This is a genomic window from Methylobacterium pseudosasicola, from assembly GCF_900114535.1.
In the GTDB taxonomy this organism is placed as follows: Bacteria; Pseudomonadota; Alphaproteobacteria; order Rhizobiales; family Beijerinckiaceae; genus Methylobacterium; species Methylobacterium pseudosasicola.
On sequence record NZ_FOTK01000016.1, the window covers coordinates 1 to 114,198 of the forward strand.

The 114,198-nt window shown below is 69.3% G+C and carries 103 protein-coding genes; 52 read left to right on the forward strand and 51 right to left on the reverse strand.

Translation table 11 applies throughout. From position 1 onward, the window contains the following. On the forward strand, nt 1-348 hold a 348-nt coding region (locus BM228_RS16215; protein ID WP_139234101.1), incomplete at its 5' end, for a transposase. Nucleotides 349-977: 629 nt separating this feature from the next. Here the strand turns inward: BM228_RS16215 and BM228_RS16220 are convergent. Together BM228_RS16220 and BM228_RS16225 are read right to left on the reverse strand one after the other, a co-directional pair. Continuing rightward, the gene (locus BM228_RS16220) at nt 978-1,793 is read right to left on the reverse strand and encodes a metallophosphoesterase family protein (RefSeq protein WP_092042298.1); all 816 of its coding nucleotides are present in this window, start codon (nt 1,791-1,793) and stop codon (nt 978-980) included. Next, a complete protein-coding gene (locus tag BM228_RS16225) occupies nt 1,790-2,692 on the reverse strand; it encodes a diacylglycerol/lipid kinase family protein (RefSeq protein WP_092042300.1) in 903 nt (300 codons plus the stop codon). The genes BM228_RS16220 and BM228_RS16225 overlap by 4 nt, the downstream gene beginning before the upstream one ends. Before the next feature lie 178 nt (nt 2,693-2,870). Here BM228_RS16225 and pyrH point away from each other — a divergent pair, with 178 nt between their 5' ends. The 4 genes from pyrH (at nt 2,871) to dxr (ending at nt 6,336) form a co-directional block, all read left to right on the forward strand. Further along, nucleotides 2,871-3,593, forward strand: coding sequence for a UMP kinase (pyrH, locus tag BM228_RS16230; RefSeq protein ID WP_092042463.1), 723 nt, complete (start codon nt 2,871-2,873; stop codon nt 3,591-3,593). A 104-nt stretch (nt 3,594-3,697) separates the two neighbouring features. Then, complete coding sequence (gene frr, locus BM228_RS16235) at nt 3,698-4,261, forward strand: ribosome recycling factor (protein WP_092042302.1); 564 nt, start codon at nt 3,698-3,700, stop codon at nt 4,259-4,261. A 19-nt stretch (nt 4,262-4,280) separates the two neighbouring features. Continuing rightward, the gene (locus BM228_RS16240; protein ID WP_092042303.1) at nt 4,281-5,138 is read left to right on the forward strand and encodes a phosphatidate cytidylyltransferase; all 858 of its coding nucleotides are present in this window, start codon (nt 4,281-4,283) and stop codon (nt 5,136-5,138) included. 19 nt (nt 5,139-5,157) lie between these two features. Beyond that, nucleotides 5,158-6,336, forward strand: coding sequence for a 1-deoxy-D-xylulose-5-phosphate reductoisomerase (gene dxr / locus BM228_RS16245; protein ID WP_092042305.1), 1,179 nt, complete (start codon nt 5,158-5,160; stop codon nt 6,334-6,336). Nucleotides 6,337-6,349: 13 nt separating this feature from the next. Here the strand turns inward: dxr and BM228_RS16250 are convergent, their stop codons facing one another. Beyond that, nucleotides 6,350-6,988: a TetR/AcrR family transcriptional regulator gene (locus tag BM228_RS16250; protein ID WP_092042306.1), complete on the reverse strand. Its 639-nt coding sequence runs from the start codon at nt 6,986-6,988 to the stop codon at nt 6,350-6,352. 139 nt (nt 6,989-7,127) lie between these two features. On the opposite strand from BM228_RS16250, the gene BM228_RS16255 reads away from it, so the two are divergent. The 9 genes from BM228_RS16255 (at nt 7,128) to lpxB (ending at nt 18,900) form a co-directional block, all read left to right on the forward strand. After that, nucleotides 7,128-8,372: an HlyD family secretion protein gene (locus tag BM228_RS16255; protein ID WP_092042308.1), complete on the forward strand. Its 1,245-nt coding sequence runs from the start codon at nt 7,128-7,130 to the stop codon at nt 8,370-8,372. A 59-nt stretch (nt 8,373-8,431) separates the two neighbouring features. Continuing rightward, nucleotides 8,432-9,961 (forward strand): DHA2 family efflux MFS transporter permease subunit, encoded by a 1,530-nt coding sequence (locus BM228_RS16260; RefSeq protein WP_425284953.1) that lies wholly within the window; start codon nt 8,432-8,434, stop codon nt 9,959-9,961. 200 nt (nt 9,962-10,161) lie between these two features. Beyond that, nucleotides 10,162-11,316, forward strand: coding sequence for a M50 family metallopeptidase (locus BM228_RS16265; protein WP_092042311.1), 1,155 nt, complete (start codon nt 10,162-10,164; stop codon nt 11,314-11,316). Nucleotides 11,317-11,734: 418 nt separating this feature from the next. Continuing rightward, complete coding sequence (gene bamA, locus BM228_RS16270) at nt 11,735-14,305, forward strand: outer membrane protein assembly factor BamA (RefSeq protein WP_092042313.1); 2,571 nt, start codon at nt 11,735-11,737, stop codon at nt 14,303-14,305. Nucleotides 14,306-14,355: 50 nt separating this feature from the next. Then, complete coding sequence (gene lpxD / locus BM228_RS16275; RefSeq protein ID WP_092042314.1) at nt 14,356-15,426, forward strand: UDP-3-O-(3-hydroxymyristoyl)glucosamine N-acyltransferase; 1,071 nt, start codon at nt 14,356-14,358, stop codon at nt 15,424-15,426. A gap of 121 nt (nt 15,427-15,547) precedes the next feature. Next, nucleotides 15,548-16,024 (forward strand): 3-hydroxyacyl-ACP dehydratase FabZ, encoded by a 477-nt coding sequence (gene fabZ, locus BM228_RS16280; protein ID WP_092042315.1) that lies wholly within the window; start codon nt 15,548-15,550, stop codon nt 16,022-16,024. Next, nucleotides 16,021-16,839 carry an acyl-ACP--UDP-N-acetylglucosamine O-acyltransferase gene (gene lpxA, locus BM228_RS16285; RefSeq protein WP_092042316.1) on the forward strand — a complete coding sequence of 273 codons (819 nt, stop codon included), beginning with the start codon at nt 16,021-16,023 and terminating at the stop codon, nt 16,837-16,839. Before fabZ ends, lpxA begins: the two co-directional genes overlap by 4 nt. Before the next feature lie 10 nt (nt 16,840-16,849). Next, complete coding sequence (locus BM228_RS16290) at nt 16,850-17,713, forward strand: LpxI family protein (RefSeq protein WP_092042318.1); 864 nt, start codon at nt 16,850-16,852, stop codon at nt 17,711-17,713. An 11-nt stretch (nt 17,714-17,724) separates the two neighbouring features. Next, nucleotides 17,725-18,900, forward strand: a complete 1,176-nt coding sequence (gene lpxB, locus BM228_RS16295) for a lipid-A-disaccharide synthase (protein WP_092042465.1) — start codon at nt 17,725-17,727, stop codon at nt 18,898-18,900. 187 nt (nt 18,901-19,087) lie between these two features. Here lpxB and BM228_RS16300 read toward each other — a convergent pair whose 3' ends face one another. Both BM228_RS16300 and BM228_RS16305 read right to left on the reverse strand, forming a co-directional pair. Then, a complete protein-coding gene (locus BM228_RS16300; protein ID WP_092042319.1) occupies nt 19,088-19,744 on the reverse strand; it encodes a peptidase inhibitor family I36 protein in 657 nt (218 codons plus the stop codon). A gap of 98 nt (nt 19,745-19,842) precedes the next feature. Beyond that, entirely contained in the window at nt 19,843-20,475 is a 633-nt protein-coding gene (locus BM228_RS16305) for a 2OG-Fe(II) oxygenase (RefSeq protein WP_092042321.1), read from the reverse strand. A gap of 306 nt (nt 20,476-20,781) precedes the next feature. On the opposite strand from BM228_RS16305, the gene BM228_RS16310 reads away from it, so the two are divergent. From BM228_RS16310 to BM228_RS16320, 3 genes are all read left to right on the forward strand, one after another. Beyond that, a complete protein-coding gene (locus BM228_RS16310) occupies nt 20,782-21,102 on the forward strand; it encodes a hypothetical protein (RefSeq protein WP_092042322.1) in 321 nt (106 codons plus the stop codon). A 152-nt stretch (nt 21,103-21,254) separates the two neighbouring features. Continuing rightward, nucleotides 21,255-23,366 carry an ABC transporter ATP-binding protein/permease gene (locus BM228_RS16315; RefSeq protein ID WP_092042324.1) on the forward strand — a complete coding sequence of 704 codons (2,112 nt, stop codon included), beginning with the start codon at nt 21,255-21,257 and terminating at the stop codon, nt 23,364-23,366. Between the two features lie 118 nt (nt 23,367-23,484). Further along, nucleotides 23,485-23,781 carry a hypothetical protein gene (locus BM228_RS16320; protein WP_092042325.1) on the forward strand — a complete coding sequence of 99 codons (297 nt, stop codon included), beginning with the start codon at nt 23,485-23,487 and terminating at the stop codon, nt 23,779-23,781. 79 nt (nt 23,782-23,860) lie between these two features. Here BM228_RS16320 and eda read toward each other — a convergent pair whose 3' ends face one another. The 3 genes from eda to BM228_RS16340 form a co-directional block, all read right to left on the reverse strand. Further along, entirely contained in the window at nt 23,861-24,490 is a 630-nt protein-coding gene (gene eda, locus BM228_RS16325) for a bifunctional 4-hydroxy-2-oxoglutarate aldolase/2-dehydro-3-deoxy-phosphogluconate aldolase (RefSeq protein WP_208612047.1), read from the reverse strand. Nucleotides 24,491-24,513: 23 nt separating this feature from the next. Next, nucleotides 24,514-26,340: a phosphogluconate dehydratase gene (gene edd / locus BM228_RS16330; RefSeq protein ID WP_092042327.1), complete on the reverse strand. Its 1,827-nt coding sequence runs from the start codon at nt 26,338-26,340 to the stop codon at nt 24,514-24,516. A 486-nt stretch (nt 26,341-26,826) separates the two neighbouring features. Continuing rightward, nucleotides 26,827-27,948: an asparaginase gene (locus tag BM228_RS16340; RefSeq protein ID WP_092042328.1), complete on the reverse strand. Its 1,122-nt coding sequence runs from the start codon at nt 27,946-27,948 to the stop codon at nt 26,827-26,829. Between the two features lie 168 nt (nt 27,949-28,116). On the opposite strand from BM228_RS16340, the gene BM228_RS16345 reads away from it, so the two are divergent. After that, on the forward strand, nt 28,117-28,335 hold the full coding sequence (locus BM228_RS16345; RefSeq protein ID WP_092042330.1) for a hypothetical protein: 219 nt from the start codon (nt 28,117-28,119) through the stop codon (nt 28,333-28,335). Nucleotides 28,336-28,486: 151 nt separating this feature from the next. Here the strand turns inward: BM228_RS16345 and BM228_RS16350 are convergent, their stop codons facing one another. From BM228_RS16350 to BM228_RS16380, 7 genes are all read right to left on the reverse strand, one after another. Then, nucleotides 28,487-29,506, reverse strand: coding sequence for an acyltransferase family protein (locus tag BM228_RS16350; RefSeq protein WP_092042331.1), 1,020 nt, complete (start codon nt 29,504-29,506; stop codon nt 28,487-28,489). 172 nt (nt 29,507-29,678) lie between these two features. Continuing rightward, the gene (locus tag BM228_RS16355) at nt 29,679-30,617 is read right to left on the reverse strand and encodes a DMT family transporter (protein WP_092042333.1); all 939 of its coding nucleotides are present in this window, start codon (nt 30,615-30,617) and stop codon (nt 29,679-29,681) included. Nucleotides 30,618-30,689: 72 nt separating this feature from the next. Continuing rightward, nucleotides 30,690-31,958 (reverse strand): arsenic transporter, encoded by a 1,269-nt coding sequence (locus BM228_RS16360; RefSeq protein WP_092042335.1) that lies wholly within the window; start codon nt 31,956-31,958, stop codon nt 30,690-30,692. A 34-nt stretch (nt 31,959-31,992) separates the two neighbouring features. Then, the gene (locus BM228_RS16365) at nt 31,993-33,294 is read right to left on the reverse strand and encodes a metallophosphoesterase family protein (protein WP_092042337.1); all 1,302 of its coding nucleotides are present in this window, start codon (nt 33,292-33,294) and stop codon (nt 31,993-31,995) included. 21 nt (nt 33,295-33,315) lie between these two features. Next, on the reverse strand, nt 33,316-34,644 hold the full coding sequence (locus BM228_RS16370) for an MFS transporter (RefSeq protein WP_092042339.1): 1,329 nt from the start codon (nt 34,642-34,644) through the stop codon (nt 33,316-33,318). Between the two features lie 145 nt (nt 34,645-34,789). Continuing rightward, nucleotides 34,790-36,196 carry a sigma-54-dependent transcriptional regulator gene (locus BM228_RS16375; RefSeq protein WP_092042341.1) on the reverse strand — a complete coding sequence of 469 codons (1,407 nt, stop codon included), beginning with the start codon at nt 36,194-36,196 and terminating at the stop codon, nt 34,790-34,792. Further along, nucleotides 36,181-37,644, reverse strand: coding sequence for a sensor histidine kinase (locus BM228_RS16380; protein WP_092042343.1), 1,464 nt, complete (start codon nt 37,642-37,644; stop codon nt 36,181-36,183). Before BM228_RS16380 ends, BM228_RS16375 begins: the two co-directional genes overlap by 16 nt. Nucleotides 37,645-37,819: 175 nt before the next feature. On the opposite strand from BM228_RS16380, the gene BM228_RS16385 reads away from it, so the two are divergent. Beyond that, nucleotides 37,820-38,164: an Hpt domain-containing protein gene (locus tag BM228_RS16385; RefSeq protein WP_092042345.1), complete on the forward strand. Its 345-nt coding sequence runs from the start codon at nt 37,820-37,822 to the stop codon at nt 38,162-38,164. A gap of 4 nt (nt 38,165-38,168) precedes the next feature. Here the strand turns inward: BM228_RS16385 and BM228_RS16390 are convergent, their stop codons facing one another. The 5 genes from BM228_RS16390 to BM228_RS16410 all read right to left on the reverse strand — a co-directional run bounded on the left by BM228_RS16390 (nt 38,169) and on the right by BM228_RS16410 (nt 44,678). Then, nucleotides 38,169-39,416, reverse strand: a complete 1,248-nt coding sequence (locus tag BM228_RS16390) for a sensor histidine kinase (RefSeq protein WP_092042347.1) — start codon at nt 39,414-39,416, stop codon at nt 38,169-38,171. Between the two features lie 256 nt (nt 39,417-39,672). Beyond that, nucleotides 39,673-41,304, reverse strand: coding sequence for an ABC1 kinase family protein (locus BM228_RS16395; RefSeq protein WP_092042349.1), 1,632 nt, complete (start codon nt 41,302-41,304; stop codon nt 39,673-39,675). Nucleotides 41,305-41,721: 417 nt separating this feature from the next. Continuing rightward, on the reverse strand, nt 41,722-42,456 hold the full coding sequence (locus BM228_RS16400; RefSeq protein ID WP_244537167.1) for a molybdate ABC transporter substrate-binding protein: 735 nt from the start codon (nt 42,454-42,456) through the stop codon (nt 41,722-41,724). Next, nucleotides 42,453-43,292: an NAD-dependent epimerase/dehydratase family protein gene (locus tag BM228_RS16405; protein WP_092042353.1), complete on the reverse strand. Its 840-nt coding sequence runs from the start codon at nt 43,290-43,292 to the stop codon at nt 42,453-42,455. Before BM228_RS16405 ends, BM228_RS16400 begins: the two co-directional genes overlap by 4 nt. A 78-nt stretch (nt 43,293-43,370) precedes the next feature. Next, nucleotides 43,371-44,678 (reverse strand): alpha-hydroxy acid oxidase, encoded by a 1,308-nt coding sequence (locus BM228_RS16410; protein WP_092042354.1) that lies wholly within the window; start codon nt 44,676-44,678, stop codon nt 43,371-43,373. Nucleotides 44,679-44,810: 132 nt separating this feature from the next. On the opposite strand from BM228_RS16410, the gene BM228_RS16415 reads away from it, so the two are divergent. Together BM228_RS16415 and BM228_RS16420 are read left to right on the forward strand one after the other, a co-directional pair. Then, a complete protein-coding gene (locus BM228_RS16415) occupies nt 44,811-45,482 on the forward strand; it encodes an aspartate/glutamate racemase family protein (RefSeq protein ID WP_092042356.1) in 672 nt (223 codons plus the stop codon). 3 nt (nt 45,483-45,485) lie between these two features. Then, a complete protein-coding gene (locus BM228_RS16420; RefSeq protein WP_092042358.1) occupies nt 45,486-46,283 on the forward strand; it encodes a hydroxypyruvate isomerase family protein in 798 nt (265 codons plus the stop codon). A 15-nt stretch (nt 46,284-46,298) separates the two neighbouring features. On the opposite strand, the gene BM228_RS16425 is transcribed toward BM228_RS16420, so the two are convergent. The 3 genes from BM228_RS16425 to BM228_RS16435 all read right to left on the reverse strand — a co-directional run bounded on the left by BM228_RS16425 (nt 46,299) and on the right by BM228_RS16435 (nt 50,945). Then, nucleotides 46,299-48,410 (reverse strand): TonB-dependent siderophore receptor, encoded by a 2,112-nt coding sequence (locus BM228_RS16425; RefSeq protein WP_425284949.1) that lies wholly within the window; start codon nt 48,408-48,410, stop codon nt 46,299-46,301. Nucleotides 48,411-48,696: 286 nt separating this feature from the next. Continuing rightward, a complete protein-coding gene (locus tag BM228_RS16430; protein ID WP_092042360.1) occupies nt 48,697-49,734 on the reverse strand; it encodes a hydroxyacid dehydrogenase in 1,038 nt (345 codons plus the stop codon). A 5-nt stretch (nt 49,735-49,739) separates the two neighbouring features. After that, on the reverse strand, nt 49,740-50,945 hold the full coding sequence (locus tag BM228_RS16435; RefSeq protein WP_092042361.1) for an amino acid aminotransferase: 1,206 nt from the start codon (nt 50,943-50,945) through the stop codon (nt 49,740-49,742). Between the two features lie 219 nt (nt 50,946-51,164). Between BM228_RS16435 and BM228_RS16440 the strand changes: the two genes are divergently transcribed. From BM228_RS16440 to BM228_RS16450, 3 genes are all read left to right on the forward strand, one after another. Further along, the gene (locus tag BM228_RS16440) at nt 51,165-52,304 is read left to right on the forward strand and encodes a branched-chain amino acid ABC transporter substrate-binding protein (protein WP_092042363.1); all 1,140 of its coding nucleotides are present in this window, start codon (nt 51,165-51,167) and stop codon (nt 52,302-52,304) included. Nucleotides 52,305-52,516: 212 nt separating this feature from the next. After that, nucleotides 52,517-52,792 carry a translation initiation factor IF-1 gene (infA, locus tag BM228_RS16445; protein WP_007561169.1) on the forward strand — a complete coding sequence of 92 codons (276 nt, stop codon included), beginning with the start codon at nt 52,517-52,519 and terminating at the stop codon, nt 52,790-52,792. Then, entirely contained in the window at nt 52,789-53,757 is a 969-nt protein-coding gene (locus BM228_RS16450) for a DMT family transporter (protein WP_092042365.1), read from the forward strand. Before infA ends, BM228_RS16450 begins: the two co-directional genes overlap by 4 nt. On the opposite strand, the gene BM228_RS16455 is transcribed toward BM228_RS16450, so the two are convergent. Next, nucleotides 53,727-54,029, reverse strand: a complete 303-nt coding sequence (locus BM228_RS16455; protein ID WP_092042366.1) for a hypothetical protein — start codon at nt 54,027-54,029, stop codon at nt 53,727-53,729. The genes BM228_RS16450 and BM228_RS16455 overlap by 31 nt on opposite strands. Nucleotides 54,030-54,180: 151 nt before the next feature. Between BM228_RS16455 and BM228_RS16460 the strand changes: the two genes are divergently transcribed. Together BM228_RS16460 and BM228_RS16465 are read left to right on the forward strand one after the other, a co-directional pair. Continuing rightward, nucleotides 54,181-54,786, forward strand: a complete 606-nt coding sequence (locus BM228_RS16460) for a sulfite oxidase-like oxidoreductase (RefSeq protein ID WP_092042368.1) — start codon at nt 54,181-54,183, stop codon at nt 54,784-54,786. Continuing rightward, nucleotides 54,761-55,498 carry an FAD-binding oxidoreductase gene (locus BM228_RS16465; protein WP_425284950.1) on the forward strand — a complete coding sequence of 246 codons (738 nt, stop codon included), beginning with the start codon at nt 54,761-54,763 and terminating at the stop codon, nt 55,496-55,498. The genes BM228_RS16460 and BM228_RS16465 overlap by 26 nt, the downstream gene beginning before the upstream one ends. On the opposite strand, the gene BM228_RS16470 is transcribed toward BM228_RS16465, so the two are convergent. After that, nucleotides 55,499-56,590, reverse strand: a complete 1,092-nt coding sequence (locus BM228_RS16470) for a calcium:cation antiporter (protein ID WP_092042471.1) — start codon at nt 56,588-56,590, stop codon at nt 55,499-55,501. A gap of 297 nt (nt 56,591-56,887) precedes the next feature. Here BM228_RS16470 and BM228_RS16475 point away from each other — a divergent pair, with 297 nt between their 5' ends. Continuing rightward, nucleotides 56,888-58,660 carry a DEAD/DEAH box helicase gene (locus BM228_RS16475; RefSeq protein ID WP_092042370.1) on the forward strand — a complete coding sequence of 591 codons (1,773 nt, stop codon included), beginning with the start codon at nt 56,888-56,890 and terminating at the stop codon, nt 58,658-58,660. A gap of 49 nt (nt 58,661-58,709) precedes the next feature. Here BM228_RS16475 and BM228_RS16480 read toward each other — a convergent pair whose 3' ends face one another. After that, the gene (locus BM228_RS16480; RefSeq protein WP_092042371.1) at nt 58,710-59,585 is read right to left on the reverse strand and encodes a hypothetical protein; all 876 of its coding nucleotides are present in this window, start codon (nt 59,583-59,585) and stop codon (nt 58,710-58,712) included. 260 nt (nt 59,586-59,845) lie between these two features. Here BM228_RS16480 and BM228_RS16485 point away from each other — a divergent pair, with 260 nt between their 5' ends. The 7 genes from BM228_RS16485 to BM228_RS16515 all read left to right on the forward strand — a co-directional run bounded on the left by BM228_RS16485 (nt 59,846) and on the right by BM228_RS16515 (nt 65,197). Continuing rightward, the gene (locus tag BM228_RS16485; RefSeq protein ID WP_092042373.1) at nt 59,846-61,321 is read left to right on the forward strand and encodes an ATP-binding protein; all 1,476 of its coding nucleotides are present in this window, start codon (nt 59,846-59,848) and stop codon (nt 61,319-61,321) included. Continuing rightward, a complete protein-coding gene (locus BM228_RS16490) occupies nt 61,318-61,992 on the forward strand; it encodes a response regulator (protein WP_092042374.1) in 675 nt (224 codons plus the stop codon). Before BM228_RS16485 ends, BM228_RS16490 begins: the two co-directional genes overlap by 4 nt. Before the next feature lie 27 nt (nt 61,993-62,019). Beyond that, nucleotides 62,020-62,706 (forward strand): thiaminase II, encoded by a 687-nt coding sequence (gene tenA, locus BM228_RS16495; protein WP_092042376.1) that lies wholly within the window; start codon nt 62,020-62,022, stop codon nt 62,704-62,706. A gap of 16 nt (nt 62,707-62,722) precedes the next feature. Continuing rightward, the gene (locus BM228_RS16500; RefSeq protein WP_208612048.1) at nt 62,723-63,505 is read left to right on the forward strand and encodes a DJ-1/PfpI family protein; all 783 of its coding nucleotides are present in this window, start codon (nt 62,723-62,725) and stop codon (nt 63,503-63,505) included. 98 nt (nt 63,506-63,603) lie between these two features. Next, complete coding sequence (locus tag BM228_RS16505; RefSeq protein WP_092042377.1) at nt 63,604-64,065, forward strand: tellurite resistance TerB family protein; 462 nt, start codon at nt 63,604-63,606, stop codon at nt 64,063-64,065. 10 nt (nt 64,066-64,075) lie between these two features. After that, the gene (locus BM228_RS16510; RefSeq protein WP_092042379.1) at nt 64,076-64,477 is read left to right on the forward strand and encodes a CidA/LrgA family protein; all 402 of its coding nucleotides are present in this window, start codon (nt 64,076-64,078) and stop codon (nt 64,475-64,477) included. 3 nt (nt 64,478-64,480) lie between these two features. Beyond that, nucleotides 64,481-65,197, forward strand: coding sequence for an LrgB family protein (locus tag BM228_RS16515; RefSeq protein WP_092042380.1), 717 nt, complete (start codon nt 64,481-64,483; stop codon nt 65,195-65,197). A gap of 2,203 nt (nt 65,198-67,400) precedes the next feature. Here the strand turns inward: BM228_RS16515 and BM228_RS36220 are convergent. Next, nucleotides 67,401-67,622, reverse strand: a complete 222-nt coding sequence (locus tag BM228_RS36220; RefSeq protein WP_483128460.1) for an FAD-dependent oxidoreductase — start codon at nt 67,620-67,622, stop codon at nt 67,401-67,403. Between the two features lie 303 nt (nt 67,623-67,925). Between BM228_RS36220 and BM228_RS16525 the strand changes: the two genes are divergently transcribed. Then, on the forward strand, nt 67,926-68,333 hold the full coding sequence (locus BM228_RS16525; RefSeq protein WP_092042382.1) for a Ros/MucR family transcriptional regulator: 408 nt from the start codon (nt 67,926-67,928) through the stop codon (nt 68,331-68,333). 40 nt (nt 68,334-68,373) lie between these two features. Here the strand turns inward: BM228_RS16525 and BM228_RS16530 are convergent, their stop codons facing one another. The 3 genes from BM228_RS16530 to BM228_RS16545 form a co-directional block, all read right to left on the reverse strand. Beyond that, the gene (locus BM228_RS16530) at nt 68,374-71,025 is read right to left on the reverse strand and encodes an MGH1-like glycoside hydrolase domain-containing protein (RefSeq protein ID WP_092042384.1); all 2,652 of its coding nucleotides are present in this window, start codon (nt 71,023-71,025) and stop codon (nt 68,374-68,376) included. 561 nt (nt 71,026-71,586) lie between these two features. Next, nucleotides 71,587-72,252, reverse strand: coding sequence for an HAD family hydrolase (locus tag BM228_RS16540; protein WP_092042387.1), 666 nt, complete (start codon nt 72,250-72,252; stop codon nt 71,587-71,589). An 83-nt stretch (nt 72,253-72,335) separates the two neighbouring features. Further along, nucleotides 72,336-72,572: a hypothetical protein gene (locus BM228_RS16545; RefSeq protein ID WP_007561210.1), complete on the reverse strand. Its 237-nt coding sequence runs from the start codon at nt 72,570-72,572 to the stop codon at nt 72,336-72,338. A 189-nt stretch (nt 72,573-72,761) separates the two neighbouring features. On the opposite strand from BM228_RS16545, the gene trpA reads away from it, so the two are divergent. The 5 genes from trpA (at nt 72,762) to BM228_RS16570 (ending at nt 79,409) form a co-directional block, all read left to right on the forward strand. After that, entirely contained in the window at nt 72,762-73,601 is an 840-nt protein-coding gene (gene trpA / locus BM228_RS16550; RefSeq protein ID WP_092042388.1) for a tryptophan synthase subunit alpha, read from the forward strand. Between the two features lie 82 nt (nt 73,602-73,683). Further along, nucleotides 73,684-74,580, forward strand: coding sequence for an acetyl-CoA carboxylase, carboxyltransferase subunit beta (accD, locus tag BM228_RS16555; protein WP_092042390.1), 897 nt, complete (start codon nt 73,684-73,686; stop codon nt 74,578-74,580). A 9-nt stretch (nt 74,581-74,589) separates the two neighbouring features. After that, nucleotides 74,590-75,915, forward strand: a complete 1,326-nt coding sequence (locus BM228_RS16560; protein WP_092042391.1) for a bifunctional folylpolyglutamate synthase/dihydrofolate synthase — start codon at nt 74,590-74,592, stop codon at nt 75,913-75,915. Nucleotides 75,916-76,122: 207 nt separating this feature from the next. Next, the gene (locus tag BM228_RS16565) at nt 76,123-77,022 is read left to right on the forward strand and encodes an outer membrane protein (protein ID WP_092042393.1); all 900 of its coding nucleotides are present in this window, start codon (nt 76,123-76,125) and stop codon (nt 77,020-77,022) included. Nucleotides 77,023-77,366: 344 nt separating this feature from the next. Continuing rightward, on the forward strand, nt 77,367-79,409 hold the full coding sequence (locus tag BM228_RS16570; protein WP_092042395.1) for a methyl-accepting chemotaxis protein: 2,043 nt from the start codon (nt 77,367-77,369) through the stop codon (nt 79,407-79,409). A gap of 524 nt (nt 79,410-79,933) precedes the next feature. Here the strand turns inward: BM228_RS16570 and trxA are convergent. Both trxA and addA read right to left on the reverse strand, forming a co-directional pair. Continuing rightward, nucleotides 79,934-80,257, reverse strand: a complete 324-nt coding sequence (gene trxA / locus BM228_RS16580; protein WP_092042398.1) for a thioredoxin — start codon at nt 80,255-80,257, stop codon at nt 79,934-79,936. Between the two features lie 356 nt (nt 80,258-80,613). After that, a complete protein-coding gene (addA, locus tag BM228_RS16585) occupies nt 80,614-84,099 on the reverse strand; it encodes a double-strand break repair helicase AddA (RefSeq protein WP_092042399.1) in 3,486 nt (1,161 codons plus the stop codon). Nucleotides 84,100-84,210: 111 nt separating this feature from the next. Between addA and minC (BM228_RS16590) the strand changes: the two genes are divergently transcribed. The 6 genes from minC (BM228_RS16590) (at nt 84,211) to minE (ending at nt 88,139) form a co-directional block, all read left to right on the forward strand. Further along, nucleotides 84,211-84,966, forward strand: a complete 756-nt coding sequence (minC, locus tag BM228_RS16590) for a septum site-determining protein MinC (RefSeq protein WP_092042401.1) — start codon at nt 84,211-84,213, stop codon at nt 84,964-84,966. 122 nt (nt 84,967-85,088) lie between these two features. Then, nucleotides 85,089-85,367 carry a CopG family ribbon-helix-helix protein gene (locus BM228_RS16595; RefSeq protein ID WP_092042474.1) on the forward strand — a complete coding sequence of 93 codons (279 nt, stop codon included), beginning with the start codon at nt 85,089-85,091 and terminating at the stop codon, nt 85,365-85,367. A 47-nt stretch (nt 85,368-85,414) separates the two neighbouring features. Next, entirely contained in the window at nt 85,415-85,648 is a 234-nt protein-coding gene (locus tag BM228_RS16600; protein ID WP_425284954.1) for a type II toxin-antitoxin system RelE/ParE family toxin, read from the forward strand. A 583-nt stretch (nt 85,649-86,231) separates the two neighbouring features. Beyond that, nucleotides 86,232-86,960 (forward strand): septum site-determining protein MinC, encoded by a 729-nt coding sequence (gene minC / locus BM228_RS16605; RefSeq protein ID WP_092042404.1) that lies wholly within the window; start codon nt 86,232-86,234, stop codon nt 86,958-86,960. A gap of 28 nt (nt 86,961-86,988) precedes the next feature. Continuing rightward, nucleotides 86,989-87,804 (forward strand): septum site-determining protein MinD, encoded by an 816-nt coding sequence (minD, locus tag BM228_RS16610; RefSeq protein ID WP_092042405.1) that lies wholly within the window; start codon nt 86,989-86,991, stop codon nt 87,802-87,804. Beyond that, the gene (gene minE / locus BM228_RS16615) at nt 87,801-88,139 is read left to right on the forward strand and encodes a cell division topological specificity factor MinE (protein ID WP_092042407.1); all 339 of its coding nucleotides are present in this window, start codon (nt 87,801-87,803) and stop codon (nt 88,137-88,139) included. Before minD ends, minE begins: the two co-directional genes overlap by 4 nt. A 126-nt stretch (nt 88,140-88,265) precedes the next feature. On the opposite strand, the gene BM228_RS16620 is transcribed toward minE, so the two are convergent. From BM228_RS16620 to BM228_RS16630, 3 genes are all read right to left on the reverse strand, one after another. Then, nucleotides 88,266-89,702, reverse strand: coding sequence for a cytochrome P450 (locus BM228_RS16620; RefSeq protein WP_208612049.1), 1,437 nt, complete (start codon nt 89,700-89,702; stop codon nt 88,266-88,268). An 85-nt stretch (nt 89,703-89,787) separates the two neighbouring features. Continuing rightward, on the reverse strand, nt 89,788-92,436 hold the full coding sequence (locus BM228_RS16625; RefSeq protein ID WP_092042408.1) for an ABC transporter ATP-binding protein/permease: 2,649 nt from the start codon (nt 92,434-92,436) through the stop codon (nt 89,788-89,790). Between the two features lie 283 nt (nt 92,437-92,719). Continuing rightward, entirely contained in the window at nt 92,720-93,421 is a 702-nt protein-coding gene (locus BM228_RS16630; protein ID WP_425284952.1) for an SDR family oxidoreductase, read from the reverse strand. 371 nt (nt 93,422-93,792) lie between these two features. Between BM228_RS16630 and typA the strand changes: the two genes are divergently transcribed. Both typA and BM228_RS16640 read left to right on the forward strand, forming a co-directional pair. Further along, nucleotides 93,793-95,619, forward strand: a complete 1,827-nt coding sequence (gene typA, locus BM228_RS16635) for a translational GTPase TypA (RefSeq protein WP_058192610.1) — start codon at nt 93,793-93,795, stop codon at nt 95,617-95,619. A 145-nt stretch (nt 95,620-95,764) separates the two neighbouring features. Beyond that, on the forward strand, nt 95,765-95,989 hold the full coding sequence (locus tag BM228_RS16640; RefSeq protein ID WP_092042411.1) for an RAG2 PHD domain containing protein: 225 nt from the start codon (nt 95,765-95,767) through the stop codon (nt 95,987-95,989). A gap of 62 nt (nt 95,990-96,051) precedes the next feature. On the opposite strand, the gene BM228_RS34700 is transcribed toward BM228_RS16640, so the two are convergent. From BM228_RS34700 to cysK, 5 genes are all read right to left on the reverse strand, one after another. Next, nucleotides 96,052-96,204 carry a hypothetical protein gene (locus BM228_RS34700; protein ID WP_167367748.1) on the reverse strand — a complete coding sequence of 51 codons (153 nt, stop codon included), beginning with the start codon at nt 96,202-96,204 and terminating at the stop codon, nt 96,052-96,054. After that, the gene (locus BM228_RS16645) at nt 96,201-96,515 is read right to left on the reverse strand and encodes a hypothetical protein (protein ID WP_092042413.1); all 315 of its coding nucleotides are present in this window, start codon (nt 96,513-96,515) and stop codon (nt 96,201-96,203) included. Before BM228_RS16645 ends, BM228_RS34700 begins: the two co-directional genes overlap by 4 nt. Further along, the gene (locus tag BM228_RS16650; protein WP_092042414.1) at nt 96,515-96,853 is read right to left on the reverse strand and encodes a hypothetical protein; all 339 of its coding nucleotides are present in this window, start codon (nt 96,851-96,853) and stop codon (nt 96,515-96,517) included. The genes BM228_RS16645 and BM228_RS16650 overlap by 1 nt, the downstream gene beginning before the upstream one ends. A 106-nt stretch (nt 96,854-96,959) precedes the next feature. After that, nucleotides 96,960-97,457 carry a hypothetical protein gene (locus tag BM228_RS16655; RefSeq protein ID WP_092042416.1) on the reverse strand — a complete coding sequence of 166 codons (498 nt, stop codon included), beginning with the start codon at nt 97,455-97,457 and terminating at the stop codon, nt 96,960-96,962. Nucleotides 97,458-97,842: 385 nt separating this feature from the next. Continuing rightward, complete coding sequence (gene cysK, locus BM228_RS16660) at nt 97,843-98,817, reverse strand: cysteine synthase A (RefSeq protein ID WP_092042417.1); 975 nt, start codon at nt 98,815-98,817, stop codon at nt 97,843-97,845. Nucleotides 98,818-99,098: 281 nt separating this feature from the next. Between cysK and BM228_RS16665 the strand changes: the two genes are divergently transcribed. Next, the gene (locus BM228_RS16665) at nt 99,099-100,061 is read left to right on the forward strand and encodes a TAXI family TRAP transporter solute-binding subunit (RefSeq protein ID WP_092042419.1); all 963 of its coding nucleotides are present in this window, start codon (nt 99,099-99,101) and stop codon (nt 100,059-100,061) included. Between the two features lie 10 nt (nt 100,062-100,071). Here the strand turns inward: BM228_RS16665 and BM228_RS16670 are convergent, their stop codons facing one another. After that, entirely contained in the window at nt 100,072-100,602 is a 531-nt protein-coding gene (locus BM228_RS16670; RefSeq protein WP_092042420.1) for a GcrA family cell cycle regulator, read from the reverse strand. Between the two features lie 430 nt (nt 100,603-101,032). On the opposite strand from BM228_RS16670, the gene BM228_RS16675 reads away from it, so the two are divergent. Next, nucleotides 101,033-102,220: a patatin-like phospholipase family protein gene (locus tag BM228_RS16675; RefSeq protein WP_092042422.1), complete on the forward strand. Its 1,188-nt coding sequence runs from the start codon at nt 101,033-101,035 to the stop codon at nt 102,218-102,220. A gap of 54 nt (nt 102,221-102,274) precedes the next feature. Here the strand turns inward: BM228_RS16675 and BM228_RS16680 are convergent, their stop codons facing one another. From BM228_RS16680 to BM228_RS16690, 3 genes are all read right to left on the reverse strand, one after another. Next, a complete protein-coding gene (locus tag BM228_RS16680) occupies nt 102,275-102,403 on the reverse strand; it encodes a TFIIS helical bundle-like domain containing protein (protein ID WP_092042423.1) in 129 nt (42 codons plus the stop codon). Between the two features lie 84 nt (nt 102,404-102,487). After that, the gene (gene pyk / locus BM228_RS16685; protein WP_092042425.1) at nt 102,488-103,900 is read right to left on the reverse strand and encodes a pyruvate kinase; all 1,413 of its coding nucleotides are present in this window, start codon (nt 103,898-103,900) and stop codon (nt 102,488-102,490) included. A 139-nt stretch (nt 103,901-104,039) separates the two neighbouring features. Next, nucleotides 104,040-104,537, reverse strand: a complete 498-nt coding sequence (locus BM228_RS16690; protein ID WP_092042477.1) for an SRPBCC family protein — start codon at nt 104,535-104,537, stop codon at nt 104,040-104,042. A 274-nt stretch (nt 104,538-104,811) separates the two neighbouring features. On the opposite strand from BM228_RS16690, the gene BM228_RS16695 reads away from it, so the two are divergent. Then, complete coding sequence (locus tag BM228_RS16695) at nt 104,812-106,110, forward strand: lytic murein transglycosylase (RefSeq protein ID WP_092042427.1); 1,299 nt, start codon at nt 104,812-104,814, stop codon at nt 106,108-106,110. On the opposite strand, the gene BM228_RS16700 is transcribed toward BM228_RS16695, so the two are convergent. From BM228_RS16700 to BM228_RS16725, 6 genes are all read right to left on the reverse strand, one after another. Beyond that, complete coding sequence (locus BM228_RS16700; protein ID WP_092042428.1) at nt 106,111-106,899, reverse strand: aldolase; 789 nt, start codon at nt 106,897-106,899, stop codon at nt 106,111-106,113. A 103-nt stretch (nt 106,900-107,002) separates the two neighbouring features. After that, complete coding sequence (locus BM228_RS16705) at nt 107,003-108,019, reverse strand: 5-oxoprolinase subunit C family protein (protein WP_092042430.1); 1,017 nt, start codon at nt 108,017-108,019, stop codon at nt 107,003-107,005. Next, nucleotides 108,016-108,747, reverse strand: a complete 732-nt coding sequence (locus BM228_RS16710) for a 5-oxoprolinase subunit B family protein (RefSeq protein WP_092042431.1) — start codon at nt 108,745-108,747, stop codon at nt 108,016-108,018. Before BM228_RS16710 ends, BM228_RS16705 begins: the two co-directional genes overlap by 4 nt. Then, a complete protein-coding gene (locus BM228_RS16715) occupies nt 108,744-109,505 on the reverse strand; it encodes a LamB/YcsF family protein (RefSeq protein WP_092042433.1) in 762 nt (253 codons plus the stop codon). Before BM228_RS16715 ends, BM228_RS16710 begins: the two co-directional genes overlap by 4 nt. Nucleotides 109,506-109,728: 223 nt before the next feature. Further along, the gene (locus BM228_RS16720) at nt 109,729-110,112 is read right to left on the reverse strand and encodes a DCC1-like thiol-disulfide oxidoreductase family protein (RefSeq protein ID WP_092042434.1); all 384 of its coding nucleotides are present in this window, start codon (nt 110,110-110,112) and stop codon (nt 109,729-109,731) included. Continuing rightward, nucleotides 110,109-111,686: a hypothetical protein gene (locus BM228_RS16725; protein ID WP_244537168.1), complete on the reverse strand. Its 1,578-nt coding sequence runs from the start codon at nt 111,684-111,686 to the stop codon at nt 110,109-110,111. The genes BM228_RS16720 and BM228_RS16725 overlap by 4 nt, the downstream gene beginning before the upstream one ends. Before the next feature lie 587 nt (nt 111,687-112,273). On the opposite strand from BM228_RS16725, the gene BM228_RS16730 reads away from it, so the two are divergent. Continuing rightward, on the forward strand, nt 112,274-112,963 hold the full coding sequence (locus tag BM228_RS16730) for a class I SAM-dependent methyltransferase (protein WP_167367750.1): 690 nt from the start codon (nt 112,274-112,276) through the stop codon (nt 112,961-112,963). Between the two features lie 229 nt (nt 112,964-113,192). Here the strand turns inward: BM228_RS16730 and BM228_RS16735 are convergent, their stop codons facing one another. Then, nucleotides 113,193-113,834 carry a glycosyltransferase family 25 protein gene (locus BM228_RS16735; RefSeq protein ID WP_244537170.1) on the reverse strand — a complete coding sequence of 214 codons (642 nt, stop codon included), beginning with the start codon at nt 113,832-113,834 and terminating at the stop codon, nt 113,193-113,195. Between the last annotated feature and the right edge of the window lie 364 nt (nt 113,835-114,198).

Below are 114,198 nucleotides of genomic sequence, written 5' to 3' on the forward strand. Positions count from 1 at the left end.
CCGGGGGTGGGGCCGGTCACGGCGCGCACGCTCCTGGCCGAGATGCCCGAACTCGGCCGGCTCACGGCCCGGCAGATCGCCGCGCTGGCCGGCCTCGCCCCGTTCGTGCGCGAGTCCGGCAAGTGGAAGGGCCGCGCCATGGTGGCCGGCGGGCGCAAGAGCGTGCGCACGGCGCTGTTCCTGGCGGCGCTGACTGCCTGCCGGCACAACCCGGTGCTCAAGCTGTTCCGCGACCGGCTGGTCGCCGCCGGCAAGCCCAAGATCGTCGCCGTCGTCGCCGTCGCCCGAAAGCTCCTCACCATCCTCAACGCCATGATCCGGAATCAGAAACCATGGCAAACCGCTTGACCCCCAACACAGTCGCTGAGGCGACCGCGCCAGCGGGCCTCGAAGGAGGCCTCCAGGGCTCGCGTGGCTGGCTGGAGGGCTCCTTCGAGGCCTCCGCTTCGCTCCGTCACCTCAGGATGAGGGGGTTGGGTGGGAAGGCTGCAGGACAAACCGTCCTGTCATTCCGGGTTCGCCTACGGCGCCCCGGACTGACAAGGTGGATGCTGGTCGTCTGTGCACCAGCGGACCTGTCGAGGGGTGGGATGCCAAGCGTTGCGGCGCTGCACCGGACGGGGAGGGCACCGCGCTTCGGGTTCTCGCCGCTCAACGCGATGCAGGATTCTTCGGCCCAGCCGGAAAGGTTTTGCGCCGCGCTCGACACCGATGCGAGCTATTAAGGCACTGGCAAGGCTGAGCTTTTGGCCGATGTCCAGGCCGTGCCAACTTTCCTCGGAAACCTAATCCCGCCCGCCTCGTGTTGCAGCGCACACCGGGCAAGGACCCAGCGCGCTACATCACGCTCATGGCAATGAAATCCTTCTCTTACCTGATGATCGGCGTGTTCGCGTCCGGTCTCGTCATGACCCTTCTGGGCTCTGTCGGCCTGCTGGCCGGTAGCTGAAGACTGGCGCCGGCGTGACCGTTCTCGGTCATGCCGGCGCTGCATCCACCCAGGTGCGCCCAGTCCACAGGCGCACCGCGACCGTGGCGCAGCCGTCCGCGATGATGATGCGGTTGTAGGCGTTGGGCTCGTTGCCCCGCAGCCGCGTCGAGGTCGCCGAGCCGGCCTGGACCGCCAGCAGCTTTCCCGGGCGCGAGCGAACCGAGCCGCGATCCAGCGTCTCGGGTTCCGAACCCTCTGCTTCCGCGTAGCGCGCATAGTGCCGGTGCAGGTGGCCAGCCAGGGTCAGGCCGACGCCGCAGCGCTGGAACACCGCCAGGGCCCGATCGGCCCGCCCGACCATGCGGGCTTCCGCGTCCCAGGGAGGCGGAAGGAATGGGTGGTGGCCGACCACGATCTTGAACAGATGGCCCGGCATCGCCGAGAACCGCGCCTCCGCCCGCGCGATCTGGCTGCGACGGATCATGCCGTGCGACCAGTCCGGCTCCGGCGCCCAGCGCCGGACGGTGTTGAGGCAGACGATCCCGATCTCGGCATCCTGAAAGCACGGCTCGGTCTCGGCCGCGATGGCGCGCCGGTAGCGGGTGAACGGGTGCACGAAGCGCTGGACCAGGCGGAACGGCGAGATGTCGTGGTTGCCCGGCACCCCGATCCAGGGTGGCGTCAGCCGGTCGAGGAAGGCCCTGGCGGCGGCGAATTCCGAAGGCCGCGCCGCCATGGTGAAGTCCCCCGAGGCGACGATCAGGTCCGGCGCGTCGGCGTTCAGCTCGTGGACCAGGGCCTCCACCACAACCGGGTCGGTGCGGCCGAAATGCAGGTCGGAGATGTGGCTGATCCGTCTCACGGATGGCCGCCCGTCTTCGGCACGATCACCGTCAGCGCCTGCCGGTGGATCCGGTAGCGCAGGGGCGCGGGGATCAGCGCCACCTCGCCGTCATTCATGACCCTGAGTGCCCGGGTCTTCGACGTGATGGTCAGGTTGGCCGCCGGCAGCCGCTCAATGTCCGGTAAGCGGCGCCAGTCGCCCAGAGCGAAGCCGAGGGCCAGGCGCAGGGTCCGCCACGGGGAGAGCTGCGCCAGCACGTAGAGCGTCAGCTGCCCGGCATCGACCGGCGCCCGCACCAGCACCCGGCCCGGCCGCTCGACATAGTCGCCGATCACCACCGCCAGCAGCCGGAACCGCCAGGTCCGCGCTGCGCCGTCGATCGTGCCGGTCACGGTAAGCCGCGGATACCGGCCGAGATGGCGCAGCACGCCCATGATCCAGCGCAGCAGGCTGCGCAGACCGAGCTGCCGGCGATGGGCCTCCCGGTGCCGCGTCACCCGAGCGGGCAGGCCGAGCACGGAGTTGATCAGGAACGTGCGGCCATTGACCTCACCGACGTCGATCTGCCGCTTGGCTCCCGAGGCGAGGATTGCGACCGCGCCGTCGATATCGAGCGGGATGCCGAGGTCCCGGGCCAGAAAATTCATGGTGCCCAGCGGCAGGATGCCGAGAGGCGTCGGCTTGCCGATCAGGGCCGCGGCGGCGCAGGCGATGGTGCCGTCGCCGCCTGCCACCACCAGGGCGTCGATATTCGGCTCCGACGCGGCGGCTGCGATCCGCACCGGCAGGGGCGCCCCTCGGTCGGCCTCACCCAGGGGCTCGATCCCGGCCGCGACCAGCGTCTCCCGGATCGCCTCCGGCGTCGTGCCGGACGCCACCGCCCCGGAGGCGCCGTTGATGACCAGAGCGATGCGCATGGAATCCCGGGCGTCCGTCCCGCTGGCGAGCCCCACCCATCTGCCAAAGCTGCACGTCGATCGCGTGTCGGTGGCGAATCATCCCCGCCGGATCGGTCGTCGCCCCTCGACGCCGCTCCCGCGGCTGACGTAGAAGCCTCCCGGGTTCGAGCGATGCGGTATGGAGCCGGAGATCGAGATGCCGGAAGCGACGCCGTTTCGCCGTATCCTCCTCAAGCTGTCGGGTGAGGCCCTGGCGGCCCCGGACGGCTACTGGCTGCATCCGCCGACTCTGGCGGCGCTGGCCGAGGACATTGCCCGCACCATCGAGGGTGGCGCCGAGATCGCCATCGTGGTCGGCGGCGGCAATATGATCCGCGGCGCCCGCATCTCGGCGGCCGGCTGGATCGACCGCGCCACCGGTGATTCCCTGGGCATGATGGCCACGGTGATGAATTCCCTGGCGATCGAGACCGCGCTCAACGCCGCCGGCGTGCCGGCGCGGACCATGTCGGCGGTGTCGATGCCGACGATCTGCGAGACCTATGCCCGCCAGCCGGCCCTGCACCATCTCGACAAGGGTCAGGTGGTGGTTCTGGCCGGCGGCACCGGCAACCCGTTCTTCACCACCGATACCGCCGCGGTGCTGCGCGCCGCCGAGCTGCGCTGCGACGCCGTGCTCAAGGCCACGCAGGTGGACGGCGTCTACTCGGCCGATCCCAAGAAGGATCCGAGCGCCACGCGCTATGACCGGCTGACCCATGACGAGGCGATCGCCCGCGACCTCAAGGTGATGGACACCGCCGCTTTCGCCCTCGCCCGTGAGAGCCGGCTGTCGATCGTGGTCGGCTCCCTGCATCCGCCGAGCTCGATCGCCAAGATCCTGTCCGGCGAGGCGCCCTCGACCCTCGTGGCGCCGTAACGGCACGCCCTAGAGGTTTGCGGCACCGGGAAAATTCCGCCATTGAGGCCGCGACTGCCCGTGCCGGGCGAGAAGACAACGTCAGACGTGTCGGGACGACCACCATGGCCACACCGGAATTCGACCTCAACGACATCAAGCGCCGCATGCAGGGCGCGGTCGCGTCGCTCTCCAAGGATCTCGGATCCCTGCGGACCGGGCGGGCCACGCCCTCGCTGCTCGACCCGATCCAGGTCGACGCCTACGGCTCGTCGATGCCCATGGCGCAGGTCGCCACCGTGAGCGTGCCCGAGCCCCGGCTCCTGTCGATCTCGGTCTGGGACCGCAGCATGGTCACCGCCGTCGAGAAGGCGATCCGCGAATCCGATCTCGGCCTCAACCCGCAGACCGAGGGGCAGACCATCCGGCTGCGCATCCCCGAGATGAACGAGCAGCGCCGCAAGGAGATGGTGAAGGTCGCCCACAAGTACACCGAGGAGGCGCGCGTCGCCGTGCGCCACGTCCGGCGGGACGGGCTCGACCACCTCAAGAAGCTCCTGAAGGACAGCGCCATCTCGGAGGACGACGAGAAGCGCCAGGCCGCCGACGTGCAGAAGGCGACCGACCAGTTCATCGCCGAGATCGACGGCGTGCTGGCCTCGAAGGAGAAGGAGATCATGCACGTCTGAGGCACAGGCCGAGACGCGCGTGACCTCCACCGCCACACCGGCCGCGCGCCCCTCCGGGCGGCGCGAGCTCTGGCTGCGCGTCGCCTCGGGCGTGGTGCTCGCCCCGGCGATCCTTGCCGCCCTGGTCTATGGCGGCTGGCCGTTTGCCGGGATCTGGCTCGCCGCCGGCATCATTGGCTTCGCCGAGTGGATGGTGATGAGCCGGACCGAGCCCCGCGAGGTGCTGATCGCCCTGGGCGCGGCGACGCTCGCCGCTCTGCTGCTCTGCCAGCGCGGGGGCGCCCCGGCGCTGGCCTGCATCGCGGTGCTGCTTCTGGGAGCGGCCGCTTGTGCCACGGTGGCGCGCACCGGCTTCGGCCGGGTGCGGGCGTTCGCCGGCGTGCTCGGGGCGGCTTCCGTCGCCTCGGTGCCGGTCGCCCTGCGCGACGATCCCGGGATCGGCCTCGTCGGCCCGGCCTGGATGTTCGCCGTGGTCTGGTCCACCGACATCGCCGCCTATTTCGCCGGCCGGAAGATCGGCGGCCCGAAGCTGATGCCCCGGGTCTCGCCCAACAAGACCTGGTCGGGCGCCATCGGCGGCCTGATCGGCGCGGTGGCGGCCGGCTCGCTGGTGGCTTTGGCCGCCGACCTCGCGGGGCTGGACCTGCCGCGCGCCGCCTCGCTGCCGGTGGTGGCCGGGGTGAGCGCCCTGGCCTCGGTGCTCAGCCAGGCCGGCGATCTCTTGGAATCCGGCATGAAGCGCCGCTACGGCGTGAAGGATTCCGGCAAGATCATCCCGGGCCATGGCGGCGTCATGGACCGGCTCGACGGATTTTTCGCGGTGGCCGTGTTGGCCGGGCTCTATCTCGCCCTGCGCGGAAGCGGTCTCATCCCGTGACGATGAGGGAGTTTCACCCGTGACCCAGATCGTCACCGTCTTCGGCGCCACCGGCTCGATCGGCCGCTCCACCGCCGACCTGATCGCCCAGCACCCGGACCGCTTCCGCACCGGCGCCGTGGTCGGCGGCCGCGACGCGGTCGCGCTGGCCAAGGTCGCCCGCGAGCTCGGCGCCTCCTTCGCGGCGCTCGCCGACGAGACCGCCGGCCCGGCCCTCGCCGAGGCTCTGTCGGGCAGCGGCATCCCGAACGGGGCGGGGGAGGGCGCCGTGATGGAGGCGGTGGCCCGCGACGCCGACATCGTGGTCGCTGCCGTGAGCGGCGCGGCCGGGCTGAAATCCACCCACGCCGCGCTCCGGCTCGGCCGCACGGTGGCGCTCGCCAACAAGGAAAGCCTGGTCTGCGCCGGCGACGCCTTCATGCGCGACGCGGCTCGTTACGGCGCCACGATCCTGCCGATGGATTCCGAGCACGACGCGCTCAGCCAGGCACTTGCCGGCCGGCCGCTGGCGGATGTCCGCACGATGATGATCACCGCCTCGGGCGGCCCGTTCCGGACCTGGACCCGGGAGCGGATCGCCGCCGCCTCCGCGGCCGAGGCCGCGGCCCATCCGACCTGGTCGATGGGTATGAAGATCAACATCGATTCGGCCAGCCTGATGAACAAGGGCCTGGAGCTGATCGAGGCGCACCATCTGTTCGGCATCGAGCCCGGGCGCCTGGACGTGGTCGTCCACCCGCAATCGGTGATCCACGGTCTGGTCTACTGGCTCGACGGTGCCGTCACCGCCGAGCTGGCGCTCCCCGACATGCGCGTGCCGATCTCGCATTGCCTCGGCCTCGGCGACCGCCTGACCATCGCCCGGGGCCGGCCCCTGGACCTCGTCAAGCTCGGCGCGCTGACCTTCGAGGCGGCCGACGAGGAGCGCTTCCCGTGCCTGCGGATCGGCCGGGCGGCGCTGGCCGCCGGCGGTGCGGCGCCCACCGTGATGAATGCGGCCAACGAGGTCGCGGTGGCGGCCTTCATCGCCGGCCGGATCGGCTTCTACGGGATCAGCGATCTGGTCGAGCGCGCCTGCGATCACTTCGCCGGACAGTACCGGACCGCGCCCGCCGACGTGGACGAGGCGCTCGCCATCGACGCCCATGTCCGCGTCTGGAGCGCCGAGGCCCTGCCGGAGCTGCGCGCCGTCGGCTGAACGGCTTCGCGCCTCAGCGCTCCGCCCCGTATGCCGCCAAAAACACCCGCACCGCCTCCGCCACCTGGAAGCGCTTCCGGGCTTCGTCCGCCATGTCGCCGGCGGCGAACAGGAGGCGGGTCAGGAGGCCTGCTAAACACAGATGTAGGAAGTGCTGCGCTGCGAGGGTGGTGTCGGTGATGCGCAACCGGCCGTCCTGCGCCTGGACGTCGAGATAGGCCGCCAGCCGCGCGACCCCGCGGGCCGGGCCGGCCTCGTAATAGACCTGGCCGAAATGCGGAAATTTCTCGCAGACCCCGATCACCATGCGATGCACCGAGATATGTTCCGGCCTGGACATCTCGGCGAGAAAGCTCATCCCGAGGCGCGTCAGCACCGCCGGGACGTCCGAGTCGGCCGGGTCGAAGGTGAACAGGGTCTCGGCGAGGCTGGTCTTCTCCTGGATGATCAGGGCTTCGAACAACGCCTCCTTGCTGTCGAAGTAGACGTAGAGGGTGCCCTTGGAGACGCCCGCGGCCCGGGCAATCTCGCCCATGCTCGCCCCGTCGAAGCCGGATGCCAGGAACACGCGGCGTGCACCGTCCAGGATCTGCCGCCGCTTGTCCCCGTCATGCTGGGACGATCCCCGCTCCAGAACCGCGCCCTGATCCATCACCCTGCTCCGCGTCGGAGACGCTGCTTTGCTTGACCGAACCGTTCGGTCAATCTACCCTGAAGCCAGATTCGACGTGCGTCAAGGCGCGTCCCGTCGTCTGACCGAACGGTTCGGTCATTAGACCAGAGGCTCCACGATGTCCCTTCGCGAAGATGGCGACCAGTCGGCTGCCCAGAGCGCGTCCGTGGAGGACGAGCGCGCCGAGGGGCCGGCTCCGCGTCACGCGGCCCCGGGCGACGTCGCGGCGCCGAATGGCTCTGCGCCGTCCGCGCCTGAAGTGCCCCCCGCCCAAAAACGCCCGCTCAAGCGGATGCTGCTGCTCGGCCTCCTGGCGACGGCCCTGGGCGGCGGCGTCTACGAGGGCTGGCAATGGTGGAGCGTGGGGCGGTTCTTCGTCTCCACCGACGATGCCTATGTGCAGGCCGACATCTCGGTCCTGGCCGCCAAGGTCCCGGGCTATCTCGAATCCGTGCCCGTGGTGAACGGAATCTCGGTCAAGAAGGGCGACGTGATCGCCAAGCTCGACGACGGCGATTACCGCCTCGCGCTCCAGGCGGCGCAGGACAAGCTCGCGACGCAGGAGAGCACGATCACCCGGATCGCCCGGCAGGTCGAGGCCGCGCAGGCCCAAGTCGCGCAAGCCTCGGCGCAGATCGACGCGACCCGCGCCGACGCCGTGCGCGCGCAAGCCGATTTCGCCCGGGCGACCCAGATGCAGGCGGACTACGTCGCCAAGTCGCGGATCGACCAGGCTCGGGCCGACCGGGATCGGACCGAAGCCTCGGTGAAGGGCATGGAGGCCGGCCTCCTGGCGGCCCGGGCCAATGTCGACGTGCTCCAGGCCCAGAAGCGCGAGGCCGAGCGGCTCTCGGCGGAGCTGCGCACCGCCGTCGACCGCGCCCGGCGCGACCTCGACTTCACGGTGATCCGGGCGCCGTTCGACGGCGTGGTCGGCAACAAGGCGGTCGAGGCCGGGGCCTACGTGGCCCCCGGCACCCGGGTCGCCGCCCTGGTGCCGCTCCAGAGCGTGCGCATCGATGCGAACTTCAAGGAGACGCAGGTTCAGCGCATGCGCCCCGGCCAGCCGGTGCTCGTGACCGTGGACGCCTATCCGGATCGCGAGATCGAAGGCGTGGTCGAGTCGTTCTCCCCGGCCTCCGGCTCGGTGTTCAGCCTGCTGCCGCCGGACAACGCCACTGGCAACTTCACCAAGATCGTCCAGCGCCTGCCGGTGCGGGTGCGGGTGCCCGAGGCGGTCGCCCGCGAGGGCCTGCTGCGGCCGGGCCTCTCCGTGGAGGTGCGGGTCGATACCCGGGCCGGCACCGACCGGTCGGTCCTCGACCATGCAGAAGACGGGCGCTTCAACGCCGCGAGCCGCTGAACCGGTCCGTGGCCGCCACCGCCGCCATCCCGGCCGGAGCCCCGGCCGTCGAGCCGCCGATGGACCGCCGCCGCATGGTGGCGTTTTTCTGCATGGTGTTCGGGATGTTCATGGCGATCCTGGACATCCAGATCGTCTCGGCCTCCCTCAACGAGATCCAGGCCGGCCTCTCGGCCTCCGGGGATGAGATCCCCTGGGTCCAGACCAGCTACCTGATCGCCGAGGTCATCTCGATCCCGCTATCGGGCACCCTGTCGCGGGTGCTCTCGACCCGCTGGATGTTCGCGCTCTCGGCGGGCGGCTTCACGCTGATGAGCGTGATGTGCGCCACCTCCTCCTCGATCTCCGAGATGATCGTCTGGCGCGCCGCGCAGGGTTTCATCGGCGGCGGCATGATCCCGACTGTGTTCGCCGCCGCCTTCACGATTTTCCCGCCGTCGAAGCGCACCATCGTGTCGCCGGTGATCGGCCTGGTGGCGACGCTGGCCCCGACCATCGGGCCGACGATCGGCGGCTACCTCACCGATCTGATGTCCTGGCACTGGCTGTTCCTGATCAACGTCGTGCCGGGCATCGCCGTGACGGTCTCGACCTGGATCCTGATCGATTTCGACAAGCCGAACTATGAGCTGCTGGAGTCGTTCGACTGGGCCGGCCTCGCCTTCATGGCGGGCTTCCTCGGTTGCCTCGAATACGTCCTCGAGGAGGGGCCGAACCACGACTGGCTGCAGGACGAGGCGGTCTTCACCTGCGCGATCATCGGCGGGGTCTCGGGAATGCTGTTCTTCTGGCGCGTCATCACGGCGAAGCAGCCGATCGTCGACCTGCGCGCCTTCTCCGACCGCAACTTCGCCAGCGGCTGCGTGGCGAGCTTCGTGCTCGGCATCGGGCTCTACGGCCTGACCTACATCTACCCGGTCTATCTCGCCCGGGTGCGCGGCTACTCGGCGCTGATGATCGGCGAGACCATGTTCGTCTCAGGCCTGTGCATGTTCGCCACCGCCCCGATCGCCGGCCGGTTCTCCGGCAAGGTCGATCCCCGGATCATGATGGGCGTGGGCTTCGTCGGCTTCGCCTGCGGCACCTGGATCGTCACCGGACTGACCAAGGATTGGGATTTCTGGGAGCTGCTCTGGCCTCAGATCTTGCGCGGCTGCTCGCTGATGCTGAGCATGATCCCGATCAACAACATCGCGCTGGGCACCCTGCCGCCGGCCCGGATGAAGAACGCTTCCGGCCTGTACAACCTCACCCGCAACCTCGGCGGCGCGGTCGGCCTGGCCCTGATCAACACCGTGCTCAACGCCCGCTGGGACCTGCACCTCGCCCGGCTCCACGAGCGCTTCACCTGGGCCAACAGCACCGCGCTCGAACGCCTCGACACGATGCAGCGCGGCTTCGACTCCTACGGCAGCGCCGCCTCCGGCATGGCGCTCAAGGCCATGACCAACACCGTGCGGATCCAGGGTTTGGTCATGGCCTTCGAGGACGTGTTCCTGGCGCTCACCGTCCTGTTCCTGACCATGGCCTGCGCCGTGCCGCTGATCCGCCGCCCCCGCGCGGCTGCGGGCGGGGGTGGAGGGCACTGACTGCTTCCAGGGCGGTAATGGGCCGCGCAGAACGAGGATAGCGGGGACGAATTTCCCGATCTGGCGGAAGCGCCGCGCAAGCCCCGCGACCACGGGTGGCAACCGCGGCGGATTGCGTTGGCGGTAAGCCGCTCCGATCTGCTAAACCGGCCCGATGGCCGGCCTGAGAAGCCGGCGCAGAGACGGCCAGGGATCGGCTCATGGACTTCCTCAACGCGATGGGCGGGACCGCCGGCGGCTTCTTCGGGGCCGTGATCCCGTTCCTGTTCGTGCTCACCGTCGTGGTGTTCGTGCACGAGATGGGCCACTTCCTGGTCGGTCGCTGGTGCGGCGTCGGCGTGCACGCCTTCTCCCTCGGCTTCGGCCCGGAGCTGTTCGGCTTCAACGACCGCCGCGGCACCCGCTGGAAGCTCTGCGCCATCCCGCTCGGCGGCTACGTCAAATTCCACGGCGACGTGAACGGTGCGAGCGTCCCGGATCCGGAGGCGATCGCCCGGATGTCCCCGCAGGAGCGGGCGATCAGCTTCCCGACCCAGCCCGTGGCCAAGCGCGCAGCCATCGTCGCCGCCGGCCCGGTGGCGAATTTTCTGCTCGCGATCCTGCTGTTCGCCGGGGCGATCTGGCTCGCCGGCCGCTACGAGCTGCCCGCCCGGGTCTCCTCGGTGGAGCCGGGCAGCGTCGCCGCGCAGGCCGGCTTCCAGCCGGGCGACGTGATCACCGCCATCGACGGCGAGAAGATCGGCGACTTCAACGCCATGTACCGCACCGTGACCGGCAGCGCCGGCACGCCCCTGACCTTCACGGTGGAGCGCGGCGACCAGCCGATCACCATCCAGGCGACCCCGGCCACCTACGAGGAGAAGACGCCCTTCGGCCGCCACCGGATTGGCCGGCTCGGCATCCGCTCGCCTGCGGGCTCGGAGGCCCGGCTCGTCCGCTACGGCGCGCTGGATTCCCTCGATCTCGGCGTGCGCGAGACCTACTTCGTGGTCGAGCGGACCTTCTCCTACCTGAGCAAGCTCGCCACCGGCCGGGAATCCGCCGATCAGCTCTCGGGCCCGATCGGCATCGCCCGGGTCTCCGGTGAGGTCGCCAAGACCGGCGGCGTCGGCGGCCTCGTCGGGTTGATCGCGCTGCTCTCGGTCTCGATCGGCTTGTTGAACCTGTTCCCGGTGCCGCTGCTCGATGGCGGCCATCTGCTGTTCTACGCCTTCGAGGTCGTCCGCGGCCGCCCGCTCAGCGAGCGCGCCCAGGAGATCGGCTTCCGGATCGGCCTCGCCCTGGTGCTGATGCTGATGCTGTTCGCCGCCTGGAACGACATCCTCAACCTCGGCGCTTCCTGGCGGAACACCTGATCCCGGGATCCTGGCGCGCACCGGTTCCGGTCTCCACCGGAATCGGTGCCCCAATCCCGCCGCGAAGCCGCCGGAACACCGCCGCGAAGGCGCCGCGCCGACGGCCCGGCGAGAGCTTAAAACACGGTTAACGTGACGATCGACTGACTCGAAAACAGTCGATCCCGCAAAGATTTACATGACATTCACCATGATCGGCGCTTTGCCCGCGTGGTGCGCGCTCCGTTAAGTGGCGCGAAGGCCACGACCCCCCAAAATCCCCTGACGATGGCCTCCCGCGCGTTTGCTTGGCAGGGGAATCCCGCTAAGAGCTACGCTTGGACCTGAAGCCACGCTTGGACCAGGGTGACAGGACGACCGGTCAACGGCCGCCTGTGACGGGCTAACCCCCGCGACCAGAACAGAAACGGGCGATTGCATGATGTCGTTGACGGGGAAGCCCCGACGTAAGTCGGTGCGGAAGACCATCGTCCTAGTCGCTGCCGGTGCGGGCCTCGTCCTGAGCGGTGCTGCTCAGGCGCAGCAGATCGTCGTCCAGGGCAACCAGCGCGTCGATGCCGACACCATCCGCTCCTACGTGACGGGAACCGCCTCCGGCTCCTCCGAGGAGGCCCGGCGCAACCTGCTCGCCAGCGGCATGTTCTCGGACGTGAAGGTCGCCCAGTCCGGCGGTCGCACGGTGGTCACCGTCCGCGAGAACAACCTGATCAACCGGGTCGTGTTCGAGGGCAACAAGAAGGTCGAGAAGGCCACGCTCGAGGGCATCGTCGAGGCGAAGTCCCGCGGCCCCTACAGCGAGGCCATCGTCAACGCCGATCTCGCCCGCATCCGCGACGTTTACAAGCGCTTCGGCCGCGGCACCGCCAAGGTCACCTACCGGACCGTCGACCTGCCCAACGGCCGCGTCGACGTGATCTACCAGGTCGACGAGGGCGACAAGACCGGCATCATCTCGATCAACTTCGTCGGCAACAACGCCTATTCGGAGCGGACCCTGAAGGGGCTGATGAGCTCCTCCGAGATGAACTTCCTGTCGTTCATCAAGACCTCCGACGTCTACGATCCCGACCGCATCACCAACGACCTCGATCAGGTGCGCCGCTACTACCTGAAGAACGGCTATGCCGATTTCCAGGTGGTCAGCGCCGACGCCCGCTACGTCGAGGGCGACAGCTCGGGCTACGTCATCACCATCACGGTGAACGAGGGCGAGCAGTACAAGGTCGGCGCGGTGGCGGTGGATTCCCGCCTGCCCGGCATCGACACCGCCAAGCTCGACGGCAATATCACCGCGGCCGTGGGCGACGTCTACAACGCCGACGACGTGGAGCGGACGCTCAACAACGTCACCCGCGAGGTCAACCGCGCCGGCTACCCGTTCGCCCAGGTCCGCCCGACCGGCCAGCGCGATCCCGCCTCCCACCAGGTCTCCCTGGGCTTCGTGGTCGAGGACGGCCCGCACGTCTACGTCGAGCGCATCAACATCCGCGGCAACACCCGCACCCGCGACTACGTCATTCGCCGCGAGCTCGATATCGCGGAAGGCGACGCCTACAACCGCGTGCTCACCGACCGGGCCGAGCGGCGCCTGAACGGCCTCGGCTTCTTCAAGAAGGTCCGGTTCTCCAACGAGCCGGGCTCGGCGGCCGACCGCGTGGTCATCAACATCGATGTCGAGGATCAGCCCACGGGTTCGTTCTCGGTGGCGGGCGGCTACTCCACCCAGGACGGCATCATCGGCGAGGTCTCGGTCTCCGAGTCCAACTTCCTCGGCCGCGGCCAGTATGTCCGCCTCGCCGGCACCGGCGGCCAGTACTCGCGTGGCGTCGACTTCTCGTTCACCGAGCCGTACTTCCTCGGCTACCGGCTCGCCGCCGGCTTCGACGCCTTCTACAAGTACTCCGACCTGACCCGGTACTCGCGCTACGAGACCACGGTGTATGGCGGCCAGCTGCGCCTGGGCCTGCCGATCACCGAGGAGTTCGGCATCACCCTGCGCTACTCGCTGTACAACACCGAGCTGAAGGTCCCGAACACCCTCAAGCGGCCGTACAACGACTGCTCGACCCCGATCCCGGGCTACACCGCGACCTACGCGGGCGGCACGATCGACCCGAACAGCGGCCGCAACATCGGCGGCCAGGCGATCTACCCGAACTGCGCGTATGACGGCGAAGCGTCGATCGCCATCAAGGGCTCGCAGGGCAACACGCTCACCTCGCTGGCCGGCCTGACGCTCGCCTACTCGACCCTCGACGTGGTCGGTGCGCCGCGGAACGGCCTCTACGCCGAGCTGAAGCCCGACGTCGCCGGCCTGGGAGGCGACTCCAAGTTCTTCCGCGTCACCGCGGATGCGCGCTACTACAAGGAACTGTTCGAGGACGTGATCGGCTTCGTCCGCTTCCAGGGCGGCCACATCAACGCCATCGACGGCAAGCCGCTGCGTGTCACCGACGAGTTCTTCCTCGGCCCGTCGCTGGTCCGCGGTTTCGCGCCGAACGGCATCGGCCCGCGCGACGTCGGCATCGCCGATGCCCGCTCCAACGCTATCGGCGGCTCCACCTATGTCGGCGGTACGCTCGAAGTGCAGTTCCCGCTGCCCCTCATCCCGCGGGATCTGGGCCTGAAGGGCGCGGTCTTCGCCGATGCCGGCACGCTGTTCGGCTATAACGGTCGGCGCTCGTTCAACGTGAACGGCGACGCCTTCATCAACGGCATCTCGCCGCAGACCGGGAAGTGCAACTTCTCCGCGTTCAACATCGGCGTCGAGCCGGAATGCGTGAACGTCCGCGACACCGCCGCGATCCGCTCCTCGATCGGCGCGTCCATCCTGTGGAACTCGCCGCTCGGCCCGATCCGCTTCGACTACGCCTATGCTCTGACCAAGGACGAGGGTCAGTCTGTCTACGTGCCGCTCCTCGGCAAGGTCGGCCATATCGGCAAGGATCAGACCCAGGCGTTCCGCTTCTCGGGCGGCTCGCGGTTCTGATAAAAACCGGACGCGCCGGTCGGATTTCTCCGGCCGGCGCGTTGTCCCGCATGTCCGATCCCGTTTTCTTCGCCGCGCAAGGCGGCCTCACCCTCGCCGACGTCGCGGCCGCCTCCGGCGCGACCCTGCCCGAGGGGGCCGACCCGGCCTATCGGCTCACCGGCGCCGCGCCCCTCGAGAGCGCCGGGCCGGAACACCTCGCCTACATGGACAATGCCCGCTACGGCGAGGCTCTGGTCGTGACCCGGGCGGGCGCCTGCCTGGTCAGCCCGCGCTTCGCCGCGCGCTGCCCGGCCGGGACCGTCTCCTTGGTCAGCCGGGATCCCTACCGGGCCTACGCGTCCCTGCTCGGCCGGCTCCATCCCGATGCGATGCGCCCCGGCTCGCAATTCGGCGGCCGCAGCATCGCCCCGGGCGCCCATGTCCATCCGGATGCGCGGCTGGAGGAGGGGGTCACGGTCGATCCCGGCGCGGTGATCGGCCCCGGCGTCGAGATCGGCTCGGGCAGCGTCATCGGCCCGAACGCGGTGATCGGCCCCGGCGTGCGGATCGGGCGTGACTGCTCCATCGGTGCCGGCACGACCTTGAGCCACGCGCTGTTGGGCAATCGGGTGATCCTGCATCCGGGCGCCCGCCTCGGCCAGGACGGCTTCGGCTTCGCCATGGGCGCGACCCATCTCAAGGTGCCGCAGATCGGCCGGGTGATCGTGCAGGACGATGTCGAGATCGGTGCCAACACGACAATCGACCGGGGCGCCTCGCGCGATACGGTCATCGGCGAGGGCACCAAGATCGATAACCTCGTCCAGATCGCCCACAACGTCGTCATCGGTCGCCACTGCGTGATCGTCTCCGGGGTCGGCATCTCGGGCTCGACCACACTGGAAGACTACGTGGTGCTCGGCGGCCAAGTCGGCGTGGTCGGACACCTGCGCATCGGCCGCGGCGCCCAGATCGCCGGCTCGTCCAACGTCAACCGCGATGTCCCGCCGGGCAGCCGCTGGGGCGGCACACCGGCCAAGCCGGTGCGGGCCTGGTTCCGCGAGCTGACGACGCTGGCGCGGCTGGCCGAGCGCTCGGGCAAGGATGCGGAGAAAGATCCGGCTCCCGACGCCGAGTGATATCGGCCGCCGATCCCGGAAACCCTTGCATCTCTGCCGATTTCTTCCGAAGAGGGCGTCCGCCCGTCATGGGGGGCGGATATCGGTCCGCCCGATGGCGGTGACTCGAGGTACGAATTCGATGAGCGAGGCGGCGCGCGACACCAACGAGGAGCTGGGCACAGCCGACATCCAGACACTGCTGGAATTGCTGCCGCACCGCTACCCGTTCCTGATGATCGACCGCATCGTCGAGATCGATCGCGACGAATCCTGCGTCGGCATCAAGAACGTCACCGCCAACGAGCCGCAATTCATGGGGCATTTCCCCGGGCTGCCGGTCTTCCCCGGGGTGCTGCTGATCGAGGGCATGGCCCAGACCGCCGGCGCGATTTGCTGCCGTCACATCCGGACGGACGAGCTGCGCACCAAGCAGGTGTTCTTCATGACCATCGACAAGTGCAAGTTCCGGAAGCCCGTCACCCCCGGTGACCAGGTGCGCTTCCATATGAAGAAGATGAACCAGCGCCGCACCATGTGGTGGTTCCGCGGCGAGGCCCGGGTCGACGGCATGCTGGTGGCGGAAGCCGAGATCGGCGCCATGCTGGTGACGGAGTGAGCGACGCCCTGATCCACCCGAGCGCCGTGATCGAATCCGGCGCCGCGATCGGCGAGGGCGTGCGGATCGGCCCGTTCTGCCATGTCGGGCCCGAGGTCGTGCTGGGCGAGGGCTGCGAGCTTCTCAGCCACGTTGTGCTGGCCGGCCGCACGGCGATCGGCCCCCGCACCCGGATCTTCCCTTTCGCCTCCATCGGCCACCAGCCACAGGATCTGAAATACAAGGGCGAGGCTTCGACGCTGACGATCGGGTCCGATTGCCTGATCCGCGAGGGCGTGACCATGAACCCCGGCACCAGCGGGGGCGGCCTCGAGACGACGGTCGGCGATCACTGCACCTTCCTGGCCAATTCCCATGTCGGCCACGATTGCCGGGTCGGCGACCACGTCATCTTCTCCAACAACGTGATGCTGGCCGGCCATTGCAGCGTCGGCGATTACGCGATCCTCGGCGGCGGCGCCGCGGTGATCCAGTTCGCCCGGGTCGGCGCCCACGCCTTCGTCGGCGGCCTCTCGGGGCTGGAGAACGATTGCATCCCCTACGGTATGGTGCTCGGCAACCGCGCCACCTTGTCGGGGCTCAACATCATCGGCCTGCAGCGTCGCGGCTTCGCCCGGGACGACATCCACGCGCTGCGGCGGGCCTACCGCCTGCTGTTCGCCCCCGAGGGCACGCTGATGGAGCGGGTCGAGGATGTGGCCGCGACTTTCGAGTCCCACACCGCCGTGGCCGAGATCCTCGCCTTCATCCGCGCCGGCGGCAAGCGCTCGATTTGCACCCCGCGCGAGCTCCCGGTCCCGATCGGGGCGGCCTGAGCCTGCCCGCATGGCCGAGGCCGCTCCGCTGCCCGAGGGCACGCTCGTCCTGATCGCCGGTGCTGGGCGCCTGCCCGAGTTGGTCGCCGAGTCGCTGAACCGGACGCAGAGGCCGTTCCGGCTGATTGCGCTCCGCGGCTTCACCGATCGGTCCCTGCGCGCCCGGGCCGACGCCACCGTCGATCTCCTCGACCTCGCGGCGATCCTGAAGCTGCTGCGCCGCTGGGGGCCGGCCGTGATGGTGCCGGCCGGCGGCGTCTCTCGTCCGAGCCCGGCCGCGCTGCTCAATGCCGGCGCGGCATTGCGCAACCGCGAGACCCTGCGGGCGATCGCCGGCGGCGGCGATGACCGGCTGCTGCGCGCCGCCCTCGCCCTGGTCGAGGAGGAGGGGCACCGGGTGCTCGGCGTCCACGAGGCTGCCCCGGATTTGCTCTGCCCGGAAGGCCGCCTCGGCCGTCTCGGCCCCGATGCGGAGGCTGCCGTCTCGATCCGCACCGGACGCGGGGTGCTCGACGCGCTCTCGCCCTTCGATCTCGGGCAGGCGGTCGCGGTCTCGGGGGAGCGGGTGATCGCCGTCGAGGGGCCGGAGGGCACCGACCGCATGCTGGCCCGCGCCCGGGCGCTCGGGCGCAAGCCTTTCGGCCGGGGGCGGGCGCTCCCGGCGACCGTGCTGGTGAAAGCGCCCAAGGTCGGCCAGGACCTGCGCATCGACCTTCCGGCCATCGGCCCCCAGACGGTGCGCAACGCCGCCGCCGCAGGCTGCGTCGGCCTGGCGTTAGAGGCCGGCGGCACCCTGGTGATCGACCGCGTCGCCACCGCCGCCGAGGCCGACCGCCTTGGGCTGTTCTTGGTCGGCTACGGAGCCGAGCCGTGAGCGCCGCCTCCGTGTCTTCATCCAAGACAATCTGGCTGGTGGCCGGAGAGGATTCCGGCGACCAGCTCGGGGCCAAGCTGATGCGGGCGCTGCGGGCGACCGCGCCCGAGACGGTCTTCGGCGGCGTCGGCGGCGAGGCTATGGCCGAGGAGGGGTTTGCCACCCTGTTCCCCCTCGATGACGTCGCCGTCATGGGCTACCTGCCGGTGCTCGCCCGTGCCCGGACCCTCCTGCGCCGGATCCGCGAGACCGCCGCTGCCGTGGTGCGCGCCCGGCCCGACGTGCTGGTGATCATCGACAGCCCGGGTTTCACCCATGCCGTGGCCCAGCGGGTCCGGAAGGCGGCGCCCGACATCCCGATCGTCGATTACGTCTCCCCGAGCGTCTGGGCCTGGCGGCCGTGGCGCGCGAAGGGCATGCGCGGCTTCATCGACCACGTGATGGCGCTGCTGCCGTTCGAGCCGGACGCACATCTGCGGCTCGGCGGCCCGCCCTGCACCTATGTCGGCCATCCGCTGATCGAGCGGTTTTCGGAATTGCGCCCCTCGGGAGCGGAGATCCGGCGGCGGGAGGCGGTGCCCTACAGCCTCGTGATCCTGCCCGGCTCGCGCCGGGCCGAGATCGACCGGCTGATGCCGGTCTTCGGGCAGGTGCTGGAGCAGGTCTCCCGCATCCTAGAGGTCGAGGCGGTGCTGCCCGCCGTGACCCGCCACCGGGCGTTGATCGAGCGGATGGCCCTCGACTGGCCCGTGCCGGTGCGGGTTCTCACCGGCGAGGCACCGAAATACGCCGCCTTCCGGGGCGCTCGGGCGGCGCTCGCGGCCTCGGGCACGGTCACGCTGGAACTGGCGCTGGCGGGCGTCCCGATGGTGGTGGCCTACAAGGTCTCGCGCGCTGAGGAGTTCATCGCCCGGCGGCTGATCCAGGTCCCCAGCATCGTGTTGCCGAACCTGATCCTGGCCGACAATGCCATGCCGGAATTCGTCCAGGCGGACTGCACGCCCGAGCGTCTCACCCAGGCGCTGCTGCCCCTGCTGGTCGGCGGCCCGGAGCGGGACACCCAGAGCGACGCCCTCGCCCGCATCGACGGCCAAATGCGGCTCACTGGCGACGACACCCCGAGCCGGGCTGCGGCGCGGATCGTTCTGAACGCCGCTGCTGGGGGGCGGGGGATCGGGATCGCCTGACGGATCGGTGGCGTGTCCGACGGACGAAAACGCCATTTCGTCATTGCGAGCGCAGCGAAGCAACCCAGTGCAGCGCGCGATCTCCGACCATAGCGGATCCCTAGATTGCTTCGCTGCGCTCGCAATGACGGAGCGGGTGCAATGGGCGGGCAGGCCGATCAGAGCTGTATGCTCGCCCGAGCGCTCCTCAGCCCCCGCGCCGGCCGCAGCGGACATAGGCCGCGGTGCCGCGCGCGCTCGACCAGGTGAGGCGGTCGCCGGCGACCACGAGGCGGACCTGGGAGGACCAGTGCCGGCCGCGGTCGCTGCACTCGGCGCCCATCACCCAGGCGTTGCCGACCCGGCGGCTGTCGTGGAACGTGCAGATCGTCCGTCCGGCCCGGGCGCGCTCCTGCGTGATCGTGGCCGGAATGAAGCCCCGGCGGCGGGAGCGGGCCCCGCAGGCCTCGGCGGTCGGACCCCAGATCCCGACGAACTCGGCGCTGCCAAAGGTCTGCGGCTTGGCGGATGCGGCCGCCATCGGGGCGGAGACGGCGGCCTGCGTGTTCGGCGGCGCCTGGCTCGGGGATGCGTCCGTCGCGGCCGGCAGCGACGCGTCGGGGCGCTGCACGTCCGGGATGGATTCGTCCGGCATGTCGAGCATCACCAACCGGCGGCCGGGGGGCTTCGGCGCCGGCCGGGTCTCGGCGGGCTGGGACCGGAACGGCAGGTCCTCGGTCAGGTAGGCGGCGCTGTAGGCGAACAGCCCGGCCCAGCCGAGCACGAGGAGGGCCGGCACGATGAAGCGACGCTTGGAACCGGTTCGGGTATCCTCACCCGGATCGGCCAGCACGACCGCGCCCATTCGATTCCCCTGGTCCAGGCATCCTCCGCCGATTCGGTCACCGGCTGGCCGGTGAAAAGCATGCCCCAACAAGAGTCTGGGTGAAACCGTCGTTGGGCTCAGCGTCCGAAAATCCCTTTCAGGAACTGCGCGGTGCGATTGCGCTTGCGCTTGCGCTCCAGCTCGGCCGCATCCTTGAGCCAGGCGACCTGCACCACGCGCCGCTCGCCCTCGAACGGCTCGTGGCCGTGCCAGGAATTGTCGGCCCGCAGGAACGCGAACATCGTGCCCATGGTCGGCGGCACCTCGACCGCGAAGGGCGCGTAGTTGCGGCCGTCGTAGAGCACCCGCAGACGGCCGGCGGCCGGGGCGTCCCAGGCGTCGTTCATGTAGACCAGCAGCGTCAGCACCTTCGACGGGCCGTCGGTGTGGATCGAGCCGTATTTGAGCTGGCTCTTCCGCATGATCGTGGTCAGCCGCGGGCAGGAGACGAGATCGATGCCGAACTTCTCGCCGAGCAGGGCCGAGAATTCGTCACTCTCCAATTCGTCGATAAGGGCCTTGAACCGGCCCTTGAGGGCGACCTCGTCCACCGTCAGGTAGCCGGGCTTGGCGATGTCCGGGAAGTCGCGCCGGATCGCGTCGATGGCGTCCGGGTTCAGGACGTTGGTGCCGAGCGTGTACGGGTAGGGCTCCCGGGCCACCGGGGCGGCGCGGACGGCCGAAACATCGAGGATCGAAAGGGCGGACATCTGCGGGTCCCTGGGCTCCAGCGCACGTCGGCCGGCACGCCGGCGCCGGAGGCGCGTGCCGGAGGGCCAACTGGGAGGCTCGTGCCGGGCCCGCCCGCCGGGCGTCCGCGGTCACGAAATCTCGACGCCTTCTCGGGGCGCTCTCCGTGGTCCCGGATTCCCATAATCCGGTGATTGCGGCGGTCCAACGGCGAAAGCCGTGTGGTGGCGCATTCCGGTGACAGTCGCGGGCCACCCGGCCGTGCAGGATGGCGCGATGCCCGAGGACTTTCTTCTCGGGTGCGTGCGTCCTGGAACCCATCCTTGATGAGGCCGCTGGTCCTCGCCGTGTTGTGTATTCACCTGGTCGCCGCGGCGATCGGGGCGGGGGCGCTCGCCCAGCAATCCCGGCCGCAGCGGCCCACCGGCACGGCGCGGATGACCTGCGCGGAGGCAATGGCTCTGGTCAAGAACGAGGGCGACGTGGTGATCGCCGGCGGGACGAACCCCGAGCGCTACGTCAGCGGCCCCGGCCAGTGCAGCGGCTCCGAGATCGCCGAATTGCGCTTCGTCCCCACCCGCGACAATCCGCAATGCCCGATCGGATATCGCTGCCGCGAGCCGGGTTTCGAAGAGTGGAATTGGTAGCTCCGGGTCACGCATCGCGGTCCGTCCGGGCGGATCGTGACAAAAGTTTCACGTGACAGCGCCGACGCGATGCCACGTTCTCGCCATGACCCAGGGCCAAGGCCGCCGGGTTGCGTTCCCAAAAGGACGCTCACGTTAGGCGGGAGACACGCGTGGCTTCACTCAGGACCGGGCTCGGGATCCAGGCCGTGCTCACGGCCGTGGCCGCGCTGATCCTGCTGGCGCTTCCGGGGATCCCCAGTCCGCCGCTCTACGTGTCGCTCGCCGGTTTCGTCATGGCCGGCATCCTGGTCGCGGCGAACGGCATCTCTGCCTACTTGAAGGTGTTCGTCTCGGTCTACGGCATCGGCTACCTGCTGCTCGCCGGCATGAAGACCGTGGCCGCCATGGGCCTGCTGCCCCCGGTGGTCGCCGCGCTGCTGCCGCCGGACTTCGCCGCCACCGGCGCGGTGGTGTTCGGCGCCATCGTGCTCGGCGTCTCGCATCTCGAGCCGATCCGGGCGATCACCGACATCGCCGACCCGTATTTCGCCAACCGCGACAAGCCGACCAAGGAGATCGGCCTGTTCCGCTGGTTCGGCAGCACCGAGGGCCGGATCGGGCGCAACCTCGTCGCCCTGTCGATCTTCGTGAACTTCGCCGACGTGGCGCTGACCCTGCGGTTCAACTTTTTCTACCGCGACATCTACAACTCGCTCCAGGAATACGACGCGGCGGCGTTCTGGTACCAGCTGCTCTGGATCTTCATTCCGCTGGCGACGCTGAACATCGCCATCGGCATGTTCGATCTGTTCGTCGATTCCTCCCTGCACATCCGCTGGCGGACTTGGCTGACCCACAGCCTGTACGAGCGCTGGCTCGGCAAGGGCACCCATTACCGCATCCCGTTCACCGACGAGGAGGCGGACAACCCGGACCAGCGTATCCAGGCCGACGTCAACCTGTTCATCCAGCAGACCGCGAGCCTGTCGATCCGGCTGCTCAGCCAGGCGGCGCAGCTCGTCTCGTTCATCGTGATCCTCTGGACCCTGTCGCGCGACTTCGTCGTGCCGTTCACCGACACGGTGATCCCGGGCTTCCTGGTCTGGCTGGTGATCGCCTACGCGGTGGTCGGCACCTGGCTCACCCACCTGATCGGCCGGCCCCTGATCGGGCTGAACTTCCGGCAGGAGCAGGTCGAGGCCGATTTCCGCTTCTCGCTGGCCCGCAACCGGATCTACTCCGAGCAGATCGCGCTGCTGCGCGGAGAGCGCGCCGAGGCGACCCGGCTCGGCACGCTGTTCCACAGCATCATCGACAACTACGTCGGCATCATCTTCCGCCGGATCAAGCTGATCGCCTTCACGTTCAGCTACCGGCAGGCGAGCGTGATCTTCCCGATGGTGCTCGCCGCACCGTCGTTCTTCGCCAAGAAGATCACCCTGGGCGCCCTTCAGCAGACCTCGCAGGCCTTCGGGCAGGTGCAGAGTTCCCTGTCGTTCTTCGTGGATTCCTACACCACGCTCGCCTCCTACAAGGCCAACACCATCCGTCTCGGCTCCTTCCGCCGGGCGATGAGCAAGGCCGAGGCTTTGGAATCGGCCGGCTACGGGCTGGTCCGGGGCAACGACACCACCAACGGCGTCACCGCCCGGGGCGTGGTGCTCGCTCTGCCGGACGGGCGCGAGATCGTCTCGGCCCCGGAGCTGACCCTGCCCAAGGGCGGCGCCACCCTGGTCACCGGCCCGTCGGGGTCCGGCAAGTCGACGCTGTTCCGGGCGATCGCCGGGATCTGGCCGTTCGGCAAGGGGAGGGTCGACGTGCCGGCCGGGCAATCGGCGCTGCTGCTGCCGCAGCGGCCCTACATCCCACAGGGGACCCTGCGCGGCGCCGTGGTCTACCCGAACACCACCGACCAGTTCTCGGATTCGGCGATCCGCGAGGCCCTGACGGCCGCGCAACTGCCGCATCTCATCGACCGCCTCGACGAGACCGATACCTGGGAGCGGCGCCTGTCCGGCGGCGAGCAGCAACGCCTCGCCATCGCCCGGGCGATCCTGGCCAAGCCCGCCTGGCTGTTCCTCGACGAATCCACCGCTTCGCTCGACGAGCCGTCCGAGGCGAAGATCTACGCGATGCTGCGCGAGCGGCTGCCCGACACCACCATCGTCTCGATTGGCCACCGCTCGACGCTGGACGCGTTCCACGACCGACGCATCGTCCTGGAGCCGCAAGGCAACGTCTTCACCCCCCGGGAGCGCCGGGAGCCGCAACCGGCGGAATAAGTGGACTCCGTCACGTCATCCCGGGGAAAATGCCCCGCAGAAGTTGCGAAATGGAAATATTAAGGAACCTGTGACTGCGGGGTCCGTTTGTCATGCGCTGAATAAATCGGAGGAACGCATGACCAAGATCAAGACCCTTGCGGGCGCCAGCGCTCTCATCCTGATGTCGACCGCCGCCTTCGCGGCGCCGTGCGCGACCGGGACGACCGTGACGCGCGACAAAGAAGCCAGCAAGGCCTCGACCGTCGATCCGAGCGTGAAGACCCCGACCACCCCCGGCGCCAAGGCCGAGTCCCCCGGGACCGTCGGTGCCATGACCAATGCCGGCACCGCAACCTCGCCATCGGACGTGCAGGCCCAGTCGCAGGGCAAGCCTACCGCCGCGCAGACCGGCAAGGGCGGCGACGACTGCTGATCGGCGCCAACAACCTTATTAGATGATGGAACGCCCGCCCGGCTCAGCCGCAGCGGGCGTTTTTTGTTTCTCGCCGCGTTCAGGCGACTTTACGCAGGCCGGACGCGGCCCGGGCCGCGCGCTCGATCGCGTCACGGTCCGGTACCCCTGGCTTCACCACCCAGCTGCCGCCGACGCAGAGCACCGACGGGATGGCGAGCCAATCCGGCGCGGTCGCCTCGGTGATTCCCCCGGTCGGGCAGAATTTCACCTGGCCGAACACGGCGGTGAGGGCTTTGAGCGCCTTGATCCCGCCCGCGGCCTCGGCCGGGAAGAACTTGAACCGGTCGAGCCCATAATCGAGCCCGCGCATGATGTCGGCCGCCGTGGCGATGCCCGGCAGGTAGGGTACGCCGTTGGCCTTGGCGGCGTCGGTCAGCGGCGCCGTGAGCCCCGGCGACACGATGAACTCGGCCCCGGCCGCTAGCGCGCCTTCGAGGTCGCCCGGGTTCAGGACCGTCCCGGCCCCCACCACCGCGCCCTCGACCTGGGTCATCTCGCGGATCACATCCAGGGCGGCGGGGGTGCGCAGGGTGACCTCCAGGGCAGTCAGTCCGCCTGCGACGAGGGCCTCGGCGATCGGCCGGGCCTGGGCGACATCCTCGATCACCAGGACCGGGATGACGGGCACGGAGCGCATCAGCGCGTCGATGCTGGTCAGATCGTTCATGATCGGCTTCTCCCGTTCGACGTTCAGAGGCCGGCAGCCGCGAGCATGGCCGAGGCGCCCCGCTCGGCGGTGTCGGCCCCGTGGCGCATGAAAGCGAACAGCTCCCGCCCGGTTCCGGCCTCCGGCACCGGCTGGATGGCCGCCTCGCGGGCGGCGAGTTCCGCCTCGTCGACCAGCACCTCCAGCAGCCCCTCGGCGGCGCTGAGGCGGACGATGTCGCCGTCGCGGATCCGCCCGATGGCACCGCCGCCGAGCGCTTCCGGGCTCAGATGGATGGCCGCCGGCACCTTGCCGGAGGCGCCGGACATGCGCCCGTCCGTGACCAGGGCGACCTTGTGGCCGCGGTCCTGCAGCACCCCGAGCGGGGGCGTGAGCTTGTGCAGCTCCGGCATGCCGTTGGCCTGCGGCCCCTGGAACCGCACCACCACGACCACGTCGCGCTCCAACTCGCCGGCCTTAAAGGCTTTCAGCACGTCGTCCTGGTCCGAGAACACCCGGGCGGGGGCCTCGATGGTCCGGCGACTCTCCTCCACGGCGCTGGTCTTGAACGTTGCCCGGCCGAGATTGCCCTTCACCAGCCGCATGCCGCCATCGGGCTGGAACGGGTTGTCGGGCCGGCGGATCATGGTGTCGTCCAGGCTGTCCGGTACCGCGTCCTCGAAGGTGAGCTCATCGCCGTCGAGCTTCGGGTCGCGGGCGTGGTCGCGCAGGGACTGGCCGGCCACCGTCAGGATGTCGTCGTGCAGCAGCCCGGCATCGAGGAGCGCGGCCATGACGAAGCTCATGCCGCCGGCAGCGTGGAAATGGTTCACGTCGCCGGAGCCGTTCGGGTAGACCCGGGCGATGAGGGGCACGGCGTTGGACAGCCGGTCGATATCCTCCCAGTCGATCACGATGCCGGCGGCGCGGGCGATGGCCGGCAGGTGGATCGCGTGGTTGGTCGAGCCGCCGGTGGCGAGCAGCCCGACCGCCGCGTTCACGATCGCCTTCTCGTCCACGCACAGGCCGAGCGGCCGGTAATCGTTGCCGGCGGCGCCGATCTCGGTGAGCCGATGAATCGCCGCCCGGGTCACGGCCTGGCGCAGCTTCGTGCCGGGGTTGATGAACGAGGCGCCCGGCATGTGCAGGCCCATCATGTCCATCATCATCTGATTCGAATTGGCGGTGCCGTAGAACGTGCAGGTCCCGGCCCCGTGATAGGAGGCGGATTCGGATTCGAGCAGCTCGGCGCGGCCGACCTTGCCCTCAGCGTAGAGCTGGCGGATCCGCTGCTTCTCCTTGTTGGCGAGCCCCGAGGGCATCGGCCCGGCCGGGATCAGGATCGTCGGCAGATGGCCGAAGCGCAGCGCGCCGATCAGCAGGCCGGGCACGATCTTGTCACAGATGCCCAGCAGCGCGGCGCCGTCGAACATGCCGTGGCTCAGGCCCACCGCGGCGGAAAGCGCGATCGTGTCCCGGGAGAACAGCGACAGCTCCATGCCGCGCTGGCCTTGCGTGACCCCGTCGCACATGGCCGGGGTGCCGCCGGCCACTTGGGCGGTCGCCCCGCGCTCCCGGGCGAACACCTTGATCTGGTCGGGATAGCGCCCGTAGGGCTGATGCGCCGAGAGCATGTCGTTGTAGGCGGTGACGATGCCGATATTCATCACCGTCCGGCCGTCGCGGAGCGCCGGCTTGTCCTCGCCGGAGGCGGCGAAGCCGTGGGCGAGGTTGCCGCAGGCGAGCGTCGGACGGTGCACGCCCGAATCGCGTTCCCGGGCGATCAGGTCGAGATAGGTCCGCCGGGACTCGCGGGAGCGCGCGACGACGCGCTCGGTGACCGCCGCGACCTCGGGATGAAGCTCGGTCATGCTCGTTCCTCCGTGCAGGATGCCGACGGATCGCAAGGCCGGCACCGATCCCGGCCGCGACCGCGTCGCATTGGGCTATCTAGGCGGTGCCCGGGACGTTGTAACCCGGTTGGGGCGCAGGGCGGCTGGGCGCGGGGGCGTATGACCGTCGCGATGGATGGAGGGCCGAAGCTTCCGCTCAAACAAGGCGGATTTTTCGATCCCGACCTGGATCGCCCGCCGCCGAATGAAACGCCATCAGAACGGACACGCGCCTTTCCTCCCCCCTCTGCGGGGGAGGGTGGCCCCTGCGTCAGCAGGGGTCGGGAGAGGGGAGCGACGTATCCGGAAGAGACGCGACGGGAGCTACATCCTGCATCGTCGCGCTGCCCCTCTCCCCCCTGCTTCGCAGGTACCCTCCCCCGCAGAGGGGGGAGGGAGAGACGCTCGTCTCATGCCTTAAGCCTCACAAGGAGGGCGAGGGTGGGAGATCTGAAGCAAAACCGCTCAATACTCCCAGAAAATGCGCTGCAGCTCCTTGGTGTCCTGGGTCTTGGTCAGCGCCACCGCGGCCAGGATCTTGGCCTTGGCCGGGTTCAGGTCGTGGGCGACCACCCAGTCGTAGGTGTCGTCGGGCTGCTCGGCGTTGCGAAGGACGAGACCGTCCGGCACCCGCGAGGAGCGGATGACGATCGTGCCCTTGGAGCGGATGTCCTTGAGCTTGTCCACGAGGTAGCCGGGCACCGAGCCGTTGCCCGTTCCGGCGTTGACGATGGCCTTGGCGCCGGCCTGGACCTCGGCATCGTAGACCCCGGGGATCATGGTGCCCGAGCCGTAGACGATACCCACCAGCGGCAGGCTGTCGATCGTATCGATATCGAACTCGGAGGTCGTGTTGTGGCGCTTCGCCAGGGAGCGGACGAAGTAGGTCTTGCCCTCGATCACCATGCCAAGCGGTCCCCACTGGCTGTAGAAGGCGCTGGGCACCACGTTGGTCCGCTTGTTCACGTCGCGGCCCGACTGGATCGTGTCGTTCATCGTGACCGTGACGCCCTTGCCGATCGCCTCCTTGCTGGCCGCCACCGTTACGGCGTCGAGCAGGTTGAGGGCGCCGTCCGCCGAGATCGCCGTGCCCGGCCGCATCGACCCGACGACCACGATCGGCTTGTCGCTCTTGACCACGAGATCGAGGAAGAACGAGGTCTCCTCGAGCGTGTCGGTGCCGTGGGTGACGACGACGCCGTCGACATCGTCCTGCTTCAGCAGGGCGGAGACCCGCTTGGCGAGCTGGACGAGCTGCGCATCGGTGAAGCTCTCGGAGGCGATCTGGAAGACCTGCTCGCCGCGCACGTTGGCGATGGTGCTCACCTGCGGCACGGCCGCGAGCAGCTTGTCCACCGGCACCTTGGCGGCGGTGTAGGTGGCGCTGTTGGCTGCATCCGCGCCCGCGCCCGCGATCGTGCCGCCGGTGGCGAGGATCACGACGTTGGGCTTCTTCACCGCCGCCGCGGTGTTGGCATCCGTCATCTCGCGGGCGCGGAGCGGGCTCGCCCCGAGCGTGCCGGCGAGCATCAGCGCCAGGGTCGCTCCGCGCAGGGACAGGGCCGCGCCGCTTCGGCAGGAGATCATCGGGGATCCTTAAGGTCTGATGGTGGATCGCGAGTCGGGCTCGCGGCCGGGATCGTAGACCCCGCCGGGCGGGAGGCAAGTTTCGTGCAGGGAATCCGCTGGCGGCCGGATCCTTTTCGTAAGCTTAGGCGTTGCTCCATGTCGTGATACGTTCGGAGGTAGACCCCCATGCTGCATCTCGCCGGCCTGCTCGACGAACTCGAGCGGAGCGAGCCCGCACGGGCCGCCATGGCGATCCTCGAATCGGCCCTGGCCCGACGGTCCGTCGATGAGCAGACCGCGTTCTGGCGCGCGGTCGATCTTTACTACGTCTCTCGCAAGGCCCCGCCGGAGGAAACCGCGAACACTACACTCGGCGCTGCGTCGCAGATGGCTGCGGCTGTTTAAGGTGCGGTGATCAGTCTTTTACGGTTTGGACGTTGCGCAGACGCCCTGATACGCACCCGTCATTCCGGGGCCGCGCAATGGAGCCCGGAATGACGGGATTGGTTGACACGCCGCGCGATCGTTTATCACCGCCGACCATCTCTCGCGTCCCTTATAACGTCGCGTAGGACTTCACCGCATCGCCGCCCCGGCCCGCCGCGCGGTCGAACACGCGGTTGAGATAGCCTCGCATCGGCCGCTCGATCAGCAGCAGGCTGGCGATGCCGAGCGCGATCGCCGGCAGGACGAGGGCCGTGCTGAACCAGTCGCCCAGCGCGTCGTGTAGCACGTAAAAGGGCTGCTGCCAGAGGTAGATCGAGTAGGAACAGGCTCCGAACAGCAGGAGCGGCGTCGAGGTCAGGCCCGCGCGCAAGGCGGCCGGCGCCCGGGGGATCGACGCCACGGCGAGGGCGAGCAGCGCGGTGCCGAGGCTGTACTTGATCGGATCGGGCACGGCGTTGACGTTCAGCAGCAGGCCGACGAGCAGCAGGAGTGCCGGCCGGGAGGCCGGTATCTCACGCGATGCGTCGCCGCGGCCGAACTTCAGGTAGGCCGCCGCGCCGAGCAGGACCGACGCCCCCCGGACATCGCTGCGCCAATACACATCCGGATAGGTGCCGCCGACCAGCGTCGAGACCAGCCCGTTCAGACAGGCCAGGGCTGCTAGGGCGGCGATGACCGGAAGCAGCGGGAAGCCGAACCGGCGCTGGAGCAGCGCGACGAGGCCCAGCAGGATGTAGCTGTGCTCCTCGACGCAGAGCGACCAGATGTGGTCGACATTGGGCACTTCGCCGAAATACAGGTGGTAGTAGTTGTAGGTGAGCGTCACGGCCGCGAGGCAACCGTAGAGCTGCTGGCGATGGCCGGTGGCGAGAGCCAGAAGACTCATCGCCAGCACGAAGCAGATCAGCGCCGGATAGATCCGCGATGCCCGGCGGACGAAGAACGTCGTCAGCGGCGTGGCGCGCACGAACAGGATCTCGGCCATCAACCGGCCGCTCAGGACGAAGAACAGCTCCACCCCGAAGCGGCCGAGATTGATCCCGCGGCTCGTGGCGAAATGGCCGACGAGCACCAGCAGGATCGCGCCGCCGCGCCAGCCATCGAGCACGGGAAGGTGACGCGGGGGCATGGAGCGCCTGTCGAACGCAGTTTGATGAGATTCTAAGGAGGCGTCTCCCCACGCAGCGCCGAGATGGTCTTAAGGGGTAGAAAGCGCGCCCGGCGCTTCGAAAGGCGTACCGGGTCCCGCAAGCCCACGGCGCAGGCGTCGCGCGGCGACGCCTGCGTGGTTCGGTGGGCGTTCAAAACACCGAGATCAGCACGATCCCGGCCGCCATCAGCAGGCCGCCGATCAGGCGGCCGATCCCGGCGCGGACGCGCTTCATCCCGAGCCAGCCGAAATGGTCGATGGCGATGGAGGTGAACAGGTTCGCGGTGATCAGGAGGCCGTTGAAGGCCCCGGCCCCCACCTTGTCGACGAACAGCAGACCGGCAAACACCGCCACCGCCCCGGCGATGCCGCCGAGCGCACCCCACCACGGCACCCGGGCCACGTCCGCCCGGGTCGGCAGCGGCGTCGGGCGGATGAGGAACACGAACAGGAAGACCAGCGCCACCGGGATGAACGACACGGTGGCGGCGAGCCAGGGATTCACCAGCGCGCCCCGCAGCTGCGCGTTCAGCACTACGCCGACCGCCTGGAGCGAGCCGGCGACCAGGATGAACGGGTAGAGAAGCTTGGCCATCAGGCCGCCCTCGCTGCCCTCGGACTTCTCGTCTTCCGATTTCGGGCCGGTGGCGCGGGCGATGAACACGATGCCGACGACCATCAGCAGGCCGCCGAGCCAGGGCATCGGCTTAAAGCCGCCGGCCTTGAGGCCGAACAGGCCGAGGCTGTCGAGCGCCAGCGAGGTCAGGATGTTGGCCGTGATGGTCAGGCCGTTGAACGGTCCGGCGCCGACCTTGTCCACGAAGGCGAGGCCGCCGAACACCGCCACCGCGCCGGCGACGCCGCCGAGGGGCGCGTACCAAGGCATCGACCCGAGGGTCTGGAGCGTCGGCAGCGGCGTCGGCATGGTGAAGAACAGGATCGTGAACACGATCACGATCGGCATGAACGAGTAGGTCGCCGCCAGCCACGGATTGACCAGCGCGTCCCGCAGGCGCGCGTTCATGGAGTTGCCGAGCGCCTGGAGCGCTCCGGCGACCAGGATGAAGGGATAGAGCAGGGCGGCGTTCAAGGGGCGGTCTCCGGTCGTGGGAGGGCGAGGCGATTGGGGAAGGCGTCGTCCTGGGAACCGGAGACCGGGCTCTCAGACGAGCAGCAGGGCGCCGAGGGCGAGCACGAGGGCGGGCGGCATCACGAGCAGGCCGAGCTTGAGGAACTGCCAGGCCGACACGTCCTCGCCCTCGCGGCGGATCGCGGTGAGCCAGAGGATCGTGGCGAGCGAGCCGGTCACCGACAGGTTCGGCCCGAGATCGACGCCGATCAGGATCGCGCCCGCGACCTTGTTCGAGACCTCCGCGGCCTGGACTGCGGCGCCGGCCAGCAGCCCGGCCGGCAGGTTGTTCACGAGGTTGGTGCCGAAAGCGATCAAGGCGCCGCCGGCCCAGGCGGTGGCGGTGGGATCGCCCTGCGCATAGCCTTTGAGGGTGTCGGCCAGCATGGCGAGCACGCCGGTCTTCTCCAAAGCCTCCACCAGCACGAACAGGCCGGCCACCAGCGGCAGCACCGCCCAGGACACGTCCTTGACCACCTCGACCAGGCCGCCGCGGTTGAGCGCCACCACCAGCAGAGTGGTAGCGAGGCCGGCCACGAAGGTCGGCAGGCCGAGCTCGATGCCGGCGGCCGAGGCCCCGATCAGCGCGCCCGCGGTGGCGATGATGCCGAGCCCGGCGACCTTGCCGCCGAGGCCGAGATGCACGGTCTCGACATCGCGCTTGATCGTCTGGCCTTTGAGCCGGCTGTTCTGGGTCAGGCGCAGCACCGCGTATGTGGCGACGATCGCCAGAACCGAGGGCAGCGCGAAGGTCGCGAGCCATTGCCCGAGGGGCGGCATGTCGGTGGCGAACACCACCAGGTTGGCCGGGTTCGAGATCGGCAGCACGAAGCTCGCCGCGTTGGCGATGAAGGCGCAGATGAACAGGTAGGGCAGGGGCTCGGCGTCGGCGGCCTTGGCGGCGGCGTAGACGGCGGGCGTCAGCACCACCGCGCAGGCGTCGTTGGACAGGAACACCGTGACCACGGTGCCGACGATGTAGATCAATAGGAACAGCCGGGTCGGCGAGCCCTTGGCGGCCCGCACCGCGAGGCCGGCGAGCCAGTCGAACAGGCCCTCCTTCCGGGCGATCTCGGCGAGCAGCATCATGCCGACGAGGAACAGGTAAACATCGGTGCCCTTCGAGACGCCGTCGAGGGCGACCTGCCAGGGCAGCAGGCCGAGCACAACCAGGAGGGCGGCGCCGAGCACCGCCCAGATCGCCTCCGGCCACGAGAACGGGCGCACGATCACGCCCAGGGTCGCGAGAGCGGCGATGCCCCAGGTCGCTAGGTTCGGCGTCAGAGTCAGTCCAGCGAACACGTCTAGATATCTCCCCCCGGAGTCATGGTGAGAATCACCACTTGCGGCCGTAGCGGTTAGGCCCGAGCTGGTCGCCGCGCACGCCCTTCCGGACCCAGGACTGGATCCGGCCCGCGTCGCTACCAGGTTTTTCCGGCATCGGCGGCGCCGCCGCGCTGTCCGAGGCGGCGACCACAGGCTCGATCACGTCGGTATCGACGTAGTCCGGGCCGTGGCCGGGCCAGCATGCATGCACCGCCTCGACCTGGATGCTGCGTCCGCCGCCGTCCCAGGGCAGGGCCGCCTCGTAGCAGCGTGCGCCCTCCGCCCGGTGCATCCTGATCCAGGGGCCGGTATCGACCCGGCAATGGACGTAACGCGGTGGCGCGTCCGACAGCACGACGGCGCGGACGGTGATCCGCCCCTCAGCGTCGAGCACCATGCCGCTGCTCTCGGGCGTGGTCGGCAGCGTCGCAACGCGCCGGTCCGCCGGGCTGGTGATCAGGACGAACGGCGCGGTCCGGTCGAGCGCGCGGAAGCGCCAGCTCGTCACCGGCCCGTCGATCGCCGCGACCGCGTAGCCGACCGAGCCGTCCTCGTTCTGCCCCACCGAGCGCGCGGCGGCGTAGAGAGTGCGGCCGTCCGGTGCCAGCTCGTTGTAGTGGGTGTGACCCATCTCCACGAGGCGGACGCGGTACGCCCAGAACAGGCCGCCGATATCCAGGCGGTCGTCCGGCTCGCGCAGGTCGTCTGGATAGGCGTGCATGAACACGGCACACGGGATTTTTTCTTTTGCCGCGTCCGCAAGCTGCGCGTTCAGCCACTGCGTCTGGGGTCCGCCGAGCCGGAAATCGAGGCCGATGCCCTTCCGGCCGAAGCCGGGGCTGACCATGTCGACGAACAAACAGCGCACGCCCTGGATATCCGCGCTGGCGCAGTAATGCGGGATCTTCAGGAGCGGCCAGGTCTCCGGGCAGCCTGAAGGCGGCTGCTCCAGCTCCCAGATGATCGGCTCCGGCAGCCGGCCACCGAGGCTCGCTGCGAAAGCGTGGAAATCACCCATCTGTCCGTGCTGGCGGTCGTGGTCGCCCGGGATCAGGCGAACCGGCAGGTCGGGATGTCGATCCAGCGCTTCCCTCAGGATGCGATACTCGGACGCGTAGCCGTTCTCCGCCAGGTCACCCGGCAGGTAGACGAAGTCGAACAGGTCCTGCGGGGCGATCGTCGCGACCTGGTCGAGGATGGCGTTCAGGTCGCGGGCATTCTGGGCCGCGGCCTCCTGCAGGTGCAGGTCACCCACATGCAGGAAGACGAGCGGATCGCGCCTCGGCTTGGGGCCGGGATCGGGGGCGGACATGGGAGAAATCCTGCCGGCCGGTCAGGCGCTCGCCGGCACGGCCGGAGGCAGACCGGTGCCGCTATCCGCGCTGCCGCTGCTGGCCGCCGTGCCGCCCCGGGTCTCGGGCATCAGCGTCAGGTAGAGGGCGAAGCCGACCCCAGCGATCGCCGCCAGCGCCAGGAAAGCGGTCGAGTACCCGGCCGAGACGATGATCAGCCCGGCCAGCGTCGCGCTCACTGAGGCGCCGACGCCCTGGGCGGTGGCGACAGCCCCCTGGGCGGCGTTGAACCGGCCGGCACCCCGGGTGAGATCGGCGACGACGATCGGGAACAGGGCGCCGTAGATCCCGGCCCCAACCCCGTCGAGGAGCTGCACGCCCACCAGCCAGAACGGGTTGTCCGAGAGGGTGTAGAGCACGCCGCGCAAAGCCAGCACACCGAAGGCCGCCAGAAAAATCGGCTTGCGCCCGATGATATCGGCCTTGGCGCCGACGAAGACCGCCACCGGCACCATCACGCATTGCGCGGCGACGATGCACACGGCGATCAGCGAGGTCGCGTGGTCCTTGCCGGAGAGATGGGTGAGCAACTGGCCGACCGAGGTCAGCATCGCGGCGTTGGACAGGTGGAAGATCGCGCAGAGCACGGCGAACAGCATCAGCGGCTTGTTTTGGAGCAACGTCGCGAGGCCCGAGGGCTTCTCGTCCGCCTTGGCCTCCGCCTCGGTCATGCCGCGGGCAAGGTCGTCGTCGATGGCGTCGGCCGGGACCAGCAGCATGGCGCCGATCGAGAGCGCGGCCAGCACGCCCATCAGCCAGAACACCACGATCGGCCCGAAGAAATAGGCCAAGCCGCCGGCAATGGCCGCGGAGGCGGCGTTGCCGGCGTGGTTGAAGCCCTCGTTGCGGCCGATCCGCTTGGCGAACATCTTTGGGCCGACGACGCCGAGGGTGATCGCGGCCAGCGCCGGCGGGAAGATCGTGCCGGCCACATGGGCGATCGATTGCGTGGCGGTGACCAAGTAGAAGTTGGAGATGAACGGCAGGATCAGGCAACTCGCCGTCACCGCGATGGCGCCGCCGATCACCACGGCGCGCTTGTGATTGGTGGAATCGATCAGGGCGCCGGCCGGCGTCTGCGCCACGAGACCGAGGATGCCCGCGATGGTCATCACCAGGCCGGTGGTGGCCTCGTTCCAGCCCTGATCCGGCCCCCGGACCGCGATGAGGTAGATCGCCAGATACGGCCCGAGACCGTCACGCACGTCTGCCAGGAAGAAGTTGAGCGCGTCGAGGCCGCGCAGGGCCTTGGTGGAGGGCGTCCGGACGGTCGCGCCGCGCGCCGCCGCACCGGTATCGGTCCTGTCCATCCTGCCCTGGCCCCCGCACACAAGCCGCCGCAGCCGGACCCGATCCGGGCCGGCAGTGACGAGCTTGACGCCCGCTTAATCCATCAGTTCCCTGGAATTGTTCAAAAACATGCGGTCCGGGGCGATTCTCAGGCCGGTGAGTGGTTTACCCCCTGCGCGGCTCGTCCGATGCGTCGGAATTTCCGACATCCACCGTCGCATCTTCGGACAGATCGGCCCCCGGAGCCCCCAGGCCGTAGCGCTCGATCTTGGCGTAGAGGAGCTGGCGCTGGATGCCGAGGCGGCGGGCCGCCCGGGCGCGGTTGCCGTCCGCCTCGCGCAGCGCGACGGCGATCATGGTCCGCTCCAGGCGGGCGACGGCGCCGGGCAGGTCGCCGGCCAGCCAATCCGCCGGCAGGCCGACCCCCTCGGGGCTCGGGGCCGGCCGCCCGGTCGGCAGGTCGATGGCGTCGGCCGCGATCACCCCGCAGCGGACCAGCACCGCGGCCCGCTCCACGACGTTGCGCAATTCGCGGACATTGCCCGGCCAGCCATAGGCCAGGAGCCGCGAGGCCGCGCCGGCGCTGAGGCGCTTGCCCGAGGGCGCCAGGAAATGCTCGGCCAGGGGCACGATGTCGGCCAGGCGCTCGCGCAGGGGCGGGAGCAGGATCGGCACGACGTTGAGGCGGTAATACAAGTCGGCGCGGAACCGCCCCTGGTCGACCAGCACCGGCAGGTCGCGGTGGGTGGCAGCGACCAAGCGGACATCGACCCGGGCCGAGCGGCCGCCGAGCGGCGTCACCATCCGGTCCTGGATGACCCGCAGGATCTTGGCCTGCATCGGCGGGGGCATGTCGCCGATCTCGTCGAGGAACAGCGTGCCGCCCTCGGCCTGGTGGAAGGCGCCGGCTCGATCGCCGACTGCGCCCGTGAAGGCGCCGCGGACATGGCCGAACAGCTCGCTCTCCAGAAGCTCGGCCGGGATCGCCGCGCAATTGACCGGCACGAACGGCCGCCCCCGGCGGGCGGAATAGGCGTGGAGCGCCCGCGCCACCTCCTCCTTGCCGGTCCCGGTCTCGCCCTGGATCAGCACCGTGGAGTCGGTGTCGGCGACGAGCCCGATGGTCTTCTGGACCCGGCGCATGCCGGCGCTCGACCCGATCAGCCCGGCATGGCCGCCCGCGACGGCCGCGTCCGCCGGATCCGGCTGCGCGATCGACAGCATGGAATCGAGGACGGCGGCGAGGTCGGAGCGGCCGACCGGCTTGGTCAGGTGGTCATGGGCGCCGAGCCGCATCGCCTCGATGGTGTTGGCCGGGCTCGCGAAGGCGGTGAGCACCGTCACGGGCGGCCGGCCCGGCAGGGCGCAGATCCGCGCCAGGGTCGCCATCCCGTCGAGGTCGCCGGGCATCCGCAGATCGAGCAGCACCGCGGCCACGGGGGCCTCGCGCAGGCGCGCCAGGGCCTCCGCTCCGGAGGCGGCCGGCAGGGGGTGGTGGCCGAGATCGGTCACGGTCTCGGCGAGCCCCTCGCGCAGGGCTGAATCGTCGTCGACGATCAGGATGGTCGCCATGGCAGGTCCAGCACGAAGGTGGTCTCGGGCGCCCCGTCGATGAGCCTGACGGCGCCGCGATGCGCCAGAGCGATCTCACGCACGATTGCGAGACCGAGGCCAGTCCCATCCGGACGGCCGGTCACGAACGGCTCGAACAGGCCGGGGTGGATCGCCGGATCGATCCCGGGGCCGGTGTCGCTCACCCGCAGGTGCAGGCGCACCGCGCCGTCGGCAATCACCCGCTCGGCGCCGAGGCGGACTCTTCCGCCCGGCGGCGTGTGCTGGAGGGCGTTGAGCAGGAGGTTGTCGAGGGCGCGGGCGACCTGAGCGCCGTCGATCTGCGGGCGATCCTCCGCAGGCAGGGCATCCGCCGCGATCTCGACCCGGACCGCCCGGGCGTTGGCCAGGTCCTCGTGCAGGTGGGCGCAATCGGCGAGCAGGGCGGCGATGTCGGTGGGGGTCCGGGTGAGGGTGCGGGCCTGAGTGAGATTGAGGAGGTCGCGCAGCAGATGATCGACCCGGGCGATCTGGCCGAGCACGCTCTCCAGCGCCACCGCGGCGCGGTTCGGATCGCCGCTGACCAGGGCGTTCTCGGCCTTGAGCCGCATGGCCGCGATCGGGTTGCGGATCTCGTGAGCGATGCTGGCCGCGAGACGGCCGACCGCGGCCAGGCGCTCGGCGGCGACCACCCGGGCGCGGGCCTCCCGCAGGCGCCCGCCCGCGGCGTTGAGGGTGTCGACCAAGCGGTCGAGCTCGCGCTCCCCGGTCGGGTTGAGATGCGGCAGGTCCTCGCCGTCCGGCCGCGGCGCCGCCAGGGCGGCCTCCAACCGGGCGATGCGGCCCGAGAACCCGTACAGGAACCAGCCCAGGAAGGCGGCCGAGCCCAGCACGGTCACGGCCAGGAACCCGAGGCCGGCCAGGAAGCGCGTATAGGCCGGGCCGTCGTTGACGTGGGCGCGGCCCATGGTCCAGGCGGTGAGCCCGGCTTCAGGCCCGTGCAGGGGGCAGCCCTGGATCAAGAGCACCTGCGTGCGGCTCGGCCGGCGGAGCGCCACGGCGTGATCGACCCGCAGGGCCTGGGCGTTCACGCCCGCAATGCTGTCGCGCTCGGCCTCGGGAAGGTCGGTCTTCGGCCCGGTGCCCTCGTAGGTGGGATAGGCGTAGGCGAGCGGCCCCTCCGCCGCGCTCCAGACCCCGCCCTCGATGCCTGGAAAGAGATCGAGCGCCGCCCCGACCGTGGGGCCGAGTTCGCTGCGCGGGATGCCGCCCTTGCTGCGGCGGCTCAGGGCCGCGTAGCGGTCGATGATCTCCCGGCAGGCGCGCCCAACCGCGACCTCGGCCTGGGCGACCTGGACCGCGGTGGATTGGCTGTAGAAGCCGAACATCAGGTAGGCGGTGGCCGCCGCCGAGGCCAGCAGCAGGATCCACAGGGCGAGCAGCCGGGCGCGCAGGCTGTAGGCCGTCACGGCGCAGAATCCTCCGAGGGCTGAGCGCAGCGCGGCCCCGTCTCAGCGGATATCCGGGTGGGCACGCTGTGGAAACGGTGGCAGAGTCCTTGGATATCGGAATCGGCCGCTGGACCGCGCGGCGATTGCGCGCTTCTCTCGTTTCGTTCCATAAATCCGCTGCCGGAGACGGATCGTGTCACAGTCTCTCGTCGATCGGGCCGCGCTCGACGAACTCGAAGGTGTTATCGGCACCGAGAAGCTCGCCCGCCTGCTCGACCGCTTCACCGCGAGCCTCGTCACGGCCTTCGACGGCGCGGATCGGGGCGAGGCCGATTACGCCCGCGAGGCGCATACCCTGGTGTCGATGTCGGGCATGCTGGGCTGCGCAGATCTGTCCCAGGCCTGCCGGAACTTCGAACAGACCGCGAAGAGCGGGGGCGCCGATCTGGCGGCCCGGCTCGCGGATCTTCGAAACCTGCGCGACGCCACCGTGACGGCTCTGCGCAATCTCCGCGAAGATACGCACGCCGCCGAGTGAACCGTCAGCCGGCCGTCACGGCGGCGAGCGGTGCCTCGAAGGTCAGCACCGCGCCGGTGGTCGGATAGCTCAGCTGTGCGGTCCCGCCGAAGCTGTGGGCGAGGCTCCGGGCGATCAGGCGCGTCCCGAACCCGGTGCGGGTCGGCGGGCTGACCGGAGGGCCGCCGACTTCCTCCCAGCGGAACCGCAGGGTGGCGCCGTCGCTGGAATCCGCGACGGTCCAGGTGATCACCACCTGCCCGGTCGGCACCGAGAGCGCGCCGTACTTGGCGGCGTTGGTGCCGAGCTCGTGAAGCATCAGCGCCAGGACCATGCCGTGGCGCGGGCCGAGCGTGACGTCGGCGCCCTCGACCCGGAACCGGCCTGCGACGCCGTCGCCGTGGAGCGATACTGCCCCCTCGACCAGCCCGACCAGGGAGGCCGCCGCGAAGGAGCCCTGGAGCAGCACGTCGTGGGCCTGGGCCAGCGCCAGCAGCCGGGCGGCCAGCGCCTCGCCGGCGGCTTCGAGCGAGCCGGCATTGCGCAGGGTCTGCGCCGCCACCGCCTGGACCATCGCCAGGGTGTTCTTCATCCGGTGGGACAGCTCCTGCATCAGCAGGGTCTGGCGCGCCTCGGTGAGCTTCAATTCGGAGATGTCGCGCGACGCCGCCAGGATGCGCTCCGGGTGGCCGTGCTGGCCGCCGACCGGCGTCACCGCGATGTCCCACCACGTCACCGCCCGGCCGGTCTCGATCTTGGCCTGGAAGCGGCTCGCCCCGCCGAGCCGCGCCTTGGCGAGCGCGGCGGCCACCGCCTCCCGGTCCTCGTCGCGGGTCCAGATCTCGATCCAGGGGCGGCCGATCGTGTCGGCCGGGTTCCGGCCGCAGAGGCCGGCCGGGCCGTTGTCGCCAGCGGTGATCAGGATGCCGTCGCGGTCCAGGACCTCCAGGACGTCGGCAGCGACCTGCAGCATCCCGGGGGCGATCAGCTCGCCGGCCCAGCTCGGGGCCGACCACGTCTCGGAGCGGCCGGATTCATGGTGATGGAGCGCGTGCGGTCCCTGGCCGTGCGTCAATCCGCGGCCGAGGCGCCCGGCCTCCACGCGGCTCGCGGCCTCGATGATGCGGCCGAGCCGCCGGCTGCGCTGGCGTTCCGAATCCGCCTGTCCCGTCGCCTGCATCAGCAGCGCCCGCAGGCGGATGTTTTCCGCCTCGAGCGCGACGAGACGCCGGTCCGTCCCGTCCGCACGCGGCAACACGAGGCCCGCATCCATCGCTCGCCCCCTTCCCAGCCTCCATCCTCCGCGGCGCCCGCGCCACGAAGGACCCACCGATGACGAGGTGCGGCGACGCGATGTCGAGGATCGGGCGCGCCGGCGGATCGAACCGCTTCTGGTGGCGCGCTCCGCTCGCAACCTCGCGAATCGAAGGGTTCGTCAAGCTAGCACAAGATTCGGGATAATCAAACGAACTGTGTATTCGCAATCGCCCGACAACTAGATCTGCCGCATCGGGTGGCGACGAAATGCATCACTTGTTTCGCATCAGCAGCACGAGCCAGCCGATGCCGAGGATGAAAATCACGAGGCCGATCGAGACGAAGACCGGCGTGCCGAGGTCGATCAGGCGGGGCGCCAGCTGGGTGGCGAAGGCCGCCACCACCAGCGCCACCGCGACCCGGGCGGCGGCCCGCTCGATGCCGCGGGTGACCTTGTCGAGGCCCTTCACCTCAATCTCGACGGTGACGCGGCCCTGCTTCAACCGCACGAGCATCAGGTGGATCAGCGTCGGCAGCTCCGAGGCCGCGCCGTAGAGGCCGACGCCGAGCGCCTCGGCCTTCTGCTTGAGGGCGCCGAGCGAGAACTGCGTCTGCATGCTCGCCTTGACCGTGGGGCCGGCCGCCGCGAACAGGTCGAAATCCGGATCGAGGTGGCGCATCACGCCGTCGGCGGTGACAAGGCCCTTGAACAGGATCGCCAGGTCGGTGGGCATCGCGAGGTCGTTCTCGCGGGCCATGTTCATGAAGTCGGTGAGCACCAGCCCGAGGTTCAGCGGGATCGAAGAGTGGCTCTCCACGAAGGACGTGGCCGAGACCTGGAGGCGAGTCAGGTCGGGGTTGCTGGTGCCGGTCCAGTCGAGCAGCACGGCCATCAGGCCGTCCGCATCCTGCTTGAGCATGGCGCCGATCAGCACCAGCAGCTGCGAGCGCCGCCGCTGCGACAGCCGGCCGATGATGCCGAAATCGATGAAGCCGATCCTGTTGCCCGGGAGCGCCAGCATGTTGCCGGGATGCGGATCGGCGTGGAACACGCCCTCGATCAGCGCCATCTGCAGGAAGGCGTCGGTGCCCTTCTGGGCGAGCAGCTTCTTGTCGAGACCGGCCGCGCGCAGGGCCGCCTCGTCATTGGGCGGGATGCCATGGATGAAGTCCTGCACCAGGACCCGCTCGGAGCAGTACTCCCAGTGGATCTTGGGGAAGACGATGTCGTCGCGGTCCTCGAAGATCTGGGCCAGGAGCTCGCAGTTGCGCGCCTCGTTGAGCAGGTCGAGCTCGCCGTTCAGGCCGTCGGCGAGGTGGCGCATCTGCTCCCGCGGCTGATAGCGGGCCATGTCCGGCCACTCGTTCTCGACGATCCGGGCGCCGTGGGCCATCAGGCGCAGATCCGCCTCGATGATCTTGCGCAGGTTCGGCCGCAGGACCTTGACGATCACGTCCTCGCCCGTGTGCAGCCGCGCCCGGTAGACCTGGGCGATCGACGCGGAGGCGATCGGGTTTGTGTCGAACTCGGCGAACACCTCGTTGGGCGGGGCGCCGATATCCTGCTCGAGCTGAGGGCCGATCTGCTCCCACGGCACCGGCACGACCTGGCTGTGGAGCTTCTGCAGCTCCTCAGTCCAGGCCGGGGACAGCAGGTCCGGCCGGCTCGCCAGGACCTGCCCGAACTTGATGAAGGTCGGGCCGAGCGCCTCGATCGCCCGGCGCAGGCGCTCGGGCTCGGACAGGCGGGTGACATCGACCCGGGGCCGCCGGCGCGGCAGCAGCGGCAGGTAGCGCAGCCCGAGACGGTCGACGACGCGGGTAACGCCGAAGCCGATCAGGATCGTCGCGATCTCCGACAGCCTCTGACGGTCGCGGGCGGCAACGAAGGCTGTCTTCAGCATGAACTGAGCGATCCGGTCGGACGGGATTGGGCGTCCGGACAGCACGAGCATAAGGACTTTTTTGCGGTCGCGAACCCCGGGAGGTCCCGGCGGCGACAATAGGGCCGGCGCCGGGGAGGTAAGCCCATAGCCGGCGTCAGGTCCCGTTCCTGATCGACGAACATCCAACCCAACCCCCTCATCCTGAGAGGGCGGCGCGCAGTGGCGCCCTCGAAGGAGCCCTCCAGGGATCGCGCGCAGACTGGAGGGCTCCTTCGAGGCTCGCTTCGCTCACGCCTCTGGATGAAGGGGGGGTGGACGAGCGCCGATAAAGCTTGAGGCAGCACCTGTCGTAGGCGGTGCCACTTCGCTGGCGATCTTGGTTTCCGCGTTGTTTTATCTAATTGTTTTGCGCCCGCACCCTCATCGCAAGCATTCCTAGAAAGCCGGCTCAAGACCGCTCGCGCGGTAGGCGGCGGCGGCCTCCTTCGTGGTCAGCCCGGCGAGGAAGCGTAGCGCGCCGTCCCGGTCGGCAGCGCCGCGCAGGATCGCGGCTGCGAAGGTGGTGATCGCCTGCACCGGCTCCGGGAACGGCCCGACCACCTCGATGCCCGGCACCACCATCAACTCGCTGACCTGCTGGACCGCTATGTCGGCCTCGCCCGAGACCAGTTTTTCCGCGGTAAAACCTTGCGGGATGATCGTGGCCCGGGCGTTCACCGCATCGGCCAAACCGAGCCGTGGCAGCAGGTCGGCGAAGTAGATCCCGCTGGCGCCGGTGCGCGAATAAGCGACAGAGCGCGCCGCAACGAGCGTGCGCTTGAGCGCCTCGACGCTGCCGATATCCGGATGCGCCGCCCCGGCCTTCACGGCGATACCGTAGCGGGAACGCGCCACATCGACCCGGGTCTCCGGCTCGACCTTTCCGGCGGCGATCAGCCGGTTCATGGCGTCCGAGAGCACGAACACCGCGTCGGCGGTCTCGCCGGCCTCCAGCGCCTTCATGATCACCGCGGTGGGCGCCCAGTCGATCGCCACCCGGCCGCCCGCCGCCGCGAAGGCGGGGACGACATGCGCGTCGAAGGCGCCCCGCACCACCAGGGCGCATTTCAGCCGCGTCGCGCGCTGCTCGTCCGCCATGCCGGCTCCCATCGCCTCGGGTTCTGTGCTCACCGAGCCGGCGGCTCAGTGCGGGAATAGTCGAGGGCGGTGAAGCCGCCGCCCTGGTAGCGCTCGATCACCGGGTTGCCGCTGGTCTTGCCTTCCAACGCCGGGGCGTAGGCATCGGCGCTGTCCTGCGGCGCCCAGCCGATCACGTCGCGACCGTCCCGGCGCCACCAGGTCATGCGGCTGTTGTTCGACGCGCCCCAGATCACCACCGAACCCTTCGGCCCGAGGCTCGGGGCCAGGGTGGCGCGGGTGATCAGCCGGGTCAGGTCGGCGTAGGACAGCCAGGTCGCCAGCATCCGGGCGTCGATGGGCTCCGGGAAGCAGGAGCCGATGCGCAGGAACACGCTCTCGACGCCGTGCTTGTCCCGGTACAGGCCGCCCATCAGCTCGCCATAGGCCTTGGACAGGCCGTAATAGCCGTCCGGGGCGAGGGCGCAGTCGTCGTCCAGCAACTCGGTCCGCTCGTGGAACCCGATCGCGTGGTTCGAGGAGGCGAAGACCATCCGGGCGCGCTCCCGCCGGGCCGCCTCGTAGGCGTGGTAGAGCCCGCGGATGTTGGGGCCGATCACGGTCTCGAACGGGTGCTCCACCGAGATCCCGCCGAAATGCAGGATCGTGCCGCAGCCCTCCGCCAGCCGCAGGATCGCCGGGCCGTCCTCCAGGTCAGCGAGCTGGAAGCGTGCCCCCTCGGGCAGCGGATCGGGGAAGGGCACCCGGTCGGTCAGGCGCAGTGTCCAGCCCTGCGCGCCGAGCGCCTTCGTGAGCACCCGCCCGAGGGCGCCGGACGCCCCGGTGAGCAAGACGGGTTTTTGCGGGATCGTGTCGGTCTGGGCGCTCATCGGGTTCGCTCCGGAATCGGGCGGGCTGGACGCTCCAATGTGACGCGGAGCGCGGCGTCGGTCATGCCGGTCTCCGGGTCAGCTTCGCCGCGGGACGCGGCGCAGGAAGTCCGGGTTGAGCTCGGACAGGCGGTTCACCCCGATCAGTGCCATGTCACGGTTGAGCTCCTCCTTGAGGATCCGCATGGCGTGCTCGACGCCCGCCGCCCCGCCGAGCGCGGCGCCGAACATGAACGGCCGGCCGAGCAGGACGAAGTCGGCGCCGAGGGCCAGCGCCTTCATCACGTCGGTGCCGCGGCGGATGCCGCTGTCGACGATGATCTTCAGGCTGCCCTTCCGAGCAGCGATCTCCGGCAGCACGTCGAGGGGCGCGATGGCGTAGTCGAGCTGGCGGCCGCCATGGGTGGACAGGATCACGCCATCGGCGCCGCAGCCCCGGGCGATCTCGACATCCTCGGGGGCGAGGAGCCCCTTCACCAGAAGGTTGCCGGACCAGCGCTTGCGGATCGCCTCCAGGTTTTTCCACGAGAGCTGGTCCCGGGCGATGGTGTTGCGCACCGCGCCCTGCGACATCATCGGTGGACCGCGCGTCGCCTCGGTGTTCTCGAAATGCGGTGCGCCGTGCTTCAGGAAGGTGCGGGCCACGGTGCCCAGCAGCCAGCGCGGGTGGGTCGCGCTCTGCCACGCAACCTTGGGCGTCACCTTGATCGGCATCGAGAAGCCGCTGCGGGTGTTGTGCTCGCGATTGCCGAGCGTCGGAGTGTCGGCGGTCACCACGAAGGTGCGGTAGCCGGTGGCCGCCACCCGGTCGAGCAGGCGGTCGATCCGGGTCTGGTCGCCGGGCAGGTAGCCCTGGAACCACGCCTGCGGGTTCTGCGCGTAAACGTCCTCCAGCTTGATCAGCGAGGAGGCGCTGAGGATCATCGGCAGGTTCATCCGCCGCGCCGCCTCGGCGAGCACGATATCGCCGCGATAGGCGATGAACGCGGCGCCGCCCAGCGGCCCGATTCCGAACGGCGCCGCGTAGGTGTGGCCGAACAGCTCGGTGGCCGTGTCGCGCCCGGACGTGTCGCGCATCAGCCGTGGCACCAGGGCGTAATCGGCATAGGCGCCGCGGCTATGGGCCAGCGCGGCCCCGGTTTCGGCGCCGCCGGCCACGTACTGGAAGATCATGTGCGGCAGCAGCCGGCGGGCGTGGCGCTCGAAATCGTCGAGCGCCAGCAGGTCGCGGAACCGGTAGGGCGTGACTGCGTCGCTGCGCTTGAGGCTGGTGACGAGGGCCTGCGAGCCGGCAATGCCCGGCGCCTCGGCATCGGCCTGTCCGACCGTGTCCGAGCCGCGCTCCGTCGCCCCCGGGCCGGGCGCCGGCTGATCGAACGTCGCCATCCGCTCCTCCCTGGATGTCACTGGGCGTGGAATTTACCGGGCCTGGATATCTCCGATGTTGAAAACGCTTACAACACTGACATTGACGAGCCGGACGCCACGACCGCGCCGCGCCACATCCCGGGAGACAGCATGGCCCCCCGCATCGTCCTCCTGCACGCGACGCCGGTCGCGATGGCTCCGATCCAGGCGGCCTTCGACGAGCGCTGGCCCGAGGCCGAGACGGTCAACCTGCTGGATGACGGGCTTTCCCTCGACCGGGCCAAGGAGCCGGGCGAAATCTCCGAGGGTATGATCGACCGATTCGTCCGGTTCGGGCGCTACGGCCACGACATGGGCGCCGACGGCATCCTGATCACCTGCTCGGCCTTCGGGCCGGCCATCGACCGGCTGAGCGAGACCGTGCCGGTGCCGGTGCTCAAGCCGAACGAGGCGATGTTCCGCGCCGCCATCGCTCAAGGACAGCGCATCGGCATGCTGGCGACCTTCGGCCCCTCGATCGGCACCATGACCGACGAGTTCGAGGAGTTCGTCGGCCAGTCGGGACGGCCCGCGACCCTGCGCACGATCCTGGTGGACGACGCCATGGCACGCCTGCGCGCCGGCGACGCCGAGACCCACAACCGGCTCATCGCCGCGCGGGCGCCGGAGCTCTCCGAGTGCGACGCGATCATGCTGGCGCATTTCTCGACCTCCCGGGCCGCCGAGGCGGTGCGCGCCACAATCGACGTCCCGGTCCTGACCGCGCCGCACGCGGCAGTGGACCGGATACGCGCCCTGATCGAGACGGCTGAGAGGGCCTAATCTATGAAGCTCGGTGCTTTCTCCGACCGCCTGAGCGGCCATTGCGGCTTCCTGTTCACGGAGCTGCCCCTGCCCGAGCGGTTCGCTGCCGCCGCCAAGGTCGGGTTCCGGGCGGTGGAGCATCCGAACCTGTTCGCGACCCCGGCCCGGGAGGTGGCGGGCTGGCTCGAGCGGGCCGGAGTGCCCCTGGTCCAGACCGGATTTCCGGCGGGCGACGCCGCGAAGGGCGAAAAGGGCTTCGCCGCCCTGCCGGACAAGGTCGCCTATTACCGCTCCACCATCGCGCCGACCCTGGACTACGTCGCGCAGCTGGGCTGCCGCATGGTCCACCCGATGGCCGGAATCCGCCCGGCCGGGGCCGAGCCCGCGCGGCTCTGGGACACCTATCTCGACAACCTCGCCTTCGCGGCCGACGCCGCCAAGGCCCGCGGCATGACCGTGATCGTGGAGCCGATCGGCCCAGGCTCCATCGCCGATTACGTGATCGACGATCCGCTCAATGCCGTGGAGGCGATCCGGGCGATCGACCGGGACAACGTCAAGCTGCTGTTCGACGCCTATCACTGCGTCTGCCTCGGCCACGACCCGGCGGCGCTGATCCGGGCGCACGCGCCGCTGATCGCCCATGTCCAGATCGCCGACGATCCGGGCCGGCACGAGCCCGGCACCGGCACCATCGCGTTCGAGCCGATCTTCAAGGCTCTGGAGGCGGTGGGCTATGCCGGCTTCATCGGCTGCGAATACCACCCGGCCGCCGGCACCGAAGCCGGCCTCGGCTGGATGCGGGCGGCCTCGGCCTAGGGTCGATCGCGACTGTCAGAACCGTGCCGCGACGCCGCCTAGGATGGTGCGCGGCTGGCCCGGGGTGGCGTAGCGGTTCTGGAAGGCGCGGTCGTAGTAGGTCTCGTCGAGCAGGTTGTCGACGTTGAGGTAGACCCGGACATCCGGCGTGATCTGATAATACGAGATCAGGTTCACCACCGTGTAGGCGGGCATCGTGAAGGTGGACAGGGCCGTTCCGGCGGCGCGCTGGCCGACGACGTTCAGCCCGCCCCCGAAGCCGAGCCCCTTCAAGGCGCCGCCCTGGATCTCGTAAACCGCCTGCACGGCGAGGCTGTTGGCCGGGACGTTGGCGAGCCGGGTCCCGACCGGAAGCGTGTTGTCCCGCGCCACCGCCGCATCGACATGGGTGTAGGTGCCGAACAGCCGAAAGCCCGGCGCCAGCTCGCCCGCCACGGTGAGATCGAAGCCGCGGCTCTGCACCACGCCGGCGGCGACGCTGAAGGCGGAATCGACCGGGTCCGTGGTCGGGACATTGGTGCGCCGGATGTCGAACACGGCCGCGGTGGCGTTAAGCCGCCCGTCGAGGAGGCCGACCTTCACGCCGGCCTCGTAGCCCTCGCCGCCCTCGAAGGCGAGGGGCTGGCCGCGCCGGTCCAATGCGGTGCTGGGCTTGAACGAGCGCGCGTAGTTTCCGTAGACCGAGACCGCGTCGGACAGGTCGTAGACGAGGCCGAAGCGCGGCAGCGCCTCCGTGCCGCGCAGGTTCGTGGTGCGGTTGGTGGGGTAGGGCGTCGAGTCCTGGCCGACATCCTCGACCCGGACCCCGATCAGGGCGTGCAACTGGGGCGTGATGTCGATCTGGTCCTGGACGTAGCCGGCGTAGCTTTCCGTGTGCTGCAGGAAGTTGGTGATGGTGGGCAGGCTCCTCGGCAGCGCCTGGCCGTAGCGGGGCGCCAGCAGGTCGAGCAGGAACGGGTAGGTCGCGGCGTTCGAACGGTCGAAGAGTTCCCGGTAGCGGTAACGGTCGTATTCGAGGCCGAGCAGCAGCGTGTGGTGCAGGAAGCCGGTCTCGAACTTGCCGGCCAGGTTGACCTGCAGATCGGTGTCGGACCAGGTGAGGTCGCGCCATTCGAGGTTCCGGCGCAGGGTGCGGCCGTCCGGCAGGAAGCCGTTGGCCGCCGCGCCGACGCCCCAGCTCTTCAAGGTCCCGCCGAGCACCTGGGCGCCGGCCGTGAGGACCCAATTTTGGTCGAACCGGTGCTCGATCCTCAGTTGGCCGAGGGCGTCCTGGACCACGCTCTGCGGCAGGCTGGGCTCGCTGAGGAAGCGAGAGCGCGGCACGTTGCGCAGCCGGCCCTGCAGGGGGACGATGCCGCGGTCGAAGGTCGTACCGGTGCTGACGAAGGCACCTTCCAGGGTGATGGTCGTGTCGGCGCTCGGCTTCCAGGCGATCACCGGCGCCACGTGGTAACGGTCGCCGCTGACGAAGTCGCGAAAACTGCCGTTCTCCTCGACCGCGCCGGTGATGCGGGCGAGCACCTGGCCGGTCTCGTCGAGCGCCCCGGTGGCGTCGAAGGTGCTGCGCTTGGCGCCGTAGCTATCGTATTGCGTGCCGATCGCCAGCGAGCGCTCGGCCAGGGGCTGCTTGGTGACGATGTTGAAGGTGCCGCCGGGATCGCCGCGGCCGTACAGGAAGGCCGACGGCCCCTTCAGCACCTCGATCCGCTCGATCGCCACGACATCCGGCGTGTTCGGGTAGCCGCGATTGATCGGGAAGCCGTTGCGATAGTAATCGAACACGGAGAAGCCGCGGATTGTTACTTCGGTCAGACCCAGGCCGCCGAAATTGTTGGAGCGGCCGACGCCTGCCAGGTCGAGGGCGGTGTCGATCCGCGTGGCTGCCGCGTCCTCCAGCACCTGCCGGGGTACCGGCACCACCGTCTGCGGGACCTCGCGCAGGGGCGTGTCGGTGCGGGTGGCGCTGACGCTCCGTGACGGGGCGTAGCCTTCCGAGGCTCGGGAGGCGCTGCCCTGGCCGGTGACCGAGAGCTCTTCCAGAACGACTTCGTGATTCGGATCGTGTGCAGGTTTCGCCCAGGCGCAATCCCAGTTGAGGAGTGCGGCATGTCCGACGATAAAGGCCAAAACGGTAGCCGCGAGTGTCGAATAAGAAGTATTCGATCCAAATAGAGGGGGATATTTCGCCACGTTCTCAGGCCACGCTACATCGAGGCCGCCGAGATGGTGGAGTGGGACCCATAGGGTCAAGCTTGCCGAGCGAAGCCCGCTCGGCGCAAAACTTGGAATGATTTCGATCTGACTGCGGATCAGCTTACGAAGACTCGAAGCTGCTCCACGGCACTGCCAGCCTGTTGCCGCCCGGCAACACCCTCGCCGGCTGATTCAGACCGGTCTCGCGGGTGCGGCTCCGCTACGCGGCCCCGAGCAACTGCGCCCGGCGTTCTAGCACCGCGGGCCAGACTTCCGGATTGACCAAGCGCGGCGGGGTCTCGCCCCGCAGGAGGCCGATGATCTGCTCGGCGCCCCAGGAGGCCACGTTGCGGCGGGCTTCATGGGTGACGCCGGCCGTGTGGTAGGTCGCGACCACGGTGTCGAACGTGAGCAGTGGGGAATCCAGGGGCGGCGGCTCCGGCGCCCAGACGTCGAGGCCGGCCCCGGCGAGATGGCCGGAGGCCAGGGCGTCGGCCAGGGCGGCTTCGTCGTGCACGCCGCCCCGGGCCGTGGTGATGAACAGCGCGCCGGGCTTCATCGCCGCGAAGGCTTTGGCGTCGAAGCTGCCGCGGGTCGTGGCGTCGAGCGGGCAGTGCAGGGAGACGATGTCGGATTCGGCGAGCAGGCGCGCCCGGTCCACCGGCTCGGCGCCGCGGGCCCGGATCTCGTCCGGATAGAGCAGCGGGTCGTAGGCCAGGACCCGCATGTCGAAGCCGCGGGCGAGCTTGGCGACCTCCCGGCCGGTATGGCCGATGCCGACGAGGCCCAGGGTCGCGCCGCCGATCTCGTGGCCCATCAGCGATTCCCGGGAGAAGCCGCGCTTGGTCCGCAGCAGCCGGTCCGAGACACAGATCTTGCGGGAGACTGCGAGCATCAGGCCGATGGCGAGTTCCGCCACCGAGCGGGCATTGCCGCCGACCTGGTTGACCACGGCGATTCCGGCCCGGGTGCAGGCGGCTGCATCCACCGTGTCGAAACCCGCCCCGCCCGAGGAGACTGCAAGCAGATTCGGGCATCCGGCCAGAAGCGCGTCGGTAACGTGCCAGCGGAGGGGCAGCTCGTCCCGGGCCGGCGAGACGTGGAAGACATGGGCCTGCGCCAGCAGGGCCTCGAGCGTCTCCGCCGGGCCCTGCAGGTCGCCGACCTGAAGGTCGATATCGGGCTCGGCCCTCAGCCGCGCGTCGAAGACCGGGTTGATCCAGAGATTGAACCGGCAGACGCGCTTGAGGGCCGCCACTCAAGTCAGCCCTTCACCACCGCGTCGATCGCATCGACCACGTGGTCGATGTTGTGGGTGTTGACCGCGGCCACGCAGATCCGGCCGGTCTCCAGGGCGTAGACCTCGTGCTCCTCGCGCAGGCGCGTGGCCTCCGCGGGGGTCAGGCCCGTGTAGGAGAACATGCCCTTCTGCGCCTTGATCGCGTCGAAGCCGCGCTCGGGATGGCGCTGCTGCAGGCTGTCGGCCATCCGCACCCGCATCGCGCGGATCCGCTCGCGCATCTCGCCGAGCTCCCGCTCCCAGTCGGCGCGCAGCTCCGGATCGGTCAGCACCATCTCGACGATGGCCGCGCCGTGGGTCAGCGGGTTCGAGTAGCTTGCCCGCACCAGCCGCTTGGCCAGGGCCTCGACCTTGGTCTTCATGGCCGGGTTCTCGGCCACGATCGTCAGTGCGCCGACGCGCTCGCCGTAGAGCGAGAACGACTTCGAGAACGACGAGGCGACCAGGAATTCCTGGCCGGATTCGGCGAACAGCCGCACCGGCGCGGCGTCCGCATCGAGGCCGTCGCCGAAACCCTGGTAGGCGATGTCGAGGAACGGGATCAGGCCGCGCTCGGCCAGCAGGGGCGCCAGGTCGCGCCACTCGTCGGGCGTCAGGTCGGCGCCGGTCGGGTTGTGGCAGCAGGCATGCAGCACCACGATCGAGCCCTTCGGCAGATCCTGGAGGTAGGCGCGCATCGCCGGGTAATCGACGCCGCCGGTCTCGGCCGAGAAATACGGATAGTCGACGACCGTGAAGCCGGCCTGGGTGAACAGCGCCTTGTGGTTCTCCCAGCTCGGGTTGCTCACCGCCACGGTGGCGCCGGGCTTCAGCCGGGCGAGCACGTCCGCGCCGGTCTTGAGCGCGCCGGTGCCGCCGATGCTCTGGAGCGTCGCGGTGCGGTTCTGCTTGAGGATCGGGGCGCCCTCGCCGAACAGCAGGGCCTGGACCGCGTCGCGGAACGGCTTGGTGCCCTCGATCGGCCGGTAGGTCTTCGGCAGGCCCTTCTCGATCCAGCGCTTCTCGGCGGTCTGCACGGCGCGCAGGCGCGGCACCTTGCCGTCGGCATCCGTGTAGACGCCGACCACGAGGTTGAGCTTTTTCGTGCTCGTATCGGCGTTGAAGGCCTCGAACAGGCGCATGATCGGGTCGAGCGGCGCGTCCTGGATGCCGGCGAACAGCGAGGTCATGATCGTCAATCGTCCCACAGGGGCTTCGATGCGGCGCGAGCGGGCGGTTCTCTTCAAAGTCGCGGGCCGGCCGACGCCCTTATTTCTCACATCGCGTCCGCCCGCCAGCGCTTCCGCGCGCGGCAGCATCCCGATCCGCTCAAGGATGACCAAGTTCTGAAACCGCGATGACGCGGATGCGCGCTTTCCGGCCGGCGCGCGCGACCCTAACGTGCGGGGATGAAGCACAGCCTCGCCCCGATCCTCGCCGGCCTCCTGTTCGTAACACCGGCCGCCGCGCAGGCGCCGGTGCGGATCGGCCTCTCGGCGCCGCTCTCGGGGCCGGATGCCGCCTTCGGGCAGGGGCTTCGGCAGGGCGCCGAGCAGGCGGTAGCCGATCTCAACCGGGCCGGCGGCGGACGGCCGAAATTCGCCCTCGTGCCGGTGGACGATGCCGGCGATGCCAAGCAGGCCCTCGCCGCCGCGAAAAAATTTGCGGCCGACGGGGTGCGGCTGGTGGTGGGACCGTTCGAATCCATCGCGGTCGCCGCCGCGGCCCCGGCCTACGAAGAAGCGGGCGCCGTGGTGGTCACGCCGGGGGCGACCTACACGCCGCTGACCAGCCGTGGCTCTTGGAACCTGTTCCGCCTGGCCCCGAGCGATGCCCAGCAGGGCCGGGCGGCGGGGGCCTATCTCGCCAAGGCCTTCCCCGGACGGCGCATCGCCATTCTGAACGACCGCTCGACTTTCGGCCGCGGGCTGGCCGAGGCGGTGTCGGCACGGCTCAAAGAGGCTGGCGCTCCAGAGGTGCTGTTCGACGGATTTGCGCGCGGAACCCGCGATCTCCCCGAACTCGTCGGCCGGCTGAAGGCGGCCCGGGTCGAGGCAGTGTATTTCGGCGGCCTCGCGCCAGAAGCGGCGACCCTGGTCCGCAGCTTACGCGAAGCGAATATCGGCGCCCCGCTGGTGACGAGCGACGGCATCCTCGACCCCGCCTTCACGGCGACCGGCACCCTCGGGGAGGGGACGGTGATGACGCTGCCGCCCGATCCGCCGCACCTGCCGGACCCGAAGGGCGGCAAGCCGCCGGCGCGCGGCCCCGAGGCCGAGAGCGTCGCGGCGTCGGGTTACGCGGCGGTGGAGCTGCTGGCCCAGGCCCTGGAGCGCGCCCGGGCGGCGGATCCGAAATCCGGCAAGGTCCCGGACGGCCGCAAGCTCGCCGACGCCCTGCGGAGTGCCCCGCCGCTGCGCACGGCGCTCGGCCCAGTGGGCTTCGACCCGCACGGTGACCGATCCGGCGGCACCGTCACCTTGCGGGTCTGGCGCCGGACGCCGGACGGGCGGCTCGATTACGCCGGCAACGAGGTCCAGGCGCCGTGAAGCCCGCTCAATCCTGTCCACGACTCAAGTCGCGCAGCAGCGCATGACTTGCAGCGGGATCGTGTGACGACTACATGCGGGCGGCGTCGCTCAGCAGGCGCGGACCGTCCGTCGGATCGGATCCGCGCCCTGCGGCGTTTCCCGAGCTTGATGACAGCCGTAGAAGTTTTGCCGGAACGCCTGCTGCCGGACGGTCCGACTGGAGAAGGTGCATGGCGAAAGAAGAATTGATGCAGTTCGACGGTCTCGTGATCGAGATCCTGCCGGACGCGCGCTACCGCGTGCAGCTCGACCAGGGCCACGAGATCGTGGCCTACACGGCCGGCAAGATGAAGAAGAACCGCATCAAGACGCTGGCGGGCGACCGGGTCACGGTCGAGATGTCGCCCTACGATCTGGAGAAGGGCCGCCTCGTGTTCCGGCACAAGGATGAGCGCTCCGCAGGCCCGCGGCCCCAGGTCCGGGGCGGCCAGTTCCGCCGCCGTTGAGGCCCGCGCGCGCGACCCAGGTCTCCTCGGTCGCGCCGGCCTATCTGCTCCTCACCCTCACGGCTTTGTTCTGGGCGGGGAACGCCGTCACCAGCCGCTGGGCGCCGGGCCATATCTCACCCCAGGTGATCACCACGTTGCGCTGGGCCGTGGCCTGCGCCGTGCTGGCGCCGTTCGCGGGGCACAGGCTCGCGGCGGAATGGCCGCGCCTGCGCCCGCACTGGCTGCGCATCCTGCTGATGGGCGGCCTCGGCTACACCGCTTTCAACTGCCTGTTCTACGCCGCCGGCGTCCATACCGGTGCGGTCAACCTGGCCCTGTTCCAGGGGGCGATCCCGGTCCTGGTGATCCTGCTCAACCGCCTGGCCTACCGGGTGCCGGTCACCCTCGGCCAGATGCTCGGCGTGGTTCTGACGCTGATCGGGGCCGGCCTCGCGGCGACCCACGGCGACTGGACGGTTCTGACACGTCTCGATTTCAACCGCGGCGACGTGCTCGTGTTCGGCGCCTGCCTGCTCTACGCGGGCTACACGATTGTCCTGCCGACGCGCCCGAAAGTCTCGGCCCTGGCGTTCTTCGCCGCCATGGCGATCGCCGCCTTCGTCACGTCGCTGCCGCCGCTCGCCGTCGAGTGGGCCACCGGGCACGCGGTCTGGCCGGGGCCGGAGGGCTGGGCGATGGTCGCCTTCGTCGGCCTCGGGCCGTCGCTGCTGGCGCAGCTGTTCTTCATGCGCGGCGTCGAACTGATCGGCCCGAACCGGGCCGGCCTGTTCGTTAATCTCGTGCCGATCTTCGGCGCGATCCTCGCCGTCCTGCTGGTCGGCGAGCCGTTCGGGGCGATTCAGGCAATCGCCCTGGCCCTGGTGCTCGGAGGGATCGCCTGTGCCGAGCGCCTCAAGCCGGCGCCGGCCGCTGAGGCGACCTCCGACGCTGCTTATTCGCAGACGCGCACGCGCCGGATGTAGACGTCGCCGTAGGGATCGACGGTGCGGCGGCGCTCGAAGTGGCAGACCGGACCGTAATCCTCTTCCACGTAAACCGGCGGCGGGGCGCGGTAGACCGGGCGGCCGGGATAGTAGCCGTTGTTGGCCGACGCGATGGCGCCGCCAACCGCGAGGCCACCGAGCACGCCAAGGGCGGCCGCGCCGCCGGCACCGATCCCGTCACGGGCCTGGGCGGCCGGCGCGAGGGTGGCGAGGCTCCCGACGATGAGGCTCGTCGCGAGAAGGTACTTCATGACATTCCCCCTGATGGGTGCGATTCGATCCGGGATAGCCTGACTACCACACCTCAGCTTTGGGGCGTTTGTTCGGCCGCACATCGCGACTTGACGTGGGGTGTTCCGACGCACCAAACCCCGGACATCAGCTTTAAGAGCGGAGGCCGGCATGGTGACACGGGGCTTCGTCGGGCGCAGGCAGCCGCCCGAGACCGGCGCGCGCATTCCGCCCGGCCAATATCTCACCGAGGATTTCCCGATCCTGCAGATCGGCCCCAACCCGACCGTCGATCTCGCCACCTGGCGGTTCACGCTGCGCGAGGGCTCGCGGCCGATCAAGGCGTGGAGCTGGGAGGAATTCGAGGCGCTGCCGCGCACCACCTGGCAGGGGGACATCCACTGCGTCACCAAGTGGTCGAAATTCGACACCGCCTGGGAGGGCGTGAGCTTCGACGATCTGCTGGCCGATGCCGGCATCGCGGCGCCGACCGCCTTCCTGCTGGCGGAATCCTTCGACGATTACACCACCAACGTGCCGGTGGCCGACCTCGTGAACGGCCGCGCCATGGTGGCGACCCGCTATGCCGGCCAGCCGATCCATCCGGACCATGGCGGCCCGGCGCGGCTGCTCGTGCCGCACCTCTACTTCTGGAAGAGCGCCAAATGGGTGAAGGGCCTGCGCTTCACCCAAACCGACACGGCTGGCTTCTGGGAGCTGCGCGGCTACCACATGTACGGGGATCCCTGGCGTGAGCAGCGCTACACCGGTGACTGAGCCGATCGTCTTCCGCTGGCATCAGGCCGAGATCACCGTGATCGCGCCCGTCACCCCGCAGGTGAAGAGCTTTCGGCTGCGTTGCGATCTGGCGAACGCCTACCGCCCGGGCCAACACGTCGATGTTCGGCTGACCGCCGAGGACGGCTACCAGGCCCAGCGCAGCTACTCGATCGCCTCTGCGCCGGACGGCAGCGGCACTCTTGAGCTGATGGTCGAGGCTTTGCCCGACGGCGAGGTCTCGGGCTGGTTCTCGCAGGCCGCCGAGATCGGCGACCGGGTCGAGCTGCGCGGGCCGATCGGCGGCTCGTTCTCCTGGGACGGCCCCGATGGCGGCCCGCTGCTGCTGGCGGCCGGAGGCTCCGGCGTGGTGCCGCTGCTGGCGATGCTGCGCCGGCGCGCGCAGGTCGCCCCGGAGATTCCGGCCGCTCTGATCTACTCCGCCCGCACCCGCTACGAGGCGATCGCGCTCCCCGAGCTGGAGCGCTTGGCCGACGACGGCACGGGCTTTTCCCTGCACCTCACCACCACCCGGGATGCCGGCGGCCGGCGGATCGACGCCGCCCTGGTGGCCGGCGCCCTGGCGCGGATCGGCCAACCCGAAAAGGTTTTCCTCTGCGGATCGAACCGCTTCGTCGGCGCCGCCTCGGACCTGCTCCTGGCGGCGGGCGTCCCGGCGGGGGTGATCCGCACCGAGCGGTTCGGCAGCTGATCAGGGGCTGAAGATCAGTACCAGGTAGACGAAGAACACCACGAGGTGCACCGCCCCCTCCAGCACGGTGGTGCGCAGGCCCGAGAAGGTCTGGGTGCTGAGGATCAGCGTCACGGCCAGCAGCGTCATCTCGGTGGGCTTCAGGCCGAGCACCACGGTCTGCCCGGTGAGCAAGCCGATGGTGAGGATCGCCGGCACGGTGAGGCCCACCGTCGAGGTGGCCGCGCCCAGGCACAGGTTGATCGCCCGCTGCAGTTCGTTGCGGGCGATGGCCTTGAGCGCCGAGATCGCCTCCGGGGTGAACACGATCGCGGCGATGAGCACGCCGCCGAGCGCGGAGGGCGCGCCGAGGGCCGCGATGCCGTGATCGAGGATCACCGCCAGGCTTTTGGCCAGCAGCACGATCGGCACGACGTTGGCGAGCAGCAGGATGACGTGCTTGGCGATCGCGCCGCCGGAGGTCCAACCCGCGCCGGCCTCGGCCTCCGCCTCCTCATCCGCATCCTGGAAAAAGTCGCTGTGGCGGGTGGTCTGGATCAGCAGGAACACGCCGTAGAGCGCCAGGGTGAAGACCGAGAAGGTCACCGCCTGGAGGGTGGTCAGGGTCCCGTCGGCGGTGGAGCTGGTGAAGTTCGGGATGATCAGCGCGATGGTGGTCAGCGGGATGATCACCGACAGGAAGGCCGAAGCCCCCTGCAGGTTGTAGCTCTGCTGGTGATGGCGCAGGCCGCCCACTAGGAGCCCGAGGCCGACCACGCCGTTCAGCACGATCATCAGCACGGCAAACATCGTGTCGCGGCCGAGCGTCGGTGCCTCCTTGGCCGAGAGCATCACGGCGGAGATCAGCGCCACCTCGATGATCACGATCGACAGGGTCAGGACCAGGGTGCCGAGCGGCTCGCCGAGCCGATGGGCGAGATCCTCCGCCTTGTGGACCACCCCGAAGGCCGACCAGACGATCACCGCGAGCAGCCACGCGAATAGGCCGCCCGCGAACCAGGGCTGCGACAGGTCGCCGAGCCAGGTCTTTCCGAACCACGCGAAGGCGAGAACCGTCGCCCACGCCACCGCCAGCCGCAGGGCTCCCGTCATGGTCTTGGTCGTCTCCGCTCGGATCGCCTTGCGGCGCCAATGCATAAAGTCAGGCCGTGTCTTACGTCAGACGATCGGCAAGGCCAGGGTTGCCGGAGCGCGACCGGCATTTTGACGTGGACGGCGCCCGCTCGCCCCGCCGGTGTGAGCCCGCGCAACCGGCCCATGCCGTGGCGGGAGTGGTCAGCCGGCTCGGTTGGCGCTACCATCCGGTGACCCGAATAAAGTCCGGTGCCTGATTCCGCCGCGCGATGGCGCGCTGCCGGGCGCGGCGCGGCCGTTGAGAGTTTCCGTAACTTGCCTTTCCCGATACTGCCCGCCCCCCTCGCGCGGGCCCTGTCCGAGCGCGGCTACGCCGATCCCACCCCGGTCCAGGCCGCGGTGCTGGAGGCGGCCGCCGGCGCCCGCGACCTCCTCGTCTCCGCCCAGACCGGCTCCGGCAAGACCGTGGCCTACGGTCTCGCCATGGCCAACATGCTCATCGGCCCGGAAGCGGGTGAGGCCGAGATGCTGCCACCCCCCGGCCGGCCGCTCGCCCTGGTGATCGCCCCGACCCGGGAGCTGGCGCTCCAGGTCCAGCGCGAGCTGCTCTGGCTCTATGCTCCGGCTGGCGGCCGCGTCACCGCCTGCGTCGGCGGCATGGATCCCCGCCGGGAGGCCCGGATGCTGGCCGACGGCACCCATATCGTGGTCGGCACCCCGGGCCGCCTGCGCGACCATCTCGAGCGCCGCAACCTCGACCCGACCGGCCTGCGCGCCGTGGTGCTCGACGAGGCCGACGAGATGCTCGATCTCGGCTTCCGCGAGGATATCGAGTTCATCCTCTCGGCCACCCCGCCGGAGCGGGCGACCTATCTGTTCTCCGCGACCCTGCCCAAGGCGATCGAGGCCCTGGCTGAGCGCTACCAGCGCAATGCCCTGCGGCTGGCGATCAAGGGCGAGAGCAAGGGCCACGCCGACATCGCTTACCGGGCGGTGCGGATCATGCCCCGGGAGACCGAGCACGTGGTGCTCAACCTCCTGCGCGAGGCCGATGCCCCGACCGCGATCGTCTTCTGCAACACCCGCAACGCCGTGCGCCATCTCCAGGCGAGCCTGACCGAGCGCGGCTTCTCGGTGGTCGCGCTCTCGGGTGAGCTCGGCCAGGGTGAGCGCAACGCCGCCCTCCAGGCGCTGCGCGACGGCCGCGCCCGGGTCTGCGTCGCCACGGACGTGGCCGCCCGCGGCATCGATCTGCCCTCGCTCAGCCTCGTGATCCACGCTGACCTGCCGCACGATGCCGAGGTGCTCCAGCACCGCAGTGGGCGTACCGGCCGCGCCGGTCGCAAGGGCACCTCGGTGCTGCTGATCCCGAATTCCCGGCGCCGCCGGGCCGAACAGATGTTCGCCATCGCCAAGGTCAGCCCGGACTGGTCCGGCCCGCCCTCGGCCGACGACATCCGGAAGCTCGACGGCGAGCGCATGCTCTCCGACCCGCTCTTCTCCGAGCCGCCGGCCGAGGAGGATGTCGCGCTGGCTGGCGCCCTGCTCGCCGGCAAGACCCCGGAAGAGCTCGCCGCCCTGCTGGCCCGGGTCTACCGCACCCGCCTGCCGGCCCCGGAGGAGGTCAGCGATCCGGGCGAGGGCCGCGCCCCCCGCGGCGTCAGCGAGCGCCCGCCCTACGACCCGATGAACCCCGAGCAGATCGCCGCCCTTGGGCCGGCGGTGTGGTTCCGACTCAATCTCGGCCGGCGCGACAATGCCGATCCGCGCCGCCTGCTGCCGATGCTCACCCGTCGCGGCGGCATCGGCCGTCAGGAGATCGGGGCGATCCGGATCTTCGATCGGGAGACCAAGTTCGAGATCCGCGGCAACGCCGCCGCGCGTTTTGCCGAGGCCTTCGCTCGCAACGGCTCGCCGGAGATCCAGGTCGAGGCGCTGGCGGGGGACGCGGCCCCGGCCGAGCGCAAGGGCAATCCGGGCGGTCCGAAGGGCTTTGCCAGCCCGCGCGCCGGCAAACACCAGCGGCACGCCGAGCGGTCCGGCCCCCGGCCCGACCACAAGCCGGGCCGGAACACCGGCCGCAGCTGATCTTTTTTGGGATCATCCCCGGGGGCATCTTTCCCCCGGGGGGGTAATCTCAAAAAACCTTTTTGACGGCGTCACCCAGTGCGTCGACGCTCTCCCTCAGCTTCCGTCCGGCAGGCGCCAGGGACGGGAGCTTGATGCCGAGCACTTCGGTTTCCTCGTCGGCCGGCTCCGCCTGCGCGACCGTCGCGGCGGCGGCGCCCGGTTTGGCGGCCTCCGCGGTCTTCCCGGCAGCGGGCGGCTTGCGCGCGGCCACGACCTTCCGAGCAGCCTTCTCGGGCGAAGTCGCGGCAGGCGTGGCGGGTACGGCGGCGACCGGCTTCGGCGCGGGTACTGCGGACGGCTCCACGACATCGCGGGCCCGAACGGTTTCCGAAGCGCGCGGCGGCTGCAAAGCGGCCGTGCGGGCTGGAGGCAGCGGCACCACGACCTGACGGGGCGCGGCGATCGGGTTCACCGGGATCGGCGTCGGGATCTTTTGGGTCGGCGCCTCGGGGACGGCCACGCTCTTCGCGGGCGGCGGCGGGGCGGCGGGCGCGGCCTTCGCCGGAGCGGGAACGGCCGGACTGGCAGCGGCCGGCGCTGCAACCGGCACGAACGCATCCGGCAGCACCGCCATGCGCAGGCTCGGCTTTTCCGGCTCGGCGGGTTTCGTCGCGACGGGCGCCGCCGGCGCGATCCCGGCGACGACAGGCAGGCCGTCCTTCAGCTCGGGCCAGTCCGCGGCGCGGCTCACCGGCGCGCGCTTGATCGGCGTGGGGGCTGCAAGGCCGGCCATCAGGGTCGAGGCGGCGACGCCGAAGCCCGCGAGGGCGCCCGCGCCGGCCAGCCCGATCAGGACGAGCCGCAGGCTGGGCTTGCGCGCGGGGGACGACTCCTGGAGCCGATGCGGTCTGGTATCGGACGGGTCCAGGGCGAGATCGATCATGGTCCGGGGTCTCTAGACACGATGCACGACGCGCGCGACCGGGCTCCCCATGACCGGCCGCCTCTCTCCGTTATTCGGAGATGGGTCGACTCTAGAGTCGATAGAGGAACCGCAATACGGCGCAAAGATGTCGGCTCGAATTGCGTGCCCGGCCAGTCGAGGATCGGCTATCCACAAGATAAGCCGAAGCCGCTTAAGAATCCGTCATCGGTTCCACCTCCGCGGGCCAGCTCGGCCGCCCTTTCGCGCCGGCCCGAGGCATGGACTTCGGCGATAGGCCCGCTATGCGTCTGCCCGTGGATACGACACCGACCCTGCTCCCGAAGCCCGCGGCGGCGCCGAACGGCCGCGGCGCCGGCTTTCGGCCCTGGTCCGAGTGGTCGACCCGGGCGCGGCTCGTCGCCGTGGTGCTGTTCATCGACGCGCTGGCGGCCCTGATCTCCTGTGGGGTGATCGTGCTCAACGCCCGCAATGCCGTGCGGGTCGAGACCCGCGCCTCGCTCGCCACCGTCGAGTCCCTGGTCGCCGACACGATCCGCCTGTCCGACACGGCCTCGCCTGATACCCTACTCCAGACCCTGGACTTGCGCTTCAAGGTCTTGCGTCACGTCCGAGTGGCGGTGCTCGAACCGGACGGCGATCAGGTCGGCAAGCCGATGCCCCCGCACAAGTCCGAGCGCGAGGCGCCGCGCTGGTTCGCCGACCTGATCATGCCGCCGATCGAGCGCCACACCCTGCCGATCGTGGTGAACGGCCAGACGCTCGGCACCGCGCAGATCACCACCCAGCCGATGGACGAGATCGACGAGATCTGGGGCTATGCAAGGGCGCTCTCGATGACCACCCTGGCGATCAACGCCGCGATGCTGATCGCCCTCTATCTCGCGCTGGGCCGCATCCTGGCGCCGCTGCAGCGGCTGGGCGACGGCCTGACGCAGCTGGAGCATCACGATTACACCGCGCGCCTAGACACGCCGGGCGCCCGCGAGCTGGCGGTGATCGCCGAGCGGTTCAACAAGGTCGCCGAGGCCTTGAGCGAGGTGCGCGGCGCCAACGGCCGGCTCAACCGCCAGCTGCTCACCGCCCAGGACGACGAGCGCCGCCGCACCGCGCTCGAACTGCACGACGAGTTCGGCCCCTGCCTGTTCGCCCTGGAGGCCAACGCCGCCTCCATCGCACGGATCGCCTCCGGCCCGGCCGAGCCTAGTCGCGAAAAGCTCGCCGCCCGGGCTGCCGAGATCAGCGCCATCGTCGGGCAGGTCCAGACCGTCAACCGGGAATTGCTGAACCGCCTGCGCCCTCACGGCCTCGGCCAGGCGCCGCTCGCCACCTGCCTCGACCTGCTGCTGCGCGGCTTCGGCCAGCGGCATCCCGGCACCACCTTCGTCGGAAAGTTCGACGGCCTGGCCCGGGGCTACGGCGACCTCGTGGACCTCACGGTGTTTCGCTGCGTGCAGGAGAGCGCCACCAACGCCGTGCGCCACGGCGGCGCCACCCGGGTCGAGGCCGAGGCCATGGAGGCGGACGGGAACCTTCGCGTCACGATCCGCGACGACGGCAGCGGAATCCCGCCCGAACACCGTACCGGGCTCGGTCTGTCGGGGATGCGCGAGCGTGTCGAGGCGCTGGATGGTACCTTCGCCCTTGACAATGACGGCCCCGGCGCAATCGTCCGGATCACGATCCCCGTTCCGCCGGAGCGGGGCGACGAGAACAACAACGCGCCGAGCGCATGAACGCCATCGCCTCCCAGATCGACGCCGCCGCCACACGTCTGCCGGTCCTCGTGATCGACGATCACCCGATTGTCCTCCAGGGCTGTCGACGGGTCCTTGAGGATTCCGGGGTCGAGACCATTGCGGAGGCGACCACGGTGGTCGGCGGCTACCGGATCTTCCACCGGCTGCGGCCGCCGGTGGTGATCTGCGACCTGACCTTCCAGGGCAGCGGCATGGCCGGGCTCGGCCTGATCCGCCGCATCCGCGCAGTCGCGCCGGAGACGCGCATCCTGGTCTTCAGCATGCACAACGACCCGGTGATCGTCGCGCGGGCGCTGGAGGCCGGGGCTCTGGGCTACGTGCTGAAGGACCACGCCTCGGCCGAGCTGTTCGAGGCGTTCGGCAAGGTCCGGATCGGCGAGGTCTATCTCGACCGCCGGCTCGCCACCGAGGTGGCGATGCTGCGCGCCGACGCCCGGCGCACCCCGGAATCCCAGCTCACCCCCCGCGAGCAGCAGATCCTGGCGCGGCTCGCGCAGGGCCGCTCCTACGGCGCCATCGCGGCCGACCTGTCGGTGAGCTACAAGACCGTCACCAATGCCTGCTCGCAGATGCGCCAGAAGCTCGGCGTGCGGACGCTCGCGGAGCTGATCCACGTGGCCGTCACGCACGCCCAGCGGCAGGGGTAGTTTGAGCGACCGGAGAGGGAAGTCCCTTTGACCGACGGTGACGGTGGCCCGAATGCCTTCTCGCAGGCGGCCTGGGTGCGCAACGCGGCGGCCTACGAGACCATCCGGACGATGCCGTTCAACGCGGAACTCGGCGCCGGCACGCTGCGGCAGGACAGGTTCCGCCACTACATCGTCCAGGACGCCCATTACCTCATCGGCTTCGGCCGGGCGCTGAGCCTCGCCGCCGCGAAGGCCCCGGACCCGGACGGGATCGTCCAGTTTTCCCGCGCCGCGCAGGACGCCATCGTGGTCGAGCGCGCGCTTCATGGCGGCTTCTTCCGCGATTACGGGATTGGCCCGGAGACGTTTGCGGGCACGCCGCTGACGCCCGCCTGCCACCACTACGTGTCCTACCTGCTCGCCGCGGCCTATGCCGAGCCGTTCGAGGTGCTGTGCGCGGCCCTGCTGCCGTGCTTCTGGATCTACAAGGCGGTGGGCGACGACATCTTCGCCCGGGCGGTCCCGGATAATCCCTACCGCGCCTGGATCGACACCTATGCCGGCGACGAGTTTGCCGCGGCGGTGTCCGGCATGATCGCCGCCACCGACCGGGCCGCTGAGCAGGCCTCGCCGAGTGCGCGTGCGCGCATGCACGACGCCTTCACGCAGGCGACGCGGCTCGAATGGCTGTTCTGGGACAGCGCCTACCGGGACGCGGCGTGGCCGCTGTGACCCGCCCGGCCGGGGCGTGACGCCGCCCGACCTCAGCCGAAGGGCCCTCATCGCGGCCGGCGTGGCCGCCGCCGCGTTCGGGCCGGTCCGCTCCGCGGCGGGCACCGAGCCGGGCCCGATCCCGCAGGACCGTCCGGTACGGATCGCCATGATCCTGTATCCGGGCATGACCGCCCTCGACGTGGTCGGCCCGCAGGCGCTGCTCGCCGGCCTCGCCCCCGGCAGCCTGTATTGCGTCTCAGAGGCCGAAGGTCCCGTCGCCAGCGATACGGGCCTGAGCCTCGTGGCGACGCACGCCTTCGCGGCCTGCCCGCCCGATCTCGATGTCCTGTTCGTCCCGGGCGGCGACGGCACGCCGGCGCAGATGCGCGATGCGGCGCTGCTCGCCTTCCTGCGTGACCGCGCCGCTCGTGCCACCTGGGTGACGAGCGTCTGCACCGGCTCGCTGATCCTCGGCGCAGCCGGTCTGCTGAGGGGCTACCGCGCCACCTCGCATTGGTGCGTGCGCGACGCGGTGCTGCCGCTGCTCGGCGCTACGCCGGTCGCCGAGCGCGTGGTGTTCGACCGCAACCGGGTCACGGGCGCCGGCATCTCGGCCGGGCTCGATCTGGCTTTGGCGCTCGCCGCCCGCCTGCGCGGCCCCGACTACGCCCGCACTGCGCAACTCGTCGCCGAATATGCCCCGGAGCCGCCCTTCCAGGCCGGGACCCCCGCACAGGCCGACCCGGCGATCGTCCGCGCGGCGGACGCGATCCTGGCGCCCCTGGTCGCGGGGGCGACCGCGGCGGCTAGATCCTGATCGATGCACCAATGCCACGCTTCACGTCCACGTGATGCGCCGTCCTTGACGGCGGGGCGCCCGGACCGAACTGTGCGGCAGGAACTCCCGGAGCCGACATGTCCCTGATCGCACGCCTGCGTGCCTACGCGACCGAGGCCCTCGGCGTCGGCGAGTCCGAGCCGGTGGACGACACCCATCTGGCCGCCACCGCGCTCCTGGTGCACGTGGCCAGGGTCGACGGCATCCTGGCGCCCGCTGAGAGCGAGCGCCTGTCCCGGATCGTGCAGGGCCGCTACGCCGAGGGACCGGACGCCGCCCGGGCGCTGATCGCGCGCGCCACCGCGGTGGATGCCGAGACCCGCGACCTCGCGAGCCTGGTCGAGATGATCCCGCACGAGGCCAACGCGGCCGAGCGCCAGGACCTCCTGACCATGGCCTGGTCGGTCGCCGCCGCGGACGGAAGCGTGGACGAGTTCGAAGAGGCGCTGGTCGAGCGTCTCGGCCGGCTGCTCGGCTTCGACGAGGCGGCGATCACCGCGGCCCGGCGAAGCGGGCAGCGCAGCGTCGGCGCCGTCTAGCGGCCGGACGATGATCGCGAGTCTCGCGCTGATCCTGCTCGCCCAGCTCCTGGGCGAGGTCCTGGCCCGCGGAGCCGGCGTCCCGATCCCGGGGCCGGTGATCGGCATGGGGCTGATGTTCGGCTTCCTGCTGCTGCGTGACAGCCGCCTCGGCCTGCCCCGCGTCCTGCCGAAGCCGCTCACCGACGGCAGCCTCGAGACCACGGCGCGGGGGCTCCTGATGAACCTGTCGCTGATGTTCGTGCCGGCCGGCGTCGGCGTCGTCGGCCGCCTCGACCTGCTCCGGGCGCAGGGGCTCAAGCTCGCCATCGTGCTGGTGGTCTCCACCGCCCTGTCACTACTGGTCACCGTCCTGGTGTTCCGTGCCGTGGCGTCCCGGGTCGAGCGGCGCCGGCCGGACGGGGAGGCCTGAGCCTTGTCCGGCGACTTCTCGCTCTGGGTCTATCTCGCCCGCACGCCGCTGCTGTGGCTGACGGTCACCCTGACCTCCTACGTCCTGGCCGACCGGATCGCCGTCGCCACCGGCCGCCACCCGATCGCCAACCCTGTGCTGATCACGGTGATCCTGGTCGGCACCGTCCTGGCGGTGACGGGCACGCCCTATCCGACCTATTTCGAGGGTGCGCAGTTCGTTCACTTCCTGCTCGGGCCGGCGACCGTGGTGCTGGCCATGCCCCTCTACGAGCGCCGGGCGACGGTCTTGCGTGCCCTGGTGCCGATGCTGGCAGCCCTGGTGGCCGGCGCGGCCACGACGCTCGCCGTCGTCATCGTGCTGGCGCGGCTCCTCGACATCCCGCAGCCGATCCTGATCTCGCTCGCGCCGAAATCCGTCACCTCGGGGGTGGCCATGGGCATCGCCGAAGCGCTGGGCGGCGACCCGACGCTCACCGCGATCCTGGTGATCCTCACCGGCATCATCGGGGCGATCCTAGTGACGCCGCTGATGAATCTCCTGCGGATCACCGACATGCGCGCCCGGGGCTTCGCGGCCGGCCTCGCCGCCCACGGCATCGGCACGGCCCGGGCCTTCCAGGTCAGCGAGACCGCCGGCACTTTCGCGGGCATCGCCATGGGGCTCAACGCCTTCCTGACCGCGATCCTGGCGCCCCTGGCCCTGCACCTGTTGTTCTGAGAACTCCGAACGAGGCGTCGACGCCCGGGGCAGGGGTAGATTGAGCGAGACTTCCAACTGGATGCCACGCAACGCGACCGCATCCAGGCCGTCTGCACGGCCTATAAATGAGCCCCGGCTTGGCCCGCGAAAGTACATCAAGCTTGGACCCATAAGTCGTCGCCAATCACGGTGTGAACGGCGACGACTTCGAGATATTCGACGGATCAGGACGCGATCCGAAAGGCTACCGCCCTTGGTGCTTCAGCCGCGGACGCTGTCAAGCCGCGCGGTCGGGCCTTAGCTCGGGCCGGTGGCTCCGGTCGCCGAGCCTGGGCTCGGCTGGGTTTGGCCGGCTCCAGTGGCTCCGGTGGTCGAGCTTGTGGTCGGTTGGGTCTGACTAGGTCCGGTTGCTCCGCTTGCCGAGCTCGGGCTCGCTTGGGTCTGGCCGGGCGTGCTGTCCGTATTTCCCGGGGAAGTGCCGGCCGCGCTGTGTTTGGCGTCCCACACAGGCAGTGCTGCCTTCGCAGCTGCCACCTCGGTCTTGCTGAATAAGCCGTCGACGTTCGCGGCAATGGCGTAGAGCGTTCCCCGGCCCAGCTTCAGCAAGCCAACCTTGTTGTTCCAATCGTCGGCCGAGCGGGGCGTATCCGAGGTTTCTCCAAGCCTGCGGTAGGCGTTATCGAGAAATTTTCGGGCCGTGGGACCATTTTCCCAATAATACTGGCCGTCCACAGGTACCGTTTCATCGGTGCCGCTTGTCGGGGGCTGGTTTGCCCCAGTGGCACCGGTGGTCGAGCCCGTGCTCGGCTGGGGCTGGCTCGGCCCTGTCGCTCCTGTCGATGATGCGGTGCTCGCCCGATCCTGAGTGGATGTGCTGGCTAAACTTACCGTCTCGGCGCGCGACTCGGATTGGCCGGACCCGGTGGATCTGGTAGCCGGGCGAGTATTGACGTCGGAATCCGACAATTGTGGTACATTGGCCCCCGCCGGTGGTGCGATAGTGACCGATACGACCGGCTCTTCCCAACCAGCGTTCAGGACTTCCCAAGTCTGTGCGCGCAAGTGCGACAGCGCGAAGAACGCATCCGCCGCGTGCGGCGACCAGCTGAGAGCCGATCTTGGGTCCGGTGATTGATTCAGCAGAGCGGGTATTGCCAAGTCAGTCTTCGGCGTATCATCTTTCTTCTTCTGAAAAGCCTGAAGGCTTGTTTCCAAGGTAGTTATTTTCGGATTTATAATGGACATGATAAACCTCGGCAGCTTGGAAAGGTGCAGTTTGGAGGTGTTTGTCTTTTGATGCTGGTAATTTGTTAAAAAAGTTCAGTTTGATTATCGATCGATTTAGTTTTTCTCGCATTAAGACGGCAATAGTGCGAGTATATCGCAAGCAGACTCTCGCTCTGATGACGAGACCTATAGGATAAAACGCTTATTGTCGGAAATCAAACGATAGTTATAGATAAATAATATTTAGAAATGCATTGCATTTGTTTGGCATTGAATTTGGTCAGAAAATATCGCGTGTCCAATTTCATGTCGTCGGTAATTTTTGCGCGTCAAAAAGCGGCTCCAAGCTTCGTTCCCCTGGGGCCCTGAAACCGCTTGTCCTGGGCTACTTCAATGCGTGACCGCGCGGCGCTTTGTAAGAATATAGGAGGCCGCTCTTCCGCTTCGCGCCGTGAAGAATTTGCAAGCAGTTTCGAATGGTCATGTCTCCGAAAAAATTGCAACGATTTCGGCAAGCGACAAGCTCGACGTGAGCCCCGGGCTCTCGACCCCAAATAGGTGGACGAGGCCGGGCAGCCCGTGCTCGGACGGGCCGTCGATCCAAAAGTCCATCGTCGATCCGCGGTGCCGGATAGTTCCGCCGCGAGAAGGCCGGCTTGCCGGTGCAGCCGAAGTAGTTGCCCCGGGCCAGACGCACGACGTGCACGCGCTCGGCCGGGTAACCCTCCATACGGGCCGCCAGTGCGGGCGCGCCGAAGCTCGCGGCCACGATTACAGCGTCGAAGGCCATCTCCCCCGGCTCGCTGCCGCCGACGGCCGCGTGCCACTGGCCGTCCCGGCGGGACAGGCGCTCCACCGGCGTGCGCAGCGCCAGCGCGCCGCCGTGATCCTCGATCTCGCCCTGCCGCCGGATCGCCGCGATCTTGTCCGCTTCCGCATCCTAGCCGGCGACGACCAGCTTGCCGCAGGCGCAATGCGGGACGCTGTAATTCGCTCAGAAGTTGTACAACTTGTCGGCGCCATCCCCGCAATGGCGGGCGCGCGCGGAACCGGACGGGTCGTACATGCCGCCATAAATTACCTCGGAGCTGCGAGCCGAGACGCCGGTCCCGAACGCCGCCTCGGACTCCGCCACAATCACGGCATGCCCGCGGAGCGCGAAAGCCCACCCAACGGACAAGCCGACGACACCGGTACCGACGACCAGCACCTCCATGCGCACCTCTCCCGGCTCCCAGCCCTGCAGGGCTGGTGAGTCCGCAATACCGCACCCGAGCTGCCCCTTAGGACCGCCTGTTAATTCGACATTGACCTGAATTATCAATTCTAAGTAGAAACAGCCGCGCAATAGATGCGCGCGGTGGTTGTAAGAGTGCCGAGCCGGCGCATAATGCCATCACGCGCTGCCGGAGGGCGGGCCGGAATTCTATTCCGGCCTTCACCACCGGAAGCCGACAGAACTGCCCTCTATCGACCCGACAAAGCCGCATCTTCCGACTGGAAACCTTAGGAGATGACAATGCTGACGACCTCTCCGAGCGTCGAACTCGCCGCCAAGATCCTAAGCGCCTACGTCACCAAGAACAGCGTGCCGGCCGCCGTTCTCCCGAGCCTTCTGTCCGAGGTTCACCGCTCGATCACGGCGCTCGACGTGCCGACGGAGCGGCAGGTCCAGCGGCCCACCGAAGCGCAGATCCGCGCGTCGATCCGGCCGGACACGATCATGAGCTTCGAGGACGGCAAGTCCTACAAGGCTCTGCGCCGGCACCTGACCCTGCGCGGCCTGACCCCCGAGGCGTACAAGGCCAAGTGGGGCCTGCCGGTGGATTATCCGCTGGTCTCGGCGGCCTACAGCGCCCGGCGCTCGAAGATCTCGCGGGAGATCGGGCTCGGCCAGAAGCTGCGGATGCAGCAGGCGGCGGAGTAGAAGCGATCCGAATTTCGTATAGCAGGACCGGTCGTGCCCGTCACGGCCGGTCCTCTGCCGTCGCGATCTCCTGGATTAGCAGGGCCACGAGGCCGGACCAGCCGGTCTGGTGCGAGGCGCCAACACCGCGGCCGGTATCGCCGTGATAATATTCGTAGAACAGCATCAGGTCCCGGAAATGCGGGTCCTCCTGCTCGATCCGGCTGTCGCCGTAGACCGGCCTGTGCCCGTCCGGGCCGCGGGTCGAGAGCCCGATAAGCCGCCGTGACAGCGAGTCCGCGATCTCCCGCAGCGAGTAGGTCCGTCCCGAGCCGGTCGGCGCTTCCACACGGAAATCCGGGCCGTAATAGGCGAAGAACTGGTTCAGCGCGGCGATCAGCAGGTAATTGACGGGCATCCAGACCGGCCCGCGCCAGTTGGAATTGCCGCCGAACAGGCGTGAGCGCGATTCCGCCGGTTCGTAGGCGAGGCCGAGGTCCCGCCCATCCCACGGGAAGCAGAACGGCTGGTCGGCGTAGCTGCGCGAGACCGCCCGCAGCCCGTGCTCGGACAGGAACTCCGCCGGGTCGAGGGCCCGGTGCAGCAGCGCCTTCAGCCGGTGGCCGCGCAGCAGCGACAGCAGGACAGTCAGGCCCTCGCCGGGCACGGCCCAGCGCGAGACCAGGGCGGAGAGGTCCGGGCGGTTTTCCAGGAAGAACCGCATCCGCTTCCGGAGCGCGGGCAGCTTGTCCAGATCATGCGCGCTGATCGTCGTGACCGCGAGGATCGGGATCAGCCCGACCATGGTCCGCACCCGGATCGGCAGGCGGTTGCCGTCGCGGGTCTCGATCACGTCGTAGAAGAAGCCGTCCGCCTCGTCCCAGACGCCGTCGCCGGTGGCCGCCGCGATGAGCAGGAAATGCTCGAAGAACTTTTCCGCCATGTCCTCGTAGGTCGGATCCTGGAGCGCCAACTCGATGGCGATGCGCATCAGGTTGAGCGCGTAGGCCGCCATCCAGGCTGTCGCGTCGGACTGGGTGAGGGTGGCGCCATCGCCGACCGGCTTCGAGCGGTCGAAGATGCCGATATTGTCGAGCCCGAGGAAGCCGCCCTGGAACAGATTGCGGTCGGCGGAATCCTTGCGGTTCACCCACCAGGTGAAGTTCAGGGTCAGCTTGTTGAAGATGCGCTTGAGGAAGACATGGTCGGGCGTGCCGGTGAGCGCCCGGTCCAGCTCGAACACCCGCCAGGCGGCGAGCCCGTGGATCGGCGGGTTGGCGTCCCCGAACCCCCATTCGTAGGCCGGCAGCGCCGCGTTCGGGTGGGCGTAGGCCTCGTCCACCAGGAGCAGCAGCTGGTTCTTGGCGAAGTCCGGATCGATCAGCGCGAACACGATCGCCTGGAGGGCGAGGTCCCAGGACGCGAACCAGGGATATTCCCAGGCATCCGGCATCGAGATGATGTCGTTGGCGCGCAGATGCGCCCAGTCGGCGTTGCGGCCGTGCCGGCGGGCGGGGGAGGGGGCCGGCTGGGCCGGATCGCCGGCCAGCCACTCGCGCACGTCGTAATGATAGAGCTGCTTCGACCACAGCATCCCGGCCAAAGCCTGCCGCTGGACGAGCCGCATCTCCGGATCGGCGATCGACGCCTGCAGTGCGCCGTAGAACGCGTCCGTCTCGTCCGCCCGGGTCGCGAATACGGCGTCGAAATCCGCGAAGGGCTCGCCTGGGCTGGTTTCGGGGCGCAGGCGCAACCGCAGGGTGCGGCACTCGCCGGGGCCGAGATGCAGGTCGTAGCGGGCCGCGCATTTCGTGCCGGAGAGGTGGTTGGCCGCCCCGGCCTCGCCCTGGACGACGCGCCGGTCGATCCCGTCCTTGTAGAAGCCGGCCTCCGGGCCGCTGCCGAACAGCCGGTGGGTGTTGGTCTCGTTCTCGGTGAACAGCAGCTCGTCCGCGCCCTCGGCGAAGAAGCGCATCGGCGCCACGCTCGGGTGGCGCGCCCAGACCGACCCGTCCGATCCGGCGGACAGCTCCGGCTTCTCGGTGCCGGCCTTCCAGGACCAGAGGTTCCGGGCCCAGAGCTGCGGCAGCAGGGTGAGGTCGGCGGGCTCGGGGCCGCGATTGGTGACGGTGACCCGCATCAGCACGTCGTCGGGGCCGGCCTTGGCGTAGGCGATCTCGACATCGAAGTAGCGGCCCTCGTCGAACAGGCCGGTGTCGAGCAGCTCGAATTCCGGGTCGTCGAGGCCGCGCCGGCCATTCTCCTCGACCAGGCGCTGATAGGGGAACGCGCCCTGCGGGTATTTGTAGAGCATCCGCATGAAGGCGTGGGTCGGGACGCCGTCGAGATAGTAGTACAGCTCCTTCACATCCTCGCCGTGGTTGCCCTCGGCGTTGGTGAGGCCGAACAGGCGCTCCTTCAGGATCGGGTCGCGGCCGTTCCACAGGGCGAGCGCCAGGCACCAGTTCAGGTGCCGGTCGCCGAAGCCGCCGATCCCGTCCTCGCCCCAGCGATAGGCCCGGGACCGGGCGTGGTCGTGGGGCAGGGCATCCCAGGCCTCGCCATCGGCGCTGTAATCCTCCCGCACCGTGCCCCATTGCCGGTCGCTCAGATACGGCCCCCAGCGCCGCCAGGCCGGATCGGTCCGCGCCTGCACGAGCCGCTGCCCCTCAGCGGTCTCGAAGAGGCCCGGGACGCCGTTCGGCTTGGTCATCGGCTCGCTGTCCCGGCTCGGTGTCTGACGTCCTGACCGGATATTGCCGCGGTTCGGCGGGAAGAAGTCAATTGGGGGCGCGGCGGCACCGGTGGCGCTCACATATCCTACAAGCGGCCTCTGGCGGCCGCAGGATCACCCACCCTGTCATTCCGGGGCGCCGAAGGCGAGCCCGGAATCCAGAAACGCCGACGGCGCAAAATCTTGCTGAACCTGCGTTTCTAGATTCCGGGCTCCGCTTCGCGGCCCCGGAATGACAGGGTGGAGGCTTGGGCGGCGGCGCAGGTTCTGGACCGTTGGGAGAAGCCCATGTCTCGATGCGGTGTTCTGGAAGCCTGTATGACCGCGTGATCGCAGTCGCAGGACGCTTCCCATCGACTAGATCCCACCCACACCTTCATCCTGAGGTGCTGCGCAGCAGCCTCGAAGGAGACCTCCGGGGACTGCGTGGCTGGCTGAAGGGCTCCTTCGAGGCCTCCGCTTCGCTCCGTCGCCTTAGGATGAGGGGGGTGGGTGGGATAGACGCGTCAAACAGGTTCCGCGTGACCGCATTGAGCGCCGTCAGCCAACGGAAGCAATGCGCAACCCGTCCGGCCCGGCATCGACCGTCAGCGCCCGGTAATCCGGGATCGTCGCGTGCCGCGTCTCGATCGGCGCGTGGTGGGTGGCGGTGACAACCACGACACTGGCGCCCGCCGCCTCGCCGGCCCGGATGCCGGCCGGGGCATCCTCGAACACCAGGCAATCCGCGGCCGCGACGCCCAGGCGCTCGGCGCCCAGCAGAAAACAATCCGGCGCGGGCTTGCCCTGATCGATATCCTCGGCGGCGACGAGCACGGCCGGGACCGGCATGGCGGCGGCCTCCAGGCGGCGCAGGGCGAGCTCCCGGGGCGCCGAGGTGACGATCGCCCAGCGCTCGGGCGGCAGCGCCTGCAGGAATGCCCGGGCGCCCGGGATCTCGGCGATGTCGCCGACATCCTCGATTTCCGCCCGCGTGATCGAAGCGGCCTCGGCCTCGGGATCGACGCCGGGCAAGCCGAGGCGGCGGATCGTGTCCACCGAGCGGATTCCGTGGATCGTCGGCAGGAACCGCGCCACGTCGAGGCCGTGGCCTTGCGCCCAGCGCGTCCAGGCCCGCTCCGCCGAGGCGATCGAGCTGATGATCGTGCCGTCCATGTCGAACAGCAAGGCGGCGAAGCGGCGCGTCGAGAGCGTGTCGAGACTCATGCCCGAGGGCTACGCGGGCCGGGGCGGGCGGACAACCGCGCCGCACGCACGGCCGCTGCCCGCCCGGTCGCCGTTGACCGGCCTCAGGACTCCTTGGTCTCGGAGCCGGGCGCCTGCCGGTTGGCCGCGTGGTCCTGGTACTGCTCGGTCTGGACCGCCTTGCCGTCGAGCCCGCGCTCGTCGCTGTGGCGGGACTTGTCCCGGTTGCTCAGGACCTCGTTCTCGCCGAGCACGCCGTCCGGCAGGTCGGTCATGCCGCCGCTGCCGGAGCCCTTGCCGTGACCGCCCGGGCCCATGTGGTGCTTGTCGGCCTTCGCCATGTCGCGCTCCTCATTATCCTGGGGGTGTGGACGCCGGGAGATGGAGTCCGCGATCCGCAGGACAAGGCGGGGCCCGGCCGCCCCGTGGCCGCAGGGGCGAGCGCTTCACGGGCCGACGCCGATGGTGTAGCGCGGAGATAATCCTGGGCCGGATCCGGTCCTGCACGCGCGAAAACCCGTATCAGACCCATGCCGAGCCGCATCGACGCTACCTTCGCCCGCGCCCGCGCGGAGAACCGGGCCGTCCTCGTCACCTACGTGATGGCGGGCGACCCCGACCCGGAGACCTCCCTGGAGGTGCTGAAGGCGCTGCCCGGCGCCGGCGCCGACATCCTGGAATTCGGCCTGCCTTTCACCGACCCGATGGCGGACGGTCCGGCGATCCAGGCCGCGGGCCTGCGCGCCCTCAAGGCCGGCCAGGGCGTGGCCGGAACCCTCGACCTCGTGCGCCGCTTCCGCGCCGAGAACGACGGCACCCCGATCGTGCTGATGGGCTATTTCAACCCGATCCACACCTACGGGGTCGAGCGGTTCCTGGACGACGCAGTGGCCGCCGGGGTCGACGGGCTGATCGTGGTCGACCTGCCGCCGGAAGAGGATTCCGAGCTGTGCCTGCCGGCGCTCGCCAAGGGGCTCGCCTTCATCCGGCTCGCCACGCCGACCACCGACGAGCGGCGCCTCCCGGCCGTGCTCGCGAACACCGCCGGCTTCGTCTACTACGTGTCGATCACCGGGATCACCGGCACGGCGACGCCGGATTTCGGCAAGGTCTCCGAGGCAGTCGCCCGCATCCGCCGCCACACCGACCTGCCCGTGGTGGTGGGCTTCGGGGTGAAGACGGGCGCCCACGCGGCGGCGATCGCCAAGGGCGCCGACGGCGTCGTGGTCGGCTCGGCGCTGGTGGACACCCTGGTCCGCTCGCTGGATTCCGAGGGGCGGCCGCAGCCCGGCACCGTCCCGGCCGTGGCGGAGCTGGTGCGGGAGCTGGCCTCCGGCGTCCGCGCGGGCGGCGTGGGCCGGGCGGCCTGAGCCAGGGTTTCCGACGCCCCCTGGCGCTGGGGGATCCACCACCTGATATCAGCGCGAGCTTGAAGCGAACGGACGCGAGTCGATGGTCGAACCGATGAACTGGATTTCGGAGGTGGTGCGCCCCCGGATCAAGACCCTGTTCAAGCGCGAGACGCCGGAGAACCTCTGGGTCAAGTGCCCGGATACCGGCCAGATGGTGTTCCACAAGGAGGTGGAGGCCAATCACTGGGTGATCCCCGGCTCCGAGCATCACCTCAAGATGAGCGCCGCCGCGCGTCTCAAGATGATGTTCGACGAGGGCACCTGGATCGACGTGGCGCTGCCCGAGGTCGCCGTCGACCCGCTGAAGTTCCGCGACGAGAAGCGCTACGTCGACCGCCTGAAGGAGGCCCGCGCCAAGACCGGCCTGCAGGACGCGTTCAAGATCGGCTTCGGCCGGGTCGGCGGCCTGCCCATGACCCTGGCGGCACAGGAATTCGGCTTCATGGCCGGCTCGCTGGGCATGGCGGCGGGCGAGGCCTTCGTGCGCGGCGCCGAGACGGCGCTGGAGAAGCGCACCCCCTACGTGCTGTTCTCGGCCTCCGGCGGCGCCCGCATGCAGGAGGGCATCCTGTCCCTGATGCAGATGCCCCGGACCACCGTGGCGGTGCGCCGGCTCAACGCCGCGCGCCTGCCCTACATCGTGGTGCTGACCAACCCGACCACGGGCGGCGTCACCGCCTCCTACGCGATGCTCGGCGACGTGCATCTGGCCGAGCCGGGCGCGCTGATCTGCTTCGCCGGCCCCCGGGTGATCGAGCAGACCATCCGCGAAAAGCTGCCGGACGGGTTCCAGCGGGCGGAGTACCTGCGCGAGCACGGCATGGTCGATCAGGTGGTCCACCGGCACGCCCTGAAGGAGACGATCACCCGGCTCTGCGGCCTGCTAACCAACGCCGCCACGGCCGAGGCGCCGGGTCCCGCCCAGGCCGCGGCCTAAGCCCGGCGCATGGCCTCCTCCGACGCCCTCATGGCGCGATTCCTCGCGCTCCATCCGCGCACCATCGACCTGTCGCTGGGCCGGATCGAGCGGCTGCTGTCCCGGCTGAACCACCCGGAGCGGCGCCTGCCGCCGGTGATCCACGTCGCCGGGACCAACGGCAAGGGATCGACCATCGCGTTCATGCGGGCGATCCTCGAAGCCGGGGGCCTGGCCGCGCATGTCTACACCTCGCCGCATCTCGTTCGGTTCCACGAGCGGATCCGGCTCGGCGGGATCGGCGGCGGCCAGTTCGTGGACGAGGACCGGCTGGCCGACGCGTTCTCGCGCTGCGAGGCTGCCAATGCCGGCGAGCCAATCACCATGTTCGAGATCACCACGGCGGCGGCGTTGCTGCTGTTCTCGGCGAGCCCGGCCGACGTGCTGCTCCTTGAGGTCGGGTTGGGCGGACGCCTCGACGCCACCAACGTCATCGCCCAGCCGGCCTGCGCGGTCGTGACCCCGATCGGGCGCGACCATGCCGAGTATCTCGGCGACACGGTCGAGTCGGTGGCTGCCGAGAAGGCCGGGATCTTCAAGCGCGGCTGCCCGGCTGTGATCGCCGCGCAGGACTACGCCGAGGCCGATGCCGTGCTGTGCCGGCACGCCGAAGCCGTGGGAGCGGGGCCGATCCTGGTCGGCAACCAGGATTTCTCCGTCCATGAAGAGCGCGGCCGCATGGTCTACCAGGACGAGACCGACCTGTTCGACCTGCCCCGGCCGCGGCTCGCCGGGCGCCACCAGCTGGTCAATGCCGGCACCGCGATCACGGCTTTGCGGGCGGCCGGTTTCGGCGATATCGGCAACGCCGCCTTGGAGCGGGGTCTCACCGAGGTCGACTGGCCCGGGCGGTTGCAGCGGCTCGGCCGCGGGCGGCTCGCGGCGCAGCTCGATCCCGGCGCCGAGCTGTGGCTCGACGGCGGCCACAATATCGACGGCGGCCGGATTCTCGCCGCCGCCATGGCCGATCTCGGCGAGCGCAGCGACGTGCCTCTGGTACTGATCGTCGGCCTGCTCAGCACGAAGGACGCCGATGGCTTCCTGCGCAACTTCGTCGGCCTGGCCCGGGCGCTGATCGCGGTCCCGATCACCACCTCCATGGCCGCCCGGCCGGCCGAGGAGGTGGCGCGGATCGGTGAGAGCGTCGGTCTCTCGACCCGGACCGCCCCGAGCATCGAGGCCGCGCTCGGTCAGGTGAAGGACATCGCCTTCGAGCAGCCGCCGCGGATCCTGATCTGCGGCTCGCTCTACCTCGCCGGTCTGGTGCTGGCCGCCAACGACACGCCGCCCGTCTAAGTCGCGTCAAGCCGCTGTCTTCGGCACTGGCTTGTCTTGAACTATTTGGTTAGCCGCCCGCTAATCGCCGTTGATTCGCCGCATTCGACCGCGCGAAATGCCGCGAACGGCCACGCTTTCCCCGTGCTGTGGCAGCGAAGCTACATCCCCCGCAGGTCCGATCCCATAGCTTGGGCGTCGATCGGGCTTGTGCTGGGGATCACTGGAATGAAGACGCTTCTCACCTCTCTCGCGGCGTTCACGGCGCTCACCGCCGCCGCTACCGCTGCCGACCTGCCGCGCCGCGCGGCGCCGCCGCCGGTGTTCACCCCCGTCCCGGTGTTCACCTGGACCGGCTTCTACTTCGGTATCAACGCCGGCTACGCGTTCGACGCCAGCGACACCGACAGCAACCGCGGCTTCGTGCAGACCGCCGGCAGCCCGGCCGTTCTCGGCGCCAACGGCCTCGTGCCGTACCGCGCCCTGGCGCCGCTCGGCTCGTCGCTGATTTACAACCGGAACAACCGCGAAGGCTTCTCCGGCGGTGGTCAGATCGGCTACAACTACCAGTTCACCCCGGGCTCGGGCGTCGTGATCGGCTTCGAGGCCGACGCGCAGTACCTCGATTTCGGCGGCCGTCCGCGCTACGCCACGAACGCCGCCGCCATCAACCCGGGCTTCATCCCGGTCAACGGCACCCTGAACACGCTGGACTTCTTCGGCACCGTGCGCGGCCGTCTCGGCTACGCCTTCGACAAGACCCTCGTGTACGCCACCGGCGGTTTCGCTTACGCCACCGGCGACCAGGGCACCCAGGGCGTCGCCTTCCAGAACTTCGCTGGCCGTCGCGATGACTTCAAGACCGGCTACACGGTCGGCGGCGGCGCCGAGTTCGCGCTCCCCACCGACTCGTTCCTGAACTTCTTCCGCTCGTCGGCCGTGACGTTCAAGGTCGAAGGTCTGTACGTGAGCCTGGACCGCAACCGCACCGGCCTGCCGCTGGTCGGCGCCGCCCTCAACACCGGCGCCGTCCTGCCGGTCTACGCCGTCACCGGCAACACCAGCCGCAACACGAACGACTTCGCCGTCGTCCGCGCCGGCCTGAACTACAAGTTCGGCTCGTACTAAGACCACTGCCTAGGCTCCCGGTCACCGGGAGCCCCCCTCCGTAGCTGAAGGTGCGGAGGGGAGTTGAGGTGCCAAGATCGAACACAGGATCCCGGGCTCGCGCCCGGGATCTTTTTTTGTCTAAATTCGCCCCGGCACCGGATCGATCGAATATCAGATCCTTCTCAGTCACAGGAGGCAAGATCGAAATCCTCATGGTTTTAGATCTTGCCATGAATGTTTAGATTTATCGGAAAACGACTTTCTATGCGGGCTTTTTTCTATTGTGATCTGCGCTTTGACTTTTGACGTATTTATCTCAATGCTTATAAATTTATCCGGCGTGCACCGAATCGGAGGCCGGCATGACGTTCAGGACAAGCCTGGGCAATCAACTCGCGATCGCGACCGGCGGCGCGGTGGCGCTCGTCATCCTCGGCTTGCTGGTGATCTCCGGATGGAATGCCGACGCGCGCATCCGGGCGGATGTCACGGCTCAGGCGACGGAACAGGCCTCCGGTTTCGCCGGACGGGTCTCGACCGAGATCGCCGAGCCCATCTCCGCGGCCGTCAGCATGACGGCCGGCCTCTCGGCCCTGATCGAGACCCGCTCGGCGAAGCGTTCGGACATCATCGCCGTCACCCGATCCGTGCTGCAGAGCTATCCGGTCGTCTTCGGCGCCTGGGCCGCCGAGTCGATCGACCGGCGCCTCGGGACGAAGGTCGCGGGGGACGAGGCGGCCAACAAGGCCGGCTTGTTCACGCCGTACTGGACCAAGACGACGGCGGATTCGACCGAGTTCGCCACCTTCGAGATCGATCCGAAGCAGCTCTGGTATGCCGTGCCGATCGCGACGGGGAAGAGCCTCCTCACCGAGCCGTATCGGAGCACCAAGGGCGATCTGATCACCTCCATCTCGGTGCCGCTCCGGTCGGAGGGCGCCATCGTCGGCGTCGCAGACCTCGATATCAAGCTCAGCCGGCTACAAGAGATGTTCAGCAGCTTTCACCCGTTCGGCAGCGGCCGGGTGACGCTGCTGTCGGGCGCCGGCAACTGGCTCGTTCCGCCGAGCCAGGATCTCGAGACCAAGGCCTATGACGGCGCCGGCGCGAGCGAGCTGAAGGCCGCCCTCGCGGACGGACGGATGCGCGTGGTCACCGACGGGCTCGGCGGCGCATTGCGGCTGATCTACCCGTTCACCGTGCCGAACATGAACACGATGTGGGCGCTGGCCGTCGATGTGCCGGCGACCGTCCTGTCCGAACCCGTCGAGCAAGACCGGAGGGAGATCGTCCTGCGCGGATGCATCCTGCTGGCGGCGGTCCTGCTCGTGGTCGTCCTGACGACACGCCTCCTCGTGACCAAGCCCTTGGCCGAAGCGGCCTGGATCGTGGAGGCTCTGATCGGCCGCCAGTACGACGTCGCCGTGCCGAACACGGAGCGGCGGGACGAGATCGGCACGATCAGCCGGGCGCTGGCGCTGTTCCGGGACACGGCGCGGGAGACGGAGCGGTTGAAGGCCGAGCAGGAGGCGCTTCAGCGTAGGCAGGAAGCCCGCATGGCGCTGATCCAGCAGCATTCCGAGACTTTCGATCGCCGCATCACGGCGCTGACCGACACGGTGCTCGGCCTCGTCACCGATCTCGATGCGGCCTCCTCCGACCTGTCGAAGCAGGCGCAGTCGACCAGCGAGCGCAGCGTCTCGGTCGCGGCCGCCTCGGAGCAGGCCTCGGCCAATGTCGGGACGATCGCGGCGGCGGCCGAGGAATTGCTGGCCTCTGTCAACGAGATCGGCCGCCAGGTCGGTGTATCCGCAGAGATCACCGGGGACGCGGTGAACCAGGCCCGGGCGGCGAACGGCAAGGTCGGCGGCCTGACCGATGCAGCCCATCGCATCGAGGAGGTCATCCAGCTGATCAAGGGCATCGCCGGGCGGACCAATCTGCTCGCTCTCAACGCGACGATCGAAGCGGCGCGTGCCGGCGAGGCCGGGCGGGGCTTCGCGATCGTCGCCACGGAGGTCAAGGACCTCGCCGGGCAGACGGCGCGCGCGACGGAGGAGATCGCGCAGCAGATCGAGGCGGTCCAATCCGGGACGAAGGACGCCGTCCAGGCGATCCTGGCCATCTCGGATGTCATCGGGAAGATCAGCGACGTCACCCTGTCGATCCGCGAGGCGGCGGATCACCAGGGCTTGGCCGTGCGCGAGATCGCCCAGAATATCCAGAGCGCGTCCGCCGGCACGCGGGACGTCTCGACCAGCATTTCGGATGTCTCGAAATCCGCCGATGGGACGGGTCAGGCCGCCAAGGTCGTCAGTTCCGCCGCCCTCGTCCTGCAGGGCAAGTCCACCGAGCTGCGCCAGGAGGTCGTGACCTTCCTGACGCGGGTTCGTGAAGCCGGCTAAAGCCGGTTCGATCCTTCGGTGCGCGCTGGCGCGGGCGTCTCAGAGGCAGTCAGTTCTTCGGTTCTTCACCGCGCGGCGGACGGTGCCGCGTTCTTTGCGACCTTCCCTGAACAGGCGCAAAGCGCTTCCTTTTCGGAGCGGATTGCCGGCTCCACAGATCTCTGAGGCCGATCACGAAGCGCCACGCGCCCCCTCTCCCACACGGGAGAGGGTTGGGGTGAGGGATGCGCTTTACCCGGAAAGACCTGTCCCCTCACCCTGTCCCTCTCCCGCATGGGAGAGGGGACCAGCGCCTCGTCTTGGTGCGCAGGCCGGCCCATGGCCTCAGCAGCGTTCGTCACATCGAGGGCCGATGGGCGACCGATCTGAAGGACTCACAAGCTCTCGGGAGGAGGGGGAAGAACGCGGTCAAACAGGCTCGAAACCTGTGCGCTGCCGCGCCGGCCGATCACCATTGCCGATCTTGGCGCGTTCGGCCTTCGATAGGAAGGCCGAACGCAGTCCCGGCCCCAGCCGGGCAAAGGTCACGCGACCTGGGTGCCGATCCAGCGCGACAGGTCGCCCTTCGGGGCGGCGCCGACCTTCTTGTCGACCTCGGTGCCGTTCTTGAACAGCAGCAGCGTCGGGATCGAGCGGATGCCGTACTGGGCGGCGATCTGCGGGTTCTCGTCGACGTTGACCTTGGCGATCTTCACCTTGCCCTGGAGATCGGTGGCGATCTCCTCGAGCGCCGGGCCGATCTGGCGGCAGGGGCCGCACCATTCCGCCCAGAAATCCACCACGACGGGCTCGGCGGACTTGAGAACGTCCTGCTCGAAGCTCGCGTCGGTTACTTTCACCGTCGCCATAACGTCACCTTTCGGATGTGGCCGCCGGTGAGGCGGCCTCGGACGGGCAGGGGCCCGCGCGGTTCGATCAGAATTGGCGACGGCCCGCCGCCCGGTCAAGCAGTCCGCCCACCGATGCATGGGGGTGCCTCGAAGGGCGCATTGCGATGTGCGCTGGCGCATGTCGGGTGGGGAAGCAGGCGGGAGAAGACCCTTCCAAACGGTGCCGCCGCCTTGCAGCTTTCTTCCTTGGCACCCGCGCTCCACCGTCATTGCGAGCGCAGCGAAGCAACCTAGGGCGGCGCGCGATCTCCATACGTGACGCATCACTGGGTTGCTTCGCTGCGCTCGCAATGACGGTGTGAGGTGGGCGCCCGTCAGCCCTCGATCCCCGCCTGGCCCAAAGCCGCCCGGATGTCGTCCGCGCCCAAGGTCCGGATCACCGGGCCGGAGGTCCAGATCAGCATCGGCCGAATCGTCCGGTCCGGATAGATCTGGCCGAGAAGCTGCGCGTACAGGGCGATCTGGCCGGCCTCCGCGGGGGGCAGCGGCTCGCCCTCGGCCGGGGGGCGGCCGGTCTTGAAGTCGGCGATCCGGATCGTGTCGGCCGCGACCGCGAGGCGGTCGACGCGGCCCTGCACCACCCGTTCGGCACCCCCGGCCCGGACGCGGCCCGTGAGGTTCACCTCGGCGCGGGCGTCGGGAGCGAACAGGGGAGCGAGGTCGGGATCGTCGATGAGGCGCAGCACCGAGCGGACGATGCCGTAGGTCGCCGGGCGCGGCAGGCCGGGGGCGCGCGCCCGCACGAAGGCGAGGCCGGCCGCCTCCCGGCGTTCGGGCTCGATCCGCGGCAGGTGCTGAAGCAGGGAATGGATCAGGATGCCCCGGCGGCGCGCCTGGGCGTCGGCGAGCCGGGGTGGGGGGACGCGCGAGCCGTCGGCCGTCTGCAGGGCGCCGGACGGGTTGAGGACCGGGATCTCCGGCTCCGGCGGCACGGGACTGCGCAGCCAGTCCGGCTCCGGAACGTGGATGATCGTCGGTGTCAGCGTCTCCGGCGGGCGGAGCGTCTCGGTGCCGTCCCGCCACAGGGTTGCGGGGCCGTAGGGCAGGTCCAGCGCCTGTCCCGCGCCGAGGGCGGCTTCCAAGCCGGCCCGGACCATCCGGCACCAGGCGGCCTCGCTCTCGCGTTCGTGGCCACGGAACGGCGCGACGATCAGCCGATCGGCCGCCCGGGTCATGGCCACGTAGAGCAGACGGTTATGCTCCTGCCGCGCGCGGGCGAGCAGGGCCGCCCGGGCCTCGCCGGTGGCCGCGCAATCCTGCGTCTTCCCGCTCGACCAGACCGGCGGCAGTGCCGTGCCGGTGCCTGCCAGCGGCAGCAGCGGCGGGTCGTTGCGCCCCAGCGGCTCGCAGCCATCCAGGACCACGACCACCGGCGCTTCGAGGCCCTTGGCCCCGTGCACGGTCATGACCCGCACCTCGTCGCGGCCGGATTCCATGTCGCGCTTGACCGTGTGGCCGGCCTCGGTGCCGACATAGCGCGCCAGGAAGCCGCCGAGGGAGGGTGCATCCTCGCCGGTCTCGGCCTGGGCGGCGGCGGCCAGGAACACGTCGATGGCATCGCCCGCCTCGCCGCCGAGCCGGGCGACCAGCTTCGCCCGGCCGCCCTGCGGCCCGAGGAGCCGCGCGTAGAAGCCGAACGGGCCGTGGAGTCCTGCGAGCGCGATCCAGTCCGACAGCGCCGCCAGCCCGCGGACCGCCGCCGGATCACCAGCCTCGGCGTGGCGATGCAGGGAATCCTCTAGCGTCTCCGACAGGTCGCGGCGCGCGGCGAGCCGCACCAGATCCTCGTCGGTGAGCCCGACGAGCGGCGTCTTGAGCGCGGTGGCCAGCGTCAGGTCGTCGGCCGGCAGCAGCCCGGCGCGCCCGGCGGCGACCAGATCGGCCACCGCGATATGGGCCGAGACCTCCAGCCGGTCCTGGCCGGCCACCGGAACGCCGAGACCTTTGAGGGCGCGGATCACCTCCTCGAAGGCCGGCCCGCGCTTGCGCACCAGGATCAGCACGTCGCCCGGGCGCCAGACCCGGCCGGTGGCGTCGCCCTGGCTCGTCCAGGTCCGCACCGCCTGCGCCACCCGGCGGGCGGTGACGATCGCCGGGGCGCTGGTCTCGGGGGCGTCAACCGGCGCCGTCCAGGCATCGGGCTCCGGCGTCGGCTCGGGCTCGGCGATCGGCCACAGCTCCACGGCGCCGGGGGCGCCGGGCCGGGCGCTGGCATGGACGGTCCGGCGGGCCGTATCCTCGAAGGCCAGCCCCTCATTGTGCGCGTCGAGGGCGAACACCGCGTCGACCGCCTGGAGGACTAGGCCGGTGGAGCGGAACGACAGGGTCAGTGGCACGTCCTCGAAGGTGAGGCCAGCCGCGCGCGATTCCTGGATCCAGGCCGCCCGGGTGAGGGCGAATTCCCGCGGCTCGGCGCCCTGGAAGCCGTAGATCGACTGCTTCGGGTCGCCCACCGCGAAGCGGGTCCGGGTCCCCGCCCGGGCACCCTCGCCGGCGGCGAATTCTTGGGTGATCGCCCGCAGGATCTCCCACTGCTCCGGGTTGGTATCCTGCGCCTCGTCGACCAGCACGTGGTCGATGCCGCGGTCGAGCTTGTACAGCACCCAGCCGGCCCCGACCCGGGCCAGCAGGTCGAGCGCCTTGTGGATGAGGTCGTCGAAATCCAGCGCCCCGAGCCGCGCCTTCTGGGTCTCGACCCGGCGGTGGATCTCGGCCGCGAGCTGGAACAGCGCCTGCGTCCGGGCATGGGCTCGCGCCGCGCGCAGCCGGTCGAACAGGGGCTCAAGCCGGTCGCGCTCGGCGATCAGGGTTTCCTTGATGGGCGCCGGGACGCTCTTGGTGCCGAGGCTGCCATCGGCCTTCGGCTCGTCCTTCTGGGTGAAGAACACCCCACGGTAGAGATCGAGCGCCTCGGACCGGTCCGGCAGATCCTCCGAGCGCGCCCGCTCGGCCTCGGCCGCCGCCAGCGCATCGGCCAGCTTCTCGTCATTGGCCTTGCCGGTGCGCAAAGCCTCGATCAACGTCGCCCGATCCGCAGGTCCGCAGCCCGGGCCGCCGTCCAGGATCGCGGCCTCGATCGCCTCCGCATTCTCTTCGGCGGCTAGCCCCAAAGCCCCGTGCAATTCTTCGAAGGAACGGTCCAATCGGGTCCGGTCGCCGATCAAACTTCGCGCGCGCAACGCGGAGCGGATCGCCGCCCGCAGGGTATCGCCGGTGGCCTCCGGGGTGACCCGCGCCAGCGCAGCACTGAGTGGCGTATCGCCGTTCGAGACCGCGTCGGCCAGGACGTTGGCCATCTCGATGTCGAAAATCTCGCGGGCCTTGGTCTCGTCGAGCACCACGAAGCGGGCCGGCACGTTCGCCTCGAACGGGAACATGTGCAGCAGCCGCTCGCACAGGGCGTGCAGGGTCTCGATCTTGAGGCCCCCCGGTGTCTCCACCGCCCGGGCGAACAGCCGCCGCGCCATGCGCAGGCGCTCGGCATCGGCCCGCTCGCCGGTCAGCGCCGTGAGCTCGGCCGCGAGCGCGGCATCGTCCAGGGTCACCCACCGGCCGAGCAGCCGGAACACCCGGATCGCCATGTTGGCGGCCGCCGCCTTGGTGAAGGTCAGGCACAGGATCCGGCCCGGAGGCGCCCCGTCGAGGAGCAGCCGCACCACCCGGTCGGTGAGAACCTTGGTCTTGCCGGCCCCGGCATTGGCCGAGACCCAGGCCGAGGCCCGCGGATCGGCCGCCCGGCGCTGGTTGGCCTGGGTCAGGTCGTCAACGACGAAGGGTCTGATGGTTTGCGCGCTGCTCAACGGTCTCGTCCGGCTCGGCTGCTACACCTCTCTACAACAGAAATGCGCCTGCGGGCCGAGCAAGGCGTCACACCGGGCGTTGCGGGATTGCCCCAGGCGCGGCTGCACCGCATGGATGGATCAGACATCCTCACGACACCGAAAACGCCCGTGACCCAGCCGACATCCGAGCCGACGCGCCCGCCGATCCGCTTCCGCGGCCGCTCCTTCATGGCCACCGTCCTGGCCCCCGTGCCGCCCGTGGCCGAGTGGTTCGGCGATCTCGACGCCTTGAACCGGCGCGCGCCCAATTTCTTCGCCGGCCGCCCGGTGATCCTCGACCTCGCCGGTCTGAAGCTCACCCGGGAGGATCTCGACGGCCTGCTCGCGGAACTCGCAGCCCGCAGGATCGCGATCCTCGGCATCGAGGGCGCGCCGCCGTCGATCCTCACCCCGGATCTGCCGCCGGCCCTGTCGGGCGGCCGCCCGGTGGGCGACATCGCCACGCCGGGCGAGGAGGCGCCGCTCGAGCCGGCGCCCAAGGAGAACACCGCGCGCTCGCTGATCCTCGACGCGCCGGTGCGCTCGGGCCAGACCGTGCTGCATCTCGAAGGCGACGTAACCGTGCTCGGCGCCGTGGCCTCGGGCGCCGAGGTCATCGCCGGCGGCTCGATCCACGTCTACGGCGCCCTGCGCGGCCGGGCGGTAGCGGGCGCCGCCGGCAACCCGGGTGCCCGGATCTGGTGCCGCCGCTTCGAGCCGGAACTGGTGGCGATCGACGGCCTCTACCGCGCCGCCGACGACCTCGACCCCGCCTTCCGGGGTCAGGCCGTGGAGGTGCGGCTGGTGGAGGATGCGATCAAGCTGGGGCTGTTCGAGCGGGGGTGAGATGAATGAGGATGCGGGCTTGGGTCAGGCGAGCGCGCCGGCGGGCTCGGCTGACGCATGGACAGCGTACTCAGCGCGGAATTCGTATCGCAAGGTACTACCTCGGCTCGAAGAGGCAGATCATGGCCGCGCCGACATCGATCAAGCTTGACGACACGCTGAAAGGCCGAGTCCAGCATCTCGCGGAGATACGCCGCCGCACGCCCCACTGGATCATGCGGGAGGCGATCATGCAGTACGTGGAGCGCGAGGAAAAACGCGAGGCCCTGCGGCGAGACACGCTGAAAGCGTGGGAAGACTCTCAGGCGACTGGCTTGCACGCGACGGCCGAGGAAGTCGAAACGTGGCTGGCGAGTTGGGGCTCTGAGAACGAGCTGCCGCCCCCGGAATACCACGAGTAGTCTTTGCCCCGGCGGCAGTCCGGGATCTCGAACGGCTCCGCGCATTCCTGCGTCCTAAGAGTCCATCGGCCGCCAAGCGAGCCGGTGAAGCGATCATCCAGGGCGTGCAGGATCTCGGCACGCACCCGCGAATGGGCCGAATGATTGAGGACCTGCCCGAGCAGTACCAGGATTGGCTGATCGATTTTGGCGATAGCGGATACGTGGCCCACTATCGCATCGATGACGACGTGGTCACGATCTTGGCCGTGCGGCACCAGAAGGAAGCGGGTTTCCGGTAGGGTTTTCGTTGAATCGGTCAGCCTGTCCTTTCCTGCCGTCCTCGCGAGCGTCGCGAAGCGAACCAGAGACCGAATGCCGAGGCGTCACGTCGTTCGTTGCTGTATTGGACGCGGCCGAAGAGGAATGATCGCGTCGCGGTCACGGTCGTAGGCACCGGATTTCGAGCGCGGTCACAGACCGGTGTCTATGAAAAGCGGATCCCGACCGATCATCCGGGACAAAGTCCGCAATTTATCGAACCAAGTTTTTTACCGCAGAAGGCGAGACGCGCGTCGTCTCTTAGCCGGCGGTCGATCCGAATTTGCACATCGCCGCGGCGGCGTGGTCGACCGCAGCTTATTGAAAAATCGGATATTTGATAACGTGTTAGTGCGGATCAGCGCTGTGCGTTCTCAGGATCGGCCGGTGCCCCCCGGCCCTGATGCTGCAAGTTGCAAGGCGATCGCGGCGTCCCGGCTGCGCGGGCCCCAGGCTCCGCCGATACCAGGATCCCGGCAGAATTTGCCGACTGGATCCAAAACTTAACCCTTCGGTAACCATGCCCGCCGTCAATGGTCCGGTAAGGACTCTTAACGGGCCGACATGAGCGAAACCCTCCCCGAGCCGATCGACGACCCGGAGACCGCCCCAGCGGCGGCTCCCGCGCCCCGGCCGCTCAGCCTTCGCGGGCGGGCGTTCAAGGGCCTCGCCCTCACCCCCGAGCCCCCGCTTCCCGAGTGGCTTGCGGGCCTCGACGCGGCGCTCAAGCGCTCGCCGACCCTGCTGAAAGGCCGGGCCGTGATCCTGGACTGCGCCCAGCTCAAGCCCGAGCCGGACGCGCTCGAAACGTTAATGGCCGAGCTCAAGGCCCGCGGCATCGCGGTCCTGGGCATCGAAGGGATCGACGCCGTCGCGTCCGGATTGCCGCCGCTGCTGGTGCAGGGGCGTCCGTCGGACACGGTCGAGATCCCGGCCGCCCCCGCCGAGCCGGAGCCGCAGGTGGTCACCTCGATCACCGTCGAGGGCTCGGTCCGCTCCGGACAGAGCGTGATCAACCCCACCGGCGACGTCACCGTGATGGGCTCCGTCTCCTCGGGAGCCGAGATCCTCGCGGGCGGCTCGATCCACGTCTACGGCGCCCTGCGGGGTCGCGCGATCGCCGGTGCGGCGCGCAATCCGCGGGCCCGAATCTACTGCCGCAAATTCGAGCCCGAGTTGCTGGGGATCGACCGCCTCGTGCGGACGGCGGAGGACATGGGCACGGCCCTGCGCGGCAAGGCCGCTCAGGTCTGGCTCGATGGCGGCAACATCCGAATGGCAAGCTTAGACTAGTAAGCTCAGGATCAAGGGAGATCGACGCGTGGCAAAGGTTCTCGTCGTCACATCGGGCAAGGGCGGCGTCGGCAAGACGACGACGACCGCGGCCCTCGGAGCGGCCCTCGCACAGGGCGGGCAGAGCGTGTGCGTCGTCGATTTCGACGTCGGTCTGCGCAATCTCGACCTGGTCATGGGCGCCGAGCGCCGGGTGGTCTACGACCTCATCAACGTGGTCAACGGCGACGCCAAGCTGCCGCAGGCCCTGATCAAGGACAAGCGCCTCGACACCCTGCACCTGCTGCCGGCCTCGCAGACCCGCGACAAGGACGCGCTCACCGATGCCGGCGTCGCCCGGGTGATGGAAGAGCTGCGCGAGCGGTTCGACTGGGTGGTGTGCGACTCGCCGGCCGGCATCGAGCGCGGCGCCCAGCTCGCCATGCACCACGCCGATGTGGCGGTGGTGGTGACCAACCCCGAGGTCTCCTCGGTGCGCGACTCCGACCGGATCATCGGCCTCCTCGATTCCAAGACCGCCAAGGCGGAGAAGGGCGAGGAGATGGAGAAGCACCTGATCCTCACCCGCTACGACCCAATGCGGGCCGACCGCGGCGACATGCTCAAGACCGAGGACGTGCTCGACATCCTGTCGATCCCGCTGCTGGCGATCATCCCGGAGAGCCAGGAGGTGCTGCGCGCCTCGAACCTCGGCTGCCCGGTCACCCTCAACAACCCCCTCTGCGCCCCGGCGCGGGCCTACGCCGATGCGGCGCGCCGGCTGAAGGGCGAGGCCGTGCCGATGAGCCTGCCGACCGAGCGCAAGTCCTTCCTCGACAAGCTGTTCATGCGGAGGGCGGCATGAGCATCCTCGGCATCTTCCAGAAGCGCAATTCTGGCGCGGTCGCCCGCGACCGCCTGCAGCTGATCCTCGCCCATGAGCGCGCCGAGTCGAGTCGGCCCGACCTGGTGATGCAGCTCCGCGACGAGATCCTGGCGGTGATCGCCAACCATGTCTCGGTGGAAGCCGACAAGGTGAAGGTCACCCTGGAGCGCGGCGAGGGCGTCTCGACGCTGGGCCTCGACATCGAGCTTCCGCTCGGTGCTTCGGCCAAGCTCGATGCGAAGCTGGCGGCCAAGCTCGCCGAGGTCGCGGCGAACAAGGCTGGGCGGAAGCCGGCGGCCAAGAAGGCCGCTTGAGCCGGGCCGGGATCGTCACCGCCGGCACGACCCTGCGCAAGCCGCGCCCGCTGAGCCGGGTGCGGCTTTTTTTTGAACGCGGCTGTGGTTCAATCGGATCTCTTCCCGTCCGGGCGAGGACCGGGATCAGGCGCCGGCTGGTTCCCGCGGGACCAGCCGGAACTTGGCGAAAAGCTGCGGCTGGGTGGTGACCACCGCGTGCGGCAGGATCGGCTCGCGATCCTCCAGGACCAGCCGGAATCGGCCGAGCAACCGCGCCAGCGATAGCACCGTCTCGATCAGCGCGAATTGCGCGCCGATGCAGACCCGCGGGCCCGCCCCGAACGGCAGGTAGGAGAACCGGGCCGGCGGCTTCGCGCCGGGCAGGAAGCGGCCCGGGTCGAAGGCTTCCGGGTCGGACCAGAGCTTCCGGTGCCGATGGAGCACCCAGGGGCTCACCATTACGATGTCGCCCTTCCGGACCGGATGGCCCGCGATCGTATCTGGGCCGAGCGCCCGGCGGACGATCACGAAGGCCGACGGGTAGAGGCGCAGGGTCTCGTCCACGGTGGCGCGGATCAGCGGCAGCCGCCCGTCGCTCTGGCAGCCGGTCGGGTTCGTCAGGTCGGCGGCCCGCGCCTCGGCAGCGAGGCGTTCTTGGAGTTCGGGAGAGAGCGCCAGCATGTAGGCCGCCCAGAACAGCGTGCCGGCGGTGGTCTCGTGCCCGGCCAGGATCATGGTCGCCACTTGGTCCCGCAGCTCCTCGGCGCTGAACGGCGCACCGGTATCCGGGTTGCGGGCGGTGGCGAGCAGGTCGAGCAGGTCGCCGGAATGGCCCGCCTCCCGCGGGGCCGCCTGCCGCGCCGCGATGATCCGATCGAGGAACGGAATCCAGCGCCGCCGGAACCGCGCCCGGGACCAATCGAGCGGCACCGGCCAGCCCGGCGGGATCATGATATCGAGGAGGTGGGGCCTGCCGATCTTGACGCTGTACTCCGCGATGAAGTCGCGCAGCTCTTCGCCGTACTGGTCCATTCCGACCGAGAACATGCTGCGCCCGGCGATCTCGAGCGCCAGCCGGTGGAACGCCGTGAAAAGGTCGACCGGACCCGCGGCTGCGTCGGCGACGATCCGCTCCATTCCGTCGGTCACGGCGGCGGCGATGTGGGGCACCAGCCCATCGATCGCCCGGGGCGTGAAGGCCGGAGCCAGGGTCCGGCGCTGGTGGCGCCAGGCCGATCCTTCGCTGATCAGGAGGCCGTCGCCCAGGATCGGGCGCAGGATCCGCACGGTCCCGGTGGTACGGGCGTAATTGGCCTGATTCTCCACCAGGAAATGGCGGATCGCCTCGGGATCGTTCAAGACGTAACTCGACCGGCCGAGCAGGCCCCGGCGGGTGATCGGCTCCTCGAAGGCGCGCCGGGGGAAACCGGCCAGGCCGTTGTCGCGGATCGAGCGCAGATAGGCCGGGAGCGGCAGCTCGCGCTCCGCCAGGGCCGGGTGCGGCGGCACCAAGCGCGGCAGGCCGGCGAGGCTCGGATTCATCCGGTCCGAACTCGCGATCGCGTCGGTCAATACAGCCATGTCGGGCCAACCTGTGCCGGAGACGGACCGGACTGTAAACCGCCGAGCAATCCGGGTCGTGCGTCAGGGCACCGTCGCGCCCGGTTCACTCGGCAGCGTTGCGCAACCTGGACTCGGTGGACCGCAGCGCCAGTCGTGTCGGGAAGCGCGCGGCTTCTGCCTCGCTGGACACACTCGCCACGAGACTGCCTTTGGGCAGCACCGCCGTCGTCACATCGATCAGCGTCTCCGCGCCGCGCTCCAGCTGCTCGCTCACCCGGTCGACCACCAGGATTTCGGGGTCCCGCAACAGGGCGCGGGCCAGGCCGATCCGGACGCGCACGCGTTCGGTCAGGAGCTGGCCGCGATTGCCGACCTGCTGGTCGAGGCCGCGCCGCTGGACCGGCCGCTCCAGGTCGAACTGGCGGAACACCGCCCGGGCCTCGCGCTGGACGATCTGCTCGCCATGCATGCGCGCCGTGTCGATGCGGCCGAACAGAAGGTTGTCGAGGACGGTGCTGCGTGGGTTGATCCGATTCGGGTCGTAGGATTCGATGTCGCAGCCGTCATGGCCGTGCATGAATGCCTGCACCACGCCGCGCGCGCCGACGATGCGAAGCTTGAGGGAGGTGTCGAGCAGGCCGAAGCGCATCCGCGGTTCGACATAGGCCAGCGCGAGCGCCAGAAACGCCACGCTGTCCGTCTCGTCCAGGCGCCCCTCCGCGGGCAGGCGCGCGAGCCGCCGCAGGTAGTCGGGCAGGGCGTCCGGGGTGATGAGCGAGAAGCGCCGGAACAGGGGGTGGCCCGGCGGCACGTCGGCGAAGATGTCCCTAAGGTTCCGGGCGATCGCCACGCCCATCCGGTCGAGGTCGTCCAGGAGCTTTACCCGGTCCAGCGCCTCCCGGAACAGCCGCACGCTTGCGAGCCGTCGCGGATCGGTCAGGGTCGGGTCGCGCGGCACCCCGAACAGCAGATTCTCCGCCACCGTCGCCTGGACGTTGTAGCTGCCGCGCGAGAACGGGATCACCAGGTCGGCGAGCCCGCTCTGGGCGAAATGCTCGCGCAGATGCTCCCGGGCGGCGATCATGCGCCGGCCGGCTGGCGTATCGTGGACCACGGTGCTGAGGGCGCCGAGGCCGAACCGGTACAGGTCGTCGCCGAGATCGAGCTTGAAGAGCAGGTCGAGCAGGCGTTCGTCGAATTCCCGGGCATCGCGGACGCCGAACTTGGCGTAATCGATCCAGGGATCGTCGATGCTATCGGCGGGATTGCCGGTCTTCACCGCCTCGTTGATCCGCGACTTGCTGAGGTCGATCGCCGAGGTCCGAAGGGGTTTGACCCGCAGCCCGTAGAGCAAGTTGTCGCGCACCGTCCCGGGGAACAGGACCGGTTCGAGATCGGCGAAGGCGATGCGGCGGGCCCGGGTCGACCGCGGCAGGGTCGACAGGTCGTGGTCGCCGATCCGGATCGATCCGCTGGTCGGGACCCGCAGGCCGGCGAGCGCCCGGGCGAATTCCTGCGCGATCGGACCGGGAGGAACCAGGGCGAACTGGCCCGGCAGGGCGACCTGGACATCGCCGATCTCGATCGGCAGGCCCCCCTGGGGATCGCGCAGCGCCAGGGCCTCGGCGCGCAGCGGGCTGCCGAGCAGCGGCGGCGTCCCCGGCTTCTCCCGCTCCGCGGGCAGGAGGCGCTGCGGCCCGAAATGGGCCGCCACGGTCTCGTACTTCACCTCGACATCGAGGCGCTGCTGGTCCCAGTCGATCAGCTCCTTCAGCGGCGGCGGTAGGTCGCGATAGGCGGCGAGCACCGCCACGAGCTGGCCGATATCGAGCTCGCCCTTCAGCGCGAACACGCCGCCGATGGCGTAGAACAGGAACGGCGTGATCTGCGCGAGCAGGTTGTTGAGGTATTTGACCGCGAACTTCCGCCGGTAGATGCGCAGGCGCAGGTCGTACAGGCTGTAGAGCCGGCCACCGATCTCGGCCCGCTCCCAGCGGCCGGTATCGTTCAGTGTCACCGCCTGCAGCCCATCGAGCACCTCGGCCACCCGGCCGGCGAGGTTGCGCGAGGCGATCTGGCGTTGCCGGCTGAGCAGGATGATCTGCCGCCGCAGCCGCGGGATCACGGTCATCTGCACCGCCACCATCCCGCCGGCGGCGAGGCCGAGCCAGATGTTCTGCATCATGATGAAGGCGAGCGCCGTGGCCGCCTGGGTGCCGAGGAAGACCGGCACCACGATCGCGTCGCCGATGAACGAGCCGATCGGCTCGACCTCGTCGCGGATGATCGTCGCCGTCTCGGAGGACTTCACCTCGCGCTGCGCCTCCGGGGTGAAGCGCAGCATCAGCGAGAAGAGCTGGAAGCGCAGCCGGCGCAGCATCCGCTCGCCGAGAATGCCCTTCTGCAGGTTGATGTAGAACTTGAACGCGCCGTTGATCAGCACGAGGGTGAGGAACAGGGTCGAGAGCCCGAGCAGCAACTCGAACCGATCGAACTGGAAACCCTCGAACACACGCGTCGTGCCACCACCCAGCAGGTCCGGCCAATGGATCGTCACGTCGAGGAACGGCGCGGTGGCCTCGCCATGCGCGAAGGCCTTGCCGGTTATGGCATCGTTGACGATGCGCTTGGGCAGATCGAGCGATGCGAAGTAGAACGGCAGAGAGGCCAGCACCACGGCGCAGATCTTGAGCTGCTCGGCCTTGGAGTAGCGCCAGATGTAGGGAAAGAGCCGCGGCTCAAGCTCGCGCATCGGGAACGTCCGGCAAAGGTCTCTCCTGGCGAAAACGATGCCGGCTCGGTGTGCGCCCACGCACAGATCTAAGCGAAAACGTCATCGAACGATGCGGTTCCATTGCGTAAGCTTGGCGGCACCGGACGCGGCCCGCCGGTCCCGTTGACGCGACCGGGCGGTCCCGATGGGCGGCCGTCGTGTCATCGCGCCGTCATATAGGGCGCGCCGGGCGCAGAGCGGCACCATCCGATCACGGATTGGCGTGCCGTGCAGTGCGCACCTCGGGACGTTGTGCGACGGTTCAGACCGAGCGTGTCACGCCGCCATCGACGCGCAGGTTCTGACCGGTGATGTAGGCCGCGCCGTCCGAGGCGAGGAACGCAATCGTGGCGGCGATCTCGTCGGTGCGGCCGTAGCGGCCCATCGGGACGCCCTGCCGGCGCTCCTCCGTGGCGGGCAGGCTGTCGATCCAGCCCGGCAGCACGTTGTTCATGCGGACGTTGTCGGCCGCGTAGGTGTCGGCGAACAGTTTCGTGTAGGCCGCGAGCCCGGCCCGGAACACCGCCGAGGTCGGGAACATCGGGCTCGGCTCGAAGGCCCAGGCGGTGGAGATGTTGATGATCGTGCCGGCGCGCTGCGCCTGCATGATCGGCGTCACCAGGCGCGCCGCCCGCACCACGTTCATCAGATAGGTGTCCAGGCCGGCGTGCCACTGCGCGTCGGTGATGTCGAGCAACGGCGCCCGCGGTCCGTGGCCGGCGCTGTTGACCAGGACATCGATCCGGCCCCAGCGGGCCGTCGCCCCGTCAACCAGGCGCTGCAGGTCCTCGCTGGACTGGTTCGAGCCGGTCACGCCGAACCCGCCCAGTTCCTGACCCAGGGCTTCACCCTTGCCGGACGACGACAGGATGCCGACCGCGAAACCGTCCGCCGCGAGTTTCTGGGCGGCGGCCGCGCCCATGCCGCTGCCGCCCGCCGTCACGAGAGCCACCCTGTCGCCCATAATCGTCCGCTCCGCTCTCGCCCGGTGATCCTGCCAGGCAGATGCAGGGGCGGCGAATCGCCACCGCCGGCAAGCCGTATGGGTTTAAGGTACTTGAGCGGTCGGGCGGAACGGACTTTGCAGCAGAACCGACGCGACCACGATGTGCGGTGGGGCGGATCGCGGCTGCTTCGAGCCGGAAATTCGTTGGCACCACGTGTGGTTTAGCGGGGGACGCCGCGCGCAACGGCGTACCGGCATGCGTGCGGCGGCCTTGCGGGCGGACGCGCGGGCTTATATTGCGACGCAACCACCTCGACCGTACCTCACCCGGCGCGGACGGCCGCGCCGCGCGGCCGCCAGGGAGCCGGCACAACCCGTTTCGGGCCGCCATGAATCTGCGCAACATCGCCATCATTGCCCACGTCGACCACGGCAAGACGACGCTCGTCGACAAGCTGCTGGCTCAGTCCGGCACCTTCCGCGAGAATCAGCGGGTCGAGGAGCGGGCGATGGACTCCAACGACCTGGAGAAGGAGCGTGGCATCACGATCCTGGCCAAGGCCACCTCGGTCGTCTGGGAGGACACCCGGGTCAACATCGTCGACACCCCCGGCCACGCCGATTTCGGCGGCGAGGTCGAGCGCATCCTGTCGATGGTCGACGGTGTGATTGTGCTGGTGGACGCCGCCGAGGGGCCGATGCCCCAGACCAAGTTCGTGGTCGGCAAGGCCCTCAAGATCGGCCTGCGCCCGATCGTGGCGATCAACAAGGTCGACCGCCCGGACGCCCGCATCAACGAGGTCGTGAACGAGGTGTTCGACCTGTTCGCGGCGCTCGACGCCACCGACGAGCAGCTCGACTTCCCGATCCTCTACGGGTCCGGCCGCAACGGCTGGATGGCCGACAGCCCCGAGGCCGACCCGTCAGTGGGCCTCAAGCCGCTGTTCGAACTCGTGCTGAAGCACGTGCCGCCGGCCAAGGTCGAAGAGGGTCCGTTCCGGATGCTCGGCACCCTGCTCGAGGCCAATCCGTTCCTGGGCCGGATCATCACCGGGCGCATCGCGTCGGGCACCGTGAAGCCGAACCAGCAGATCAAGGTGCTGTCGCGGGACGGCAAGGTGGTCGAGACCGGCCGCGTCTCGAAGATCCTCGCCTTCCGGGGCCTGGAGCGCGCCCCGATCGATATCGGCGAGGCGGGCGACATCGTCTCCATCGCCGGCCTGATCAAGGGCACCGTGGCTGACACGTTCTGCGACCCGCAGGTGGATACCCCGATCCAGGCCCAGCCGATCGATCCGCCGACCGTCACCATGTCGTTCATCGTCAACGACTCGCCGCTCGCCGGCACCGAGGGCGACAAGGTCACCAGCCGGATGATCCGCGACCGCCTGTTCAAGGAGGGCGAGGGCAACGTCACGCTGAAGATCGAGGAAGCCGCCGACAAGGATTCGTTTTATGTCTCCGGTCGTGGCGAATTGCAGCTCGCCATCCTGATCGAGACCATGCGCCGCGAGGGCTTCGAGATCGCTGTCTCTCGCCCACGGGTCGTCTACGAGAAGGACGAGAACGGCGAACTCCTCGAGCCGATCGAAGAGGTCGTGATCGACGTCGACGAGGAGCATTCGGGCGTCGTCGTCCAGAAGATGTCCGAGCGGAAGGCCGAGATGCTGGAGATGCGGCCTTCGGGCGGCGATCGTCTGCGCCTCGTGTTCCACGCTCCGACCCGCGGCCTGATCGGTTACCAGGGCGAGCTGCTCACCGACACCCGCGGCACGGCGATCATGAACCGCCTGTTCAAGGCGTACGAGCCGTTCAAGGGCGAGATCGCCGGCCGCCGCAACGGCGTGCTGATCTCCAACGACAAGGGCGAGGCCGTGGCCTACGCCATGTGGAACCTCGAAGACCGCGGCCCGATGATGATCGAGCCCGGCTGGAAGGTCTACCAGGGCATGATCATCGGAGAGCACAACCGCGAGAACGATCTCGAAGTGAACGTGCTCAAGGGCAAGAAGCTCACCAACATCCGCACCACCTCGAAGGACGAGGCCGTGCGTCTGACGCCGCCGATCCGCATGACCCTGGAGCGTTCGCTCGCCTGGATTCAGGACGACGAGCTGGTCGAGGTCACGCCGAAGTCGATCCGCTTGCGTAAGACCGTGCTCGACCCGAACGACCGCAAGCGCGTCGAGCGCTCGTCGAAGGACACTGCCGCCTGAGCTGAATGCCGGGCAACCGGGCGCTCAGGCCCGGTTGCCGATGGGGCCTCATTCTGTCCCTCGGTTGACCCAACGGATCGTCCCGCCGAGCATTCTGACTCGGTGGGGTGGGTCCGATCGGGCCGCATGAAACCCCGTGACTACGATGCCCGTCGCATTGAATGCCAACCGGCCAGTTCGCTCTGCCGCCGCTCCGTATCTCGTCGGCCAGGATGGCAAAGGCCATTGGGTCGCCGTCGCGACTGGCGGCAGGGCAGGGGGGTTGTTTCGCACCCGCCAGGATGCGATCCGCTACGCCTGCGTCGAGACCGGCTGCCGTCCGGATGACGTCGCGCTGGCTGTCGAGCCGATCCGCTTCCGGCTTTCCTAATCCGATCACCGGCTGACCCCGAGGCAGAGCCCCAGGGTCAGCGGCGATCTCAAGACGTTCGCTCAGCTGCCGCCGGGATCGGTCTCGTCGTTCTGGCTCTTGTCGCCCTGCGGACCCATGCCGGGCTTGCCGTCGGTCTTCTCGTTCGGGTCCTTCACCGCGTCGGGCGCGACATTGGCCGGCTTCTCCGGCTTCGGATCTTCGCGCTCGCTCATTTTTTGTCCTCCTGCTCGACCCGATAATGGCCATCGGCCACTTTCTGGTCGGCGGCCGGGCCTCGCGACGCCGTCTGATCCGAATGGCCGCCGGACGAGCCGCCGACCGCCGGAGGCGAGCGTCCGGCCTCGCCGGATTTGCCCCAACCCTCCTTGGATTCTGTCTTGGCCGCCTCGCCCGGACCCATATCGGTGATCGCCGCCTGTTCGGAGGTCTGGTGACCGCCGCCCGCCGGGGGCTCGCCCTTCGAGCCGACCGTGTCATCGGGCTTGCGGGTAACGGTTCCGGAATCGCTGGTGAGCCTACCCATCAGCGTTTCCCATCGTCCTGGCCGACCGCCGCAGTGGCCCGGTCGATCGCCTCGCCCAGGTTCGAGCCCTTGCCCGACGTGTTGCCGAACTCGCCTTGCAGCTTCTTCAGATTCTCGGGCGGCGTCTCTGCCTCGGTGGCGTCGGTGGCGTCCGAACCTGGCGTGCCGGAGGCGATCCGCGCCGCCTCGGCATCGCCCGCCGGATCCCGCTTCAGGTCGGCCTGCGTGTTGGCGGGCAGACCCACGTCGAGGGGCGAGTCCTGGCCGAGATCCTGACCGTTGCGGTCGGCATTGGCGTTGAAGTCTTTCAACGACGGCCGTGTCGTCTGCTCTGCCATGGCTCCTGCCTCTCCTGCTGTGCGCTGTGGCGGGACAACGGGGGCGGGAGATCAGGGTTGCGTCGGGGGCGCCGATCCGCGCACCGGGCTTGGGACGACCCGGGCTTCAGGGGCCGACGATCTTCGGGACGACATTCTGCGTCAGCGCCCGCACCGAATCCTCGGCATGCCCGGGGCTGTCGGCCCTAGCCCGGATCGTCAGCAGATCGCCGTCGCGCAGGATCACGGCGGTCGATCCGCCGCCGTTTTCCAAAGCATAGACGGTGATCCAGCCGATCGCCGGGCTCACGGGCAGAGCCGAGAGGCGGCAATCGGGGTTCTGCTTGATGCACAGCGATTCGAGCTTCGCGAACGAAGTCACGCCGGATCGAACACGCGTCTCGGTCCCGTCGTTCGAGGCTCCGAGTTGGATCTCGACCGCCGGTGAACCCGTGCATGGGGAGCAGGTGAGGGCGAGGTTGAGGGGGGTCGCCTGCACCGTGGGTTTGCCGCCGACTGCGGTCTTGATCGGGTCCACGAAGGCCGTGAGGTCGTGGCTGGCAAAACCCTGGGCCTGCGTGGCGTGGGCGATGAGGCAGCCGAGGAGAACGAGGAGGCAGCGCATGCGAGAATGTCCGTCCGATCGTCGGGTCGCCGGCAGCGACCCAGGATTCAGATGACCTATGCGCGACGTTTTTCCAAGGTTTGTGTCCGGCTGTGTACTTAGCCGAAGCGCAGATCACAGATGATGCTGAAGAATATTGACGATGCGACCCAGAAAATTCGCGCTTTTTATCAGGACGACATATCGATCCCCTGATCTGTGATCACGTGCATCAGTTTATCGATCGGGAAATCAGACTCATCAACATCTTGAATAGGCCGAAAACAGTGTGCCGGATCGCGATCCAAGGGTAACCCCTCAACAGCAAAGCCGCGCTGGCTCCAGTGGAACCGGCGCGGCTTTTGAGATCGTGGTCGAGGCGAGGCGGTGGGCGCCTTCGGAGGTGCTAGCCGATTCCGTCGAACAGGGCCGAGGAGATGTAGCGCTCGGCAAAGGAGCAGGCGATCGTGACGATCCGCTTGCCCTGGAACTCCGGCCGCTTGGCCAGTTCCAGCGCCGCCGCGACGTTGCCGCCCGTGGAGATGCCGCCCGGAATGCCCTCCAGCCGGGCCAGTGCCCGCGAGGTTTCGAAGGCGGTCTCGTTGGAGACCTTGAGCACGCCGTCCAGGATGTCGGTGTGCAGGTTCTCCGGGATGAAGCCCGCGCCGATGCCCTGGATCTTGTGCGGGCCGGGCTGCCCGCCGGAGATCACCGGCGAGTCCACCGGCTCCACCGCAAAAACCTTGAGGTTCGGCAGGCGCGGCTTCAGCACTTCGCCGACGCCGGTCACGGTGCCGCCGGTGCCGACGCCGGCCACGAAGGCATCGAGCTGGCCGCCGGTGTCGGTCCAGATCTCTTCCGCCGTGGTCTTGCGGTGGATCTCGGGGTTGGCCGGGTTCGAGAATTGCTGCGGCACCACGGCGCCGGGGATTTCCTTCAGAAGCTCCTCGGCCTTGGCGATGGCGCCCTTCATCCCCTGCGCGCCGGGGGTGAGCGCCAGCTCGGCGCCCAGGAAGGCCAGCATCTTGCGGCGCTCCAGAGACATCGTCTCGGGCATGACCAGGATCAGCCGGTAGCCCCGGGCCGCAGCCACGAAGGCCAGGGCGATACCGGTATTACCGGAGGTCGGCTCGATCAGCGTGCCGCCGGGCTTCAGCTTGCCCGAGGCCTCGAGCGAGTCGATCATGTTGACGCCGATGCGGTCCTTGACGCTGGCGATCGGGTTGAAGAACTCGAGCTTTAACAGGATCTCGGCATCGACGCCGTGCTCCTTGGGCAGGCGGTTGAGGCGCACCAGCGGGGTGTTGCCGATGGTCTCGGTGATCGAGCCGTAGACACGGCCGTGGCCGACCTTCGCCGGCGCGTTGAGGGAATCGGCCATCGCGGAACTCCTGCAGATCTCGAGTCGGACAGATGTCGGGTCCGGACGGTCCGGGCCAAGGGGAAGCCCTGGCCGGCCGGCGGATGGAAGGCTGCGATATCGCGTCGCCGAAGCTGGGGCAATCGGGCTAAGTGTCCTGTACGAAAGTTCTTTTTGCCTGTGTCGCGGATTATTGGCGATTATGGAAGAAGGCGGCTGACGCGCCCGCGTTCTGTAGAATATCGTTCTCTCGCCGGGCGCCATGCGCCGCCCCGCCTGCGGCTGCTGACGAGGGGTGCCCGATGAATCGCCGTAAGCTCGGTGCCGCCGACCCGACTCGCCGCACCGGTCTGCTGGCCGCGCTCGGCCTCGTCCTCGCTCGGTCGGCCCAGGCCGCGGAACCCACGCGCATCACACTCGCCACCGCGACCCCGGGCGGGGGCTTCCCGGCCTTCGGGGATGCCTTCGCGGCGGCGATCCGGGCGGCGGATCCCGATCTTTTCGTCGAGACGCGCGCCAGCGGCGGCTCGGCCGAGAATGTCGGGCTGCTGCGCGCCGGCCGCGTCGACCTCGCGCTAGTCCAGGGGGAATACGCCTACCCGGCCCTGTCCGAGCCGGGCGGCCTCACCGTCCTGGCGCCGATGTATCCGACGCCCGGCCTGTTCGCCGTTCCGGCGGCCAGCCCGATCCGCACCGTGGAAGACCTGCGCGGCAGGCCCATGGTGCTGGGCACGCACAATTCCGGCCTCACCGTCATGGGCCGCAGCGCGCTCCAAGCCTCGGGGCTCGATCCCGAGCGGGACATCCGCCCGATCCTGCTCGACCGGGCCGGGGATGGGCCGCCCATGGTGCTCGACGGGCGCGCCGACGCGCTCTGGGGCGGCGGTCTTGGCTGGCCGGGCTTTGTGGCGATGGCGCAGGCACCGGGCGGCGCGCGGTTCTTCGGACCGTCCGAAGCCGGTATCGCGCGGCTCGCGCAACCAAGCGCAGCTTTGCAACGCCTGATCGTACCGCCCGGCAGCTTCCCCGGTCAGTCCGCCGCGATCGAGACGATCGGCTCCTGGAGCCTCGTGCTGGCGCGGCCGGGCTTCGAGGCGGAGACGGCCTATCGGCTCGTCCGCGCCCTGGCCAGGGCCGACATGGCCGCCCGCCATCCGCAGGGCGCGGACAGCCAGCCGAAAAATCTGTCCGGCCTCGTGCCGGCAGCGCAGATCCATCCGGGGACACTACGCTACCTCGGCGAGGCCGGCGTCCCGGTGCGCTGAGGCCGAAGGCCTAGCGGAACGAGGCGACGCGCCGGTCCCGCTTGCGCTCGGCGGCGGGCTGATAGGCGATCTCGGCGTGGTGGGCGCAATAGGGCAGCCCGGTGATCGAGCGGGCGCCGCAGAACCGGAATTCCGGCGTGGTCGGATCGCCGAGCGGCCAGCGGCACATGGATTCCCGCAGGTCCATGATCGTGACCCGCTGCGACACGGACAGCGCCACCGGCTCCGGAGCCGCCGGGGCGGACGTCGGGAAGACCGGAGCGGGGCGATGCGAGAGGATCGCGACGGGCTCTGGCGCCTGGGTCTCGACCACCGCGATGGCGGTCTCGATCTCGACGGCCTTGGCGGCCTGCGGCGCGACCGGAGCCTCCTCGCCGCCCCGGGCGCGACCGCCCAGGCCGAGGCGATGCACCTTGCCGATCACCGCGTTGCGGGTGACGCCGCCGAGTTGCGCGGCGATCTTGCTCGCGCTCTGCCCGTCTTCCCACAGCCGGCGCAGGAGCGCCACGCGATCATCAGTCCAGCTCTGGCCCGCTTCCATAATCCCCCTCCGCCCCCTGCGGCCCGTGCGCTTGCCGGGTGACGGTGTGCGTTCCAGGTCGCTCAAGACCCTCCCGGCCGTACTGCCGGTGCGGACCGCACCCTTGCGCGTCACCCATGCGCGTCGGATGCCGCACCGCGTGCGACACCCTGTCTCGTCAGGCCACGACCGGACCCTAGCGCGGCGCTCGCGACGCTTGCAAGGGCGGCCCGTCGCCCGAGTCGGACCCTGTCCACCGGCAATGGCCTGTTCACCTGGGAAGGTGGTTACCGTCCGCCCCGCGGGCCCTGCGGATCCAGTGAGCCGTGTCGCCCACGTCACAGGCCGGCGCAATCGCATCGAATGATCGGCGGGATCGGAACGCGGTCACGGCCAAGCTGCTTTCGTGTGGCAAAAGGGGTGAGCGTTGCTGTTATCCGGGGTGAGGACGATGGGTTACCGTCAGGGGGCGCTGCGCGCGCTGGTCGCGCTCGGGCTGGCCGGACAGGTCGCGGCCTGCGGCAGCGTCCCGCGCACCGCCTACACCGCCGAGCAGGCGGCCTACGCCAGCGTGCCGGGAATCCCCGGGGCGCGGGTCTACGCCGACGCGTCGGTCGACACGATCGCGGAACTCGCCGGCAATCCGCAGCGCCGCTCCGCCGGCTTCAACTACCTGGCTTTGTCAGGCGGCGGCGGCGACGGCGCCTACGGGGCCGGCGTGCTGAACGGCTGGACGGCCTCCGGCACCCGCCCGGAATTCACCCTGGTCTCGGGCGTGTCGACCGGTGCGCTGATCGCGCCCTTCGCGTTCCTCGGCCCAGCCTACGATCCGTACCTCACCGAGTTCTACACCAGCGGCGTCGCCGGCGAACTGGTGACCTCGCCCAACATCGCCAACGTCCTGTTCGGCTCCGGCCTGTTCGGCGATGGTCGCCTGCGCAACCTGATCGGCCGCTACGTCACCCCGGAGCTGCTCACCGCCATCGCGGAGGAGCACGCCAAGGGCCGCCGCCTCATGGTGGTGACCACCAACCTGGATTCCCAGCGCGCGGTGATCTGGAACATGGGCGTCATCGCGTCGAGCGGAGCGCCGAACGCCCTGGAGCTGTTCCGCGACGTGCTCGCCGCCTCGGCCAGCATCCCGGCGGTGTTCCCGCCGCAGATGATCGACGTGGCCGCCGCCGATACGCGTTTCCAGGAGATGCATGTCGACGGCTCGGTGGTCACACCGGTCTTCACCTTGCCCCAGACGCTGCTGCTCCGCGACGGAAAGATCCGCACCGGCGGCAAGGCCAACATCTACGTCGTGATCAACGGCCGCCTGGAGCCGGATTTCGAGGTAACGAAGGACAACACGCTGTCGATCGTCGAGCGCTCGTTCACGACGGCGAGCCGCGCCCGCTCTCGCGCCACCCTCACGGCGACCTACGCTCTGGCGCGCGGCAACGGCATGGGCTTCAACCTCACCTATATCGACGAGAACGGCCCCAAGGCTTCCGCCGCCAAAGGCTTCGACACCGGCTACATGCGGGCGCTCTACCAGGCGGGCCTGGAGAAGGGTCGGACCGGCACGTTCTGGCAGCATACGGTGCCGGCCGCGCCGACGCTCAAGCAGACTGCGGCCGCGGTGGCAAACTGAGTCTTTTCGGCTCTTTAGCGCCGCGCCCCGGATGGGGCGCGGCGATCGGGTTGGTTACTTGCCCAGGATCTTGGTGACCAAGCGGCCGATCGGCGTCGCGGTGCTGGCGTTCCGGTCGTCGCGGTCGAGGGGGCGGTTCTCGTTGCCGAGAAGCTTGGTGACGATGCGTCCGATCAGGCTCATGGATCCCTCCGCGCGTTCGCGCCAAAACGGCGCAGCTTGCTCATTAACGGGCGATGCGCGCGCGGCGTTCCGCGACTCGCGGCGTCAGACCTGCATCAGCCGGATGTTGTTGGTGTTCCCCATGGTGTGGAACGGGATGCCGGCGGTAACGACGATGATGTCGTTCGGCTTGGCGAAGCCCTCGTCCTGCGCGTGCTGGCCGGCCTTCGCGGTCATCTCCTCGTAGGAATCGACGTCGTCGGTGTGGACGCTGTGGGCACCCCAGAGCAGGCACAGGCGCCGCGAGGTGGCAAGGCTCGGGGTCAGCGCCAGGATCGACGCGGCGGGACGTTTGCGGGCAACCCGGGCGGCCGTGGTCCCGCTGGTCGTGTAGGTCACGATCGCGGAGGCGCGCACGGCCTCGGCCAGATCCGCGGTTGCCGTGGCGACCGCGTGGGGCGGCGTCTCTTCCTCGCCGGGCTCGGAAGCCGCCACGATCGAGTGGTAGAGCTTGTGGCCTTCGACGCTGCGGATGATCCGGTCCATCATCGACACGGCCTCGACCGGATATTGCCCGGTGGCCGATTCCGCCGACAGCATCACGGCATCGGCGCCGTCGTAGATGGCCGTGGCGACGTCGGACGCCTCTGCCCGGGTCGGGGCGGGGGCGTTGACCATCGAATCGAGCATCTGGGTCGCCACGATCACCGGCTTCACGGCGAGGCGGCAAGCGCGGATCAGCTCCTTCTGCCGCCCGGGCACGTCCTCGTGCGGGATCTCGACGCCGAGATCGCCGCGGGCGACCATCACGGCATCCGAGAGCCGGATGATGTCGTCGATCCGCTCCAGCGCCTGCGGCTTCTCGATCTTCGACATGATCCCGGCCCGGTCGCCGATGATCCCGCGGGCCTCGATCAGGTCCGACGGTTTTTGGACGAAGGACAGGGCGACCCAGTCGACGCCGAGCTCCAGCCCGAAGGCGAGGTCGGCCCGGTCCTTCTCGGTGAGCGGCGACAGGTCGAGCAGCGTGCCCGGCAGATTGACGCCCTTGCGGTTCGAGATCGGGCCGCCGGTCACCACCTCGGCGGTGATCGCATCCCGCTCCGGCCCCACGACCCGCACCCGCACTCGGCCGTCATCGATCAGGAGTTCCTGGCCCGGCACCACCGCGGCGAAGATCTCCGGGTGGTGGAGCGGGATCGCCTGCTTGTCGCCCTCGGACCCGTCCAGCACGAAGCGGATCGTCTCGCCGGCCACGAGATCCAGGCGCCCGCCCTGGAGCGTGCCGATGCGGATCTTCGGGCCCTGCAGATCCTGCAGGATGCCGATCGGCCGGCCGACCTCCCGCTCCAGGGCGCGGATCGAAGCGTGGACCTTGGCATGGTCCTGCTGCACCCCGTGGCTGAAGTTCAGCCGGAAGGTATCGACCCCGGCGAGGAACAGGGCGTGCAGCCGGTCGGGCGCGGAACTCGCGGGACCGACCGTGGCGACGATCTTGGCGTGGCGGTGACGGCGCATGCGGGGCTCTGCCATGAACACGACCTCCGGGAATCGGCCGGGCGATCGGGCCCGCCGACGCGCCCCACATTGGTATGGATGCGCTCCGAGGCGAGCTTTTTTTGCGGAGCCGATGCAATTCGCCGTGCAGGCTCACCGCCTACTTGGCGACCTCGCGGGCGATGCCGGCGAGGCCCGCATCGTAGACGCCGGTGATATCCGCGAGGGCCTCGGCGTCGCTCATGCCCTCGGCGTCGAAGGTCGCGGTCCAGACCACCGTGGAGCCCGCGCCGTTCGGGCGGACCGCCAGCGTCGCGTTGTAGGCGCGCACCGGCAGCGGCCCCTGGATGAAGCTGTAGCTGTAGCTCATGGCGGTCTCGTCGCGAGCGGTCTCGACCTCGACGATGGTGCCGAGGCCACCCTTCGCCACGACGCCCCGGATCTGCGCCCGGATGCCGTCGTCGTCGTCCTCGCGCGACAGGATGCAGCGCTCGACCTGCGGGTGCCACAGCCCGATGGCGCAGAAATCGCCGATCAGCGCCCAGATCGCGGCGGGGGGCGCCGGGATATCCCGGCTGCGGGTGACTTCCAGGGCGCAGGCCGGACCGGCGATGAGCAGGGCTGCGAGGCCGAGTGCGGCATGGGCGGGTCGGTTCACGTTGGGGTCTCCGCCGGATGTCGCCGGACGGAAGTAGGGCGCCCGCTGGAGGAAACCCATCCGGGTCCCGGCAGCCGATCCCTGGAAACCGCCGGGCTCAGCCGGTAAGACAGCTGGGCGATTCCCGCCGTCATTGCGAGCGCAGCGAAGCAATCCAGGGCTGCGCGCGATCCCCGGACGTGGCGTTTCCCTAGGTTGCTTCGCTGCGCTCGCAATGATGGTGCGGCGCGCTTCGACCAGAAACCGCATGTCAGGCTTGGAGCCGGAGACGCCGATGGACGATCGCATCATGTCGGCTTCCCCATCGCAGCAAGGCAGGCATGCGGGGCTTCGCGCCTTCAGGCTCGGGATCGCGGCCCTGGCGCTGGCTCCGGGGCTGGCCGTGGGGGCGCCTGAAGCAGCAGCCCCTTCCGCGCCGACACCGTCCTTCGAGACCTGCCGCACCGATTTGATTGCCTGGGCTACGGCGCACGACGTGCCGCAGGCCGTCGCGCAGGCGCAGCTGGGCGGCCTGGAGTCCGACCCGGACGTGCTGGCCGCGACCCGGAACCAGGGCGAGTTCGTCCGGCCGATCTGGGACTATATCGAGGCCAGCATCACGCCGGCTCGGATCGAGGCCGGGCAGCGCAAGCTCGCCGAACTGGCGACGCCGCTCGCGGCGATCGAGGCCAAGTACGGCATCGACCGCTACACCCTCGTCGCCTTCTGGGGCGTGGAATCGACCTACGGTACCGTGCTCGACAATCTGTCGGTGGTGAAGCCGGTGGTGCGCTCGCTCGCGACCCTGAGCTGCGGTGATCCCGCCCGGGCGGCCTACTGGCGGGACGAGCTGACCGCCGCCCTGCAGATCCTCGCCCGCGACGAGGCGCCCCTCGACCGGATGCCAAATGGCCTGACCGGGTCCTGGGCCGGCGCCATGGGCCATACCCAGTTCATGCCCACCGTCTACCAGCAACACGCGGTGGATTTCGACGGCGACGGCAAGCGGGATATCTGGACCTCGGCCACCGACGCGCTCGCCTCCACGGCGAACTATCTGCGCGGCCATGGCTGGCGTCCCGGCGAGGGCTGGGGCTACGAGGTGGTCCTGCCGGAGGGGTTCGATGCCGCGCTCGCCGACGAGACCACACCGCGCAGCCTTGCCGCATGGCGGGATCTCGGCGTGAAGCCGACTCAGAACCGTCCGATCCCGGACGAGGCGGCACAGGCGACCCTGATCCTGCCCGCGGGGATCCGCGGCCCCGCCTTCCTGCTCCGGCCGAACTTCGCGGTGATCCTGCGCTACAACACGGCGCTCGCCTATGCGCTGACCGTGGCGCAGCTCTCGGACCGCCTGCGCGGCGATCCGGGTCTGTCGCGGGACTGGCCGCGGGGCGACCGCCCCCTCACCGGGGACGAGCGCCGTGACCTCCAGACCCGGCTGACCGAGCGCGGCTACGCCACCGGCGGCGTCGACGGCAAGATCGGCCCGAAGACCCGGGCGGCCCTGCGGGCCTATCAAGGTTCGCAGGGCCTGCCGGCGGACGGCTACGCGGACGCCGCCCTGCTGGAGCGGATCCGGGCGGCGCCGTGATCAGGCCAGGAAGGCCGGCTCGTCCCGGGCGAGCACGCGCTTGACGCTCTCCAGGTGCAGCCGCGCGCTCTCGGCGCGGCCGGCGGCTTCCTGGGCGGCGACGTGCTTCACGATCTCCTCCGGCACGACCTTCAGGGTGCGGCCGGTGCTCATGGCGAGCACCTGCGCCTGGGCGGCGCGTTCGAGGTAGTAGAGGTCGTCCCAGGCCTCCGCGATGCTCTCGCCCAGCACCATCACGCCGTGGTTCTTCAGGAAGACCACGTCGGCCTCTCCGGCGCTGCGGGCAATCCGCTCGCCCTCGCGGGAATCGAGCGCCAGCCCGTTGTAATCCTCGTCCACGGCGATGCGGCCGTAGAAGCGCAGGGCCGTCTGACCGGCCCAGAGCAGCGGCTGCCCTTCGAGCATCGCAAGGGCCGTCGCGTAGGGCATGTGGGTGTGGAAGGCGGCCCGGGCCTTGGGCTTCAGCCGATGCAGCTCGGCGTGGATGTGGAAGGCCGTCGCCTCGGGCTGACCGTCGCCCTCCACGACATTGCCGTGGAAGTCGCACAGCAACAGGCTCGAGGCCGTCACCTCGGCGAAGGCCAGCCCGTAGGGATTGACCAGGAACAGGTCCGGCCGCTCGGGCAGCACCGCCGAGAAGTGGTTGCAGATACCTTCTTCGAGGCCGTTGCGCGCGGCCCAGCGCAGGCACGCGGCCAGGTCGACGCGAGCGCGCCGGACGCTGTCGGCGTTGAGGGGCTCGTTGCTGCGCAGGGGCGGCGTGCCCGAAGCGGTGACGGCGTGCGCCATGCGGGGAGGCTTTCTTTCGGTTCGAATCTCGGCCGCCGGAATCAGGCGGCCCGGCATCTTACGCGGTTGCGCGGCGCAGCGGACTACCCCTGCGTGCAGACGTTCAGGGCCGCCCGTCGGTCACGCCGCCGACGAGGTTGAGCCCGAGCAAAAAGTCGGAGGCGAAATCCGTGCGCACCACGGGATCCCGCGGCACCGGCTCGCGCAGGGCGTCGCGCTCCGCCCGGCGGGCCGCCACAGCCTCGGCCACGGTGACGCTGCGGAACGACAGCTGCGTGCCTCCCTGCGCCTGGGCGAGGCGGCCGAGATCCGGCCCGATCACCGTGGCGATCTTCGGATAGCCGCCGGTGGATTGCCGGTCGGCCATCAGGATGATCGGCAGGCCGTTGCCGGGCACCTGGATCGCGCCCATGGCGACCCCATCGGAGACGATGTCGTGGCCCTTGGCGTGCTTGAGCGGCGTCCCGTCCAGGAAGCAGGCCATGCGGTCGCCGCGGGGCGAGACGGTCCAGGGGCCGGTCAGGAAGGCATCGATCTGATCGGCGGCGAAATAATCGTCCTGCGGGCCGAGCACGACCCGGATTTTTTTGGGATCGCGGTCGAGCCAGGGGGCGACTAGACGGTGTGGCGAGACCTCGCCGGCCCGTGGCTCGGCGATCGGGAGGCGATCGCCGGCGGCGAGCCCGCGGCCGTCGAGACCGCCGAGGCCGGAGCGGGTATGGGTCGCGGTCGATCCGAGCACCGGCGTCACGTCGATGCGGCCCTGCACGGCCAGGTAGCCCCAGGCACCGGACGCGCCTGCCCGGACCGTCAGTGTCCGGCCGGGCTCCAGCGTCAGGGCCACCGCGTCGGGCACGGCCGCGCCGTCGAGGGAAATCCGGAAGCTGCGCGAGACCATGGCGATGCCGAGCGGCCCGCCCTCGGCGGTGACCGTGAGGCCGCCGGTGGAGACCTCGATGGCGGTGGCGTCGAGGGGATTGCCCGCGGCCCGGTTGGCGGTGGCGTGCATCAGCGGGTCCATCGGTCCCGCGGCGGTGATGCCGTAGCGCAGATAGCCGTGCCGGCCGCCATCCTGAAGGGTGATGCCGGGGCCGGCGGCCTCGATGACCAAGGCGGTCATCGGCTTGCCTCTTCGGGCCGGGCCACGCGCTCGCCGGCTGCTTCCCGGGCATCAAGGGCGTCGAAGGTCGCGCAATCCACCGGCTCGAAGCGGATCAGGTCACCGGCCCCGATGAAGAAGCTTTCCTCGCGCTCCGGGGCGTAGAGCCGGGCCGGGGTCGCGCCGATCACGTACCAGCCGGTCGGCATCGGCACCGTCGCCACCGCGGCGAGGCCGCCGCCGATCACCACGGCGTTGCGCGGATGCGGCGGCCGGGGGCTCGCGCGCCGCGGCACCGCCAGGGTCTTAGGCAGGCCACCGAGATAGGCGAAGCCCGGTGCGAACCCGTACATATAGACCCGGTAGGTCGCCCCGGCATGAGTCGCCACGATCGCCTCGGCGGACAGGCCGGTGCGCTCGGTGACCTGGGCGATGTCTTCGCCGTGGGGCTGGTCGTAGCAGCAGGGCAGGGTCCAGAGGGTCGGCGTGCCGACCCGCGCCACGGCCCCCGCGACCAGGGCCCGGACACGCTCCGCCAGCGCCTCACGGTCGAGAACAAGCGGGTCGTAGTGGAGCATCAGCGAGCGGTAGGTCGGCACCCGTTCGCGCAAACCCTCGGGCGGGTCGGCGCCGAGGGCATCGTCGAGGGCCAGGACCCGGTCGCTGATCGCCGGATCGACGGTGCTGCCGAACTCCACCACCAGGGCCGCCTCGCCGGAATCGAGCAGCCGGGGCTCATTCTCACTCATGACCGGAACGGCGCCAGCGTCACGCCCGCGCCCTCGAGCCGGGCCCGCACCGCCCGGGCCGTGGCGACCGCGTGGGCGGAATCGCCGTGGACGCAGATCGAGCGGATCGGGGTCGGCAGCGCCTTGCCTGAGGCGGTGAGGATCGCTCCGCCCTCGACCATCCGCAGCACGCGTTCGGCAGCTGCATCGGCCTCGGTGATCAGGGCGCCGGGCTGATTGCGGGGGATCAGCAGCCCGGCGTCGGTATAGCCGCGATCGGCGAAGATCTCCTGGTGAACTTCCAGTCCGCAGGCCTCGCCGGCCGCCACCTGCGCAGTAAGCGCGATGGCCAGCAGCGCCAGGTCGCGGTCCACCGCCCGGACGGCCTTCGCGATGGCGTCGGCCACCGCGCGATCCTCGGCGGCGAGGTTCGCAAGCGCGCCATGCGCCTTCACGTAGGTGATCCGGTGGCCGGCATAGGCGGCGAGCGCCTGGGCGGCGCCGACTTGGTAGGCCACCAGCCGCTCGATCTCGGGCGGGGTGAACGGCATGGGCCGCCGTCCGAAGCCCCAGAGGTCGGGGAAACCCGGATGGGCGCCCACCGCCACGCCGCGCTCCTTCGCGAGCGTGAAGGTGCGGGCCATGATTTCGGGATCGCCCGCATGCAGACCGCAGGCGACGTTGGCCGAGGTGACGATGCCGAGGATTGCGGCATCGTCGCCGCAGGCATAGGCGCCGTAGCCCTCGCCGAGATCGGAGTTCAGGTCCACGCTGGCCAACGGACTCGTCCCCTTCCTGCTGCGCAACGGCCCGACACAGCAGGCGGCGCGCATCGCGACCGGATCTGCTCCTTCCACACCCGCGACGGTCAGAAGTCGAGAGCGCCATGGCGATGGCGGCGTGGACTCGGGATCGGGAGCAAGGCCGATGCCGGATGGGTCTACTTTTGGGAGATCAGGGGGCGGCCCGAGCGGCTGGCTGGTTTCAGCAAGGCAGCCCGCGTTACGCCTGCGCGATGAGCTTGCGGCCGAGCAGGGCCAGCGTCGCGCGGCGTCCGAGCTTCATCACCGGATAGAGCAGGCGGGCGCGGGACGGGTCGCGCAGCAGCCGCGCGAGAGTTCGGCCAACCACGCCCTGGTCCTCGCTGAGGGTCGAGAGCAGGACCAGGGCATCCGGGCCATAATACAAGGTCTGGCCGTGGCGCACGACCATGCCGTTGTTGAGGTCGTAGCCGCGCCGGGCGAGGTCTTCCACCACCGGGCCACCATCACGGGCATCGACCAGCGCGACGCTGCCGACCGACCGGCGCAGGGCCATCAGGCGCACGTAGTTGCTGCAGAACGGGCATTCGCCGTCGTAGACGACCGTGAGGGCGGGGTCGGTCATGGTTTCAGATCGATCCGATGCTCGGCTTCCGAGACCAGCCGGCGAACCGGCACGCCGTCCTGCAGGCTGAGGCAGACGGATTCCCGCCGGTAGATGTAGGCGACGATATCCTTGAGGGGCACGCCGTCGAAGCTCATCCCGTGCTGGAGCGGGACGAAGAAGTGATGCGGGTAGAACGCGTGGGGAAAGGCCCCCAGCGTGTCGGCGATCCGGCTGACCAGCCGGTGATAGCCGCGGACATAGGCGTCGACCGCGGGCCGGTCGATCTCGTTCTTCGCAAGATCCTGCCCGGCGCCGTCCCGGGACGTCAGGACCGGCACGTCGCAGGTCAGCGAGGCGAGCACCTTGCGGTAGACCTGCGTTCCGCCGTTCGGGTTGTCGAGGGCGAAGGCGGTCTCGGCGTCCGGTGACCCATAGGCCATGTGGGCGAAGGGATACGAGTAGAAGGTGAAGAAGTTGGTCGGGACGTAGTGCCGGCCGCCGTCCTTATCGACGGCCTGGAAATACATCTTGTTGTTCGCGGCGGTGTCGTACCAGCCGAGCCGCGCCTGGGTCATGAAGCTGTTGTCGGTGAGGATGAACAGCACCGAGAACAGCCCGACCAGCAGCGGCGGCCGCTGGTAGTACCGGCTGATCACCACGGCGCCGATCGCCAGGTTCAGCAGGATCCACGGGGCGAAATTGGCGCCCATGACGACCACGATGGACAGGTGCATCGCGTCGAAGCCGAGCAGCAGGATCACGAGCCAGCGCCGCGGCATTAGGATGCCCACCAGCGCCGCACCCTGTCCGAGCAGGATCAGCGCGTTCGTCACCGGGCCGGCCTGGCTCAGGATCGCCCGCATGCCCGCCACCAGCCAGGACCAGCTCGCGTAGAACACGTGGTTGTTGTCCAGCCCAACGCTGAACAGCTTTCCGGGGTCGTTGGCCAGCAGCCAGGAGGTCGGGCCGGCATCCAGCATCACCTTGGCCAGGAAGGACGAGTAGTAGTTCCCGAGATGGATGCTGATCGCCGCGGCGATCAGAACTTTCGCGAATAGAGCGCTCGCCGTCGCGATGTCGCTCTTCGCCGGACCACTCACGCTTGGCCGGGCGCTCAGGCGCTCCGTCAGCGCGAGGATGGCGAGGCCGGCCAGCAGGCAGAAGCTGACCTCGGCCAGCGGCAGGACATCGATGACGTGCCCGTGCCAGAGCCCCGTCACCCGCATGACGGCATGCTTGCTCCAGACCAGATAGGTCGCTCCCACGACCCCGAGCGACGGCCAGCGCAGGCACAGGATCCCGGACGCCACGGCGGCGACCCAGAGGACCATGATGGCCCACAGCGCCACCATCGCCTTGGAGCCCTGCTCGACGACCGGGAAGAGCGGGTAGTGGACCAGGGCGTAAGCCCCCGAGATCACGCCGATCAGCTGCAGCAGGCGGACCGCGGCTTTGTCGGAGGGCGCGTAGGTTCGGCGCAGCATTGCGGCCGCCAGCATCAGCGGCAGCACGATGCTGTGAAAGGTGTTCCGCTCGTCGATGACCCGGGAGAGCTTGATCACCATCAGCAGGGCGATGGTCTGCGCCAGCACGAACAGATACGGCCACGCCGCCGCGAACGCGACGGGGGCGGCTATTCGTGGTGCTCGGAGCGAGAGAGTTCCGTTCGGAGCTGAGCTCAAGAGCGATCGGATCATCGGCAATCTTCGCAGGCGGAGGATCGGGGTGGGGGCTGTGGCGGCGGGACCGTTGAGGCAGCCTCGACCCTGTCGGGGCGCGGAAGCCTGACTCGCACGCTTCACGAGGGATCTGCCGGCAAAGTTGGAGGAGTGGGGGATACGCCTTTCGGTCGGATCGGGGCTTCAAGCCGATCTGCGCGCCGCGGCGAACCCGGATTCGAACCGGGCAATTCCGGGCCGCCACGCGGCCGGTTCGGACTACCTCGTCAGTCGCGCCGCGCTCATCCGAATGGATAGCCTGCGCTGCCACGCGGATTCCCGAGACATTGGCTCGGCACGCGCCCATGGTCCCTGACAGACCAGGCGTGTCCAAGTCGCGCGTTCACGCTCGGGATTCGATGAACAGGATGGTGGCGGATGGGACGATCGACAACGATCGCCCCGGTTCCGCCGCCGCCAAAGCTTGGGAACCGAGAGATTTCGAGGCAGGAGGAGACGGAATGCTGGTCATCAAGCAGAGCGCGGGCCGGTTTCTGGCCCATCGGCCTGCGCTGCGGTCGTCTATCAAGGAACTCGTGGAACTCGCCTTCTGGCGCAAGACGCTGTGGAAGTCGAAGGGACGCTTCTACAACGCCCATCTCGTCCCGTTCTACACGACGTTCTTCGGCCTGGACCAAGCGTTTTATGCCGGCAAACGGGTTCTCGACGTGGGCTGCGGCCCGGTCGGCAGCCTGGAATGGGCGACCGAATCCGTGGAACGCGTCGGCCTCGACCCGCTCGCCGATTCCTACGTGAAGCTCAATCGCGGGCTCCACAAGATGTGCTACGTCGCTGCGCCAAGCGAGAACATCCCGTTCCCGAACGGCCGCTTCGATGTCGTGACCATGTTCAACGCCCTCGATCACGTCGAGGATGTCGACCGGACTGTCGCGGAGCTCAAGCGCGTTTGCGCGCCAGGCGGGACGATCCTCCTGATCGTCGAGATCAACCATCCGCCGACCGTCACTGAGCCGCACCTGCTGGGCATGGACATCGTCGACAAGTTCGATGGGTTCTCCGTCGAGCGGAGCGAGGTGTTCGGCATCCGGGACGACCACAACGTCTACGGCAGCCTGAGTGATCGGCACCCGTTCCCGGGCTCGGGCAAGCCCGGCATCCTCTGCCTGCGCCTGACCAAGAAGCTGAACTGAGGCGGCGCGCTCCAGAGGGTGTTTGACGTCACGATCTTGGTCGGAAGGCGGTTCGGAGCTACGTATCTCCGAATCGCCCCCCTCAGAGGTGCCGGGCGATCAAAGATCGCTCGCCCTCGAACGATCCACTCAGCCTCTTGCGGGCTCCCTCAAGGCCCGCTGGCGCGGGTACTTCAGGATGACGTCGAGGGTCGGAACGACGCGGCACAAGCTTTACCGCTTCTGCTCGCTAGTGTGGCGACATGGTCCCGTAAGGCGAGGCTTCGTCCACGAAGGTCGTTTGGCTTATCATCCGCGCGCTCAGGAACCTGCGGCTGGCCGCCCAAAGCGGTTGGAGCAATCGGCTGCCGGCCATGAGGCCGCGGCTGCCCTTCGACCCGGATGAGAAAATCGGGGCTTCGAAGGCTTTGAGCGCGACGGGATTCGGCGACATCACCCGTGCCCGGCTGATCGCCTGACGCTGGTAGAAGAAGGCCCAATCGTCCGCGGCCGCCACCACCGGACGGTTCGCCGCCAGGATGCCTTCCGCCGCCTGCCGGGTGATCACATAGGCCGCATTCGCGCCGAGCCCGCCCATGCTCATCGGCAGGCACAGCCGGTAATCGCCGATCGCGACGGCATCCACGGTGCTGAACGCGGCGCGGTGCTGCGGCCGATTGTGGAGCAGGACGACATCGCCCCGGCGCAGGGTCGCCTCGACCCGGACCAGGATGTCGTGGATGTCGGGCGGAAGCACCGCGTCGTCCGCAACGATGAGCGCCCAGGGCAGCTTGCGGGCGATCATCGACTCATAGGCCGCCAGGTGTGAGAGGGCGCAGCCGACCTGGCTCGGGCTCAGCCCAGACTCCGGCGCAACGTCCCGACCGGCCACCGTCCCATCGATGCCCAGGATCTCGAAGCCCGGCCCCCAGATCGTATGGAGATGCCGGGTAATATAGGCGTGTCTCTCGCGGAGCCGCGGGACAGATATTGCAATGCAACACATCGCACCAACCTTCAATGGACGATATTGTGCATAAATTAACGATTTTGCAACTTATTTCGGCGCGCAAATTAAGTAACCATCATACATCGAAATTGCCGGTCTGGTATCGACCGGGATGCATAGGCGGTATCGATGGTCTCCAATCCGGATCTGCCGAATCGAAAGATTTGAAGCTGGATTGTTCGAGATTCGACTGTCTTCCTGCTGGCGCCGTAGCGGCGACAGGATCCAATCGACTCAAAACATACGT

Coding starts and splice junctions, on each gene's coding strand:
- BM228_RS16225 (WP_092042300.1), bottom strand. CDS start 2,692: ATGCGCATCGCTCTGGTCATCAACGGCGCCTCCGGGGCGGTGGCGTCC.
- pyrH (WP_092042463.1), top strand. CDS start 2,871: ATGCCGGAAGCGACGCCGTTTCGCCGTATCCTCCTCAAGCTGTCGGGT.
- frr (WP_092042302.1), top strand. CDS start 3,698: ATGGCCACACCGGAATTCGACCTCAACGACATCAAGCGCCGCATGCAG.
- BM228_RS16250 (WP_092042306.1), bottom strand. CDS start 6,988: ATGGATCAGGGCGCGGTTCTGGAGCGGGGATCGTCCCAGCATGACGGG.
- BM228_RS16255 (WP_092042308.1), top strand. CDS start 7,128: ATGTCCCTTCGCGAAGATGGCGACCAGTCGGCTGCCCAGAGCGCGTCC.
- BM228_RS16260 (WP_425284953.1), top strand. CDS start 8,432: ATGGACCGCCGCCGCATGGTGGCGTTTTTCTGCATGGTGTTCGGGATG.
- BM228_RS16265 (WP_092042311.1), top strand. CDS start 10,162: ATGGACTTCCTCAACGCGATGGGCGGGACCGCCGGCGGCTTCTTCGGG.
- bamA (WP_092042313.1), top strand. CDS start 11,735: ATGATGTCGTTGACGGGGAAGCCCCGACGTAAGTCGGTGCGGAAGACC.
- lpxD (WP_092042314.1), top strand. CDS start 14,356: ATGTCCGATCCCGTTTTCTTCGCCGCGCAAGGCGGCCTCACCCTCGCC.
- fabZ (WP_092042315.1), top strand. CDS start 15,548: ATGAGCGAGGCGGCGCGCGACACCAACGAGGAGCTGGGCACAGCCGAC.
- BM228_RS16290 (WP_092042318.1), top strand. CDS start 16,850: ATGGCCGAGGCCGCTCCGCTGCCCGAGGGCACGCTCGTCCTGATCGCC.
- BM228_RS16300 (WP_092042319.1), bottom strand. CDS start 19,744: ATGGGCGCGGTCGTGCTGGCCGATCCGGGTGAGGATACCCGAACCGGT.
- BM228_RS16305 (WP_092042321.1), bottom strand. CDS start 20,475: ATGTCCGCCCTTTCGATCCTCGATGTTTCGGCCGTCCGCGCCGCCCCG.
- BM228_RS16310 (WP_092042322.1), top strand. CDS start 20,782: ATGAGGCCGCTGGTCCTCGCCGTGTTGTGTATTCACCTGGTCGCCGCG.
- BM228_RS16320 (WP_092042325.1), top strand. CDS start 23,485: ATGACCAAGATCAAGACCCTTGCGGGCGCCAGCGCTCTCATCCTGATG.
- eda (WP_208612047.1), bottom strand. CDS start 24,490: ATGAACGATCTGACCAGCATCGACGCGCTGATGCGCTCCGTGCCCGTC.
- edd (WP_092042327.1), bottom strand. CDS start 26,340: ATGACCGAGCTTCATCCCGAGGTCGCGGCGGTCACCGAGCGCGTCGTC.
- BM228_RS16340 (WP_092042328.1), bottom strand. CDS start 27,948: ATGATCTCCTGCCGAAGCGGCGCGGCCCTGTCCCTGCGCGGAGCGACC.
- BM228_RS16345 (WP_092042330.1), top strand. CDS start 28,117: ATGCTGCATCTCGCCGGCCTGCTCGACGAACTCGAGCGGAGCGAGCCC.
- BM228_RS16350 (WP_092042331.1), bottom strand. CDS start 29,506: ATGCCCCCGCGTCACCTTCCCGTGCTCGATGGCTGGCGCGGCGGCGCG.
- BM228_RS16365 (WP_092042337.1), bottom strand. CDS start 33,294: ATGTCCGCCCCCGATCCCGGCCCCAAGCCGAGGCGCGATCCGCTCGTC.
- BM228_RS16370 (WP_092042339.1), bottom strand. CDS start 34,644: ATGGACAGGACCGATACCGGTGCGGCGGCGCGCGGCGCGACCGTCCGG.
- BM228_RS16375 (WP_092042341.1), bottom strand. CDS start 36,196: ATGGCGACCATCCTGATCGTCGACGACGATTCAGCCCTGCGCGAGGGG.
- BM228_RS16390 (WP_092042347.1), bottom strand. CDS start 39,416: ATGGATGCGGGCCTCGTGTTGCCGCGTGCGGACGGGACGGACCGGCGT.
- BM228_RS16395 (WP_092042349.1), bottom strand. CDS start 41,304: ATGCTGAAGACAGCCTTCGTTGCCGCCCGCGACCGTCAGAGGCTGTCG.
- BM228_RS16405 (WP_092042353.1), bottom strand. CDS start 43,292: ATGAGCGCCCAGACCGACACGATCCCGCAAAAACCCGTCTTGCTCACC.
- BM228_RS16410 (WP_092042354.1), bottom strand. CDS start 44,678: ATGGCGACGTTCGATCAGCCGGCGCCCGGCCCGGGGGCGACGGAGCGC.
- BM228_RS16415 (WP_092042356.1), top strand. CDS start 44,811: ATGGCCCCCCGCATCGTCCTCCTGCACGCGACGCCGGTCGCGATGGCT.
- BM228_RS16420 (WP_092042358.1), top strand. CDS start 45,486: ATGAAGCTCGGTGCTTTCTCCGACCGCCTGAGCGGCCATTGCGGCTTC.
- BM228_RS16435 (WP_092042361.1), bottom strand. CDS start 50,945: ATGACCTCGCTGTTCGCCGGCATCCAGGACGCGCCGCTCGACCCGATC.
- BM228_RS16440 (WP_092042363.1), top strand. CDS start 51,165: ATGAAGCACAGCCTCGCCCCGATCCTCGCCGGCCTCCTGTTCGTAACA.
- infA (WP_007561169.1), top strand. CDS start 52,517: ATGGCGAAAGAAGAATTGATGCAGTTCGACGGTCTCGTGATCGAGATC.
- BM228_RS16455 (WP_092042366.1), bottom strand. CDS start 54,029: ATGAAGTACCTTCTCGCGACGAGCCTCATCGTCGGGAGCCTCGCCACC.
- BM228_RS16460 (WP_092042368.1), top strand. CDS start 54,181: ATGGTGACACGGGGCTTCGTCGGGCGCAGGCAGCCGCCCGAGACCGGC.
- BM228_RS16470 (WP_092042471.1), bottom strand. CDS start 56,590: ATGACGGGAGCCCTGCGGCTGGCGGTGGCGTGGGCGACGGTTCTCGCC.
- BM228_RS16480 (WP_092042371.1), bottom strand. CDS start 59,585: ATGATCGATCTCGCCCTGGACCCGTCCGATACCAGACCGCATCGGCTC.
- BM228_RS16485 (WP_092042373.1), top strand. CDS start 59,846: ATGGACTTCGGCGATAGGCCCGCTATGCGTCTGCCCGTGGATACGACA.
- BM228_RS16490 (WP_092042374.1), top strand. CDS start 61,318: ATGAACGCCATCGCCTCCCAGATCGACGCCGCCGCCACACGTCTGCCG.
- BM228_RS16505 (WP_092042377.1), top strand. CDS start 63,604: ATGTCCCTGATCGCACGCCTGCGTGCCTACGCGACCGAGGCCCTCGGC.
- BM228_RS16510 (WP_092042379.1), top strand. CDS start 64,076: ATGATCGCGAGTCTCGCGCTGATCCTGCTCGCCCAGCTCCTGGGCGAG.
- BM228_RS36220 (WP_483128460.1), bottom strand. CDS start 67,622: ATGGAGGTGCTGGTCGTCGGTACCGGTGTCGTCGGCTTGTCCGTTGGG.
- BM228_RS16525 (WP_092042382.1), top strand. CDS start 67,926: ATGCTGACGACCTCTCCGAGCGTCGAACTCGCCGCCAAGATCCTAAGC.
- BM228_RS16530 (WP_092042384.1), bottom strand. CDS start 71,025: ATGACCAAGCCGAACGGCGTCCCGGGCCTCTTCGAGACCGCTGAGGGG.
- BM228_RS16540 (WP_092042387.1), bottom strand. CDS start 72,252: ATGAGTCTCGACACGCTCTCGACGCGCCGCTTCGCCGCCTTGCTGTTC.
- BM228_RS16545 (WP_007561210.1), bottom strand. CDS start 72,572: ATGGCGAAGGCCGACAAGCACCACATGGGCCCGGGCGGTCACGGCAAG.
- trpA (WP_092042388.1), top strand. CDS start 72,762: ATGCCGAGCCGCATCGACGCTACCTTCGCCCGCGCCCGCGCGGAGAAC.
- accD (WP_092042390.1), top strand. CDS start 73,684: ATGGTCGAACCGATGAACTGGATTTCGGAGGTGGTGCGCCCCCGGATC.
- BM228_RS16560 (WP_092042391.1), top strand. CDS start 74,590: ATGGCCTCCTCCGACGCCCTCATGGCGCGATTCCTCGCGCTCCATCCG.
- BM228_RS16565 (WP_092042393.1), top strand. CDS start 76,123: ATGAAGACGCTTCTCACCTCTCTCGCGGCGTTCACGGCGCTCACCGCC.
- BM228_RS16570 (WP_092042395.1), top strand. CDS start 77,367: ATGACGTTCAGGACAAGCCTGGGCAATCAACTCGCGATCGCGACCGGC.
- trxA (WP_092042398.1), bottom strand. CDS start 80,257: ATGGCGACGGTGAAAGTAACCGACGCGAGCTTCGAGCAGGACGTTCTC.
- minC (WP_092042401.1), top strand. CDS start 84,211: ATGGATGGATCAGACATCCTCACGACACCGAAAACGCCCGTGACCCAG.
- BM228_RS16595 (WP_092042474.1), top strand. CDS start 85,089: ATGGCCGCGCCGACATCGATCAAGCTTGACGACACGCTGAAAGGCCGA.
- minC (WP_092042404.1), top strand. CDS start 86,232: ATGAGCGAAACCCTCCCCGAGCCGATCGACGACCCGGAGACCGCCCCA.
- minE (WP_092042407.1), top strand. CDS start 87,801: ATGAGCATCCTCGGCATCTTCCAGAAGCGCAATTCTGGCGCGGTCGCC.
- BM228_RS16620 (WP_208612049.1), bottom strand. CDS start 89,702: ATGGCTGTATTGACCGACGCGATCGCGAGTTCGGACCGGATGAATCCG.
- BM228_RS16625 (WP_092042408.1), bottom strand. CDS start 92,436: ATGCGCGAGCTTGAGCCGCGGCTCTTTCCCTACATCTGGCGCTACTCC.
- BM228_RS16630 (WP_425284952.1), bottom strand. CDS start 93,421: ATGGGCGACAGGGTGGCTCTCGTGACGGCGGGCGGCAGCGGCATGGGC.
- typA (WP_058192610.1), top strand. CDS start 93,793: ATGAATCTGCGCAACATCGCCATCATTGCCCACGTCGACCACGGCAAG.
- BM228_RS16640 (WP_092042411.1), top strand. CDS start 95,765: ATGCCCGTCGCATTGAATGCCAACCGGCCAGTTCGCTCTGCCGCCGCT.
- BM228_RS34700 (WP_167367748.1), bottom strand. CDS start 96,204: ATGAGCGAGCGCGAAGATCCGAAGCCGGAGAAGCCGGCCAATGTCGCG.
- BM228_RS16645 (WP_092042413.1), bottom strand. CDS start 96,515: ATGGGTAGGCTCACCAGCGATTCCGGAACCGTTACCCGCAAGCCCGAT.
- BM228_RS16650 (WP_092042414.1), bottom strand. CDS start 96,853: ATGGCAGAGCAGACGACACGGCCGTCGTTGAAAGACTTCAACGCCAAT.
- BM228_RS16655 (WP_092042416.1), bottom strand. CDS start 97,457: ATGCGCTGCCTCCTCGTTCTCCTCGGCTGCCTCATCGCCCACGCCACG.
- cysK (WP_092042417.1), bottom strand. CDS start 98,817: ATGGCCGATTCCCTCAACGCGCCGGCGAAGGTCGGCCACGGCCGTGTC.
- BM228_RS16665 (WP_092042419.1), top strand. CDS start 99,099: ATGAATCGCCGTAAGCTCGGTGCCGCCGACCCGACTCGCCGCACCGGT.
- BM228_RS16670 (WP_092042420.1), bottom strand. CDS start 100,602: ATGGAAGCGGGCCAGAGCTGGACTGATGATCGCGTGGCGCTCCTGCGC.
- BM228_RS16675 (WP_092042422.1), top strand. CDS start 101,033: ATGGGTTACCGTCAGGGGGCGCTGCGCGCGCTGGTCGCGCTCGGGCTG.
- BM228_RS16680 (WP_092042423.1), bottom strand. CDS start 102,403: ATGAGCCTGATCGGACGCATCGTCACCAAGCTTCTCGGCAACGAGAAC.
- pyk (WP_092042425.1), bottom strand. CDS start 103,900: ATGCGCCGTCACCGCCACGCCAAGATCGTCGCCACGGTCGGTCCCGCG.
- BM228_RS16695 (WP_092042427.1), top strand. CDS start 104,812: ATGGACGATCGCATCATGTCGGCTTCCCCATCGCAGCAAGGCAGGCAT.
- BM228_RS16700 (WP_092042428.1), bottom strand. CDS start 106,899: ATGGCGCACGCCGTCACCGCTTCGGGCACGCCGCCCCTGCGCAGCAAC.
- BM228_RS16705 (WP_092042430.1), bottom strand. CDS start 108,019: ATGACCGCCTTGGTCATCGAGGCCGCCGGCCCCGGCATCACCCTTCAG.
- BM228_RS16710 (WP_092042431.1), bottom strand. CDS start 108,747: ATGAGTGAGAATGAGCCCCGGCTGCTCGATTCCGGCGAGGCGGCCCTG.
- BM228_RS16720 (WP_092042434.1), bottom strand. CDS start 110,112: ATGACCGACCCCGCCCTCACGGTCGTCTACGACGGCGAATGCCCGTTC.
- BM228_RS16730 (WP_167367750.1), top strand. CDS start 112,274: ATGCTGGTCATCAAGCAGAGCGCGGGCCGGTTTCTGGCCCATCGGCCT.